Annotated in this window: 124 protein-coding genes, 2 tRNA genes and 1 other annotated feature (2 of these 127 only partly in view); of the genes, 105 read left to right on the top strand and 21 right to left on the bottom strand. The window is 45.2% G+C overall.

The features are described from left to right. From ACOJUR_RS13005 to ACOJUR_RS12985, 5 genes are all read left to right on the top strand, one after another. Positions 1 to 1550, top strand: partial view of an ABC transporter ATP-binding protein gene (locus ACOJUR_RS13005; protein WP_420950241.1) — the 3' portion only. 172 nt of this gene lie to the left of the window's left edge; only the last 1550 of its 1722 coding nucleotides appear in the window; its start codon lies off the left edge, out of view; it ends in the stop codon at positions 1548 to 1550. Continuing rightward, entirely contained in the window at positions 1532 to 2290 is a 759-nt protein-coding gene (locus ACOJUR_RS13000) for an ECF transporter S component (RefSeq protein ID WP_420950240.1), read from the top strand. The genes ACOJUR_RS13005 and ACOJUR_RS13000 overlap by 19 nt, the downstream gene beginning before the upstream one ends. Before the next feature lie 21 nt (positions 2291 to 2311). Then, the gene (locus ACOJUR_RS12995) at positions 2312 to 3544 is read left to right on the top strand and encodes a prenyltransferase/squalene oxidase repeat-containing protein (RefSeq protein ID WP_420950239.1); all 1233 of its coding nucleotides are present in this window, start codon (positions 2312 to 2314) and stop codon (positions 3542 to 3544) included. Positions 3545 to 3690: 146 nt separating this feature from the next. After that, positions 3691 to 5388 carry an aspartate 4-decarboxylase gene (gene aspD / locus ACOJUR_RS12990; protein WP_242650284.1) on the top strand — a complete coding sequence of 566 codons (1698 nt, stop codon included), beginning with the start codon at positions 3691 to 3693 and terminating at the stop codon, positions 5386 to 5388. Between the two features lie 56 nt (positions 5389 to 5444). Then, a complete protein-coding gene (locus ACOJUR_RS12985) occupies positions 5445 to 5717 on the top strand; it encodes a GIY-YIG nuclease family protein (RefSeq protein ID WP_072874346.1) in 273 nt (90 codons plus the stop codon). Here ACOJUR_RS12985 and ACOJUR_RS12980 read toward each other — a convergent pair. Next, entirely contained in the window at positions 5681 to 7462 is a 1782-nt protein-coding gene (locus ACOJUR_RS12980) for a M3 family oligoendopeptidase (RefSeq protein ID WP_420950238.1), read from the bottom strand. The genes ACOJUR_RS12985 and ACOJUR_RS12980 overlap by 37 nt on opposite strands. A gap of 147 nt (positions 7463 to 7609) precedes the next feature. Here ACOJUR_RS12980 and msrA point away from each other — a divergent pair, with 147 nt between their 5' ends. The 6 genes from msrA (at position 7610) to hemZ (ending at position 15217) form a co-directional block, all read left to right on the top strand. Further along, complete coding sequence (msrA, locus tag ACOJUR_RS12975; RefSeq protein ID WP_072874302.1) at positions 7610 to 8152, top strand: peptide-methionine (S)-S-oxide reductase MsrA; 543 nt, start codon at positions 7610 to 7612, stop codon at positions 8150 to 8152. Then, complete coding sequence (locus ACOJUR_RS12970) at positions 8076 to 9590, top strand: MFS transporter (RefSeq protein ID WP_420950237.1); 1515 nt, start codon at positions 8076 to 8078, stop codon at positions 9588 to 9590. The genes msrA and ACOJUR_RS12970 overlap by 77 nt, the downstream gene beginning before the upstream one ends. Positions 9591 to 9693: 103 nt before the next feature. Then, positions 9694 to 11124 carry an amino acid permease gene (locus ACOJUR_RS12965; RefSeq protein ID WP_203115259.1) on the top strand — a complete coding sequence of 477 codons (1431 nt, stop codon included), beginning with the start codon at positions 9694 to 9696 and terminating at the stop codon, positions 11122 to 11124. A gap of 75 nt (positions 11125 to 11199) precedes the next feature. Continuing rightward, positions 11200 to 12666 (top strand): amidase, encoded by a 1467-nt coding sequence (locus tag ACOJUR_RS12960; protein WP_203115260.1) that lies wholly within the window; start codon positions 11200 to 11202, stop codon positions 12664 to 12666. 31 nt (positions 12667 to 12697) lie between these two features. Beyond that, a complete protein-coding gene (metA, locus tag ACOJUR_RS12955) occupies positions 12698 to 13612 on the top strand; it encodes a homoserine O-acetyltransferase MetA (protein WP_072874299.1) in 915 nt (304 codons plus the stop codon). A 33-nt stretch (positions 13613 to 13645) separates the two neighbouring features. Further along, positions 13646 to 15217, top strand: coding sequence for a coproporphyrinogen dehydrogenase HemZ (gene hemZ / locus ACOJUR_RS12950; RefSeq protein ID WP_420950236.1), 1572 nt, complete (start codon positions 13646 to 13648; stop codon positions 15215 to 15217). Here the strand turns inward: hemZ and ACOJUR_RS12945 are convergent. Beyond that, positions 15172 to 16113 carry a phosphotransferase family protein gene (locus ACOJUR_RS12945; protein ID WP_306952613.1) on the bottom strand — a complete coding sequence of 314 codons (942 nt, stop codon included), beginning with the start codon at positions 16111 to 16113 and terminating at the stop codon, positions 15172 to 15174. The genes hemZ and ACOJUR_RS12945 overlap by 46 nt on opposite strands. 26 nt (positions 16114 to 16139) lie before the next feature. Here ACOJUR_RS12945 and ACOJUR_RS12940 point away from each other — a divergent pair, with 26 nt between their 5' ends. From ACOJUR_RS12940 to ACOJUR_RS12855, 18 genes are all read left to right on the top strand, one after another. Further along, positions 16140 to 16385, top strand: a complete 246-nt coding sequence (locus ACOJUR_RS12940) for a hypothetical protein (RefSeq protein WP_083574248.1) — start codon at positions 16140 to 16142, stop codon at positions 16383 to 16385. A gap of 36 nt (positions 16386 to 16421) precedes the next feature. Next, positions 16422 to 18572 carry a HelD family protein gene (locus tag ACOJUR_RS12935; RefSeq protein WP_420950235.1) on the top strand — a complete coding sequence of 717 codons (2151 nt, stop codon included), beginning with the start codon at positions 16422 to 16424 and terminating at the stop codon, positions 18570 to 18572. A gap of 112 nt (positions 18573 to 18684) precedes the next feature. Continuing rightward, positions 18685 to 18987, top strand: coding sequence for a hypothetical protein (locus tag ACOJUR_RS12930; protein WP_072874294.1), 303 nt, complete (start codon positions 18685 to 18687; stop codon positions 18985 to 18987). 240 nt (positions 18988 to 19227) lie between these two features. Then, a complete protein-coding gene (gene acs / locus ACOJUR_RS12925) occupies positions 19228 to 21174 on the top strand; it encodes an acetate--CoA ligase (RefSeq protein ID WP_203115265.1) in 1947 nt (648 codons plus the stop codon). Positions 21175 to 21322: 148 nt separating this feature from the next. Next, the gene (locus ACOJUR_RS12920) at positions 21323 to 21913 is read left to right on the top strand and encodes an acetate uptake transporter (RefSeq protein WP_072874292.1); all 591 of its coding nucleotides are present in this window, start codon (positions 21323 to 21325) and stop codon (positions 21911 to 21913) included. Between the two features lie 226 nt (positions 21914 to 22139). Continuing rightward, positions 22140 to 22225: transfer RNA gene (locus tag ACOJUR_RS12915), tRNA-Leu, on the top strand. A 120-nt stretch (positions 22226 to 22345) separates the two neighbouring features. Continuing rightward, positions 22346 to 22738: a hypothetical protein gene (locus ACOJUR_RS12910; protein WP_072874291.1), complete on the top strand. Its 393-nt coding sequence runs from the start codon at positions 22346 to 22348 to the stop codon at positions 22736 to 22738. Positions 22739 to 23059: 321 nt separating this feature from the next. Further along, on the top strand, positions 23060 to 23260 hold the full coding sequence (locus ACOJUR_RS12905) for a cold-shock protein (protein ID WP_072874290.1): 201 nt from the start codon (positions 23060 to 23062) through the stop codon (positions 23258 to 23260). Between the two features lie 145 nt (positions 23261 to 23405). After that, a tRNA-Val gene (locus ACOJUR_RS12900) sits at positions 23406 to 23480 on the top strand. Positions 23481 to 23783: 303 nt separating this feature from the next. After that, positions 23784 to 24182: an IS200/IS605 family transposase gene (gene tnpA / locus ACOJUR_RS12895; protein ID WP_420950234.1), complete on the top strand. Its 399-nt coding sequence runs from the start codon at positions 23784 to 23786 to the stop codon at positions 24180 to 24182. Positions 24183 to 24190: 8 nt separating this feature from the next. Beyond that, entirely contained in the window at positions 24191 to 24529 is a 339-nt protein-coding gene (locus ACOJUR_RS12890) for a helix-turn-helix domain-containing protein (RefSeq protein ID WP_203115268.1), read from the top strand. Continuing rightward, complete coding sequence (locus ACOJUR_RS12885; protein ID WP_420950233.1) at positions 24487 to 25056, top strand: RNA-guided endonuclease InsQ/TnpB family protein; 570 nt, start codon at positions 24487 to 24489, stop codon at positions 25054 to 25056. The genes ACOJUR_RS12890 and ACOJUR_RS12885 overlap by 43 nt, the downstream gene beginning before the upstream one ends. 345 nt (positions 25057 to 25401) lie before the next feature. Beyond that, complete coding sequence (locus ACOJUR_RS12880) at positions 25402 to 26967, top strand: malate:quinone oxidoreductase (protein WP_420950232.1); 1566 nt, start codon at positions 25402 to 25404, stop codon at positions 26965 to 26967. Between the two features lie 68 nt (positions 26968 to 27035). Further along, positions 27036 to 27932, top strand: coding sequence for a 3-hydroxyacyl-CoA dehydrogenase (locus ACOJUR_RS12875; protein ID WP_420950231.1), 897 nt, complete (start codon positions 27036 to 27038; stop codon positions 27930 to 27932). A 172-nt stretch (positions 27933 to 28104) separates the two neighbouring features. Next, entirely contained in the window at positions 28105 to 30183 is a 2079-nt protein-coding gene (locus ACOJUR_RS12870) for a TasA family protein (RefSeq protein ID WP_420950230.1), read from the top strand. Then, positions 30171 to 31214: an alpha/beta hydrolase family protein gene (locus ACOJUR_RS12865; RefSeq protein WP_420950229.1), complete on the top strand. Its 1044-nt coding sequence runs from the start codon at positions 30171 to 30173 to the stop codon at positions 31212 to 31214. The genes ACOJUR_RS12870 and ACOJUR_RS12865 overlap by 13 nt, the downstream gene beginning before the upstream one ends. A gap of 92 nt (positions 31215 to 31306) precedes the next feature. Beyond that, entirely contained in the window at positions 31307 to 32497 is a 1191-nt protein-coding gene (gene nagA, locus ACOJUR_RS12860) for an N-acetylglucosamine-6-phosphate deacetylase (RefSeq protein WP_420950228.1), read from the top strand. 273 nt (positions 32498 to 32770) lie between these two features. After that, positions 32771 to 33199, top strand: a complete 429-nt coding sequence (locus ACOJUR_RS12855) for a C40 family peptidase (protein WP_420950227.1) — start codon at positions 32771 to 32773, stop codon at positions 33197 to 33199. Between the two features lie 367 nt (positions 33200 to 33566). Here the strand turns inward: ACOJUR_RS12855 and nadA are convergent, their stop codons facing one another. Next, positions 33567 to 34526: a quinolinate synthase NadA gene (nadA, locus tag ACOJUR_RS12850; protein WP_420950226.1), complete on the bottom strand. Its 960-nt coding sequence runs from the start codon at positions 34524 to 34526 to the stop codon at positions 33567 to 33569. A gap of 290 nt (positions 34527 to 34816) precedes the next feature. Here nadA and nadC point away from each other — a divergent pair, with 290 nt between their 5' ends. The 6 genes from nadC to ACOJUR_RS12820 all read left to right on the top strand — a co-directional run bounded on the left by nadC (position 34817) and on the right by ACOJUR_RS12820 (position 38638). Next, positions 34817 to 35659: a carboxylating nicotinate-nucleotide diphosphorylase gene (gene nadC / locus ACOJUR_RS12845; protein WP_420950225.1), complete on the top strand. Its 843-nt coding sequence runs from the start codon at positions 34817 to 34819 to the stop codon at positions 35657 to 35659. A 38-nt stretch (positions 35660 to 35697) separates the two neighbouring features. Continuing rightward, the gene (gene nadB, locus ACOJUR_RS12840; RefSeq protein WP_420950224.1) at positions 35698 to 37293 is read left to right on the top strand and encodes an L-aspartate oxidase; all 1596 of its coding nucleotides are present in this window, start codon (positions 35698 to 35700) and stop codon (positions 37291 to 37293) included. A 72-nt stretch (positions 37294 to 37365) separates the two neighbouring features. Next, complete coding sequence (locus ACOJUR_RS12835) at positions 37366 to 37614, top strand: hypothetical protein (protein WP_420950223.1); 249 nt, start codon at positions 37366 to 37368, stop codon at positions 37612 to 37614. Then, entirely contained in the window at positions 37611 to 38105 is a 495-nt protein-coding gene (locus ACOJUR_RS12830) for a hypothetical protein (RefSeq protein WP_072874279.1), read from the top strand. The genes ACOJUR_RS12835 and ACOJUR_RS12830 overlap by 4 nt, the downstream gene beginning before the upstream one ends. Before the next feature lie 13 nt (positions 38106 to 38118). Further along, positions 38119 to 38367 (top strand): hypothetical protein, encoded by a 249-nt coding sequence (locus ACOJUR_RS12825; RefSeq protein WP_072874278.1) that lies wholly within the window; start codon positions 38119 to 38121, stop codon positions 38365 to 38367. 19 nt (positions 38368 to 38386) lie between these two features. Further along, positions 38387 to 38638 carry a hypothetical protein gene (locus ACOJUR_RS12820; protein ID WP_072874277.1) on the top strand — a complete coding sequence of 84 codons (252 nt, stop codon included), beginning with the start codon at positions 38387 to 38389 and terminating at the stop codon, positions 38636 to 38638. A 100-nt stretch (positions 38639 to 38738) separates the two neighbouring features. On the opposite strand, the gene ACOJUR_RS12815 is transcribed toward ACOJUR_RS12820, so the two are convergent. Next, entirely contained in the window at positions 38739 to 39707 is a 969-nt protein-coding gene (locus tag ACOJUR_RS12815) for a type I phosphomannose isomerase catalytic subunit (protein ID WP_420950222.1), read from the bottom strand. Positions 39708 to 40011: 304 nt separating this feature from the next. On the opposite strand from ACOJUR_RS12815, the gene ytxC reads away from it, so the two are divergent. The 16 genes from ytxC (at position 40012) to ACOJUR_RS12735 (ending at position 51451) form a co-directional block, all read left to right on the top strand. Beyond that, entirely contained in the window at positions 40012 to 40881 is an 870-nt protein-coding gene (gene ytxC, locus ACOJUR_RS12810) for a sporulation protein YtxC (RefSeq protein WP_072874275.1), read from the top strand. A gap of 327 nt (positions 40882 to 41208) precedes the next feature. Continuing rightward, on the top strand, positions 41209 to 43176 hold the full coding sequence (thrS, locus tag ACOJUR_RS12805; RefSeq protein WP_420950221.1) for a threonine--tRNA ligase: 1968 nt from the start codon (positions 41209 to 41211) through the stop codon (positions 43174 to 43176). Positions 43177 to 43381: 205 nt separating this feature from the next. Continuing rightward, on the top strand, positions 43382 to 43900 hold the full coding sequence (infC, locus tag ACOJUR_RS12800; RefSeq protein ID WP_072872737.1) for a translation initiation factor IF-3: 519 nt from the start codon (positions 43382 to 43384) through the stop codon (positions 43898 to 43900). A 164-nt stretch (positions 43901 to 44064) separates the two neighbouring features. Next, on the top strand, positions 44065 to 44262 hold the full coding sequence (gene rpmI, locus ACOJUR_RS12795) for a 50S ribosomal protein L35 (RefSeq protein ID WP_072872736.1): 198 nt from the start codon (positions 44065 to 44067) through the stop codon (positions 44260 to 44262). A gap of 101 nt (positions 44263 to 44363) precedes the next feature. Then, a complete protein-coding gene (rplT, locus tag ACOJUR_RS12790; RefSeq protein ID WP_072872735.1) occupies positions 44364 to 44723 on the top strand; it encodes a 50S ribosomal protein L20 in 360 nt (119 codons plus the stop codon). A 127-nt stretch (positions 44724 to 44850) separates the two neighbouring features. Continuing rightward, a complete protein-coding gene (locus ACOJUR_RS12785; protein WP_203115277.1) occupies positions 44851 to 45657 on the top strand; it encodes a TrmH family RNA methyltransferase in 807 nt (268 codons plus the stop codon). Between the two features lie 45 nt (positions 45658 to 45702). Continuing rightward, entirely contained in the window at positions 45703 to 46254 is a 552-nt protein-coding gene (locus ACOJUR_RS12780) for a divergent PAP2 family protein (protein ID WP_238413657.1), read from the top strand. Between the two features lie 144 nt (positions 46255 to 46398). Continuing rightward, positions 46399 to 46620, top strand: coding sequence for a spore coat associated protein CotJA (locus ACOJUR_RS12775; protein WP_072872733.1), 222 nt, complete (start codon positions 46399 to 46401; stop codon positions 46618 to 46620). Continuing rightward, entirely contained in the window at positions 46617 to 46880 is a 264-nt protein-coding gene (locus tag ACOJUR_RS12770) for a spore coat protein CotJB (RefSeq protein WP_203115278.1), read from the top strand. The genes ACOJUR_RS12775 and ACOJUR_RS12770 overlap by 4 nt, the downstream gene beginning before the upstream one ends. A 22-nt stretch (positions 46881 to 46902) precedes the next feature. Continuing rightward, entirely contained in the window at positions 46903 to 47025 is a 123-nt protein-coding gene (locus tag ACOJUR_RS12765; RefSeq protein WP_420950220.1) for a hypothetical protein, read from the top strand. A gap of 17 nt (positions 47026 to 47042) precedes the next feature. Beyond that, positions 47043 to 47168 (top strand): hypothetical protein, encoded by a 126-nt coding sequence (locus ACOJUR_RS12760; RefSeq protein ID WP_420950219.1) that lies wholly within the window; start codon positions 47043 to 47045, stop codon positions 47166 to 47168. Positions 47169 to 47267: 99 nt separating this feature from the next. Next, complete coding sequence (locus tag ACOJUR_RS12755; RefSeq protein WP_420950494.1) at positions 47268 to 48554, top strand: IS110 family RNA-guided transposase; 1287 nt, start codon at positions 47268 to 47270, stop codon at positions 48552 to 48554. Between the two features lie 640 nt (positions 48555 to 49194). Beyond that, entirely contained in the window at positions 49195 to 49989 is a 795-nt protein-coding gene (locus tag ACOJUR_RS12750; protein ID WP_420950218.1) for a glycosyltransferase family 2 protein, read from the top strand. Next, complete coding sequence (locus ACOJUR_RS12745; protein ID WP_072872728.1) at positions 49956 to 50675, top strand: glycosyltransferase family 2 protein; 720 nt, start codon at positions 49956 to 49958, stop codon at positions 50673 to 50675. Before ACOJUR_RS12750 ends, ACOJUR_RS12745 begins: the two co-directional genes overlap by 34 nt. A 125-nt stretch (positions 50676 to 50800) precedes the next feature. Further along, positions 50801 to 51244 (top strand): hypothetical protein, encoded by a 444-nt coding sequence (locus ACOJUR_RS12740; RefSeq protein WP_420950217.1) that lies wholly within the window; start codon positions 50801 to 50803, stop codon positions 51242 to 51244. Between the two features lie 12 nt (positions 51245 to 51256). Next, on the top strand, positions 51257 to 51451 hold the full coding sequence (locus tag ACOJUR_RS12735; RefSeq protein ID WP_420950216.1) for a hypothetical protein: 195 nt from the start codon (positions 51257 to 51259) through the stop codon (positions 51449 to 51451). Here the strand turns inward: ACOJUR_RS12735 and ACOJUR_RS12730 are convergent. Beyond that, a complete protein-coding gene (locus ACOJUR_RS12730) occupies positions 51430 to 52203 on the bottom strand; it encodes a glycosyltransferase family 2 protein (RefSeq protein WP_420950215.1) in 774 nt (257 codons plus the stop codon). The two genes, ACOJUR_RS12735 and ACOJUR_RS12730, sit on opposite strands and share 22 nt — an antisense overlap. 246 nt (positions 52204 to 52449) lie before the next feature. Between ACOJUR_RS12730 and cobU the strand changes: the two genes are divergently transcribed. From cobU to ACOJUR_RS12710, 4 genes are read left to right on the top strand one after another with little or no spacing between them, the layout of a single operon-like run. Beyond that, positions 52450 to 52998: a bifunctional adenosylcobinamide kinase/adenosylcobinamide-phosphate guanylyltransferase gene (cobU, locus tag ACOJUR_RS12725; RefSeq protein ID WP_072872724.1), complete on the top strand. Its 549-nt coding sequence runs from the start codon at positions 52450 to 52452 to the stop codon at positions 52996 to 52998. Then, positions 52995 to 53954: an adenosylcobinamide-phosphate synthase CbiB gene (gene cbiB / locus ACOJUR_RS12720; protein WP_306952663.1), complete on the top strand. Its 960-nt coding sequence runs from the start codon at positions 52995 to 52997 to the stop codon at positions 53952 to 53954. The genes cobU and cbiB overlap by 4 nt, the downstream gene beginning before the upstream one ends. After that, positions 53942 to 54688: an adenosylcobinamide-GDP ribazoletransferase gene (gene cobS, locus ACOJUR_RS12715; protein ID WP_420950214.1), complete on the top strand. Its 747-nt coding sequence runs from the start codon at positions 53942 to 53944 to the stop codon at positions 54686 to 54688. The genes cbiB and cobS overlap by 13 nt, the downstream gene beginning before the upstream one ends. Before the next feature lie 12 nt (positions 54689 to 54700). After that, entirely contained in the window at positions 54701 to 55774 is a 1074-nt protein-coding gene (locus tag ACOJUR_RS12710) for a pyridoxal phosphate-dependent aminotransferase (protein WP_420950213.1), read from the top strand. On the opposite strand, the gene ACOJUR_RS12705 is transcribed toward ACOJUR_RS12710, so the two are convergent. Next, entirely contained in the window at positions 55771 to 56364 is a 594-nt protein-coding gene (locus ACOJUR_RS12705) for a histidine phosphatase family protein (protein ID WP_072872720.1), read from the bottom strand. The genes ACOJUR_RS12710 and ACOJUR_RS12705 overlap by 4 nt on opposite strands. A 138-nt stretch (positions 56365 to 56502) precedes the next feature. Between ACOJUR_RS12705 and ACOJUR_RS12700 the strand changes: the two genes are divergently transcribed. Further along, positions 56503 to 57072, top strand: coding sequence for a manganese catalase family protein (locus tag ACOJUR_RS12700; protein ID WP_420950212.1), 570 nt, complete (start codon positions 56503 to 56505; stop codon positions 57070 to 57072). 96 nt (positions 57073 to 57168) lie between these two features. Beyond that, positions 57169 to 57831 (top strand): pyroglutamyl-peptidase I, encoded by a 663-nt coding sequence (pcp, locus tag ACOJUR_RS12695; RefSeq protein WP_420950211.1) that lies wholly within the window; start codon positions 57169 to 57171, stop codon positions 57829 to 57831. A gap of 155 nt (positions 57832 to 57986) precedes the next feature. Here the strand turns inward: pcp and ACOJUR_RS12690 are convergent, their stop codons facing one another. From ACOJUR_RS12690 to dat, 4 genes are all read right to left on the bottom strand, one after another. Continuing rightward, positions 57987 to 58403, bottom strand: coding sequence for a spore coat protein (locus tag ACOJUR_RS12690; RefSeq protein WP_420950210.1), 417 nt, complete (start codon positions 58401 to 58403; stop codon positions 57987 to 57989). Between the two features lie 11 nt (positions 58404 to 58414). Further along, the gene (locus ACOJUR_RS12685) at positions 58415 to 58636 is read right to left on the bottom strand and encodes a hypothetical protein (protein ID WP_072872716.1); all 222 of its coding nucleotides are present in this window, start codon (positions 58634 to 58636) and stop codon (positions 58415 to 58417) included. A gap of 103 nt (positions 58637 to 58739) precedes the next feature. Next, positions 58740 to 59552, bottom strand: a complete 813-nt coding sequence (locus tag ACOJUR_RS12680) for a substrate-binding domain-containing protein (protein WP_420950209.1) — start codon at positions 59550 to 59552, stop codon at positions 58740 to 58742. Beyond that, a complete protein-coding gene (dat, locus tag ACOJUR_RS12675; RefSeq protein WP_420950208.1) occupies positions 59549 to 60412 on the bottom strand; it encodes a D-amino-acid transaminase in 864 nt (287 codons plus the stop codon). The genes ACOJUR_RS12680 and dat overlap by 4 nt, the downstream gene beginning before the upstream one ends. A 169-nt stretch (positions 60413 to 60581) precedes the next feature. Here dat and ACOJUR_RS12670 point away from each other — a divergent pair, with 169 nt between their 5' ends. The 3 genes from ACOJUR_RS12670 to ACOJUR_RS12660 all read left to right on the top strand — a co-directional run bounded on the left by ACOJUR_RS12670 (position 60582) and on the right by ACOJUR_RS12660 (position 66361). Continuing rightward, entirely contained in the window at positions 60582 to 63419 is a 2838-nt protein-coding gene (locus ACOJUR_RS12670; RefSeq protein ID WP_420950207.1) for a 2-oxoglutarate dehydrogenase E1 component, read from the top strand. 90 nt (positions 63420 to 63509) lie between these two features. Next, positions 63510 to 64739 carry a 2-oxoglutarate dehydrogenase complex dihydrolipoyllysine-residue succinyltransferase gene (gene odhB / locus ACOJUR_RS12665; RefSeq protein WP_420950206.1) on the top strand — a complete coding sequence of 410 codons (1230 nt, stop codon included), beginning with the start codon at positions 63510 to 63512 and terminating at the stop codon, positions 64737 to 64739. Positions 64740 to 65050: 311 nt separating this feature from the next. After that, positions 65051 to 66361, top strand: coding sequence for a S1C family serine protease (locus tag ACOJUR_RS12660; RefSeq protein ID WP_203115289.1), 1311 nt, complete (start codon positions 65051 to 65053; stop codon positions 66359 to 66361). Positions 66362 to 66452: 91 nt separating this feature from the next. Here the strand turns inward: ACOJUR_RS12660 and ACOJUR_RS12655 are convergent, their stop codons facing one another. Next, entirely contained in the window at positions 66453 to 66938 is a 486-nt protein-coding gene (locus tag ACOJUR_RS12655) for a hypothetical protein (protein WP_203115290.1), read from the bottom strand. Positions 66939 to 67083: 145 nt separating this feature from the next. On the opposite strand from ACOJUR_RS12655, the gene ACOJUR_RS12650 reads away from it, so the two are divergent. Further along, positions 67084 to 67833, top strand: coding sequence for a glycerophosphodiester phosphodiesterase (locus tag ACOJUR_RS12650; RefSeq protein WP_420950205.1), 750 nt, complete (start codon positions 67084 to 67086; stop codon positions 67831 to 67833). Between the two features lie 55 nt (positions 67834 to 67888). Here ACOJUR_RS12650 and ACOJUR_RS12645 read toward each other — a convergent pair whose 3' ends face one another. Continuing rightward, positions 67889 to 69112, bottom strand: a complete 1224-nt coding sequence (locus tag ACOJUR_RS12645) for an MFS transporter (protein ID WP_420950204.1) — start codon at positions 69110 to 69112, stop codon at positions 67889 to 67891. A gap of 176 nt (positions 69113 to 69288) precedes the next feature. Beyond that, positions 69289 to 70719: an NAD-dependent malic enzyme gene (locus ACOJUR_RS12640; RefSeq protein WP_072872708.1), complete on the bottom strand. Its 1431-nt coding sequence runs from the start codon at positions 70717 to 70719 to the stop codon at positions 69289 to 69291. A gap of 220 nt (positions 70720 to 70939) precedes the next feature. Here ACOJUR_RS12640 and ACOJUR_RS12635 point away from each other — a divergent pair, with 220 nt between their 5' ends. The 11 genes from ACOJUR_RS12635 to ACOJUR_RS12585 all read left to right on the top strand — a co-directional run bounded on the left by ACOJUR_RS12635 (position 70940) and on the right by ACOJUR_RS12585 (position 81821). Continuing rightward, a complete protein-coding gene (locus ACOJUR_RS12635) occupies positions 70940 to 72043 on the top strand; it encodes a PucR family transcriptional regulator (RefSeq protein ID WP_420950203.1) in 1104 nt (367 codons plus the stop codon). Positions 72044 to 72172: 129 nt separating this feature from the next. Beyond that, positions 72173 to 73324 (top strand): ABC transporter ATP-binding protein, encoded by a 1152-nt coding sequence (locus ACOJUR_RS12630; protein ID WP_072872706.1) that lies wholly within the window; start codon positions 72173 to 72175, stop codon positions 73322 to 73324. A gap of 47 nt (positions 73325 to 73371) precedes the next feature. Beyond that, a complete protein-coding gene (locus ACOJUR_RS12625) occupies positions 73372 to 73629 on the top strand; it encodes an HPr family phosphocarrier protein (protein ID WP_072872705.1) in 258 nt (85 codons plus the stop codon). Between the two features lie 231 nt (positions 73630 to 73860). Next, on the top strand, positions 73861 to 74820 hold the full coding sequence (gene pfkA, locus ACOJUR_RS12620) for a 6-phosphofructokinase (RefSeq protein ID WP_207549675.1): 960 nt from the start codon (positions 73861 to 73863) through the stop codon (positions 74818 to 74820). A 99-nt stretch (positions 74821 to 74919) separates the two neighbouring features. Then, on the top strand, positions 74920 to 75471 hold the full coding sequence (locus tag ACOJUR_RS12615; protein ID WP_420950202.1) for a hypothetical protein: 552 nt from the start codon (positions 74920 to 74922) through the stop codon (positions 75469 to 75471). A gap of 185 nt (positions 75472 to 75656) precedes the next feature. Next, positions 75657 to 76157, top strand: coding sequence for a 5-(carboxyamino)imidazole ribonucleotide mutase (gene purE, locus ACOJUR_RS12610; RefSeq protein ID WP_203115294.1), 501 nt, complete (start codon positions 75657 to 75659; stop codon positions 76155 to 76157). Then, positions 76141 to 77319 (top strand): 5-(carboxyamino)imidazole ribonucleotide synthase, encoded by a 1179-nt coding sequence (gene purK / locus ACOJUR_RS12605; protein WP_420950201.1) that lies wholly within the window; start codon positions 76141 to 76143, stop codon positions 77317 to 77319. The genes purE and purK overlap by 17 nt, the downstream gene beginning before the upstream one ends. A gap of 16 nt (positions 77320 to 77335) precedes the next feature. After that, positions 77336 to 78382, top strand: coding sequence for a phenylalanine--tRNA ligase subunit alpha (gene pheS / locus ACOJUR_RS12600; protein ID WP_306952919.1), 1047 nt, complete (start codon positions 77336 to 77338; stop codon positions 78380 to 78382). A 23-nt stretch (positions 78383 to 78405) separates the two neighbouring features. Then, positions 78406 to 80874: a phenylalanine--tRNA ligase subunit beta gene (gene pheT, locus ACOJUR_RS12595; protein WP_420950200.1), complete on the top strand. Its 2469-nt coding sequence runs from the start codon at positions 78406 to 78408 to the stop codon at positions 80872 to 80874. Positions 80875 to 80952: 78 nt separating this feature from the next. Continuing rightward, positions 80953 to 81264, top strand: coding sequence for a cell division protein ZapA (locus ACOJUR_RS12590; RefSeq protein WP_072872700.1), 312 nt, complete (start codon positions 80953 to 80955; stop codon positions 81262 to 81264). Positions 81265 to 81296: 32 nt separating this feature from the next. Beyond that, complete coding sequence (locus ACOJUR_RS12585) at positions 81297 to 81821, top strand: CvpA family protein (protein WP_129583467.1); 525 nt, start codon at positions 81297 to 81299, stop codon at positions 81819 to 81821. A 137-nt stretch (positions 81822 to 81958) separates the two neighbouring features. On the opposite strand, the gene ACOJUR_RS12580 is transcribed toward ACOJUR_RS12585, so the two are convergent. Beyond that, a complete protein-coding gene (locus ACOJUR_RS12580; RefSeq protein ID WP_072872699.1) occupies positions 81959 to 82309 on the bottom strand; it encodes a phage holin family protein in 351 nt (116 codons plus the stop codon). A gap of 225 nt (positions 82310 to 82534) precedes the next feature. On the opposite strand from ACOJUR_RS12580, the gene ACOJUR_RS12575 reads away from it, so the two are divergent. Beyond that, entirely contained in the window at positions 82535 to 84889 is a 2355-nt protein-coding gene (locus ACOJUR_RS12575) for an endonuclease MutS2 (RefSeq protein WP_420950199.1), read from the top strand. Here ACOJUR_RS12575 and ACOJUR_RS12570 read toward each other — a convergent pair. Continuing rightward, positions 84864 to 87122 carry a transglycosylase domain-containing protein gene (locus ACOJUR_RS12570; RefSeq protein ID WP_420950198.1) on the bottom strand — a complete coding sequence of 753 codons (2259 nt, stop codon included), beginning with the start codon at positions 87120 to 87122 and terminating at the stop codon, positions 84864 to 84866. The genes ACOJUR_RS12575 and ACOJUR_RS12570 overlap by 26 nt on opposite strands. A gap of 108 nt (positions 87123 to 87230) precedes the next feature. Then, positions 87231 to 87461, top strand: a binding site (T-box leader). 72 nt (positions 87462 to 87533) lie between these two features. Here ACOJUR_RS12570 and tyrS point away from each other — a divergent pair. The 17 genes from tyrS to yajC all read left to right on the top strand — a co-directional run bounded on the left by tyrS (position 87534) and on the right by yajC (position 103498). Further along, the gene (tyrS, locus tag ACOJUR_RS12565) at positions 87534 to 88772 is read left to right on the top strand and encodes a tyrosine--tRNA ligase (RefSeq protein WP_420950553.1); all 1239 of its coding nucleotides are present in this window, start codon (positions 87534 to 87536) and stop codon (positions 88770 to 88772) included. 44 nt (positions 88773 to 88816) lie between these two features. Continuing rightward, the gene (locus ACOJUR_RS12560) at positions 88817 to 89563 is read left to right on the top strand and encodes a sporulation protein YunB (protein WP_420950197.1); all 747 of its coding nucleotides are present in this window, start codon (positions 88817 to 88819) and stop codon (positions 89561 to 89563) included. Positions 89564 to 89636: 73 nt separating this feature from the next. Beyond that, positions 89637 to 91436 (top strand): methyl-accepting chemotaxis protein, encoded by a 1800-nt coding sequence (locus tag ACOJUR_RS12555; protein WP_306952706.1) that lies wholly within the window; start codon positions 89637 to 89639, stop codon positions 91434 to 91436. A 101-nt stretch (positions 91437 to 91537) separates the two neighbouring features. Continuing rightward, the gene (locus ACOJUR_RS12550) at positions 91538 to 92209 is read left to right on the top strand and encodes a LysM peptidoglycan-binding domain-containing protein (protein WP_420950196.1); all 672 of its coding nucleotides are present in this window, start codon (positions 91538 to 91540) and stop codon (positions 92207 to 92209) included. Positions 92210 to 92215: 6 nt separating this feature from the next. Then, positions 92216 to 93199 carry a phosphotransferase gene (locus ACOJUR_RS12545; protein WP_306952710.1) on the top strand — a complete coding sequence of 328 codons (984 nt, stop codon included), beginning with the start codon at positions 92216 to 92218 and terminating at the stop codon, positions 93197 to 93199. Positions 93200 to 93301: 102 nt separating this feature from the next. Then, entirely contained in the window at positions 93302 to 94207 is a 906-nt protein-coding gene (locus ACOJUR_RS12540) for a nitrilase-related carbon-nitrogen hydrolase (protein ID WP_420950195.1), read from the top strand. Next, positions 94204 to 95055, top strand: coding sequence for an NAD+ synthase (locus ACOJUR_RS12535; protein ID WP_420950194.1), 852 nt, complete (start codon positions 94204 to 94206; stop codon positions 95053 to 95055). The genes ACOJUR_RS12540 and ACOJUR_RS12535 overlap by 4 nt, the downstream gene beginning before the upstream one ends. A 3-nt stretch (positions 95056 to 95058) precedes the next feature. After that, positions 95059 to 95784, top strand: coding sequence for a YebC/PmpR family DNA-binding transcriptional regulator (locus ACOJUR_RS12530; protein ID WP_420950193.1), 726 nt, complete (start codon positions 95059 to 95061; stop codon positions 95782 to 95784). Between the two features lie 78 nt (positions 95785 to 95862). Further along, positions 95863 to 96240: a hypothetical protein gene (locus ACOJUR_RS12525; protein WP_203115304.1), complete on the top strand. Its 378-nt coding sequence runs from the start codon at positions 95863 to 95865 to the stop codon at positions 96238 to 96240. A gap of 116 nt (positions 96241 to 96356) precedes the next feature. After that, positions 96357 to 96881: a crossover junction endodeoxyribonuclease RuvC gene (gene ruvC / locus ACOJUR_RS12520; RefSeq protein WP_072872766.1), complete on the top strand. Its 525-nt coding sequence runs from the start codon at positions 96357 to 96359 to the stop codon at positions 96879 to 96881. Next, complete coding sequence (gene ruvA, locus ACOJUR_RS12515) at positions 96878 to 97480, top strand: Holliday junction branch migration protein RuvA (RefSeq protein WP_420950192.1); 603 nt, start codon at positions 96878 to 96880, stop codon at positions 97478 to 97480. The genes ruvC and ruvA overlap by 4 nt, the downstream gene beginning before the upstream one ends. Positions 97481 to 97551: 71 nt before the next feature. Next, a complete protein-coding gene (ruvB, locus tag ACOJUR_RS12510; RefSeq protein ID WP_072872686.1) occupies positions 97552 to 98583 on the top strand; it encodes a Holliday junction branch migration DNA helicase RuvB in 1032 nt (343 codons plus the stop codon). Positions 98584 to 98629: 46 nt separating this feature from the next. Continuing rightward, on the top strand, positions 98630 to 99412 hold the full coding sequence (gene sigI / locus ACOJUR_RS12505) for an RNA polymerase sigma-I factor (protein WP_238413660.1): 783 nt from the start codon (positions 98630 to 98632) through the stop codon (positions 99410 to 99412). A 14-nt stretch (positions 99413 to 99426) separates the two neighbouring features. Further along, on the top strand, positions 99427 to 100707 hold the full coding sequence (locus ACOJUR_RS12500) for an anti-sigma factor domain-containing protein (RefSeq protein WP_420950191.1): 1281 nt from the start codon (positions 99427 to 99429) through the stop codon (positions 100705 to 100707). A 114-nt stretch (positions 100708 to 100821) separates the two neighbouring features. Then, a complete protein-coding gene (gene queA / locus ACOJUR_RS12495) occupies positions 100822 to 101889 on the top strand; it encodes a tRNA preQ1(34) S-adenosylmethionine ribosyltransferase-isomerase QueA (RefSeq protein ID WP_072872684.1) in 1068 nt (355 codons plus the stop codon). Continuing rightward, positions 101886 to 103022 carry a tRNA guanosine(34) transglycosylase Tgt gene (gene tgt, locus ACOJUR_RS12490; protein WP_420950190.1) on the top strand — a complete coding sequence of 379 codons (1137 nt, stop codon included), beginning with the start codon at positions 101886 to 101888 and terminating at the stop codon, positions 103020 to 103022. The genes queA and tgt overlap by 4 nt, the downstream gene beginning before the upstream one ends. Before the next feature lie 74 nt (positions 103023 to 103096). Continuing rightward, positions 103097 to 103498 (top strand): preprotein translocase subunit YajC, encoded by a 402-nt coding sequence (gene yajC, locus ACOJUR_RS12485; RefSeq protein ID WP_420950189.1) that lies wholly within the window; start codon positions 103097 to 103099, stop codon positions 103496 to 103498. Between the two features lie 94 nt (positions 103499 to 103592). Here the strand turns inward: yajC and ACOJUR_RS12480 are convergent, their stop codons facing one another. From ACOJUR_RS12480 to ACOJUR_RS12465, 4 genes are all read right to left on the bottom strand, one after another. Beyond that, positions 103593 to 104009, bottom strand: a complete 417-nt coding sequence (locus tag ACOJUR_RS12480) for a TIGR04086 family membrane protein (protein WP_207549673.1) — start codon at positions 104007 to 104009, stop codon at positions 103593 to 103595. 216 nt (positions 104010 to 104225) lie between these two features. Then, positions 104226 to 105341: a site-specific integrase gene (locus ACOJUR_RS12475; protein WP_420950188.1), complete on the bottom strand. Its 1116-nt coding sequence runs from the start codon at positions 105339 to 105341 to the stop codon at positions 104226 to 104228. 45 nt (positions 105342 to 105386) lie between these two features. Next, positions 105387 to 105872 carry an ImmA/IrrE family metallo-endopeptidase gene (locus ACOJUR_RS12470; RefSeq protein WP_420950187.1) on the bottom strand — a complete coding sequence of 162 codons (486 nt, stop codon included), beginning with the start codon at positions 105870 to 105872 and terminating at the stop codon, positions 105387 to 105389. A 117-nt stretch (positions 105873 to 105989) separates the two neighbouring features. Beyond that, entirely contained in the window at positions 105990 to 106391 is a 402-nt protein-coding gene (locus tag ACOJUR_RS12465) for a helix-turn-helix domain-containing protein (protein WP_420950186.1), read from the bottom strand. Positions 106392 to 106546: 155 nt separating this feature from the next. On the opposite strand from ACOJUR_RS12465, the gene ACOJUR_RS12460 reads away from it, so the two are divergent. Continuing rightward, complete coding sequence (locus ACOJUR_RS12460; protein WP_420950185.1) at positions 106547 to 106777, top strand: helix-turn-helix transcriptional regulator; 231 nt, start codon at positions 106547 to 106549, stop codon at positions 106775 to 106777. Positions 106778 to 106875: 98 nt separating this feature from the next. Further along, positions 106876 to 107739 (top strand): phage antirepressor, encoded by an 864-nt coding sequence (locus ACOJUR_RS12455; protein ID WP_420950184.1) that lies wholly within the window; start codon positions 106876 to 106878, stop codon positions 107737 to 107739. On the opposite strand, the gene ACOJUR_RS12450 is transcribed toward ACOJUR_RS12455, so the two are convergent. Further along, entirely contained in the window at positions 107688 to 107846 is a 159-nt protein-coding gene (locus tag ACOJUR_RS12450) for a hypothetical protein (protein WP_476692319.1), read from the bottom strand. The genes ACOJUR_RS12455 and ACOJUR_RS12450 overlap by 52 nt on opposite strands. A 155-nt stretch (positions 107847 to 108001) precedes the next feature. On the opposite strand from ACOJUR_RS12450, the gene ACOJUR_RS12445 reads away from it, so the two are divergent. Continuing rightward, positions 108002 to 108226, top strand: a complete 225-nt coding sequence (locus ACOJUR_RS12445) for a helix-turn-helix transcriptional regulator (protein WP_420950183.1) — start codon at positions 108002 to 108004, stop codon at positions 108224 to 108226. Between the two features lie 117 nt (positions 108227 to 108343). After that, on the top strand, positions 108344 to 108568 hold the full coding sequence (locus ACOJUR_RS12440; RefSeq protein WP_420950182.1) for a DNA-binding protein: 225 nt from the start codon (positions 108344 to 108346) through the stop codon (positions 108566 to 108568). A 273-nt stretch (positions 108569 to 108841) separates the two neighbouring features. On the opposite strand, the gene ACOJUR_RS12435 is transcribed toward ACOJUR_RS12440, so the two are convergent. Then, a complete protein-coding gene (locus tag ACOJUR_RS12435) occupies positions 108842 to 108979 on the bottom strand; it encodes a hypothetical protein (RefSeq protein WP_420950181.1) in 138 nt (45 codons plus the stop codon). Between the two features lie 104 nt (positions 108980 to 109083). Here ACOJUR_RS12435 and ACOJUR_RS12430 point away from each other — a divergent pair, with 104 nt between their 5' ends. The 11 genes from ACOJUR_RS12430 to ACOJUR_RS12385 all read left to right on the top strand — a co-directional run. Continuing rightward, entirely contained in the window at positions 109084 to 109338 is a 255-nt protein-coding gene (locus tag ACOJUR_RS12430) for a helix-turn-helix domain-containing protein (RefSeq protein WP_420950180.1), read from the top strand. 21 nt (positions 109339 to 109359) lie between these two features. Continuing rightward, positions 109360 to 109734 (top strand): hypothetical protein, encoded by a 375-nt coding sequence (locus tag ACOJUR_RS12425; RefSeq protein ID WP_420950179.1) that lies wholly within the window; start codon positions 109360 to 109362, stop codon positions 109732 to 109734. A gap of 64 nt (positions 109735 to 109798) precedes the next feature. Then, complete coding sequence (locus ACOJUR_RS12420; RefSeq protein ID WP_420950178.1) at positions 109799 to 110125, top strand: hypothetical protein; 327 nt, start codon at positions 109799 to 109801, stop codon at positions 110123 to 110125. Next, positions 110116 to 111066 carry a YqaJ viral recombinase family nuclease gene (locus ACOJUR_RS12415; protein ID WP_420950177.1) on the top strand — a complete coding sequence of 317 codons (951 nt, stop codon included), beginning with the start codon at positions 110116 to 110118 and terminating at the stop codon, positions 111064 to 111066. Before ACOJUR_RS12420 ends, ACOJUR_RS12415 begins: the two co-directional genes overlap by 10 nt. Positions 111067 to 111098: 32 nt before the next feature. Next, positions 111099 to 111989 carry a recombinase RecT gene (locus tag ACOJUR_RS12410; RefSeq protein ID WP_420950176.1) on the top strand — a complete coding sequence of 297 codons (891 nt, stop codon included), beginning with the start codon at positions 111099 to 111101 and terminating at the stop codon, positions 111987 to 111989. A 10-nt stretch (positions 111990 to 111999) separates the two neighbouring features. After that, complete coding sequence (locus ACOJUR_RS12405; RefSeq protein ID WP_420950175.1) at positions 112000 to 112464, top strand: single-stranded DNA-binding protein; 465 nt, start codon at positions 112000 to 112002, stop codon at positions 112462 to 112464. Between the two features lie 52 nt (positions 112465 to 112516). Continuing rightward, positions 112517 to 112750, top strand: coding sequence for a LysM peptidoglycan-binding domain-containing protein (locus ACOJUR_RS16000; protein ID WP_476692318.1), 234 nt, complete (start codon positions 112517 to 112519; stop codon positions 112748 to 112750). Between the two features lie 76 nt (positions 112751 to 112826). After that, on the top strand, positions 112827 to 113699 hold the full coding sequence (locus ACOJUR_RS12400) for a DnaD domain-containing protein (protein ID WP_420950174.1): 873 nt from the start codon (positions 112827 to 112829) through the stop codon (positions 113697 to 113699). Further along, a complete protein-coding gene (locus ACOJUR_RS12395) occupies positions 113608 to 114480 on the top strand; it encodes an ATP-binding protein (protein ID WP_420950173.1) in 873 nt (290 codons plus the stop codon). The genes ACOJUR_RS12400 and ACOJUR_RS12395 overlap by 92 nt, the downstream gene beginning before the upstream one ends. A gap of 315 nt (positions 114481 to 114795) precedes the next feature. After that, positions 114796 to 115077, top strand: a complete 282-nt coding sequence (locus tag ACOJUR_RS12390) for a hypothetical protein (protein WP_420950172.1) — start codon at positions 114796 to 114798, stop codon at positions 115075 to 115077. A gap of 130 nt (positions 115078 to 115207) precedes the next feature. Further along, positions 115208 to 115343, top strand: the 5' portion of a protein-coding gene (locus tag ACOJUR_RS12385) for a sigma factor-like helix-turn-helix DNA-binding protein (protein WP_420950171.1). The gene runs 233 nt beyond the window's last position; 136 of the gene's 369 nt are visible here — the first part of the coding sequence; the start codon lies at positions 115208 to 115210; its stop codon lies beyond the right edge, outside the window.

Below are 115343 nucleotides of genomic sequence, written 5' to 3'. Positions count from 1 at the left end.
GTTTTTATGGTGGGGAGGTTGTAGGAACGGTGTCTTTCTTTGGCCATTCCCTCATCGGCATCGACCCAATTGAACATACACGCTTGGTTGGTTATGTACATCAACAACCAGAAGCTCAATCTGTCTATCAGCACGTTGCCCAGGAAGTTGCATTCACGATGGAAAATTTAGGATTTCATCCATCTCAAATGCACTGGCGGGTCACTGAAGTATTGGAAATGATGGGTATTTTACACTTGCGCGACAAACCGCTTGCTGAATTATCCGGAGGTATGCGCCAGCGGGTCGCGTTGGCCGCTGCCATCGCCCATCATCCTAAAATTTTGTTGCTCGATGAACCTACATCCCAGGTCGATCCTGCTGCTGCTCAGAGTATTTTGCAGATGATTCATCAGTTCCAGTTAGAATGGGGAATGACTGTGGTGATGACCGAGCATCAGAGTCAGTCCATCTATCCTTATGCTGGTCAGGTTGTCATTCTTGAACAGGGTTCCATGGTTTGGCATGGAGCTGCTTGTGAGGCCGTTGCATGGTGGCGACAGCACAATCCCATTTTTTTGCCGATCACGGCGCAATACCCGCTTTGTTCAGAAACATCACCATTAGAAGCGCCTCTTTCTGTTCAGGACATGCGTCAGAAATTGCTCCATGGGATGAGGCAGAAAACCGCTAGAGATTCAGCGAAAATCAGTTCGGAAGATAAGCAGATTGACAAACAGTGCATTGATTTTAGCAAGCAAGGGACGGCGAAAGTCGATCCGGTTCAAGGGTTGGTCGAGTTGCAAAATGTCAACGCCTATTATCCTCTAGCGGAAAAATTAGTATTGCAGGAGTTGTCGCTTTCCCTCAAGGAGCAGAGCAAAATTTGTTTAATAGGTCCAAACGGATCGGGCAAATCCAGTATCCTGCGACTTCTTGCAGGCATGTTGTTTGTGCATTCCGGAAAAGCAAAGGGAAGTTTGTTGGCAACCCATATGCGCAAGGGAAAGCGAATGGTACTAAAAGACATTGCCTATTTGCCTCAGAATCCAGCTCAATGGCTGTTTGAAGAGAGTGTTGAGGAAGAATTTCGCCGAGTCTTTCGCCGATTCAATCAACCTTTGACGGAAGAACGGCTTGTTCAAATGCTTAAGCAAGTCCATTTGCTTGCAGAACGTCATCGATCCCCGCAAGATTTATCAGGTGGAGAGCAATTGCGCCTGTCGATCAGCTTGACTTTATTGCTGAAACCACGTTTGTTGTTGCTCGATGAACCCACACGCGGTCTGGATGCAGATACAAGGATTTGGCTTCTTGACGAGTTAACTAGATGGGATGGTACAGTATGTATGGCAACGCACGATTTGGAACTTGTGGCAGAATGGGCAGATGAGGTAGTCTTTATAGACAGTGGACAGGCTGTCGTCGTCGATAATCCACGCCGCTGGATGAGTCAGGCGATGCTTTATGCCCCGGTGCTGGCACGAGCTTTTCGGGGAGTGGATGACGAGGTGTTTACCTGGAAAGATGCCGGACTCCGGGGGTGGACCCTATGCAAGAGTCCATGTTAAACCTGCGTCGTCTTGAAATGCTGCAGATATGTGCGAGTCTGTTAGTAGCCTTAGTGGTGTTGATTTATGGTAGTTTGCATGGGTGGGCCTGGTATTGGATAGCCTTGGCTGTACTCGGTTTGGCTGGCTATGCAGGCATTTTGACCATGCAAAGAAAACTGCAGGATGCCCGGCTGTTGACCGTAATCGCTACATTGGCGGCGATTGCTTCGGTAGGACGAGATAGTGTGCAGGGGATTCCAGATGTTCAGCCAGCTACGTTTCTGATTCTCATGTCTGGTTTCAGTTTCGGACCGACAGTCGGCGCTGCAGTTGGAGCATTGACCGCAATCGGTTCAAATTTAATCTTGGGTGAAGGAATATGGACACCCTGGCAGATGGTTGCTTGGGGTGGAATAGGACTTTTAGCTGGGCTGATTCGCAAATTTTGGATTCGCTTTCCTGTCTGGGGATTAATTCTAGTTTCCGTCCTTGGAGCGTATGGATTTGGCTGGTTTATGGATATTCAATACGTGATAGGCGAACAGCACTTGAATTGGCACACTTATCTTCTGGCCTGTATGAGTAGTTTTTTTCCTTTCGACACAACACATGCAGGGGTTACAGCAGGTCTAGTGCTTGTGGCTGGGAAACCCGTTTTTCGCTTGATGGAACGCTACAAACAGCGCATGGAGGCAAAGACGATTTCAAATCGCTCTGTCCAGGAAACCTCGCAAGAAACTTCGCAATCTATGAAATAAATAACGAGAGGGGTTTTACAAGTGAAACATATTCTTCGTTTTGGCACAGGATTCTTAGCCGCTAGTCTCTTAGTCGCGCCCATGACAGTGTATGCAGCCAACAACAATACTCAACCAACTGTAGCAGAAGCTGAGGCGTCGGCTGTTGCTTACATGAACTCGACTCAAGCAAACAGCTTGGTGAATTGGACCAAAATTGCTGATTTTGCAGCAGGACATATGGTTGCTTCACCTACATGGCCAGCCAAAGACTTGTCTGCGTCTGCTAGTACAGGAACGCTTGTTAAAGTGATTTTGAGCATGCTTGCTACTCATCGTGATCCGCATCAGGTGCATCATGTCAATTTGGTGCATGTATTGGCTAGCCGACAAATCTTAAGCGGTAAAAATGCAGGTTATTTTGCGGATGACAATAAAGGCACTGTCACAGGCAGTGTGACGAATCAGGCGCTGGCCATCATCGCACTTGAGGACGCTGGGAATACCGAATGGAATCCTAAACTTGCTGAGACGTGGTTGCTCGCACAGCAAAATAAAGATGGTGGTTTCGGCTATGCAACAGGAGTAGCGAGCGATTCCAACGATACAGCTTATGTGATTGCTGCGCTTAGTTCTCTGGGACTGACAGCAAAATCTCCAGCTATAGCGAAGGCGTTGCAATACGAGCGTTCACTTCAGCAGTCGAATGGTGGTTTTCTCTATCAAAGCAGTTCCCAATCTACAGATGCCGACTCTGATGGAACGGTTATGGATGCTCTTGCCAGCGTAGGCATTCGTCCTACAGCATGGACGGTAAATGGTCATTCACCCTTAGATAACTTAATGTCACTTTACGATGTAAAATCTGGTGGTTTTCGTTATATGAGCAGTGGCGAATATTCAGGAGTCAATGGCTATTCTACGCGTGATGCCATATTTGGCTTGGCTGCCAGTGTAACGGGTGAATCTGTGTTCCAACGTCTACGCGCACCTCATTTAACTTCATTGAATCATTACTGGCACTCTATTGAAGTCAAGGGTGGTGCTTGGATCAATCATCATTGGATTCCTTTTATGCAGTTGAGGGATGTAGCTGCTGCAGGTACTTATCTGAATGAATTGAATCCCTACTGGCAAAGCGTTGCCAAACATGGCGGCTTATGGGAAACTGTAGATGGCCATCCTGTATGGGAAGCTTGGAATTATCAACTCGCCAAACAAGCCTTGTCTGCTACATTTGGTGCGGATGCGGTCTATATTTCTCATCTATCCTGATACTTAGCAGTCAGAAAAATGTATCATTCTTAATGAGAGAAAGCAGCTTCCGCGCGGCAGCCTTGATGGTCGCGCGGAAATGGTACATACCTGTAAAAATTGTAGCCGATACTAGCAGCAGGTAATCTGCAGGGAGGTATCGGTTTTTGAACGCTCAAGGGCCAGGACAAGTTAAATTAGAGAATCATTTGAGGCAACATCTGAGTTTAGATGATCGCCGCAAAATGGAACGTTCCTTTGAAGCCATTAGTCCATTTGAATTTAAGAATGAGTTGATTCGTCTTGCTTCTGAGAAAAGCAAACAGGGCGCGGCGACTTTGCTCAATGCTGGTCGTGGAAATCCTAATTGGATTGCAGCCACACCTCGTGAGATGTTCTTCATGCTTGGCAACTTTGCTCTAGAAGAAAGCAAGCGTGTTTGGAGTGCAGGACATTTGGCGGGTAAGCCATCGAAACAAGGAATTGCTGAACGCATGCATATATTTTTAAATAATCATGAGACGGATGAAACTTCCAAATGGTTGCGTTCGTTTGTTGAGTATGGCAATTCACGTGGTTTTCCACCGGATGACTGGGTATTTGAACTTGTTGATGGCATCATTGGCGATAACTATCCCGAGCCTGATCGGATGCTGACGTATACGGAAAAAGTTGTCCATGACTTTCTGATTCGGGAAATTTGTCAGAATCAGTTCCCCTCCAGCAACTTTGAACTATTTGCTGTCGAAGGTGCAACAGCTGCCATGTGTTACCTGTTTAATACACTTTTGGAGAATCATTTGTTGAATCGCGGCGATAAGATTGCTATTGCAGTTCCGATTTTCCCGCCTTATGTGGAAATTCCAGAATTGCATAAATACAACTTTCATGTAATCAATCTTTATGCCAGTGGGATTGATAATCGTGGAGAACATACTTGGCAATATCCAAAAGAGGAATTAGATAAACTCAAAGACCCTTCTGTCAAAGCGCTTTTTCTCGTCAATCCAAGCAATCCGCCATCTGTTGCTATGAGTCCGCAATGCATAGATGAAATTGCCCAAATCATTCATCAGCACAACCGAGAATTGATCATTATCAGTGACGATGTCTACGCTACGTTTGTCGACGAGTATTGTTCATTGCTTGCCAAGTTGCCCCGCAATACGATTGGGGTGTATTCGCTTTCCAAATATTTTGGTGTCACCGGATGGCGTCTTGGAGTTATTGCCATTCATCCCGATCACGTTTTGAATGATAAATTGGGTGATTTACCGGATCAGATTCAAGAAGAACTTGCCAATCGTTATCGTTCGTTGACTCAACATCCGGAAAAATTAAGTGTTATGGAACGGCTGGTAGCCGACAGTCGTGAAGTTGCCCTCAACCATACGGCTGGATTATCCACGCCTCAGCAGATACAAATGGCTATGTTTACGTGGTTTGCGCTAACGGAAGATGGGCAGCGTTATAAACAGCAGACACGTGATATCTGTCGACATCGAATGGCGCTCCTTTACGAAGGATTAGGATTGCCGCAACCGAATTTAGCGTACTGTGCGGATTACTATACAGAGTTCGATCTTGAAGTATGGGCAAAGCATCACTATGGAGACGCTTTTTTTGAATTCCTTGCTGCCCATTATGAACCTGTGGATATACTCTTTCGTCTTGCTGAGCAATCCGCTATCGTTTTACTCAACGGTGGAGGCTTTGCCGGACCCAAATGGTCGATACGTGTTTCTCTTGCCAATCTGAACGATGAGGCTTACTCAGACATCGGTAAATATCTTCATCAAGCTCTGGAATCGTACGTTGCGGCGTGGCGGGGACAAGAATCGCCAAATGGCTTACCATCTTCATAAGTTTCCTAACTTGAGTTTGCAAAGCGAGGGCCTTAGCAAAAGTGTATTTTGTTTATATGGTGAAGTGTAATGATGGTTCGTATTATACTGGTGTGACAACCCATCTGATGCAACGAGTAAAAGCTCACAATTCAAGTGCCAAAGGAGCCAAATATACGCGTAGCCGTCGACCTGTGCACTTGGTGTATAGTGAACCGATTTTACACAAGTCGGCGGCTTTGTCGCGGGAATATGCGCTCAAACGCTTATCACATGCTGAAAAAGCCGCTATGGCAGAAGCTTGGCTTCAGTATCACAAGTCACTTGGTGAGAAGGCTGAAGATTCTTGAAGAAATGTTTTCGCATCAGCCATTACTGCGTTTGCGGCTTCTTGCCAAAAGTCGCTTTGGGTCAAATCGACGCCCAGGTGCTGTTTTGCTAAATTCTCTACATTCATACGACCTGTATCTCGAAGCAGGGTCACATATTTATTGCCAAAGGAAAGACCTTCGGCTTTCGCTCGCGCATAAATACCTGTGCTAAAGAGGTAACCAAAAGTGTAAGGGAAATTGTAGAACGGTGTTCCCGTAATATAAAAATGTAATTTGGATGCCCAAAAATGTGGATGGTAACTAGATAAAGCGTTATGGAAAGCGTCTTTTTGCGCTTGAGTCATCAATTCGTTCAAATCCTGGACACCAAGCATGCCGCGCTTTCGCTCTTCATAAAAACGTGTTTCAAACAAGAATCGCGCGTGTATGTTCATGAACATAACAACACCGCGATCGACCTTATCTGCTAGAAGAATTAAGCGTTGTTTCGGGTCACTTGCTTCTTGCATAGTTGCATCAGAGACAATCGCTTCTGCAAATGTAGAGGCTGTCTCAGCAACATTCATAGCATAGCGAGTTTGGTAATACGGAAGTCCACGCATAACGTGCTGATGAAAGGCATGACCGAGTTCATGCGCTAGCGTAGAGACGTTTCCCGCCGATCCAGAAAAGGTCATGAAAATGCGCGTCTCTTGACTGATGGGGAAGCTGGTACAAAAACCACCTGGACGCTTGCCGGGTCTATCCTCGGCTTCAATCCACCGTTTTTCAAAACATTGGGAAGCGAATTTCCCCATTTCAGGATTGAAACGGCTGAATTGCTCGACGATTAAATCCCTGGCTTCTTGGTAAGAAAAGCGTTGTTCCATTTGACCAAGCGGTGCATCCACGTCACACCAAGAAGGTGCATCTACGCCAAGAAGCCGTGCTTTTTCTTTTAAATATTCTAGTAGTAGAGGTTTATTTCGCTCAACGGTATCCCACATGGCTTCCAAGGTTTCCTGACTCATTCTATTGATAAGCAGCGGTTCAGAAAGCGGCGAAGACCAACCTCTGGCACGGTAGAGTGCTAGACGATAACCTGCTATATGATTCAAAGTAGGCTGAAACAAATCGGCTTCTTTAGCCCAAGTATCTTCCCAAATTTGAAAAATAGTTTCCCGTTCTTGGCGATTTTGTGAAGACATGCGATTAAACGCCTGACCCATGGATAGTTGTTCCGTTTTTCCGTCTTTATGTAATGTTATAGACATACGTCCAACTAAAATATTGTATAAATCCCCCCAGGAACGGTAACCGTCGATACCAAGTTGCACTGCCAAATCTTCCATTTCGGCTGGTAATTTGTCTTTAGCCCGGCGCGCGCGTTCGTTAATCCAGAACCGGAATTCATCCATCTCAGGAGCTTTGAGAATAGTTTCCAATTGTGTGGCATCCAAACGCAAAAGATGCGCATCCAATTGAATCAGCAGCTTTTGATAAAGGGCATCTAATTCGTAGAGACGTGTTTGCAGCTGTTTGGCTTTATCGTCCTTAACATCTGCTGATACCAAGCAGGAAAGGTAAGACCCGACTTCATGTAAGCGTGCGCCACAATTCTGAAGTTTTTGGATGACGTGCAGCAAAGAATCCGTTTTCATTCCCTCTTCAAGAAATTGCAACTGTTTCCTTGTTTCTTCCATGAAATGTGTAATTTCTGGAGAGTTGCTGTCTCCAGGAAATACGCTTTGCAAATCCCAACGCATCATGGACATATCCGACATTTCATCCCACCTCCAAGAGTCAGTATATCGAAAGACATGGAATTTGGGCTATAAGGAAAAGCGATAAAATATAAACTAGTGTAAAATAAGGGACTGGGCTTTCTATAGAGATCTATTGTATAGAACATTGATGGGGAGGTCATCCAAATGAATCGACAAGAAATCGCTATTTTTGCGGGTGGATGTTTCTGGTGTATGGTAAAGCCGTTTGATACATGGCCAGGGGTACTGCGAGTTGAATCAGGGTACACGGGTGGTGACGTACCCAATCCCACTTATGAACAAGTTTGTAGTGAAATGACAGGACATGTGGAAGCTGTCCGTATCACGTATGACCCGGAAAAAATATCTTATCAAGAATTGCTGAATATTTTTTGGAGACAAATTGATCCTACCGATGCGGGGGGGCAGTTTTACGATCGCGGTTCTTCCTATCAGACGGCGATTTTCTATTTCACAGAAGAGCAACGTCAGGAAGCGATACAGTCCAAAAACGAATTGGCTGCAAGTGGTCGCTTTGACAAACCTATTGTTACGCCTATACTTCCGGCTAAGCCATTTTATTTAGCTGAGGATTACCATCAGAACTATTATCAGAAACAACCTTTGCATTATGAGCGGTACCACCGAGCTTCTGGACGCGCAGATTTTACAGAACGCCATTGGGGGGGTTCAAAGTCAGTTGAATGAAACATCGATATGGAAAAATAAATGGTTTATTCTGGCGAATGTGTGTGTAGGAACATTTATGGCAACTCTTGATGGGAGTATAGCCAATGTAGCTTTGCCTACCATGTCACATGCTTTGCATGTGCACTTGCAGGAGATTCAGTGGGTCGTCACAGCGTATCTGTTGACGATTTGCGCATGGTTGCCCATTGTAGGCAAATTGGCAGATATGTTTGGCCGAGGCAGACTGTACAATTTCGGTTTTCTTGTGTTTGCCATGGGTTCCGCTCTTTGTGCGTTATCTGGCTCCTATGTTTGGCTCATATTGTCACGCATACTTCAGGCCTTTGGAGCTTCGCTTCTCATGGCTAACAGCCAAGCGATTGTCTCCTCTACTTTTCCAGGCAGTGAGCGGGGAAGAGCGCTGGGGGTGACAGGGGCTATGGTTTCTGTTGGTTCATTGACCGGTCCAGCTCTTGGTGGTATTTTAATTGCTGCTTTTGGATGGTCTTCTATTTTTTGGATTAATGTACCCATTGGAGTCCTTGGTTTTCTCGTGGGGACACAGACATTTCGCAGACAAACCAAACGTCAACTGGAAACGAACTATTTTGATTGGGCAGGTTCTATGCTCTTTATGATTGCAATTATTTCACTACTTTACACGGTCTCCAATGCTGACACATGGGGCTGGGGTAGTGAGTTGACACTGCTTGGATTTTTTATATCTATTGTGGCCTGGGTGCTTTTTGTATGGCGGCAATTGCGTGCTAGCCAGCCAGTTGTCGATTTGCGGCTCTATAAAATCAATGCGTTTCGGGCAGGAAGTATTGCTGCGTTACTTTCCTTTGTCTCTTTGTTTTGTACAAATGTGTTAATGCCTTTTTATCTGGAAGGTGTGCTTCATTTGGATACGCGTGTAACAGGCTACACTATGGCAGCGTATCCGTTGACGATGGCTTTGGTCGCGCCATTTTCTGGTTGGCTTTCTGACCGGATCGGCCCACTCTTTTTAACCACAGGAGGACTTTGTGTCAATGCGTTGGGTTTTGCCTTGTTGAATACGCTTGGCTTGTATGAACGAGCCATATCAGTCGCTCTCTTGTTAGCAATGTTCGGCTTGGGTCAAGGGATGTTCCAATCTCCCAATAATTCAAGCGTGATGGGAGCTGTTCCGAGAGAACGTTTAGGAACGGCAGGTGGACTGAACGCACTGGTCCGCAATATTGGTATGATTCTTGGCATCACGCTTTCTGTTTCACTGCTCAGTTGGCGACTACACCAAATGACTGGGAAAATCGTGCCTGTTGGTGCGCAAATTAGCCAGCCGATGGATTTCCTTGCCGCATTGCACACTGTCTTTTGGTCGGCTAGTGCAGTATGCGTGCTAGGAGCGCTCTTTTCCATCACCAGAGCGGGTGCTCGCAACCAAAAACTTTCCTCTGCTGAGGCTCGCTGAATGAAGTGGTGAAGCATGCTGCATACTACCTTCTGATGTCAAGCAGGTTCAAAGGGATAAACAGTGTTTTTCTCTTGGCCCTGACAGCGAGGGAGGAATCGCTATGCAGAGCAGCGGAGGCAAAAGGGCAAGTTGGCGTCCAATTATTTCAAATACACCATCCCTGCACCATCATCATGATGTAAAACCGGAAAAAGCACCTGGTGTCCCTATGCTGACGCTGATTGGTATCGGGGGTATTATTGGCGCAGGTTTTTTTCTTGGCTGCGGCGTACCTATTCGTTTAGCAGGACCATCTGTTTTGATTGCATTTCTTATTGGTGGAATTCTTACCGCTCAAGTGACAGGCGCTCTTACTTCGATTGCTGTCAAGGAACCTGAAGAAGGCTCATTCAAAGTTTATGCCGATCGTTATCTTGGTTCCTACGCTGGCTATTTGCAGGGATGGATTTATTACTTGACGAGTGTATTGACGATTGCCAGTGAAGCTGTAGCTATGGCTGTATTTACCCATATATGGCTACCCCATATTGCAGAATGGCTGACTGCCTCCATATATTCCATTATTATTCTTATCATTAATGCGTTTGGTGTAAGGAATTTCGATCGCGTTGAGTCTTTTATGTCTGTTGTAAAGATTGCGGCTTTGGTCGGTTTTATTCTTTTTGCTGTTCTTTTAATCAGCGGTTTATTAACAGGGATGCCGCATCCAGCAGCTTTCCTTTCTTCATCGGAGACTTTCTTTACACACGGTTTTACGGGACTTATGCAGTCCATGTTGATTGTCGTCTTTGCTTATGCGGGGATAGGTGTCTTTGCTACTGCAGCTGTCAAAACACCGCGTGGTCGGGATGTCGAGTTATCTGCAATTCTTACTATTCTCATCCTGACGGTACTTTACATTGTGGCCGTGGGTTTTGTTATTTGGTTTGAACCGACACAAAGTGTCAATACATCGATTAGTCCATTTGTGTTGACTTTGCAGCGCCACGGTACAATTTGGCTAGCTGACATTTTCAATGCTGCCATTCTAATCGCCTCATTTAGTGTCATGGCAGGCGCCGTTTTTTCTTCCATGCAGATTTTGTACAGTCTTGGCGAGACAAATGAAGCGCCGCGTTTTGTTAAGATTCAAAATCAACGCGGAGTTCAATATGGGGCTCTACTCGCTACAGCGATTGGAATTGCGCTTTCGCTGATTCTTGCTTATGCTCTGCCGTCTAATGTGTATCAGTTTTTAATCAGTGCGTCCAGTTTCATGACTTTTTTCTATTGGTTTGTTATGTTGCTCACTTTTATCAGTTGGCGCTCTCGTTTACGCTCTGCCAGCCAATCCTTTCAAGTTTCCAAGCTAGCCTTCGGTGCGCCTGTCTCGTCCTATGTATGTCTCGCTCTCATTGTGGCATTGACGATTTACGCTTTGTTTCAGCCATCACAGCGGATCGCATTTTATGCGTTTGCTGCTATTTATCTATTGCTTACCATCGCTTATTGGTTTGTTCGCAAAAAGATTCAAAAGAGTGCAGGAAGCTAGGTCATAGATGGCGTAATCCCTACAGAACATTCGCGATAGTAAAACAGTTTGCGGATGAACTTAGGAGGGACAATGATGAGTCAAGTTTCCATGGATCAACAATCCATTGAAGAATTACAACAGTCAATGCAAAAGGGAGAATTCAGCGCTGTTGAGTTAACCCTTGAATATATGCGGAAAATCGCTGAGAACAATCAACAAGGGGCGTCATTGGCTGCAGTCATTGAAATCAATCCGGACGCTTTATTTCTTGCCGAGGCGATGGACAGGGAGCGTCACAGGACGGGGCCACGCGGGCCATTACACGGCATCCCTGTACTTATTAAAGACAATATCAATACGGCTGATGCCATGCATACCAGTGCGGGAAGTATGGCATTAGCAAAATCGTATGCAGGATATGATGCATTTTTGGTTCGCAAATTGCGTGCTGCAGGAGCAATTCTGCTCGGCAAAACCAATTTGACAGAATGGGCTAATTTTATGGCAGATCATATGCCGAATGGTTATAGTTCGCGAGGGGGCCAGACGCTCAATCCTTATGGACCCGGACGCCTCGATGTGGGTGGGTCGAGTGCCGGATCGGGATCAGCCATTGCTGCGGATTTTGCTACAGCGGCAATTGGTACAGAAACTTCCGGTTCTATTTTAAGTCCTTCCAGCCAAAACAGTTTGGTAGGTATCAAACCCACTGTGGGGTTGGTCAGTCGGCGAGGCATTATTCCGATTGCATACAGTCAAGATACTGCGGGACCAATGACACGCACTGTACGAGACGCTGCGCTATTGCTGAATGTTATCGCAGGTGTCGATCCCGATGATGCTGCTACGTTGACCTCTCAAGGTCAAATATTGGATGATTACACGGCAGGTCTTACACCTGAGGGCTTGAATAGAGCAAGGATTGGTGTTGTCAAGCAGTTTTTCAGTCAATTGAACGATTCTCAAAATCAACTTATGCAGGCGGCGTTTGACGTATTGCGTAAACAAGGCGCCATTGTCATAGAAGATTTGGAGTTGATAGATCCGGAAGAGGGAGATGCGGGCTACGAAGTACTGATTTATGAATTTAAGTCAGCGTTGAACGCCTATTTGAAAGAGTTGCCCCATCATGTGTCTATCCGTTCTCTTCAAGATGTCATTCGATTTAATGAAAAAGATCCAGAGCGTCTTTTAAAATTTGGTCAACAGATGTTATTGCGTGCCGAAGCTACAAGCGGTACGCTCACAGATGCGGAGTATTTAAACGCGCGTAGACGCGATTTACATTGGTCAAGACAACAAAATCTCGATCGCCTGATGGCAGAACATTCTCTGGATGCTCTAGTCTCGCCTGGATATTTTGCATCGTCGATTGCCGCTAAAGCGGGGTATCCTTCTGTCACAGTTCCGGCTGGCTATGATGATGAAGGGATGCCTTGGGGTTTGACCTTTACAGGTTGTGCGTTTTCTGAGGCGCGCCTATTGCAGCTTGCCTATGCTTATGAACAAGCAACGCTGCATCGACAAGCACCAAAGCTTTCGTATCGCTCAGAGAATTGAAAAACTTTGATTTGGAAAGGAAGGTGCGTTCATGCCCATCAAATTGCCTGAAGGCTTACCAGCTAAACGTGTTCTGGAACAAGAGCATGTATTTGTGATGGACGAGCAACGGGCCTTCCATCAAGATATCAGACCGTTAAAAATTTTGATTCTCAATCTTATGCCTATCAAAGAGACTGCTGAGACGCAACTTCTGCGTTTGCTCGGCAATACACCTTTGCAGGTGGAAATCACTCTGCTTAGAATGGAGACGCATCAAGCAAAGAATACGTCAACTGAACACTTGCAAGCGTTCTATACGACTTTTCGCGATATTGAGAGACAAAATTTCGATGGCATGATAGTCACGGGAGCGCCAATAGAACATTTGCCGTTTGAAGAAGTTGCCTATTGGCCGGAATTGACTCGCATTTTGGATTGGTCCCGTCAGCACGTTACATCCACCATTCATATCTGCTGGGGTGCGCAAGCAGGGTTATATCATCATTATGGTATTGCCAAGCGTCCGCTTGCAGAAAAAATGTTTGGTGTATTTACTCATGAAATTTGTCTGGACATTCCTCTTGTCAGAGGATTTGACGAAGGATTTTTAGCGCCCCATTCACGCCATTCTACTGTGGATGAAAAAGATGTTTTAGCTTGTCCAGAATTACAGTTGATTTCAAAATCTAAAGAAGCAGGCGTTTACATTGTGGCTACGGAAGATGGACAACAAATTTTTGTCACCGGCCACTCGGAATATGATCGGGAGACACTAGCGGAAGAATATCATCGTGATATTGAGCGTCAATTGCAAGTGCCATTGCCTAAAAATTATTTTCCGAATGACGATCCTTCACAAACGCCTCTGCACAACTGGCGTTCACACGCATATTTACTTTTCTCTAACTGGCTCAATTATTACGTTTATCAGCAAACCCCTTACGATTTATCCAGTTTGCACTAAAAGTGAGCATAAGGTGAGAAGGGGGATACCGTTTTGAAAGTTTGGCTTGCCAGGCAGGAAGATATTGGTCAAGAGCTGATAGAGCGATGCATTCATCGCTTTCTTCCTCTGGCTGAAATACAGCTCTGTACTCTCCGACATTCTATAGAGGAACGGTTCATAGAAGGGGATTGGTTGCTATCCCTTTCTTCTCAAATGGAAAATCAGTTGATTCATATACAAGGAAGTTTATTCGGCGCAGAAAATAAGATTCAAAAAGAAATTCGATGTTCATTGCCTGCTCATTTGCAAACGAAAGATAAAGAAAAGAAGATAAAGAGAGCGTATCTATTGTTGGTCTATCGGCTGCTCGAAGAAGGATTGCAACATTCATTGCCGTGGGGCATTTTAGAAGGCATTCGACCTATCAAAATAGTCCATCAATTGTTGCAGCAAGAGTGGGATACACAACGGATTGTCAATCAATTACAAGATGATTATGGCGTTTCATCATCTCGAGCTCAACTCGCTGTAGAAGTTGCTCAGCGGGAATTAGCAGTTGTTCCAGATTTATATCGTTTATCAGGTGAAGTCAGTCTTTATATTGGGATTCCATTTTGTCCAACACATTGCGCTTACTGTACATTTCCAGCTTACTCAATGGCTGACAAAGCGTATTACGTAAACGATTTTCTTGCTGCTATGCAAAAAGAATTGAAGGCTATTGCCAATTTGCTGAAAGAATACCGCATTCCTGTTACAACAGTCTATCTTGGCGGGGGTACACCGACAAGTCTTCGCGCTTTGGAATTAGAAAAATTGCTGGATTCGATTCGCCGATGGATTCCTGGCTATGGTCAATGGAGGGAATTCACAGTCGAAGCGGGTCGTCCTGATACAATAACGCCGGATAGACTGCGAGTTTTGCGTCAATATGGTGTCAACCGTATTAGCATCAATCCTCAGACATATAGGGAGCAGACACTTCGCTTGATTCAACGGGGTCATACACCACACATGGTTGACCATCGTTTTTACGCGGCAAGAGAAGCAGGTTTTGACAATATTAATATGGATCTCATACTGGGTCTGCCGAGTGAAACATTGGCCGATGTTCAATATACGCTCGAACGAACACTCGCTCTCCAGCCTGAAGCCATAACGGTGCATGCGCTCGCTTTTAAAAGAAGTGCAGCAGTACGTGAAGAAAAAGAAAAATACTCCATTCCAACAGATTCTGTGGTTCAAGAGATGATGAATGAAGCCATGCACAGTTTGCGTCAAGCCGCTTATCATCCGTACTATCTTTATCGACAACGAGATATCCTTGGACATATTGAAAATGTAGGAATGGCACGTGCAGGTAAAGAGAGTCCTTATAATGTGTTGATTATGGAGGAGAAACAAACCATTCTTGGCATTGGTGGAGGAGCTGTAAGCAAATGGGTTCGGCCATCGGATGGCAAAGTAACAGGACGGTTTGCTAATCCACGCGATCCCCATACTTATGTGCAGACCATAGATGAAGTCATTGCCCGCAAGATGACTCAGTTTCGAAAAATATGGGACAAGAACACGCATCATTCAGCGGCCGCTTTTGCTAGTTCCATTAACAATGACATGTAATGCTGCATTTTTTCATTTTTTGCTGGATCGTTTTCTGTAAGGTGTAAAAAGCCTATCATCATCACAACGTGATCGACCAAACTAAGCAGAAAGAACTTTTCTTCTAGCTTCCAGCCTGCTTCTTTCATATTCGTAACATAGTTAGACCACAGAGAGCAGGCTGCATGAAGGTTGGCAGCTTCCGAAAGTAACATGGCCATATCCCGATATGGCGTGCTGACATACGCATATGCCCAGTCAATCAACAACCATCCCCGCCTGCTATGTACCCAGTTTGCACGGTGAAGATCTCCATGTGTCCAAGTTGTCCGCCCCTGATAAGTTTCATTAATGTACGACCAGAGACGAGGTTGATTCAACCATTCTATTTCTATAGGGGATTGACCAGTTTGGTACGCTTCTTCAAGTGCAGTCAAACCACGGGTTCTCCATGGTTCAAGTTTGTAAGGTTGAAGAATGGATGTCCAGCCTGCCTGAAGCCAATGTTCAGTGTATGAACTGCATTCAAGGTGCATACGCAGCACTAATGGAAGAGCATCTGTTATCCACTCATCGTTTGTGTTATGATATAGATTCAAGTCTGTTGTATGTTTGTTTGATGATTTTTCTGGAACGCTTTCATCTAAAAGCAAAATAGCACGGTGCTTTCCTTCTTCATAGATACCCAGTAATTGGGGGGTGAATTCTGAAATGAAAGGATAAATATATTTACAAACCATCCATTCGTTCTCAGTCTCCGGAGGGCACTTTACAAATGCCTCTAAAATTTCTCGATCTGACTTTAAAGTAAGATGATAGACGTTTGCTGTCGTTGCCATTGAGATGGGTGTGGCTTGCAGCAATATCCTGTTCTCTGCTTCCAATTGCTTCGTGAACCACAGCAACTGTTTTTTCATCCTATCCCTCTTTTCCGCAGGCCACATTGCTTAAAAATGATAAAGAATCAGGTGATACAGTGACACATGTTCTGCTTATCATCCTTGTTGTGCTGGCAGTGCTCATTTTTATCTGTCTGGCTATCCTATCCTTTTTAGCACTTTCTGTCTATTTTACTCTTCAGCCGATTCTTAGCGTACTTGGCCGGTTGGCCATGGTTTTAGGAATGGCAGAATGGTCAAAAAAATGGCTTGACAGATGGGAGCGCCGTCAACATCAACGTCGTCCATGACTTTCATTTCTATTTTGGATTCAGGAGGGGAAACCGGTGGAGACTGAGTCAGCCACTACGTCCGCTACAGATCAGTTAATTCAAGAAGAAGCAAGCAAGTTGAAGGAAACATTAGCGTGGATCGATCAGTCTTTGAAAAGATTAGAAAACATTCCGCGAGAATTTCCCAATGATGAACGTGAGCCACAAACTGCTGATGAAGTCGCTGCGCAGGCGGTTGATCGTTTGCGTGATGAGAGAATCGATGCATTGCGCAGAAGCACTCAGGAACCTTACTTCGGTAGGTTGGATTTTCAAACCGATGGTCAAGTCGAGCCGGAAATATGGTATATCGGCAAGCGTGGTCTCCAGGATGATACAGACGGAACGATAAGAGTCCTGGATTGGCGTGCTCCAGCCGCCAGTATTTTTTATGCTCATGCTGGGCAAGACAGAGCCACCTATCAAGCTCCTGATGGTGAAATCAGTGGAACAGTTTGGAGAAAACGGAATCTTGCCATTCGTCGCGGTCAATTGGAAAGAGTAGTGGATTCGTTTGTTCGTGGAGAACAAAATGGACAAGTAACAGATGAGTTTTTACTCTACCGTTTACAAGAAGGAAAAGATAATCGTTTGCGAGACATTGTCGCCACGATTCAGGCAGAACAGGACACCATTATTCGCGCTGAGAAAAATCGCGCCATCTTTATTCAAGGTGTAGCCGGATCGGGCAAAACCACAGTCGCCTTGCACCGTCTGGCGTACTTGCTCTATCAGCATAGTGAGCAGTTGAAGGCAGAAAAAATGGCCATTTTTGCACCTCATCCAATGTTTATGGAATATATTTCAGAAGTTTTGCCGGAGCTTGGTGTAGGTGGTGTTTTGCAAACAACTTTCAGTGAATTCGCTTTACGTGAATTGGATTATCGATTTAAATTGATACCTGAGGGTCAGCGTGTTCAAAGATGGTTTGAAACAGGGATGGATAGTGCAAGTCGCGAGTTCGCCACCATTTACGCCAAAGGACGGTTGGCCTGGCTGAAACGCTTGCAACAAGCTGTCTCTGAAGCAGAACAAATGTCTGTCCCTGACGTCACTTTTACACCTTGGCCTGGAGTACAGCTTGAGGCTCATTGGATCCGCAAATGGTTTACAGAGGATTACCGACACTATGCGTTAGCCGTTCGAGTGATGCGTGTACAGGCGCGTGTCAAACGTTGGATGGATATGGAGTATAAACGAGTTCAAGCAGAAGATCGGCAGAAAAAATTGAAAAAGGCAGCAAACACAGCGTACCAGAGTTACTTGAAATTATGGCCTGCGTTGGACGAGTGGACAATGTATCAAAATCTGATGCCAGAGGCTTGGCAGCAGTCTCTGTCGCAGGTAAAACGAAAACGCGGTGAGCGCATTTATATTTGGCCGGAAGACTTAGCCAGTTTACTCTATCTGCGCCTTGTGCTCTATGGTGTTCAACCGGATGCAAAATTACAGCATGTGGTCATTGATGAAGCTCAGGATTTTTCACCTGTACAATTAGCAATCCTGCGTTTTTATTGCCAAACAGATTCGTTTACCATTTTGGGCGATCTCGCTCAAAGTATTTATTCCTATAGCGGGGTTCAAAATTGGGAAGAACTGTCTGGCTTGTTTTCTGAAGAGAGTGTTCAAAATTTCCAATTACAAGTCAGTTATCGATCGACACAAGAAATTGTCGAGTTTGCTAAATCTGCAATTGCTGCCTATCCACATTTGCCGCTTCCTGTCCCCGTATATCGATCAGGAGAGGCTGTGAATTTGTTGCATTACACTGATCAAACAGCTCAGCAAAAAGAGTTGCTAAAGTGCATAGATAGTTGGCAAAGTGAAGGGAGAATGCACTCCATTGCTGTGCTTTGTCCTAATGAAGAACTGGCTCAACACTATGCAGATTTGTTGCAGTCGACTGGATACAAGGCCACTCAGGTTACATGGGATCAGCGGGAATTTAGCGGAGGACTGTCGGTTATGCCGGCCTATCTTGCAAAGGGCTTGGAATTTGATGCTGTTCTTTTGACTGATGTGAGTCAACACTTTTATCCAGGCAATGAATCGTATGCTAAACTTCTCTATGTGGCCAGTACGAGAGCATTGCATCGACTCGCTGTATTGTATTCAGAACGCGAACCTTCACCTCTTTTGTCCCAGGCTCTCCATAGCCTTGACTGAGAAAAATCAGCTTCTGTGTAAATTGTCCAATCCGCATCTGCCCCTTCCGCTTCTCTCCTGAGCACATAGTCTACATTGTAGTCCCAATATGTGCTTAGGGGAGGTTAAATCAATGCATCCGTTGTATCATCACGCCATTCGCCTGCGTGGCCAATCGGTGTATGTGCATCACTTGAATGGAACGGTTTATCATGGAGTATTGCACTCTGTCACCACGAAAGGCATCTATCTTTTGCCCCATCGCCCCGGTGGACGGCTTGCTTCCGCTCAGTCCAATGAGTTGCAGGGCCAGAATGCACTTCATGAACCGCAAGATATGCAGTTAGAGGAAATTTTCTTTCCTGCCATGTTTTTTGGGTTTGGAGCCTTGGCGGGACTTGCAGCAGCTTCTGGTCCCTGGGGATGGGGTTGGTAAAAAATTTTTCTCATTTTATCCTCGGTGCTTTAAAGCCCGAGGATATTTTCATTTCATCCTACTTATAGATGATGGATTAGAGAAATAGCAGGCGGGAATTAACTCAATCGTCATATTATTTTGATAGACGTTTACGCATATATATGATAGATATAGGAGTAAGAAGTAAGTTAGATACTTCCTTTTAGTGATTCGGCTATTCTCACTGGCCGAAAAAAGAGTGGAGAAAGGAGCCCTGTTATGTCTAATCATCTCGATACACTTTTACAGGAACAAAGATTGTTTGAACCATCCCAGTCATTTCGTCAACAGGCCAATTTTTCTGATCCATCCATCTATGATCGAGCCAGTGAAAACCCGGAAGAATACTGGGCTGAACAGGCAACTTATTTAGATTGGTTTGAACCTTATGAAAGCGTTTGCGAATGGGATCCTCCGCATGCCAAATGGTTTGTAAACGGTAAGTTAAATGCAGCATACAACTGTGTTGACAGGCATGTAAGGAAAGGAAAGAAAAATAAAGTAGCCATCTTTTGGGAAGGTGAACCTGGAGACAGCCGCGCAATAACTTATGGAATGTTGCAGAAGGAAGTAGATGTGGCTGCGCGGATGTTGCAATCTCTTGGTGTGAAAAAGGGCGATCGCGTCACTATTTATTTGCCGATGATACCAGAGCTTCCTATATCACTGTTAGCATGCGCTAAAATCGGCGCTGTCCATTCTGTCGTATTTGGCGGATTTTCAGCTAAGGCGCTTCGAGAACGCATTCTGGATGCGGATTCAAAGGTACTCATTACAGCTGATGCAGGATATCGCCGCGGTAAACCGATTCCTCTCAAAGCAAATGCGGATGAAGCTGTTGTGGATACGCCGATTGAAAAAGTGTTAGTTGTTGAGCGTTTTGGTAAAGACGCTGGCATTGAAATGAAAGAGAATCGTGATATTTATTGGGCAGAGTTGGCTGCTAAAGTTTCTCGTGAACCGTTAGCTGCTGAACCGATGGATGCTGAGGATATTCTCTACCTGCTTTATACTTCTGGAACAACTGGAAAACCGAAAGGGATTGTTCATACCACTGGCGGTTACTTGGTTGGTGCGAATACCTCTTTGCGCAGTGTATTTGATTTGAAAGATGACGACGTGTTTTTCTGTACGGCAGACATCGGTTGGGTTACAGGCCACACTTATATTGTTTATGGGCCACTGTCTGCCGGGGCCACTGTGGTGATGTATGAAGGTTCTCCAGATTATCCAGGAAGAGATCGCTTTTGGGATATTTGTGAAAAATACGGAGCTACGATTCTTTATACTGCCCCCACCTCGATTCGCATGTTTATGAAATGGGGTCCGGAATACGTCAAGCAACACGATCTTTCCAGTTTGCGTTTGCTTGGCTCCGTTGGTGAACCCATCAATCCTGAAGCTTGGATGTGGTACCACGAGCATATTGGTCAAGGTCGATGTCCAATTGTGGATACTTGGTGGCAAACGGAGACCGGATGTGCCATGATTGCTCCTTTACCAGGTTTGGTTGCGACAAAACCGGGTTCGGCCACCAAACCGTTACCAGGTATTTTTGCCGATGTGGTAGATGAAGAAGGGCAACCGGTGGAACCAGGAAATGGCGGTTATTTGGTTATCCGCAAACCGTGGCCATCCATGTTAAGGACAGTTTGGGGTGATGATGAGCGATTCCGAAACACGTATTTCGGTAAGTTTGAGGGTGTTTATTTACCAGGAGATGGAGCGCACAAAGATAAAGATGGTTATATATGGATTTTAGGCAGGATTGACGATGTCATCAATGTATCCGGTCATCGCATTGGTACAGCAGAGGTAGAAAGCGCAATGGTTTCCCATCCTTCTGTAGCAGAAGCGGCTGTGATTGGTCGATCGCATGAAATCAAGGGGCAGGCTATCACTGCTTTCGTAACATTGCGTGAGGGAGTGGAATCAAGCGAAGACTTGGTGGCTGAGTTGAAACAGCACGTGGTTGAGAAAATTGGCGCTATGGCCAGACCGGAAGAAATTATTTTCACAGCAGAACTTCCTAAAACGCGCAGTGCTAAAATTATGCGCCGATTGTTAAGGGATATTGCAGAGGGTCGAGTCTTGGGTGACACGACAACATTGGCCGATCCGTCTGTGGTTGATGAATTGAAATCTCGATATAAAGAGTCAGACTAAATTTTATCAGGATTTGTCTGAACGTTTCTTCTTTACAGAAAGGGGGGATGACTTGGCGCTGCGGTTTCTCTAGAGCGGTTTTCCTGTTGATCTCGGTAGTCGTCTGTTTCCAATGGGGGATTTCTAGAAAAAGAGAGGCGGATGAAACATGTCAGAACAGATTAAAATTGCTGATCCAGGGCCGCTTGGTCTTGCCGGGTTCGGAATTACAACTTGCATTCTTTCTTTAATTAATGCGGGCATTGTTAGTTCAAGTGCAATTGGAGTCGTTCTTGGATTGGCGCTTGCTTATGGTGGTGGTGCTCAATTATTGGCAGGAATGTGGGAATTTCGTAAAGGCAACACGTTTGGTGCTACTGCCTTCTCTTCATATGGTGCTTTCTGGATTTCTTTTTACTTTATTGTTAAATCTGGGACAACAGCAGGCTTGGGTGTTTACCTGCTCTTTTTTGGCATCTTGACACTCTTCCTATGGTTTGGGACTTTCTATCTTAGCCGGGCTTTGTTCTTTGTGTTTCTTTGTCTATGGATTGCCTTCTTTTTACTGGCGCTGAATGGATTCCATCTCATGTCTTCAACAGCGGGTGGATATGTTGGATTGCTTTGTGGCATTCTTGCTCTTTATACATCTTTTGCTACTGTTATTAATGCAACTGCCGGTCGAACGGTACTACCGTTAGGTAAACCCTTGGCCAAGTCTCAGCAAGACTCTGCAACCCTCGTTACAACTGCGCATTAAGCTGCGTTTCGAATTCATAAAAATGGGATGATATCTGGTTACTGTTAGTTCTTACTACCTGATGCGACTGTTCTGTGAGGAGAATATGCATCAGGTAGTAGGCTATTTTTAATCGGATTTTTCAGGAATAAAATGTGGGTTAAGTAGTGATGTTCAGAAAATATTATCGTTTTTCTCGTTTTTGGTTGACTTTTTTTGTCCATCCATGTTATCGTTATGGTTGCTTGCCGGAGTGGCGGAATGGCAGACGCTAGCGACTTAAAATCGCTTGTCCGTAAGGGCGTGCGGGTTCGAGTCCCGCCTTCGGCACCATTGAGTATTTTTGTTTTATGATTTTCAGAAGTGGATTTTGTCCCTCACAGAAAACCTCTTTCGACATAGTATGTCTAACGGGATTTCCCCAATAGATGAAATGTCAAGGAGGTTTTTGACGTGAGTGGAAGTTCAAAACTTGTATCTATTTTGAAATCACGTCGTTTGTATACATTGGTTGTAGGTATATTGGCTGGCCTAAAGTTGATTCTTGACGCTTTTGGTATCCATATCATCACATCGACTGAAGTGAACCAAATTGCCAATGGTTTTGCCGCATTGTTTAGCATTTTGTCTTTGCTGCTGGCTCACCAGTACCAGGGTGCCAATATCCAATCGAGTGCAAAGAGTGCAATCCAATCTATATCTGCGAATGAAGTTACTACACAGACTGACGCAACTCATTCGGAACAGAATCAGTTTGGTTCGGTTGCAATCAATGAAGCGGAGTATCCTCCACAAGCGGCTTCAGATGGATTGGCGCGTCCAATAGAAAACGATCCTAAAGAATAGATTCCATCTCCCATCTTTTCGCATGGAGCCGGCTTTGGTCGGCTCCATTGGTTTGTGCTATTTCTCGAAAAATTTATGCATATGGGGTTTACTTTTAGAGAAAATGAGTTATGATGATAATGAACTATGCAAACAATCCTTTAGAGTTCCCGTACGACCGATAGCCGATTCTGGGTGTCCGTTGTCCCGGAAATCGGTTTTTTTACATCAAGGCCACAGCGAAATTATTCGTTGCTGCTTGTGTAAGTCTCAGGATACTCCTTTGCGGTGTTTGCTGGTCTTATGAATGTGCACGTTTTAGTGCTCTAGGAGGTTTTTTTCATGCACGAAGGTACCGTAAAGTGGTTCAATGCTGAAAAAGGTTATGGTTTTATTGCAGTGGAAGGTGGCAATGACGTATTCGTTCATTACAGCGCCATCCAAGGCAACGGTTTTAAGAGCTTGGAAGAGGGTCAGCATGTTTCCTTTGAAATCGTTGAAGGCCCCAAAGGTCCTCAAGCAGCAAACGTTGTGAAATTTTAATTCCTTTTTCGGACTGTGGCCGGCGAGCATTTGTTCGTCGGTTTTTATTTTGCTAATAGAAGATGACAAAAAGTCATCCATTTTCTTTATGAGTTGACATAGGAGCGTGTTTTGCGTTATAGTAGTTCCCGTTGACTCAAAGCATGCGGCTGTAGCTCAGAGGGAGAGCACCACCTTGACACGGTGGGGGTCACAGGTTCGATTCCTGTCAGCCGCACCATTGAAAGAGTTAAAGCAATAAAGCGCACAGCAAAGACCGCCTCCTGTGAACACAGGAAAGGCGGTCTTTGTCACATTATACGGCGACATCGGTCATTGACAGAACACAATTACCGAAGAATCAGCTTTTCCATCTTAGGGCCCCTATTGAACAAAAAGGCTATTCTCTTATCAAATGGGCCGTAAAACCGCTTGCTTTAGCTATGGGGATATAAGGCGCTCGCCGTGAGGCGAATCTTTTTTAAACAATAGATAGCGCTGTTGTATCTAATGTTTTGTGCTATACTATTTGTGGTGATTCGTCATGAGTCGAGATGTAGATTCAAACCAAAATGTCACGTTCGACTGCAAATACCATGTTGTCTTTTGTCCAAAATATCGCCGTAAAGTGCTTGTTGAACCCATTGACGCAAGGTTAAAGGCGTTGCTTTTGGAAAAGGCAACCGACATTTCGGCGGAAATCATTGAAATGGAAATCATGCCTGATCATGTTCATCTTCTCATTAAGTGTGATCCGCAATATGGCATTCACAAAGTCGTAAAACAACTCAAGGGATACACTTCCAAAGTTCTTCGTGATGAATTCAAATCACTAAAAAGTCGACTGCCTTCCCTATGGACGAATGCCTACTTTGTCGCTACGGTGGGCACTGTTCAACTGGACGTGATCAAGAAGTATATCGAAGAGCAGAAATCGAGGTGAGGTCGATCATGCGAAAAGCATACAAGTACAGACTTTACCCCGCGAAGGAGCAAGAAGAGAAAATTCAGTTGACCTTAGAACGCTGTCGCCTCCTCTACAATCGCCTGCTTGACGAACGGCGGTTCGCCTATGAAACAGACAAGACCACGCTAAATTACTATGATCAGGCAAATACGCTGAATGAGCGCAAAAAGTACATTCCAGCATTGAAGCAGGTTCACTCGCAGGTATTACAGGACGTGGTAAAACGGCTTGACAAAGCCTTTCAAGCCTTCTTTCGTCGTGTGAAGTGGAACCCAATACCTTGCCTGAGTCCAAAGAAACAGTTGGGATCGATTTTGGTGTGAAGCATCTTGCCATTACGTCCGATGGGAAATTTTACGAACACCCGAAATTTCTGCGGGAATCCGAACGGAAATTGCACAGGAAGCAACGAGTCGTATCACGCAAGAATAAGGGGTCTGCTCGTCGCCGCAAAGCCATCAGAGAACTGGCGAGATTGCATGAGTATATCGCAAATCAACGTAGAGACTACGCGCACAAAGTATCTCGAAAATTGGTCAATTCATATGGGCTGATTGCCTTCGAGAATCTAAACGTTCAAGGCATGGTGAAAAATCACCATCTTGCCAAGAGCATTGTTGATGCGGCTTGGAATCAACTTGTGCGGTACACCACGTACAAAGCGGAAGAAGCTGGTCGTCGTGTCGTGCTAGTCGATCCCAAAAACACAAGTCAACCCTGCTCGAATTGCGGGGAAATCGTCTCTAAAAAGCTGTCGGAACGCATGCACCATTGCGAACACTGCGGATACGTTCAAGACAGAGACATAAATGCCGCACAAAACATTTTGAAACGTGCCTTAGCTGGATAACGTTTTTTTGGCTCGGACTGAGCCTTCAGAACGTAACGTAGGCGGTTGCGTCATGCGTGTTCTGAGAAGCTCCTGCCTTTAGGCATGGGGAGTGGTCACGATAATGATGAAATGATGATTTTAGGCATTTTTACATTCAGTCCTCGCTTTAGTATAGAGAGTGGGTAGTTGCCTAGAGGCTTGTGTCAACAGGACAAAGTCATCGAATTTTAGAATGGTCTGTGATACAGTAAAGTTAATGAAGAATAAAAAGATGTTCCTATGGCATGTTATTTCAAAGAAGTGTCTCAGAACATCGATTCTATATGTAGATATATAAATATACAGATGTAAAGAAGGTTAACTATGAGTAGCATGCAAAAAGTGACGGATGTAATTTTAATCGGTGCTGGAATTATGAGCGCAACGCTAGGAACACTGTTCAAGGAATTGGCCCCGGATTGGGATATTAAAGTTTTCGAAAAACTCGGAGGGCCCTCGGAAGAAAGTTCTAATGAATGGAATAATGCTGGAACAGGGCATTCAGCGCTATGTGAATTAAACTACACTACTGAAAATCCTGATGGAACAGTGGATATTAGCAAAGCGATTAAAATTAATGAGCAGTTTCAATTGTCCAGACAATTTTGGTCGTTTCTTGTGAATCGTAATTTGATTCAAAATCCACAGAACTTTATTATGCCCATTCCACACATGAGTCTAGTACAAGGCGAAAAAAATGTAAATTTTTTGAAAAAGCGATATGAAGCTTTATCGAATAGCCATATGTTTCAAGGTATGGAATACTCAGATGACCCTGAAAAACTTAAGGAATGGATACCGCTGATTATGGAAGGTCGCACCTCGGACGAGCCTATTGCGGCCACTAAAATTGATTCAGGTACGGATATTAACTTTGGTGCCTTAACAAGGATGTTGTTTGAGCATTTGAAAAAAGAGCAAGTTGAAATTAAATACAACCATAGCGTTAAAAAAATCAAAAGAACCAGCAATAATCTATGGGAACTAAAAGTTTATGATCATGTTCAAGGGAAAACAGAAAGTCATTTGGCAAAGTTTGTATTTCTTGGTGCTGGCGGAGGAAGTCTTCCCCTATTACAAAAAACCGGGATTCCCGAGGCGAAGCACATCGGCGGTTTTCCTGTCAGCGGGCTTTTTATGGTCTGTCATAATCCGGAAGTTATTGAGCAGCATCACGCTAAAGTCTATGGAAAAGCCAAAGTTGGAGCACCTCCTATGTCGGTTCCGCATTTGGATACCCGTTATATTGATAACAAAAAATCGTTACTTTTTGGACCGTTTGCCGGTTTCTCACCCAAGTTCTTAAAGGCTGGTTCAAATCTCGATTTGATTCGGACGGTCAAACCTCATAACGTTCTCACGATGTTAGCGGCGGGCGTTAAAGAGTTTGCGTTGACGAAATATTTAATTCAGCAAGTCATGCTGTCTAATGAGAAACGTATGGAAGAACTAAGGGAATTTATACCGAATGCTAGGAGTGAGGATTGGGATATCGTCGTGGCGGGACAACGTGTACAGGTTATTAAAGATACGAAAACCGGTGGTAGAGGGACACTCCAGTTTGGTACAGAAGTAGTCAGCTCAGCTGATGGTTCGATTGCCGCTTTGCTCGGAGCTTCACCTGGCGCTTCTACAGTGGTCCATATCATGCTGGAAGTACTCGAAAAATGTTTTCCGCAACGTATGCCAGAATGGCAACCTAAAATTAAAGAAATGATTCCGTCTTATGGTCTATCTTTGGCAGAAAATCCAGAGTTGTTCCGTGAGATATTTGAAGATACAACGAAATCTCTAGGTTTGGATAAAGAACATACTGTTTCTGCCGAGGATTTGCAATCTCCGAGCTATGAGGATGGTTTTGTAACAGCTGAAGGATATATTACAGAGTAATCGAACGTGTAGATTCAGGTTTTGGATATACATTTACTTCCTGTTGATCACCTAAAGGGGGGATAAATTTGGTTTTTCAGCAGATAACAGTTGCGGGATGTGGTGTGTTAGGAAGTCAGATTGCGTTTCAAACTGCTTTTAAGGGATTCGATGTGACTGTTTATGATCTCAACGAAGAAGCATTGTCGAAAGCAAAAGAACGAATTCTAAAACTAATGAACATGTATCAAAAGGACTTGCGGGCATCTCAACAAGATGTAGAAAATGCTTTTCATCGAATTTATTTCAGTTCCGATTTAGAAGAGGCTGTTGCACAGGCAGATTTACTCATTGAAGCTGTACCAGAAGTGATCCAAATCAAAACGGAATTTTATAAACAGTTGGCCAAGGTGGCTCCTCCTAAAACCATCTTTGCTACTAATTCTTCCACATTTTTGCCGAGTCAGTTTGCGGAATTCACAGGAAGACCAGAAAAATTTCTGGCTCTGCATTTTGCCAATTCGATTTGGATTCATAACACGGCAGAAGTTATGCAGCATCCGGGAACAGATAAAGAAGTTTTCAAAGATGTGATCGCTTTTGCGGAAAAAATCGGTATGGTTCCGTTGCCTTTATACAAAGAACAGCCTGGTTATATTTTAAATTCCTTGCTTGTTCCTTTTTTGGAAGCAGCACAGTTTTTATTGGTGAATGAGATTGCAGATGTGGCAACGATTGATAAAACTTGGATGATTGCTACAGGAGCTCCTGCTGGTCCTTTTGCTATTTTGGATACGATAGGTGTAAATACAGCTTATAATATTGCCAAAGAGAAAGCTAAGGCTGGGCATCCAGAGTATGAAAAATTAGCTAATATGTTAAAAACTCAATATATGGACAAAGGTAAACTGGGTCGGCAAAGCAACGAGGGATTCTACACATATCCTAACCCTCGTTTTCGACAGCCTGACTTTTTGAAAGGATAAATTGTATTGCACGATCCGATATAGAATACAGTAAAATGGATTTCGCAAGCATTTCAGTACCGCTTACAGTTCGTACGTAAGCGGTAATTTTTATTCGTTGACGTCGATTATATAATTGTTCTATAATAAGAACAAAATACTTTATATAGAAAGGCTGTTTGGAGGGGTAAGGGTGAAAATACAATCAAAATTGAGTATGGCCGGTATAACGGCTTTATCTGGTCTTGCCATGTTGGGTGCTGGAAGCTTTGCGTTATTTACAGCAGATGCTCATTCTTCTCAGCAGAACTTCGGAGCAGGTGTTGTTGATATCACGTTACATGGGGAATCAAATGTTTTTTCGAATGTTAAAGAGATCCCTTATTTTAATATGGTTCCTGGCGATCGCGCTGCTGGATATGTAATTTTGCATAATACAGGAAGTGTAGCGGAGATTCTTGATTTGCAAAATAATGTTCATGGACCTATATTTTGGGATGATGGATTGAACAATGGGAAGGTTGTCACATTAAACGGATTTGTAAAAGGTTCTAGTCAAGAGTTGAATCAACAAGCACTTTTAGCAGATTCACCATTTGGCCGTACAGTCTATCAAACATATAAAAATAATTGGCAACCAAGGTTGTTAATAGGTGGCCCTAAGTTAATTCCAGGATTCGGGTATGAATCTGTAGATTACCATGGTTCGAGCCCATTGAACGAATATCAAACTGACAATCATCCTGCTTATTATGTGCTTCAATACGCTATTTACAATAGCCTGCCCAAAGTCGTGGAGGCTCCTCATGAATACCCACAAGCGATAGGCTATCGTGTCAGTGGCTCCATTGTAAATACAAATTTATCTGTACCGTACACTTATCAACAAGCAGGTTATAACCTAAATGGTGGGGATTTTTCAGATTCGACGGGAACTTTGAACGTTGAATCGTCTGATGCATCGTTTGATAATGAACTTATTCAACCCACTAAATTTAGCGGATCGACCGATTTGAAAGGAATTGTGTTACAACCTGGTCAATATCTTTTGGTTACGTATCGAGGAGGATTGCCCAAAGAAGCAGGAAATGACTACCAAGATGCTTGGGGTAGTGTATCACTTTCGGTGCTGGCTGAACAATATGAAAATAATCATCAGAACATCCAAGTAACTGGCTCAAATGGAAATGGCGGTAATCCAATACAGTCCGGTCAAGGCTCTACAACCTCTCCGACTCCAAATCAATATTTTTCTAGTTTAAACGCAAATCCATTTAGTTCAAGTACTATATATGCGGGTCAAAATGTGAATTACACTTTGCAATTGTGGGATTCTAGTCATTCACCTCTTGAGGTTCCGGTGTCCGATATTTCGTTGTCGGTAACGAAGGGTACGGCAAAAGATGTTGTTTTCAGTCCAATTGATTCTCTCGGTAATGGATTTTATTCTTTTTCAGTCAGTGACAGTCAAGCAGAAGTACTTCAAGTTGAAGCAACTGTTATGGCAAATGGCGTAAGTGTTCATGCAGAATCTAAGCCTATTCAGTTGGCTGTGGATCATAGCATTTTGAGTTCACTCTCCTTTGATCAATCTTCGGAGCAGGCAGGTCAGTCGGATACTTATACGCTATCATTAAAAAATGCTGTCAATCAGCCGCTTCAGGGATTAACTTCAGACATATCTTTATCCACTATCAAGGGAACAGCACAAGATATTGAATTTGGGCCTATTGTTGAAAAAAGCCCAGGCTTATACCAATTTTCAGTCAAAGATACGAAGTCTGAACTCATTCAAGTGAAGGCGACTATCAATGCTCTGGATACTGAACAATCGGTGACAGCTTCAGAAGAACAAATTACTCCCGGACCTGCCGCTCAATTGATCTTTTACCATGATTATTTAGATTTCGCAACAGAAAATAGTAGAATCCCAGTCACTATCTCACTGGAAGACAAATATGGAAATATTGTTCCACAAAACGATGTACTTACCTTTCACTATCAAGGTCCATTTAATATTATAGGTGTAGATGGCTATGCGCAATTAACGAATGGTGTTTTTCATGGTACGGCCATAAATCAGTTTAATCCAACTTACAGTAACTATATGTACCAATATAGTCAATTACCCACAGGCTATTTCTTTGCAATCTTAGGAGATTCTAATTCTGTTTCTGACAATAGTAATGGACTAAATGCAACTTTCTCAGGAGAATTGTCTCCCCAATCACCTTCTTCTGGAGAAGGGGGTGGCTGCGGTTGCCTCTTCTAAAGCCAATAACATTCATATCTATCTTGGTGTTGATGGCCACAATTATGACGGGATGCGATGTAAAATCGCATCCCCATTTGACTCCATTACCCCAATCCACTTCTTCGCAATTGATTAATGATTCATCCATCGGCCCTTTTGCCATCCATATCCATACTCAAGATGGTAAGAATGGTCAGTTGGCTTCGGTAGGCCTCGTCTCGCTTCCGACTCGAAGTACATCTGGTCTTTCTGTATATCAGGTATTTTATTGGAGTCAAGGTCAGCAGGTTGAGGCTTACTTGACTCTTCCTTCCAAACCTGGAGATTACCCTTTGCTTGTTTTACTTCATGGGGGATGGGAAGTTCCCAAACCCGGAATGTATCATTCCCCATTTTCATGGCCAGCGTCCAATCAATATTCCAATCAAATTATTACTATTGCACCTGAATATCGAGGATACGTACAAAGTGAGGGAACTGTTCATGGTCTTCTTGGCGATCTCGATGATACTGAAGCTGCCATACAGTGGGCCTCACATATCCCAGGATATTCAATTCGGGGCCTCTATTTATTTGGTGAATCTCTAGGCGGCGGTGTTGCCTTGCAATATGCTGCGCAGCATCATGTTGATGGGGTAGTCGCTCTTAGTCCTTATGTGGGCCCTGATGCCATGGACAATTGGTCTAAAAACTTAGATTGGCGTCCTGACCCTGCTGCAGAGTATGCTACAGCATATGGGCCAGAGTATTTACATGGAAAACTGTCTTTACGATATGAGAAACGTTCTCCTTACGATCAAGCTCTTGAGATTCAAGCTCCTGTATTATTTTTACAGGGACAAGAAGACCATCATGTGATATGGCAATCTGTAGCTGCTATGGCATTAAGGATGAAAAAGGCAGGAAAAGATGTAAAACTTTTATTGTACAAATACGGCCACCATGGGTTACAGAAAAAATATCGATCCGTTACGCATCAGGCTATAGAAAAATGGTTTGAACAGCATGGACTTCCTGGCCCTTGGCCCACGTCAAGTAACATTCATTAATTTCTGCCTCAGAATACAGAATGGAAAGTATTCGCTTGTTTTCTTTTCTTTATTTTTCAACTCATTGGATTTGGAGGGGATGGGAGTATCCAATGATAGGTGACTCGTTGCTACTGATCAATGCTCGCATTGTTGGCGAAGATAAAATTTTGGATCCCGGCTGGATGCATGTCACTGAAGGGGTAATTGATGAGCTTGGACATGGAGCCCCACCGAATGAATTGTTTTCAGGATTGGCGTATCATCAGGTTGATGCTCGTGGTCAGTGGGTCGTTCCAGGTTTTATTGATATGCATGTGCATGGTGCTAATGGAGCAGATGTTATGGACGGTACATCATCTGCTATTGAAAAAATTGGTCAATTTCACATTCAACATGGTACTACAGGCTGGTTGCCGACTACACTTACCGCTCCTATAGAAGCTTTGGAGAAGTCCATTCAAGCATCGGGTATCGCACAACAAACAGCTTGGAGGTCAGGTTCAGCACAGGTGTTAGGTGTACATTTAGAAGGTCCTTTTCTATCTCCATCCAAAATGGGGGCTCAAAATCCTGTGTTTGTACAGCCCCCCAACATATCTATAATGAAACGGTTACTGGAGACGGTGCCTGGCCTTGTGCGCAAAGTCACTTTGGCTCCCGAACAGCCAGGAGCTTTGCAGTTAATTCAGTTTCTTAGAGAGGAAAAAGTCATTGTTTCTATTGGGCACACAGTCGCTTCGTATGAAGAAACCATAAAAGCTTTCGAAGCTGGAGCAACGCATGCGACGCATGTATTCAATGCAATGAACAGCATTCATCATCGCGAACCCGGTGCTGTCGGTGCCTGCTTACTTTCACAAAATGTTATATGTGAACTCATAGCTGATGGACATCATGTACATCCAGAAGTTTTGAAATTAGTGATGCGATTGAAAGGTAAAGATGGTGTTATTTTGATTACGGATGCTATTGGAGCAACAGGTAAACCGGATGGAGTTTATCAGCTGGGAGGGATGAATATTGTGGTGAAACAGGGCATTTCGACGCTACAAGATAGTCAATCCTTGGCTGGTAGTACACTAACCATGGATGAGGCCATTCGAAATATGATGATTCAAGTTGGAGTAACCCTGTTTGAGGCAATACAAATGGCGAGTCTGATTCCTGCACGTGAACTGGGGTTGGATCATCGAAAAGGAGTTTTGGCGGTTGGGCACGATGCTGATTTTGTACTCTTAGATGAATCGTTACTCGCAAGTGAAACATATATTTTGGGCAGACGTCTATATCGGCGTTCATAAAGTTGGTAGATTGGTTATTTTGGAAAGCTGTATGCTATCAACTTGTATGGAAATCTTTGTTCAGTTAAAATAAGCATAGTCTCGCTGATACTCGGTGTATAAATTTACTTGAAAAGTAGACAAGACCGTTCATCCAGGGTGGAAGGGCTATTATGCTTACCACGGTGGAGAGAACGGTTTTTGATTTTTGTAAGCTTTTCAACTTTCGGTAGAATGGAGGGCTAAAGTAAATTGCAATTAGGAGATTTGATCTTTATACGGGGCACTCAAGGATTGGCGGGGCCGATTCGTAAAATTACTCGTAGTCCTTATACGCATATTGCTGGTTTGGCGCATCCGGAACAAGTTATCGAATCTCAGGCTTTACGGATCACAGGTTATGAGCATGTCCAAACCTATAAAGGTGTGGCAGATGTTTATCGATGTGAAGAATTAACGGATCGGCAAAGGAAAGAAATTGTAGAATTTGCTAGAAGTAAAATTGGTACAAGGTACGATTATCTGCTTTTTTTCTGGTTAGCTGGTAGACATCTTTTAGGTCAAAGCGTTCCACTCATAGCGAGTCAGAAACGTCGTATTTGCACAACGCTCTGGGCAGATGCTTATCGGTCTGTCGGCATCGACTTATGTCCAGGAATTGAATATCCAACTCCGGGGGAATTAGCCAATTCTCAATGGCTTAAAAAAGTGGATAGTTATTAAATAGGTGTACGGAATGCAGGATGTATAGCTTGCAACTTTTAAAATAAAAAGCCGCATTGCTGCGGCTGTTGAATGAAGATTTTCATAAGTTTTACTTACCGATGGCAGCGGTGTTTTTTCTCGCATTTGACAAGAATTTTTTCGCCCGGATGCAGGATAATGACGATAGGGCGATGGCGATGATGTTTTTTCATGACCTTAACACCTCCCTGCAATAGCTGTAGAAGATCTTATGTACAAGAATGCCAAGGTGTATGGACATTCAGGGGGAGGCATCAGCGGGTTTCCTACTTCATCCTGTACTTGCTTCTAGGTGTTATCCATTTGAGAGGAATCAATATCTAAAGATGGGTCGCAAATTTGAACTTTAACCAATTGCAATCATTCGATCAATGGGGAGTCTGGCGCGTTGACGGATTGTTTCAGAAACAGAAACAACATGTTGATTTTCTTTTAAGGATTCTAAGACTTTAGGCAAAGTTATCATTTTCATAAATGGACAGACGGCTGAGCGGTTTGCGGCGATGAAGGTTTTGTTTGGATTTTCCTTTTCCATCTGATGAAGAATTCCAGTTTCAGTTGCGATGATGAATTGGCTGGAGGGAGAATTTTTTGCCCTCTCCAGCATGCCGCCCGTCGATAATAGATGAGTTCGCTCTTTTGGAAGTTGACCTTCTGATAATAAATACATGCTGGAAGTCGAACATCCGCATTCTGGATGGATCAATAATTCTGCATCAGGATAGTCTCTAAACACGTTGTCTACGTCTGCGGGGGAGATTCCTGCATGTACGTGACACTCGCCCATCCATATGTGCATATTTTTACGACCTGTGGCGCGTTGTACATAAGCCCCCAAAAACATATCGGGTAAAAATAAAATCTCTTTCTCTTCAGGTATACTTTCTACAACTTTGATAGCGTTAGAAGAAGTGCAGCAATAATCACTTTCTGCCTTGACTTCTGCAGATGTATTGATATAAGACACAACTGCGGCGCCGGGATATGCTGATTTCCAATTGCGGAGATCGGCGAGTGTGATTGAATCAGCCAGAGAACAGCCTGCGTGAATATCGGGCAACAGGACAGTCTTGTCTGGATTCAGAATAGCGGCTGTTTCAGCCATAAAATGAACGCCACAGAAGACAATCACATCAGCGTATGTTTGAGCGGCTGCTCTTGCGAGTGTTAATGAATCCCCTAGAACATCTGCAATATCTTGAATTTCTGGTAATTCGTAGTTGTGGGCAAGAATGATAGCGTTGCGTTTTTCTTTCCATTCCATAATCTCATATCGTAAAGAATCTTGATCATTTACAGAGGACATCAGGGTGGCTCCTTAGATATCAGTTTTCATATAGCTGAGATCATCTTTTCTCTACTTCAAAACGGTGAACCATTCATCAAGGGATGAAACTTACTACATCAAAGATTTATTCAAATCAAGAAGTGATTATACTGAAGTATATACAGTTGTATTCTTGTTGATCAACTGTTTTATTTGGGTTGAACATAGTAGTATATACACATGTAAATATATAAAAATAAAGATAGGCTATTTTTTCAGAAATGATCGATGAGATTGATTCATTTTCATTCAATCTGGGAGGTATATGGATGTACATCAACGAGACCACAAAAATGTTGATTCGAATGGCGCTTGCGGAGGATATAGGTAGAGGAGATTGTACAACCGAATCTGTGATTGATTCTCATCTCCACGCTCAAGCTTTGATCTTTGTAAAGCAACCTGCACGAATTGCTGGATTACCAATCGTTGAGGCAGTATTTTCTGAACTTCATCCAGAAGTGAATGTCCATCATTTGGTAGAAGATGGGGAAGAACTGAAAAGTGAGAAAAATGCAGCTTGTCGAGTGGAAGGTCCGGCTCGCGCTCTATGCATGGCTGAACGTACAGCGCTTAATTTTTTAGGACGTCTTACAGGAATTGCTACATATACAAGTTTAGCCGTTAAACACTTAGAAGGTACAGGGACCCAATTGCTAGATACTCGCAAAACAACTCCTGGTTGGCGTTTGTTAGAAAAATATGCGGTAAAAATGGGCGGAGGACAAAATCATCGTTATGGTCTGGATGATATGGTTCTTATAAAAGATAACCATATTGCTATCTGTGGAAGTATCACTTCAGCAGTTCAGAAAGTACGCGCTAGGGTCGGGATGTCCTTCAAAATAGAGGTAGAAGTTGATACCTTGGAACAATTGAAAGAAGCGTTAGAGTTAGATGTTGATATGATCCTGCTAGATAATATGGATACCCCTACATTAAGACAAGCAGTACAACTAACGGATGGACGAGTGGAACTAGAGGCTTCTGGGAATATGACTATCCATCGATTGGCGGAGGTTGCTCGTACAGGCGTTTCCTACATATCCATGGGAGCTTTAACCCATTCTGCAAGCAGTGTAGATGTGGGCATGGAAATTGTATTTGTGTAAACGGTGAAACACTTTCATACCGAAGAGAGGCCATCGTGATGGAAACGTTAAAATATGATTTCGTTATTGTAGGAAACGGACTTGCGGGCATCGCAGCTGCATATCTTCTTAGTTCGCATGGCAGTGTACTGCTTCTCTCTAAAGATTTTCCTACGGAAAGCAATTCTTTTGCCGCCCAAGGAGGAATGGCAGCCGCTATTGGAATGGATGATAACGTAAACTTACATGCAAAAGATACATTAGAGACGGGGAATAGATTATCTGATCCAAGAGCTGTCCAATGCTTAGCAGAGACAGCTCCTCGTATCGTTCATTGGCTGCAAGAAATAGGAGTTTCATTTGATCAAAGCTCAACGGGACAGATTTCCTTAGGCTTGGAAGGTGCACATTCAAGACGACGGATATTGCATGCTGGGGGAGATGCAACAGGACGAAAATTGATGGAAGCTTTGATGGTCGCTTTGAAAGAACGACCTAACATTCATCAGCTGGTCAATATGCACGTTCTTACCCTCTTGCAAAATCAGAATGGGCGCGTGATAGGTGCAAGGGCACAGTTTGCAAATCGCACACAGGAAAAAATAGAATTTTATGCTAGACGTGCAGTCATTTTAGCCACAGGTGGAGTAGGGCAGTTATTTCAAAGAACAACCAATCCAAGAGGAGCAACAGGTGATGGACTTGTCCTGGCATATGATGCAGGTGCAAGTTTGCGCAATCTGGAATTTATTCAATTTCACCCAACAACCCTCTATTTTAATGGATTTCCCGCTTTTTTAATTTCCGAAGCTGTACGCGGTGCGGGTGGCATATTAGTAAACGATTTTGGAGAAGCCGTCATGAAAGATTATCCATTAAGAGATTTAGAAGCGCGTGATTTGGTGGCTAGGAAGATTTATCAGCGTATGCAAGAAGGCAGACATGTATATCTGGATTGTCGCCACATCCAAAATTTTCAACAAAAATTCCCCAATATTTTTGCCAGATGTATATCTTATGGAATTCATCCTACCCGAGATCTTCTGCCGGTTTTTCCTGCAGCCCATTTTATGATGGGCGGAATAGCTACTGAGATGAATGGTCAAACAGATGTAGAAGGCCTTTACGCGATAGGCGAAGTCGCTTGTACAGGGGCGCACGGAGCCAATCGATTAGCCAGTAATTCTTTATTGGAATGTTTGGTGATGGCATTTGCTTTAGACGAACATCTCCGCTCTGAGAACAACGAAGAAAGTGAAGTTAACGTTTCCTTAACCCAGTATCAAATAGAAAGAATTCCAGATAGCCAGGAACTGTTAGACCAAGTCCAAAAAGTAATGTGGAAAGCAGTGGGTATTGTTCGTGATCAATGCTCTTTGGATAAGGGTTTGAAAACCATTGTTGAACTTCAGCAAAAACATCCGCAATCTGGTCTTCTTTGTACAGCAAGATGGATTATAGCATCAGCGATTTCTCGGCAGGAAAGCAGGGGAGCACATTTCCGTGAAGATTTTCCTGTCCCCGATTCTCGGTTACATCATGTGGATACTTGGCTGCGTCGAGAAGATTTCCCTTCCATTTATAAAGATGCATGCGATGATTTTAATATCTTACAGAAGAATCGGCGTCTGTCAGTCGTAATGGCAGAAGTTTGACATAACATTAAATATCCCGTCATGGTATCCGCTTCATGCGCGGGTGAAATTTAAGGGAAAGGAACCATGCGCATGTCTTTGCAAATTTTGTTCCGCCAAATGGATATTCAGATGGCACAGGAAAATTGCGGGGTATTTGTGGGACAAATTCATGTTTCTGGACTGGATTCCAGTGGAAAACAGAATATTGTTCATGACTCAATGCTCGGCAGTGTAAATTATTTGTATCAAAATGTTCAAATTGTAAATGACAGAGACATTTTTGTAGATGGTTTCATCCATGACCAGGATATGAAACCGCAATGGAGTAAAACGCAATGAGTCAGCAAAATCAGCTACCGGAAATTATTGTAAAAGTGGGCTCTATTAGTGATAATTCTGGCGTATATATATCCAATCAAAACGTCATTCTGGGTATCAGCAATCATTCTAAAACGAATAGCGGGATAGGTTCTATAGATTCCCACAATGCGCTTTTGGGCAATTTAAGCATCGTTTATGACAATGACGGAATTGATACCCCGATTGACGATCGCGATGTGAAAATTTATCAGTCACAGCCGGATGCTTCTGAGAAGATGACGCAGATTGCATTTGATAGTATCCAAGTGTTGAGTATATCGCAGAATTCGGGAGTATTTGTAGGAGATGTGAAAATAACAGGACTTGATTCTCATGCGAAGCAAAATTTAGCACGCGGTGCCACGAGTGGCAATCAAAATGTTGAAGCGAAAAACGTCAATTATATTGAAGATGCAGATTTTGTGGACGGAGTGATTTTTGATCAGGATTTTAAGGCGCTCATTCGCTAGGAGGTTCCTCTCCATGCCAAACATGATTTGTATTGGTGCAATCAACATCAATTGTCCCCAACAAAATGCAGGGGTATTTATTGGCGAGATTAACTGTGGCGGTTGGGATGCAAATCAAAAGCAAAATCAGGGATTCGGTGCTTTGAACGGTTTATTTAACTTTGTATGTTTTCAGTCGGCCTATCTTTATGACAATTTTGAGTTGATAGATGGTTTGATGAACGATTCGGACTTCAAGCCGCTGATAGGGATGAATATCTAAAGAAAGCGAGGTTGGGTTCATGCCGGTCTTTGTAATGATAGGAAATATTAATTCCAGTACACCACAGCAAAATGCCAACGGCATTTTGGTTGGCGAGTTTAATTTCAGTGGTTGGGATGCCAATATGAAATACAACGCAGCTTATGCGGGTAATTACGGCGTGTTTAATTTTAGTAATGGTTTATACAATATGTTGAATGATGGGTTTGAAGGTATAGATGGTGTGATCAATGATCAAGATTTCAAACCGGATATGGGAGGGAATATGTAAGAATTAGGATTGTTGTTGTGCTCCCCGAAGGCAGATTGCTATCACAAACAACATGTGTCTATGGGGAGCACATTCGATAAGACTCTGACAAAATCCTCAGTTAATCGTGATAAGTGACTTGCAAGAAAACAACGTCATCTTGCGCTGTCAATCTGGTTTCACTTCCTACGGGAATCATCCAGGCAGCAAAATGTTTCACAGCGTGTGCAGGAAGAGTGTCCCACTCCATAAACGCCGTCCCAGAGACCATGATGATGGTTATGGGGGATTGGATTGGCGCGATGGTGTGAACAGTGTTAGCCTTCAATTGAACGCGATCGATATGAAAAAATGGACAGTCGATAAGAACTTCGACATGATTTCTCTCTTGCCGGTAAGGTTTGAGCGCTTGATGAGATAGTTGAGTATTGTAAGATAAAACATCAGCCGCTTTATCCACATGCAATTGGCGCGGTTTTCCACTCGTATCAGTTCGATCCCAATCATAGACACGGTAAGTGACATCGGAGGTTTGTTGAACCTCAAGCAGGACTGTGTCAGCTAGCAATGCATGTAATGTCCCCGCTGGTACATAGACTAAATCTCCCTCACAAATCGATTGATAAATGAGATATTCACGCACTCGTTTAGACTTTACGGCTTGGATATATTCCTCACGATTCTGAAAGCGGTGTCCATAAATCATTTGTTGGGATGTCGGGCTATTCAGGATGTACCAAGCTTCGCTTTTACCATAATCTTTTTCATATTGAAGGGCATAGTTGTCGTCAGGATGAACTTGTACAGACAAATCCTGCCGCGCCTCAATCAACTTGATCAGGATTGGGAAACGAGGTTGCGGAGAGTGCCCTAAATAAGCGTCTGGGTATTTTTCTGTCAGTTCCTGCAATGTTTTTCCTGCTAAAGGACCATTTTCTACTACACTTAGAGCATTTGGATGAGCCGAAAGCAACCAGTATTCACCGATTGGGTGAGACAAATGTTCTACAGAGAAGTGTTTTTTCATGGTGTGTCCACCCCAGAGGCGTTCTACTGGAATGGGACGAAATTGGACTGGATAAGGCTTCATTGGTTACAGTCGTCTCCTTTTGGGTTCCTGGACGTAGAGGCTAACTCTATTCGATCATTTTACAGGAAAATAAGAATGGGCTGTATGAAATTTTCAATATCTGGGTGTTTTGCAAGTGCGTAATCTCATGCTTAGGAATACGATTGAGATGGAGGCGTATCGAGTCTATTGGAATTGAGAGTAGATTGGGCGCAGGGATTATTGCAGGGAGTATGACAAGCAGAAAACATCGCCATACTTGAAGCGTCACAGTCAACTTTCGACATCTTAGCATCGAATCGCGCCAAAGGAAGGACGTGTGAACGTGTACAGCGTAGAATTGCAGACTAGAGCAGCGTTCACGGAATTGTATCATTTTTTGAGTGGCAAGGGTTTGCGTCTTTCTGTGGTAAGCAGAGGTGAACCGTCACAAGATACGTTAAGGCTCTTTTTTACACATCCTGATGAGATCGCTGTATTGCTGTCTACTTTTTTGTGTGAAATATGGAAACCGTTGTACCTACGGCACTTGCTTACCATCAAAGCACCTTGTCTGGAAGCTGATGAACTCGAGTATATTTCACTTTTAGTTCTCCACGAAGTACGTCGAAATGAGATACAAACGCAACACGAAACGCTGAATATACAGGAAGCCATTATGCAGTCCATCCATTATGCGCAAGAAGCATCGGTACCAATTATGTTGGATATGATTGCGCGCTTTCGTTTTCAACAGAATTTACAACTTGTGGAATGGGAAATTGATCATCAACTACAACAATTTTTTTCTGATCGTGAATATGCGGAGTCTGTAGAAATTCTCCGTTTGATTCTTGATGAACAGCCGCAACATTTGGAAACTTTCGATGTTTATATTACAAACCATCATATATGGATATGCAATCAGACAGGTGAGTTGGTACGTGATCGAGAAATGACTCAAGCACTGATGCGAGCGTCAGCTTCGGAAGAGATTCATCCTGAAGATTTCGCTATGAGTCTCCTGATTACGAAATCTCCTCAGTGGATAAAAATTCATAATTTAGCGCACAATCAACAATATCCAACCTTTGCTGAGACACTCAAGCGAGTATTTCGTGAACGTGCCATTTTTTGCGGCGGTTGTTCTACTTGTCAACTCCTTCATCAACAGCAAATTGTGTTTTTTCGCACTCCGGGCGACATGGAGACTTGACACTTGACATTCGTTTGGCATAGGATATCGAAAATAGGATGATCATCAACGGAGCATTGAAGAAAGACGAGCTTTTCATTCTCGGACATTCAGAGATTTCTCGCCGTGGCTGAAAGCGTGAAACCAGCAGAGTGAAAAGACACCACTTTCTGAGCTTCTGGCAGGGAGAGAGGCTGTATAGGCCTAAACTCGAAATGCTGGACGGGGCGTACGTTATACGCACAAAGTGGCAGTTTGAAAAGGGCTGCAATTTTGGGTGGAACCACGGAAACCAAGCGTTTTCGTCCCATGGGGACGGAGCGCTTTTCTTTTTGTCAAAGCTGTCCAATGGGATTGGCTTCAGATGAAAATCAAAATGCAAAAAAAATGGAGGTAACGATGTTGGAACACCAAATTACGCTCAAAGACGGTCAACAAATTGCGGTGGAGAGCGGTACCACCTTGCAACAACTTGCTATGCGTCTCTCTGCCCGGCTTGGCAGAGAGGCAGTAGTGGCTAAAGTGAATGGTCATTGGATGGATTTGCAGCGCACTGTTCATGAAGACGCTGTAGTCGAGTTTTTTACTCTAGCAGACGCAGAAGGTTTGGAAGTTATGCGCCATTCCGCAGCTCATGTAATGGCGCAGGCAGTAGCAAGACTGTTTCCAGGTACCAAGTTTGCCATTGGACCCGTGATTGAAAATGGATTCTATTACGATTTTGCCGATCACGATTTTTCTCCTGAAGAGTTTTCTGCTATAGAAACTGAAATGCAAAACATTATTCGCGAAAATTTACCTATCATTCGGGAAGAAATTAGTCGTTCCGATGCGCTCGAATTTTTTCGAACCCGTGGCGATCGTTTCAAGGTAGAAATTATTGAAGACTTGCCTGCGGATACGACACTGACACTCTATCGACAAGGCGAGTTTGTCGATCTTTGTCGAGGTCCGCATCTTCCATCCACAGGCTATATTAAAGCCTTCAAAATTATGTCCTTGGCGGGAGCTTATTGGCGAGGAGATAGTCAACGAGAGATGTTGACCCGTTTATACGCAGTAGCGTTTGCAAAAAAATCTCAACTGGAAGATCATTTAAAATTTTTGGAAGAAGCGAAGCAACGCGATCACCGTAAACTTGGCAAGGAGCTAGAACTATTTATGTTCTCTGAAGATGCTCCGGGTATGCCGTTTTATTTGCCAAATGGATTGGTTATTCGCAATGAGTTAGAAATATTTGAACGGCGCTTGCAAGTTGAGGCCGGATACCAGGAAGTCCGCACACCAACGCTGATGAATCAGCGGCTCTGGGTCGAATCAGGCCATTGGGATCATTACAAAGAGAACATGTATGTCTCGGAAGCTGACGATGAACTTTATGCGCTCAAACCGATGAACTGTCCTGGACATATGTTGATTTACCGCAATAAACTACGCTCTTATCGAGAATTACCGTTGCGCATAGCAGAGTACGGTCATGTACACAGACATGAATTGCGCGGAACACTCGGTGGTATGATGCGTGTGCGGGCGTTTACGCAAGATGACGCTCACATCTTTTGCCAACCGAATCAGATTGGCAGAGAGATTGAGAATGTGCTTGAATTAGTCTCTAAAATCTACGGCGTGTTTGAATTCCCTTATCATATCGAGCTATCCACTCGTCCAGAAAATTCTATGGGTTCGGATGAACTGTGGACAGAAGCTGAGTCAGCTTTGCAGGCAGCTCTTGATGGAGCGGGTGTTGAGTATCGCATCAATCCGGGGGACGGGGCATTTTACGGACCTAAAATCGATTTTCACATTCGTGATGCGATTGGACGTACATGGCAGTGTGCAACAGTCCAATTGGATTTCCAATTACCAGTGCGTTTTGATTTGGAATACGTCGGTGAGGATGGAAAAATGCATCGTCCGGTGGTTATCCATCGCGCAATCTTTGGGTCTATCGATCGTTTTTTGGGAATTTTGACGGAACATTTTTCGGGAGCTTTCCCGGCTTGGCTTGCTCCTGTACAAGTACGTGTCGCTAGTGTCGCTGAAGAATTTTCAGACTATGCTCAAGAAACGGCGGAGTTTCTCTCTCAACGTGGTTTTCGAGCAGAAGCGGATGTTCGGCCAGAGAAGATTGGCTATAAAATTCGTGAAGCTCAAGTGCGCAAAATTCCATACACACTGGTTGTGGGTGAAAAAGAACGGGATAATGGCAGTGTATCGGTAAGAAGGTATGGAAAAGGAGATATGGGTCCCCTACAATTGTCCGAGTTTGCTGAAATGCTCGCTCAAGAGATTGCAGAGAAAAAATTGTTGGTATGATGTTTTTTTTGTGAATTGCTGCTATAATGGTATTGTGTGTTTACACGTAATTCTAAAGAAGAAGCGCTCGCTTCTCACCTGGCTGGTACGGCTGGCGGGTTGAAGAATTGTTGATTTGCGATTATTGGGTGCAAATAAACAAGAGCGCGGATGATTGCCGCGCTTTTTTTATGGCGGGCTTGAATTCATCCGGAGGTGACAGCAGATTAGCAAAGAAGAGTATCAAGTCAATGATGGGATACGCGCCAGAGAAGTGCGGGTAATTGACGAAAACAACAATCAGTTGGGGATTATGCAGTTGCGTGATGCTCGCCGTTTGGCTGAAGAACGCAGCTTAGATCTCGTCAATGTGGCGCCTACGGCGAAGCCGCCCGTTTGCCGCATCATGGACTATGGCAAGTTCAAGTATGAACAGAGCAAGAAGGAAAAAGAAGCTCGTAAAAATCAAAAAGTTATTCTGCTCAAGGAAATTCGCATGACCCCGAATATTGAGGAGCATGACTTTCAGGTTAAGCTAAAAAATGTAATGAAGTTTTTGGCGGATGGGGATAAAGTGAAAATTTCTGTTCGCTTTCGTGGAAGAGAAATTACACACGCTTCTCTTGGTCAGCAGTTGTTGATGAAATTTGCTGAAGCCGTCAAAGATTCAGCAACGGTTGAACGCGTTCCTCGCCTTGAGGGACGGAGCATGATTATGATTCTGGCGCCCAAATCGTCCACTTAAAATGAAGAGGCTCTCGGCAAGTTGTATAGAGTGGTACGACTTGATGTAAGAAGTAAGCGGAACAGTAAAATCTATACCATGTTTTTTGATGAATAGATGAAATCCGCCGCCCGGCGGTGTACTGCAGGTTGCGGCGGGTTTACATGGTTTGGGAGGAAACGAATATGCCAAAAATGAAGACTCATAGTGGTCTCTCCAAGCGAGTAAAGCGTACTGGCAATGGCAAACTGAAGCGAGCCCACGCTTTTGCGTATCATAAAGCCGAAGTGAAGTCGGCAAAACGCAAGCGGACTTTGCGGGGGACGACACTTGTCTCTCCATCAGATGTCAAGCGTATTAAACATTTGGTCAGCTATCTTTAATTAGTTTTGGAATGAATTTAGATTGGACAACCCCATACGCACTCGATAGCGGAGTGAGGTTTGCAGATTCGCTGTGAGGCATCTGAGGAGGAAGTTGGAAAATGGCAAGAGTAAAGTCTGGTAAAGTCACTCGTCGTCGTCATAAAGCGATTTTGAAACTTGCGCGTGGTTATCGCGGTTCTAAACATCGTCTGTATCGTACGGCTAAACAGCAGGTTATGAAATCTCTCGTATACGCGTACCGTGATCGTCGAGTCCGTAAACGTGATTTTCGTCGCCTTTGGATTCAACGTATTAATGCGGCTGCGCGTCAGAGCGGTTTATCTTACAGTAAGATGATGCATGGATTGAAATTGGCAGGTATAGAAGTGAATCGCAAGATGCTAGCTGATTTGGCTGTGACAGACGGTGCGGCCTTTGCTGAATTGGTCAAGGTTGCGCGCGCTAAGATAGAGGCGTAATCAACCGTCGGTCAACACACATTGCAACACTAAGGTCAACCCGGCTTTTGAGCGTTCGGTGAATTTGATCCGAACCGTCTCTTTGTGGCCGGGTTTTCTTTCTTCATTTTGGTGGGGAGATGAATCAATGACCGTACAGTATATCGAGTCGCCGCAAAATCCAAAAATTCGCTCTTTAGCTCGCTTAAAGAAAAAAAACGAGCGTTGGCAAAAGCGTCGCTTTTTGGTAGAAGGTGAGCAACTCGTTCGAGATTTATTGGAAAGTGAACTATGCATCGAGACACTGGTATTGCTCTCCACTCGGCAGAGAGATTTTTCCGCACTCGAGTCACTGTCTGGCTATAAGAAAATTGAACATGTATGGGAAGTATCTGAACAAGCTTATGCTCTCGTCAGTGATACAGAATCTTCACAGGGTATTTTGGCTGTTGCTGTCTGGCCGGAAGAAAAAACTCGCCCTCAATATCCTGAACATGTTCTACTCTTAGATGGGCTACAAGACCCTGGGAATGTCGGTACACTGATTCGCAGTGCGGAAGCGTTTGGCGTTCAAGAAGTATGCTGTGGAATAGGGACTGTTGATTTTCTTTCTCCAAAAGTGGTACGCGCTGCAATGGGTGGATTGTTTCGGCTATCGGTTGTGGGAGAAGCATTGTCGGTTTATATTGAAGAATGGAAGCGTTGCTATCCTGGAGGTCACGTGATTGCTGCTCAAGCTGATGCTGAAAGAATGTGCCATGATGTTTCTTTAACTGCTCCAACTCTCTTGGTCATTGGCAGTGAAGCGCATGGAATTTCGGCTAGCCTTTTGCATTTGATTGATGAAACGTTGTCTATTCCCATGCAGAAAACAGTAGAGAGTCTCAATGCTGCAATGGCTGGCAGTGTTCTTCTGTATGAAATGTATCGTCAACGTCTAACTCAAATCCTTTAGTGGGTTCCCACAGCAAGTAAGGATTTGATAATGGAGGAAACTAATGTGATATTGAGAGAATCCGCTTATATCTGGATTGCTCCGCTGGTGGCTATGGTCACTGCCCAGGTACTGAAGCCTATTCTCATCATGATTCAAGCTCGCCGTTTTGATTGGCAGCGTATGCGGCAGTCTGGCGGTATGCCGAGTTCACACACAGCTTTGGTGGTTGCTTTGGTTGTTGAATTATGGCTACGTTATGGCGGTCAAAATCCAGTTTTGGGATTAGGTTTGTTTATTGCCATCATTGTCATGTACGACGCAGCTGGGGTGCGCTGGCAAACTGGTCGCCAAGCCGCTGTGTTAAATCGATTGCTGCACGATTTAAAAGGGCAACACGCTTTGCTCCATTCTCAAAAAAATGTGAACCAGGGAAGTGGGCAAGGTCGAGTGGATTCTACAAACTGGAAAACCAACAAAATACCAGCTATGCGGATTGCAAAATTGCCTTGGTGGCTGACAGATTGGCCCGTACTGAATGAACATGTTGGCCATAGGCCAATTGAAGTACTCGGCGGCGGTGTGGTGGGGCTTGTAGTAGCCTTACTATTGCACTAATATTTTCAAATGAGTCGTGGTATTGCAGCAGTCTGGCGTCTGTAAACTGTCCTATTCGCATATCTCTATGCTATACGTATCGTCATAGAGAAGGGCTTAGCCTTTTTAAAGGCTGCTAAGACCTGCGAAAGCGAGGTTTTGCCAGTGCAGTTTCACCAGTGGGCTGCTTACGCACCCTACCGCAGTCCGTACGATCCTTGTCCCGGCAGGGGATTTGTTCGTTTTGTCATTCCACCCAACCAGTGGATAACCGTACAACCTACGCAATTGAAACAGTATTCTCCTCAACAGGCACTTCGCCACGGAGTACTGTGGCCCGACTTGTTCAGCCCCTATCCTTACCATGATGGCAAAGGGGGGCGATGAGTATGTCAGTTTCCTCCCAATACTATCACTATTTGCAGGAGTTGCAGGCTGTCGATTTTGTACTGGTTGATTTGACCCTCTATTTGGATACGCATCCGAATGATTCAGCAGCACTGGCTCAATTTCAGCAATTTCAAAAGCGTAAAGCCAATTTAATGAGTCAGTTTGAAGCCAAATTTGGTCCTCTTCAACAGTATGGCAACAGCCCAACAGGTGAGAGCTGGGCGTGGTCGAATACGCCTTGGCCCTGGCAAATTTGAAGAGAATATCGTGAAATGTTGAATGGCAGGAGCGCTAGCTGCTGCCTATTTTTATATTGTCTTTCTTGAAGAAAATGTAAACTTTTTCTATGAGGCGCAAAATCCACTTTTCAACCGTAGGATGCCTTGCGGGCATCTTGCTTGAAGAGGGGGAAGCGTGTCATGATGAGACATAACCCATCCTATTTGGAGCGAAAAAAAAGCAAGCGGAGAAGTGAAGGGTATTTTAACTGGGATACAATAGGTCAAACTCAGGTATGGGTAGGAGCCATTCCTGTAATGAATTAATTTCGGGTTTGAAACAAAAAGAGCGCCTCCTGTATGCTGGGTTCCGAATGCAGGACATTCATTCCCTAATTGAGGAGGACGCTCAACGTGAAGTATAAGATGCAACAGAAGCAAAATCAACGAATCCAACAAATTACCGACGCTACCATCATTGTGGGAGCGGACATTGCGAAGCAAACGCATGTAGCGAGAGCCATTGATTTTCGTGGAATTGAGCTCGGTAGAGAGTGCGTTTTTAGCAATGACGATGAGGGTCTGACGAAACTCGTAACGTGGATGACGGAGTTGCAACGGCTGCACGGCAAGACGGATGTCGTCTTTGGCGTTGAGCCGACCGGACACTACTGGTTCCCGTTAGGTGCCTTCATTCAAGACTTGAACGTTCGATTCGTGCTCGTGAATCCGCATCACGTCAACAAGAGCAAAGAGTTGGAGGATAACTCGCCGACGAAGAACGACTACAAGGATGCTAAGGTCATTGCGAATCTCGTGAAGGACGGCAAGTACACCGAGCCCAAACTCCCAACAGGTGTCTATGCGGATTTACGAATCCTCATGAACCTGAGGGAAAAGGTTATGGTGAATCTAGGTCAGGTGCAGCGGCGGATACAGAACTGGCTCGACCGGTTCTTTCCGGAATACACCCAGGTGTTCAAGGATTGGGAAGGCAAGGCATCTCTCATTACACTGCGTGAGTCTCCGTTTCCACAGGACCTCGTCTTACTAGGCGCCAGTGAGATTGTGAACCAGTGGAAAAGTGGCGGTGTGAAACGGGCTGTCGGTATAAAGCGAGCAAAACGGCTCGTAACAGCCGCTGAAAAGTCCATTGGTCTGAAAGAGGGACTCAAGGCTGCTCGGTTGGAACTGACGGCTCTACTGGAGCAATACGACATGTTCACTCGGCAACGTGACGAAATCATGGCTCAGGTGGAGCAACTGCTCAACCAGATTCCAGGCACTGACGAGATGCTGAGTGTACCAGGGATGGGTGTAACGACACTTGCTGGCTTCCTGGCTGAAGTCGGTGACCTTCAGGGATATGACCATGGGCAGCAGATCATTCGGCTTGCTGGACTCAATTTGAAAGAAAACAGCTCTGGCAAGAGAAAAGGGAAAACTGGCATCTCTAAACGTGGACGCTCACGGCTGAGGGCACTTCTATTCCGAGCGATATTACCGATGGTAGCTACGAATCCAGAGTTCAAGGCTTTGCACCATTACTATACGACACGAACATGCAATCCCTTGAAGAAGAAACAGTCGCTCATTGCGCTGTGTGGAAAGCTCATTCGTGTCCTGCACACATTGGGGACAAAGCAAGTACCGTACAACTCTGAAGATTTACTGGGACCGCTTCGGAAGTCCCAACTACAGATGGCTGCTTAACTGATTCAAACTCGTACTTCAACTTACTCGCTTGTGAGACACGATGAAAGACCAAGACAAACGAAAGCACGGATAAGCCGTAGTAACTATTCCATAAGGGCAACGACCCAGCAAAGGAGCAAGAAACGGCATCCACCCCTTGAGAGGTAGAACGAAGGAATGTGAGGGCATAGACCCAGTGTGACATGGGAGGGTAAACCGCAAGGGAACGTGTGGACATCCAAAGGTGCGAACATCATTATGTTCCATGTATTGGTAAATTAACGCCAATCTCTGTTCCTGCCACGGAGTATCCGTTTGAAAATTGGCACATCTAGCATTCTGGCAATCCCTCTCAAATTGTCAAGGTGCGTAATCGTGAGAATGAGAGAGTAAATAGAAGAAAACATTAATTTATAGTGGGAGTTTCCCATTCCCTGAAAGATATTTTTCCTTATCAACTAATGGTCAGGGAGTCAGTAGGAGCGTTCCGTCCTTCTTCATCTGTACACCCATGCTGAACTAAAGAGCATCGGTCAGGACAGGATCTGTTCATCTCCGTTATTGGGATGGTGAGCAGGTCCTATTTGCCGTGTCCCATTTTTCTTAGGATGCGTAAGGTAGCATAGATGAGGAGTCATTTGGCAAAGGATGTGTTGCTTTGGAAAAATTAGTGGATATTGTTGTGGTGAGCTACAATACGCGTTCGCTCCTTTTAGAATGTTTACAGTTGATTTATAAACACACTTCTCTACCATTTCAAATTTATGTGGTGGATAACGGCAGTCAGGATGGGTCAGTACAGGCTTTGAAGAAGAACAGTTTTCCTCATCTGCAAGTATTAAGAAATACTCGAAATCTCGGCTATGCACGTGCATGCAATCAAGGTATTTTGCAGGGGAACAGTCCTTATATCGTTCTATGCAATAGCGACGTGATGGTGCAGGAAGGATGGCTTGAACCCTTAATGGCATGTATACAATCTGATCCTAACATAGCCGTTGTGGGGCCTAAAATGATAGATGGACAAGGAAGAATTACAGCGGCTGGAGTATTTGGCACTGTTTTTGATCACCAACCACGAGGTTATTTAGAACCCAATGGACTCCATCTCTACAATGAACAAGAAGATTGTCTCAGTGTCTGTGGCGCACTGTACATGATACGCAGAGATTTGTTGTCCGAACTGGGCTTGTTTGACGAGAACTACTTTTTTTACTTTGAAGAAACTGACTATTCGATAAATGCTCGCTGGCATGGATATAGGGTGGTTTATTGTCCGCAAAGTGTGATTCGTCATGATGTTGGCGGGAGTAGTCGAAATCACCGTCAACTGCGGCAATGGTTTGAAAACAGTCGAAACTATTTTGAAAAGAAATGGAAGATAAATTGGGCAGAACACCCAGGAGAGGAAGTGGGAATATGGCAGGCAGGAAGTCATCAGGAAACAAATTGACCGCCATGATGCAAGTTAAAAATGAAGCTCATCGCTATCTGCGTATGGTTCTTAATGATTTATCGGAATATGTAGATGAAATCGTAATTTTGGATGATGGGTCTACCGATGAAACGGTAGAGATATGCAGGTCCTATTCCAAAGTGGTTTCACTCGCTACTTCCAATGAATCCATGTTTGGAGTCAATGAACGAAACTTGAAAATGAAGCTTTTTTATCGCACTCTGGCCACGAAACCTGACTGGATTCTAGCTATTGATGCAGATGAAATGTTTGAAGAGAGATTTAAACAAGAGGTTCGTTCTATGATCAATCAAGCACGATGGGATTGGTACGCATTCCGCTTCTATCATTTTTGGCATTCTATGACGCACTACAGAGTGGATAAATTATGGGCTCCCGTACAATATGGTCCGAGGCTGTTTCGCTATCTTCCCGGATCAAAATATACATGGAATCCGCAAGCTTTACACGGTGGCAGTATTCCTCAGAATGTGATAGCCGATTTTCCAGGCAAAAAATCAGACCTTCGCATTCGTCATTTTGGTTATGCTGGAACTCTCGAAGAAACGAGACGCAAATACGAGTTTTACATTCAGCGCGACCCCGATTCAGAATTTTGTCCACGTGAACACTATGAATCTATCCTAGATGAGAACCCTGTCTTGGAAGCATGGGTAGAGTGAATTGATCAGGCGGATGAGGAATTCGGAGAGTCTATTTTGGAATATATCCAACGATTGTCCCATTCATTGATTCAATCATTGGAATAATGTAAAAGAAAAAAATTTACTTTCAAGGAGAGTTGAACATGGTCAAATTGGAAGTGCAATCGTTGCAACATTTTCCGCGCTTTCGAAGAAGAGTAAAGATGAAGATTAAGCATCTTGAACATGTTGTCCACAGAATTCAAAGAGAACTGGCAGAAGAAAGAATTCGATTGCGGCACTTAGAAGGCGAAGTTCATGAATTGACAGGGCGTATACCAGGACGCATGTTCATTGAAGGACAAATTGTAGCTTTAGAACAACAAATTCGTTTTATTAGGCAAGCATTGGAAAGTGGCTTAGCAGCTAACCCAGCCTTGCGCAGTTTTTTTGAACAACACAAAGGCTCGACGGTCACTGTTGTTACACCTTCCGGCAGTTTGACGGGTACAGTTCAAATTGCAGGTATCAATGCAGTGCAATTAGTGGAACAGAATAGTGATGTCGTGATAGTTCCGTATAGCAAAATCAGCGCTGTTTATGCATAAGGAGTGAAGACAATGACATTTCAAGAGATGGTAAGGAAATTTATTGGCAACCAAATCGAAGTCGCAGTTAACCCGTCGTATTATGAAGGAACGTTGAAAGAAGTAACAGAAACGGTCATTGTTATTGAAGAATCTACAGTGTATGGCCAGGCAACTGAGGTAATATTGAACGATGCACAAATTGATTATGTGCGTGTGTTGGTGTAAAATTTCCAATCTTCAGGAACAAAAGGTTGAATTTGGCGATTTGGGTACTGGCTAAAATATGCACTGAAAAGCGATGAATAAAGATTTTTTGCTTGTTGGCTGTTACTTTTTCGATGCAGGACGCGATGATAGAGCACGTCATTGCAACGAGCAATTTGATATTGTTGGAGGAGAACGGTTGTCAGAAAAGCATCTTCAAAAAAGCGGCCTTCAGCATAAGCTAGCCACTCTGACCAACCTCTTGCTTGTTCCACTGCTGAGCGGCGATAACATCGAGGAATAGGAACTGAAGCGCGTGTAGGCAATATGAAAATAGGGTAAGCTGCCATGGCTCGACGATAGACCATGCCTCTGGCCTTGTCGAAAGACCATAATGTATAAGATGATGTGAGTAAGGCCACGTCTTCCGGAAGATGGGAAAAGTATTGAAATACTTTGGCGACCGCTTCAGGGGCAAGCCAATCGTCATCGTCAAGTTCTATCCAGATATTTGCACGCGCTATATTTCTAGCCTGTTCGAGCGCCCAAGACTTCCCACGGTTTTTTTCTAAGTGACAAGCAGTTATTCTAGAGTCTTGAAATGATTGTAAGACTTGTTTGGTTTCATCGGTCGATCCGTCATCAATTACTAAACACTCCCAATCCGGAAAAGTTTGATTGATGACGGATTGCAAAGCTGTTCTCAAAGAAGATGAGTGGTTATACGTACAGAGTAAGATGCTGATTTTAGGAGCGATTTTTGAAACAGTCAATGATAGTCCTCCTCTCTATAGTTTAAAATGACATATAGAGCATTTTCCGGACGGTTTTAGTCTATGCCTGATTAGCTTGCACTGGTGAAAATGTAATGGTTTCGACAATGGACAAGCGTTAGAGGCATATGCTTGACGAATCGCAGACATTCTCATAGCATTACGGGAGAATTGAATGTGTAAGATTTGCTGGTACTCCGTTGTGAGCCAGTGATTTATGATTTGGCGTAAAGGAGTACGGTCAAAATGGGATTTTTTTTGGTGCTTGGTGGTGCCAGAAGTGGTAAAAGCGCATATGCAGAACGTTTAGCTGCAGGTTTAGCCCATCGCCATTCACTCAATGTGACTTATGTGGCAACCGCACAAGCCAGTGATAAAGAAATGCTGACACGTATTGATCGCCATCGCCAAGAGCGTCCGGATACTTGGGAAACTGTAGAAGTGCCTCTTTTATTAGAACAATGGCTGAAAACGTGTGAAACGTCGAATGTGTTGCTCATTGATTGTTTGTCTTTATTGTTGAATAATTGGATGTTTCTGGATGGTTGTGACGAGGATGAGATACGTCGACGCAGTGAAAATTTGCTTCTTGCTATGAAGGAACGGAAGCAACCGGTAGTTATCGTCTCTAGTGAAGTGGGACAAGGTATTGTCCCAATGGATTCTTTCACAAGACAGTATCGAGACAGTCTTGGTTGGATAAACCAAAGGATGGCCAGAGACGCTGAAAAAGCAATCTGGGTTGTGGCTGGAATCCCAATTGACTTAAAAAGTATAGAGGTTACTCTCCCATGAATTTATTTTTCATAACCTTTTTAGCGTTAGTTTTGGACAGGATTATTGGAGATCCGCATTGGATTCCGCATCCCGTTATTATTTTAGGCAAATATATTGCCTGGTTTGAGAAAAGATGGAATACCCCCGGTCATTCTCGACAGATGCAACGGATAAAAGGAATACTATTGACCTTATCAACTCTTTTGATAGCTTCTGTTCCATTCGCTTGCCTACTTTTTCTTCTCTACCACTACATATTCTGGTTAGCTGTAGCCATCAATGTTTTCGTCATTGCTACGACTATCGCCTGGAAAGGTTTGGAGGATGCTGGATGGGGCGTTCTGCACCGATTGCAAAAGGAAGGACTAGATTCCGCGCGTAATGAGGTTGCCAAAATTGTCGGTAGGGATACTGAAAATCTGTCAGAAGTCGAAGTATTGCGAGCAACTGTCGAAACGCTTGCGGAAAATATTGTAGATGCCATTGTATCGCCCGTTTTTTACGCTTGTATAGGTGGAGCTCCGCTGGCGATGCTTTATCGTGCAACTAATACGCTGGATTCTATGGTCGGTTATAAAAATGAACGATATCAAGAATTTGGCTGGGCCTCAGCCCGGTTTGACGATTTTCTCAATTTTATCCCGGCGCGGTTTACGGCTGTGCTTTTGTGGATAGCTATTGGATTAACAGGAAACAATGCGCGTCAAGCATGGAAAATAATGTTTCGCGATGCCCGTAAACATCCCAGTCCAAACAGTGGAATCGCTGAGTCTATGGTAGCGGGTGGTTTAGACGTACAGTTAGGGGGCGTGAATTATTATGGGGGTGTTCCATCCCATCGCGCTCTGCTTGGGAATCCCACTCGTTCTTTGGAATCCAAAGATATTGTACGTGTGATTCGCATCATTCAAGTTACATGCCTTATCTTGCTGATGTTGACTGCACTTGGAGGAGTTCTGATATGGCGATTGTGAGATGGCTCCTTCTGGCTTTTCAATTTACAACCATTGTACCTACGCCTGAAATTCACAACGTTTCTGAGCAAGATATTCGCAAAAGTGTGGTTTGGTTTCCAATCATCGGAGGGTTATTGGGGGTTGTCCTCTGGCTTTCAGAGTGGTTTTTCTCCAGATATTTGTCCTCAATGGCAGCGAGTGCGATATCGCTTACAATCTATACATGGCTCACCGGAGCTCTCCATTTAGATGGTTTGATGGATACAGCTGATGCACTAGGTAGCAGACGCGCTCGTGAAATTGCGCTTGAGATTATGAAAGACAGCCGTATTGGTGCCATGGGGGCAGTGGCGGCACTCTTATTGTTGATAGGCAAGTTTTCTGCTTTATCTAGTTTATCTCCTCCCTATTTGGGTTATTTTGTGGTTGTCCCCATGTTCTCCAGATTGAGTATGGTATGGTCCATGGGTTTTTTTCCTTCAGCTCGTCAGGAAGGATTAGGATGGTTTTTTTCTCGGAAACTTCCTTTTTGGGTGACCTTGGCAGCCACATGTATGACATTGTTGTTATCTGTTTTGCTCTTGCCTATCCAGGAAGTCTTTTGGTTATGGCTTGTTTCCGTGTTCGTCGTTTTACTTTTTAATGGATGGATGTTCAAAAAATTTGCTGGCAACACAGGCGATACCTATGGGGCTTTAAATGAAATTGTTGAATGGGTTGGGTGGATGTTACTCGTATTTTTCAATCGATAGGAGAGATTGTCCATGCATGGAGGGCGAATTTATGAATATGCAGAGCAGAGTGGCAGAAGCTTGACAGAACTGCTTGATTTCAGCGCTAACATTAATCCACTTGGTCCTCCAAGCAGTGTGATGTCTGCAATTCAGGATGCATTAAAAGAAATTCGTCATTATCCAGACGCGCGTCAATCTCGAGTCATTGAAACCATACGCAGCAAATACGGCTTATCAGAAGATTATGGAGTATTTTGCGGGAATGGAGCTTCAGAGATCCTTGATTTAACTATCCGGTCACTCAGTCCGAAACGCGTCTGGATTCTGGAACCTGCCTTTTCCGAATATCGTCAGGCAGCATATCGAGCGGGCGCAAAAGTGATGGAAAAAACAATCGGAAATACTTCTTTGCAGAATACTCTCTTGGAAATTGCGGACTCTTCCATGAAGGGAGATTTGCTGATTATCAATAACCCGCATAATCCAACAGGATATTGTTGGCGCCAGGAAGAATTCTCGACTTCTTTGCCCATGCTCTGTAGAAAAGAAGTTACAGTACTTTTGGACGAATCGTTTATGGACTTTCGATTGGATGAAGAGGACAGGACGTTGATGCGTCAGGTGATCCACCTGCCCAATTTGGTTGTGGTTCGATCCGCCACTAAAATGTATGCCATTCCAGGACTGAGATTTGGTTATGGCATCGCCCATCGAGAATTGTCTAATCGAATCGAGCATAACCGAGACAGATGGAGTGTCAATCATCTTGCTCAAGCAGCTGCAACAGCAGCTTACCAAGATAGAGCATTTTCTGAAGCTACCTGGAATTGGCTGTCCCATGAACAGCAGTATATTTTGGCTACTTGGGGCAGCTCAAATGCTGGACATCTGTTTATGCCAAGCGTGAATTATTTTCTATTTCGTTTCCATGAAAACATACCTGTGCACAAAATATTGAAACGTCTTGAAGCAGAAGGGATATTTGTTCGGCGCTGTCATGACTTTGCTACGTTGTCAGAAAGGGATATACGAGTAGCTATTCAGACACATTCTGCAAATGAGAGCTTATGGAACGCATTGAATCAAGCATTACAAGCTTTTTAGCGGTTGTCAATCAGCAGAAAAGAGTCATTCTTTCGTTCAACTCGTGTGATGGTACCATGACGAGGTTGCCAATGTCTAAAACGACCTAATGAATCTCCATGCAGAGTAGCTAGCCAGAGTCCTAACAGACCACCGTGTGTCACAACACAAATATGACCATGAGGATGGCGTGAGCAGATCTTATTCAGAGCTGTATGGAACCTTTGCAATGCTTCGCTTCTTCGTTCCCCACCTGGAAACGCAAAATCGGTAAGAGACTCGTCTAGTGCTTCATCGAGTAAAGAACGATAACGTTCGTAGGCGAGAAAGGAAGACATACCATCAACGATACCAAGGTTTATCTCCTGAAGTGAAGGACAAATTTGTACAGGTAATGAATGGTGTGTTTGAGCAATACATTCCGCAGTTTCCAGGCAGCGTTTGAGAGGACTAGTATACACCGCTTCTATTTCCTCATTCATTAATGTTTTTGCAACTTGATGGGCCTGCTCTATACCCTGTGGGTGCAAAGAAGGGTCCGTATGCCCGATGAGCGTATATTGGAGATTTTCTTCAGTTACGCCGTGTCTGACAAAGAACAGCGTAGTCATTTTCATTCACTCGCTTTCAATATCAAACTAACATGATGAAAAATCGTGATCGAACTTATTTTTGCTATGATAATTTGCATAGGTACAAACTATTTTCACATATCCATCCCTGACAGTATCTGCAACGGGGGTGGTTTCATGTGGATATATGAGAAAAAACTGCAATATCCTGTACGTGTAGGAAAATGTGATGTACGTCTGGCGAAAATATTGATGGAACAGTATGGCGGTTCAGATGGAGAATTAGCAGCAGCTCTGCGTTATTTAAACCAGCGATATACCATTCCAGATAAAGTGATCGGGCTTCTTACAGACATTGGGACAGAAGAATTTGCCCACCTCGAAATGATTGCGACAATGATTTATAAATTAACGAAAGATGCCACACCTGAGCAAATGAGAGAGGCAGGTTTGCAACCTTACTTTCTCAATCATGGTCCGTCTTTATTCTACACCAATGCAGGCGGTGTGCCTTGGACAGCGGCTTATATCGCTTCCAAGGGCGATCCGATTGCTGATTTATATGAAGATATTGCAGCTGAAGAAAAGGCGCGTGCTACTTACCAATGGATGATTGATTCAACAGATGATGTCGATATTCAAGACAGTCTAAAATTTTTGCGAGAGCGGGAAATTATTCATGCTTTGCGTTTCCGCGAAGCTGTTGAAATGTTGAAAGAATATCAAGAGGAGCAAAAAATCTTTTAATAGGGTTTGGAGTTCATTCAGACATGGTAAACTTATATTTGTCGTATACGCTTTCATGAAGATGCAAGAATTTCTGCTCAGAAAGGTCTGGTTGTTTTGCGGAAATTTGTTTTATTGACTGGTTTTGAACCATTCGCCGGAGATATTGTCAATCCCTCCATGGAAGCAACACGCTGTCTACAGGGGAAAACATTTGAATTGAACGGTGACGAAGTTGTTTTACAAGCAGTAGCTATTCCTACTGAATTTCATAGAAGCATAGAAATACTTCAGCAAGCGATTGAAGATATCCATCCAGAGATAGTGATTGGTGTAGGTCAAGCGGGTGGACGTATGCACATGACTCCAGAAAAAATTGCGATTAACCTAGACGATGCGCGTATTCCGGACAATGCAGGACAACAGCCCATCGATAGACCGATAGTGGAAAATGGACCTACAGCTTATTGGAGCAGTCTGCCTGTTAAAGCTATGGTTCAAGCTATGCGCGACGCAGGCATACCTTCTTCCGTTTCCTATTCGGCTGGAACCTATGTATGCAATCATCTCTTTTATGGGTTGATGCATCTTTTGGCGACACAATATCCACATATACGAGGCGGCGGGTTTGTTCATATTCCCTTTTTACCCGAGCAGACCGTGCAGCGTTCGGAACCTTCTATGAGTTTGGAGATGATTGTTCAAGGATTGGAAATTTGCGCGCGTACAGCAATGGCTGAGAAGAAGGATATTTTTCTTGTGACTGGAACGGAACAGTAGGTTTTCATTCTATGAATTCAAGAACGGGTCGATCGTAGAGAATAGAATCTTCAAAGATGCCCAGACAGGGCAAGGCAGTTTATTCCCATCTTAAAATCTGATAGGACACCATGTCTGGGCGATGGTTGTAAGAAGCGTTCATGATAGACAGCGATTTATTGATAGTGACCGTTAGGATACAGAGGAGTATATGCGGAAGTCTGGATGGGTGGGATGGGTTGTTGTGGCTGTGACCTATGCTGTTGAGCCCATTGACGCGTTTTTTGCTCAGACTGGCGATACTGCTGTACCTGCTTGTCTAATTCGCTGCGTATCGCTGGTGATGATGTGTTATACCAACCTTGCTGTTGCATCAGGTGATAGAGTTCGGCCTGAAGTTGAAGTGAATCGTTTAAAAGACTGACAAACATTTGCCGCACTGCTGGACAATTAGATTCTGTAGCGGCTGTTGTGTATTCGCGGCAGACGCGTTTCAAATCTGCCAAAACGGTATATGCCAAATCCTGATCTTCCATCCAGGAATTCGCTGCCATTGATGTTTGTGTATAGGGATTGGGAGATTGCGGATACACTTCCATTCCTCCTATCTTTGGCTCTGTGAAGGCGCTAAGGGAGCATGCTGTTGAAGAACGTCTAGCAGATGTTGATAGTGTCTTGCGTGACGATCTTGCAATTGGTTGCAGAAATTTTGCAATACCTGACTTTTAGCCTGTCCTGTGGCAATGACACTCTGCTTAAGAAGCAAATCTTCATTGGACATGCTATCCACGATATATTCAAGTTCTTTAGCCGTCAAAGGTTGCATAGGGAGCCTCCTTATCGCATGAATGACAAGCGGGTGTAGTGTATGCGATGAGGAAGCTCCTTATACAAAATGTGGTTCTGGCCTTTGCCCTTGAACAGGAAATTTAATAATGGGCGATCCGCTCAGGCCATTTGGCATGTTTTCTTCGTTCCCAGAGGCGATTCAGCCATGCGGATTGTTCATCGCTGTTGAGTGTTGTTGGCAATCGCTCAAGCTGTGAGCGAATATCAGCTGCGATGGACTGGATGCTGGATGGAGATAGATTGGACATGTGTTGTTGCAATAGTTGCTCGCATGTTTCCATTGTTTCTGGCTGGACTATCTTTTCGACTGCCTGTTGGTATTGATTTAAAAAATTTTCAATCAGAGGCGAATGTCTATGTTCAGAAAGACATGCCGCAACCAGTAACGGATCGTCCAGAGAAGGTGCAGCAAGAATAAACCAGTCGTTTGCCTGTGCCAGATTGGAAAATGGTGCGTGCAGTAAACCAAGTTCTGCTTTACCGTGCAACATTGCTTCATATCGCTGACGTGTGCCTCCAGCGGAGACAACTTCTATATCTTGCAGAGACAAACCTATACTCTGAACTGCCTGATAAGCAATGAGGGCATAGCCGCTCGCAGGATGATCAACTGCCAGTCGCTGGCGTTCTCGAAAGCCCGGAGTTGCCATGAGATAGAGCGGCATCATCGCTGCTGGGTGAATCATTTCTATATCTTTTGCATCATCTTGCAGCAGGTTGTCGGGAGCGGTATAAATCAGGTTAACCTGTCGGTCGTTTAATAGCTGAAACTGTTCATCACGGGATGAAGTGTATTGCAAATCCAGCATAGTCTCCGGGAAATTTTTTTGCATATACCAAAGGGGTAAATTTTGTGCTCCAGGAAAAACGCAAATTCGGCAAGTTTGACTCATATGGCATGCTCCCAAAACCATTCTGTGCTTAGACTGCCCATGAATTCTTCGTGTAATCGCTGCGTCAATGGACCTGCACACCCGTTTTGTACAGGATGATGATCAATCTCTACCACAGCGGCAATTTCTTGCAGAGTTGATGTGACGATGACTTCATCAGCGTTAAGTAATTCCTGTAAAGAAAAAACCCTTTCTTCATAAGGGATTTGTAAGGACTTCGCTAAAGCCAGTACGTATTGGCGAGTAATCCCGTTTAAAATCCATTGGTTTGCTGGATGCGTAATGAGCGTTCCTGATTGAACCATAAAAATGTTAGAACTGCTTCCTTCTGTGATATGTTCGCTAGAACGATAAAGAATGGCTTCATCCGCACCATGCCGATACGCTTTCTCTTTAGCCAGAATATTGGGAAGCAAACTGGTGGCTTTAATGTTGCAGTGCATCCAGCGTTCATCTGGAAGTGTGACCGTTTTTAGTAGTTGAATAGCGTTCTTTGCGGGTAGAGGAGAGAATGTACATATGACATTAGGACGGGTATGCTCAGGAAATCGATGATTTCGTATGGCAGTGCCCCGTGTGACTTGTATGTAGATCTGACCGTCCTGGCCGCTGGCTTTTTGTAAAATTGCCTCAAGAGAAGCTTGCAGTTCGTTTTCCACACACCCATAGTCGAGCATAATAGCTGCGGATGAAGCGGAAAGTCGGGCCAAGTGTTGCTTAAGAGCAAATGGTGTACCGCGATAAAGGCGGATAACTTCGTAAACACCATCACCAAATTGCAGCGCCCGATCTTCTACAGGCAACAGCGCTTCTTCAGTCGGAAGAAGTTTTCCGTTTACACATGTCCAACGATTTTGCAAGATTCAGTCTCCTCCTTCGCAATCTCGCCATCTCTTGATGTTATCTATAGTAGCAGTTCTGTCACGATTTTTGTGCAAATTGACGCAGGGAATTTGGGAATGGAATGTACGGTTATGGTACAATAGTCAAGGTGTAATTTTAGGAGTCGCTCATGAGGAGGACGCTTCAATGCAGGATCCCAGCAGACAAACTGACACAACGTCATGGCGGAGCTTCTATGGTCCAAATCTTGGTTATGCTGCCGAGATGTACGAGTTGTACAAAACCAATCCAGATGCTGTTGACGCTTCATGGCGGGAATTTTTTGCGACGCATGGGGCGCCGTTGCCAACCAGCGAGGAGCATGTTGGTGAGAGCCAATCGGCGGCTGGATCCGCTTATGCGATTCAGAAAGTCGTCGCTTTACATGAATTGTTGCGCAATGTTGTGGAGTATGGTCATCTGCTTGCAGAAACAAATCCGCTCCAACCTGAGAAAGTGGATACCCCTGTACTCGACCCAGCCTATCATGGCTTAAGTGAAGAGGATATGCGTTCTATTCCAGCGCAAATGGTTTTGCCAGACGCGCCAGCATCTGTGGAAACCGGGTGGGACGCTTTTCTCTGGCTGAAGTCGCTCTATACGGGCAACATTTCGTTTGAGTTTGCTCAAGTTCACCGTCCGCGTGAACGGGAGTGGCTACGCAAGTTTGTCGAACAAAATGAAGCTTCTTGCCATCTTGGTTCAGATGAGAAGAAACAACTTCTTGAACGTCTCACAGAAGTTGAAGAGTTTGAGACGTTCTTGCACAGGACATTTGTGGGGCAGAAACGATTTTCCATCGAAGGCGTGGATGCTCTTGTGCCCATGATGGATGAAATTATTCGCAACGCCATAGCTAAAGGTGCGAAAAACGTCATGATTGGCATGGCGCATCGCGGTAGACTCAATGTATTGGCACATGTGTTGCAAAAGCCTTATGCCAAAATATTCTCAGAATTTCATACTGCCGTCAATAAGGAACTTGTCCCTTCTGAAGGTTCTACGGGTATCAACTTTGGCTGGTCAGGTGATGTCAAGTACCATTTAGGCGGAACGCGCACCATGAATGGCGAAGGCGCGCAGTCCGTACGTTTGGTATTGGCGAATAATCCTAGTCACCTGGAATTTGTCGATCCGGTTGTCGAAGGTTTTGCCCGCGCAGCTCAGGATGACCGTCAACGTCCGGGGACTCCACAGCAAGATGTGGATTCCACACTGGCGATACTGGTACACGGTGATGCGGCGTTTCCCGGTGAAGGTGTTGTGGCTGAGACGTTGAATCTGTCTCGACTCGCTGGGTACAGCACAGGTGGAACCATTCATATTATTACAAATAATTTACTCGGATTTACGGCCACATCCCAGGAAGGTCGTTCGACGCGATATGCCAGCGATTTGGCCAAAGGTTATGAGATTCCCATTGTGCATGTCAATGCGGACGATCCAGAAGCTTGTTTATTCGCTGTACGTTTGGCACATGCCTATCGTGCTGAATTTCATAAGGATTTCTTGATTGATTTAATTGGCTATCGCCGTTGGGGACACAATGAAGGTGACGATCCGTCTGTAACCTCGCCGCTTTTATACGAGAAAGTCAATGCCCATCCACGTGTGCGTGAGATCTACGCAAAGCGTCTCGAGGCCAACCAAGTCATACGGCAGGGTGAAGCGGATGAGTATGTGGCCCGTATCCAGCAGACGTTGAAAAATGCTTATGCTGATGTGGCTAAGGTAACGGAAGATGAGGCCGACAATGGTATGGCTGCGGAACTGTTGCCGCCTGCTCAAACGGGTGTCAGTAAAGACGAATTGATGCAAATCAATCAAGAATTGCTGCAATTTCCGGAGTCATTCACACCCTATCCTAAGTTGCATCGCATTCTTCAACGTCGCCTGCAGGCATTTGAAAAAGATGGTGCAGTAGACTGGGGACATGCAGAAACGCTTGCCTTTGCTACTATTTTGCGCGAGGGAACACCTATCCGACTGACTGGACAGGATTCTGAGCGGGGTACCTTTAGTCAACGCCACTTGGTTTTGCATGATATGAATGGGGGTCCCAGTTATTGTCCGCTCCATGATTTATCTGGTGCTAAAGCCAGTTTTGATATCCATAATTCGCCTTTGTCAGAAATGGGTGTACTTGGTTTTGAGTATGGATATAACGTATTGGCTCCAAAAACGATGGTTCTGTGGGAAGCGCAGTATGGAGATTTTGCCAATACGGCACAGGGGATTATTGACCAGTTTATTTCAGCGGGCTATTCCAAATGGAAACAACCTTCAGGATTGGTTCTGCTCTTACCGCACGGATATGAAGGTCAAGGTCCAGAACACTCAAGTGCTCGCTTAGAACGCTATTTGTCGCTTTCGGCTGAAAATAACTGGCGTGTGGTTTATCCTACAACCGCCGCACAGTATTTCCATTTGTTAAGAGATCAAGCTCGCCGCTTACAGTCAGAGCCGCGACCTTTGATTGTGATGGCGCCAAAGAGTCTATTGCGTAATCCTCATGCGGCTTCTGCTTGGGAAGAGTTTACTAAAGGCGGCTTCCAACCTTTGTTGTTAACAGCGGGACAGGAATTGCCTGATGCGGATGTTCGTCGTCTGGTTGTCTGCACAGGTAAAGTAGCTGTGGAATTTGAAACTGCCTTGTCTGAAACTAAACAGAAAGTTGAAGATTTGCGTGTTTTGCGTCTCGAACAATTGTATCCTTTCCCGGAAAAAGAGATTCAGGCACAGTTACAGCAGTTGCAAAATCTTAAAGAAGTCGTCTTCCTGCAGGAAGAGCCTATGAATATGGGTGCGTGGTCTTATGTACAACCACGTCTGCTGAATCTGCTTTCCAAAGAAGTGGAGCTTCGTTACTGTGGTCGTCCGGAGCGTTGCAGTCCTGCTGAAGGTAAAGCTGGTATGCATACAGCAATGCAAAAAGCAATTCTGGAACAGGCAATGGTTCCTTCGACAGGGCGCGTTTTGGCGTAAACAGAGTATTTTATGGACGGAATAAGCAATCTCAACTAATAGCCAATATTACTGACGATGGATTGTGATGGAGAGAGGGAGTTGGACAAAATGGCAGAAGTTCGCGTACCAGAAATGGGCGAATCGATTGTAGAAGGCACCATCAGCCAATGGTTGAAAAATGTCGGCGATACAGTCAATGCTGGCGACGCCATTGCAGAGTTGGAAACCGACAAAGTAAATCTGGAAGTCATGGCAGAAGTGTCTGGTGTACTTGCTTCTGTGAATAAACAAAATGGGGATACAGTGACTGTTGGAGAAGTTATTGCTGTGATTGATGAAAACGGATCGGCAGCTATACCTTCTACACAAACGGCTGCCAAGCCGGCAGAACCTGCTGCCCAAGCTGTTCAACCGGCAGCTAGCACGGCGACTTCAACCAATACTTCAACAGCTGCGCACTCGCCAGCTCCACAGCGCGAAGATGTAAACGCGCCACCGTCCATTCGCAAATTGGCGCGTGAAAAAGGTGTGTCAGTGGCAGAATTGCAAAAAACTGTCGTATCAGCCTCCGCTCCTCAAACGCAAACCAAGGCTCCAGATGCACAACCTTCAACAACTTCATCAGCATCGGTGTCTGGAAAGCCGGAAGAACGCGTGCGAATGAGTCGTCGTCGCCAAACAATTGCCAAGAGACTGGTAGAGGCTCAGCATACAGCAGCCATGTTGACTACTTTCAACGAAGTGGACATGACCGCTATTATGAATGTTCGTAAACGTCGCAAAGATGAATTTAAGGACAAGTTTGGTGTTGGACTCGGGTTTATGTCATTCTTTACCAAGGCTGTAGTGGGCGCATTAAAGCAATTCCCTCGTCTCAATGCAGAGATTCAGGGCGAAGATATGATTCTTAAACACTATTACGATATTGGTGTGGCTGTTTCAACCGGAGAAGGATTGGTCGTGCCAGTAGTTCGAAATGCGGACAAGTTGACTTTTGCTGGTATTGAGAAAGAAATTGCTTCATTAGCAGCACGTGCTCGTGAAGGCAAACTCACGCTGGCGGAATTGAGTGGTGGCACATTTACCATCACCAATGGCGGTATTTTCGGTTCGCTCATGTCCACTCCGATTTTAAATGCTCCGCAGGTGGGTATTTTGGGCATGCACGGTATTAAAGATCGTCCAATTGCTGTCAATGGGCAAGTGGAGATTCGTCCCATGATGTACATTGCGCTGTCTTACGATCATCGCATTGTCGATGGTAGTGAGGCTGTAAGATTTTTGGCAGCCGTGAAAAACATGGTGGAAGACCCTGAATCACTGTTGCTAGAAGGTTAATTCATGTAAGCCAGTTTCTTTTTACCCGCAGTTCCCGTGTACCCTTGTGGTATGCGGGGATTTTTTTATGAAGCGGAAATGAATTTCCTCTGAAGTAACAATTTTTACATAGGCTATTTTTGAATTCAATGTAGAAAAAAACAAATCAAAAGGCTTCTTTCAAGAGTATTTCAAGAAAGTCTGTCTATACTGTAAGACGTTGAAAGTGATGGTTCGAGACTGTAGTTCATTAGCCCTCAAGGCTTACAAAACCTCTATTTAGAGTTTATGAAAAGCGCACAGTCAGAACCGCAAAGCGAGGAGGAGTTGTGATGGGTTTCTATCGTGATAGAGAGCCAAAACACCTGCAAGCTACTGGCAGCACAATTCGCTCTGTGGGAAAATGGGCAAGCGTTGTCATACTCTCGGCACTTGTCGGTAGCGGAGCTACTTTTGCCTTTTCGTCATTTTTAAGTACGCAAAATAATAACAATACGGGTTCCTTTCTACCCTATGGTTCAACTCCTAATGTAGCACCCGTATCAGAGAATATTAATGTCAATGTAAACAGTGCTATTACTCAAGTTGCAAAAAAAATGAAACCTGATGTTGTGGCAGTGGTCAATTATGATTCGGTCCAGAATCCGTTCAGCAATCAGTCTACTCTCCAGCAATCGGATATCGGATCGGGTGTATATTTCTATCAACATCAAAATACAGCCTATATTGTGACGAACAATCACGTCGTTCAAGGTGGAGCAGGTGTACAGATTGTATTGAGTAATGGTAAAACTGTCAAAGCACAGGTGGTTGGGACAGATCCCTATACCGATTTGGCCGTGCTCAAGGTGCCTAGCAAAGTATTTGCAGGTGTACAGCCAGCACAATTTGTCAACTCGAATCATTTACAGGTTGGAGAACCTGCTGTGGCCATTGGTACACCGGGTGGTTTAAATTTCTCGGAAACTGTGACATCCGGCATCATCAGTGGTCTTAATCGCGATATGCCAGTGGAAGAGCCCAATTCTCAACAAATTCTTGATTATCAACCGGTTATTCAGACAGACGCGCCCATTAACCCTGGCAACAGTGGGGGTCCATTACTGAATTTGCAGGGGCAGGTCATGGGCATAAACAGCAGCAAAATTGTGGCTCAAGGATTTCAGAGTATGGGTTTTGCCATTCCTTCCAATGAAGTGCAAGAAATAGCGTTTGAAATTATTCGCACAGGTCATGCTGTACACCCGGCACTTGGTATCACAGCAATGTCGTTGCAGTCGGTTCCTCAACCGTATTGGCCGAATGTTCCTGTAGATTACGGCGTGTATGTGCAGTCGGTGGATACGCCGTACGCTCAAGCATCTGGCTTAAAAGTGGGCGATGTTATAGTGGCTTTGAATGGTCATCAAATTACAGATGCTGCTGATTTGCGTACAGAGTTATTTGGTATGAAACCAGGAGACGTTGTAACGTTGACGGTTTATGACGGTTCGAAAAAAGAGACCTTACACGTAAAACTGAGTGAGTTGAAATCACCAAATACAACTGATACAGGTGGAAACAACAGTCAAAGTAACCAGAACAGCAATCCTTTCATAACGCCGCAAGTTTCTGGCGGAAATAGCAGTTCGCTCTTTAATTAAAATTGGACGATCCGTTCATTTCAGTATGTGGCAGGGACGCGTAACGTCTTTCTGCCACTTTTTTGCTGTTGTACACAGTTGAAAAGAGAAGTTACAGGTTATCTGACATCAAGCCGTGCTTTCGGCGGCGATCAATAAGGGCTTGTTTGTACCAGGTTAGCCAAACGGGTAAAAACGCTTCGTTTAAAAAAGACTGATGGATCGGTCCCTGATAGAGTATTTGTTCATCGGACCAAGCTTGTCCTCGATCTGACCACTTACCATTGTTTACGGTAAGTTTGACATCTTCAGTTCCTTCCAGCATTGTGAGTGTCACAGTACATGCAGCCAAATCGTCCGTTATCAGCAAACTGTTGACTCCAACCGTAGGATTGAGGCAGACGTGAATAGCAGGATCGGTCTGCTCAATCGTAGTTTTCCAAGCTTTTAAAATTTCTGTTAATGTATCCGTATTTTCTTGTATCGTATTTGAGCTTGTTTTTGTCGGAACAGGTTGGCCGGATGGAAGACGCAATTGCTCCTGCAGATGAATCATGCCACTTTCCAGCTTGTCTACGATACCAATCCCTCCTTTCATTCCTCAAAAACATGCCTGATTTCTTCGCAAGGATATGTACATTTTGCCCAAAATTCTCAAGATGAACTCTTTTTTACGAGATCTTCATAATGGCGTACTATCATAGATGTAGCTGTGATTATATCCTGGTAGTGGAGGAAATCCATTGGAAAAACGTACACAAATTTGGGCGCATAGAGGATATTCTTTAAAATACCCGGAGAATACAATGCTTGCATTTGAACAAGCAAGCATTCATGGTGCGGATGGTATAGAACTGGATGTCCACTTGAGCGGTGATGGTGTGCCTGTCATTATCCATGATAATAGATTGGAACGCACTACGAATGGTAGAGGATGGGTGGAAGAAAAAAGTTCTCATGAACTTCGACAACTTGATGCGGGAAGTTGGAAAGGTGCAGAGTTTTCTGACTGCCGCATTCCTACTTTGGAAGAAGTTTTGGACTGGGTTGTAAAGCGGGTGCCGTATATGACTGTCAATCTGGAATTGAAAAGGAGTAGGGGCAATCCGTCCTATGACAGACTGGCACAACGTGTTTTATCCTTGGTAAAGCAATATCGAATGTTGGAGAAAGTTATTTTTTCGTCTTTTCAGCACCCTTTGCTATGTATTTTAAAGGAAATGGAATCTCAAGCTCAGACAGGTCTTCTGGTAGCAGAGCCAATTCATCGACCATGGGTTTATATGAAACATTGGAAGGCAAACGCTTACCATCCGGACTATCGGCTGCTTGACCAGTCCACGCTTGAGATCCTACAAGCCCAGGGCATACGAGTTCATGTCTATACAGTCAATCACCGAGAGGCAGCGCAAAAACTGACAAGTGCAGGAGTTGACGCTATGATCACAGATTGTCTGGAAGACATTCGCGATGCCCTGGAAGAAAAGAATTGAAGCAGGAGCACAGCGGGTTGATGCATCGGGCCGATGGTTAAGTCGCATCCATAGATTATATAGGATAATCGGCTGTGTCTCTTATGGCCATTTCAATTGCTGTGCGCCGACGGTTATCAAGCAAATGAGTAGCCAGCACTGAGAGAAGCACAAAGGCAACCAGTAACGGGAAAATCCAAAAAGCTTTTTGCAGTCCGAGTTCTGTTGCCAAAAAACCAATGATGGTGTTAATAGCCAGGCTGCCAATGCCAGCTGCTGTAAAGAGAATTCCTAAGACTGTTCCTACATTGCGTGGGAATGCGTGACTCGCAATAGCCACAACAGTTGGAAAGATAACGGAGCATCCGGCTCCAGCTACCATAAGGAGGACGGTTGTGGATGGGAAGCATACAGTCACTAAGAGACTGAGCAACAAGAGACTTCCAGCCAAATAAATGGAGCGGTATTCTCCTAAGCGATGTACCCAAAACTGTCCGCTCAAGCGACCACAGGTGAACAAAAAATAGAAGCCTGTTAAGTAGAGTGAGCCTACATGAAGGGTTGTTCTGTGTACATGTACCATATAAGTGGGCAGCCAAGAAGCCAGCCCGCTTTCGATCATGACATAGACGGTAAGTGCAGTAGCAAAGCCAAAAAAAACAGGGCTACGCCACGGGGAATGCTGCTTTGTCACTTTCAAAGTATTTTTTACAGGCGATTCTTTGCTGGGGGCGACTTTGCGATATGGAAAGAAAAGCGTTGCAAGAAATAGGGTTATCATTAAAGCGGATGTGAGCCAGTAACCACTTTGCCAGTTACCGCTGCGATGCATAAGCCAGGCAGCAAGAACTGGGAATATGACACAACCTACACCGTAGAAACCGTGCAAGGTATTGAAACGACGTGAATTGTCAGAAGGTTCTCTAGAAATTAAGGGTACAATGCCGTTGACACCAATTTCCAATACACCTGTACCAGTGCCGACAAAAGCGAAACTAACCATGGCTAGTTCATAGTTTGGAGATTGTAAAACGCCAATAAGACCCATACTGGAAAGCAGTGCACCTGCTTTTGAACAAGCAGATATGCCAAATCTATCAAGAATCCAGCCGGCGATAAAGGAACCGAGCAAGTAGCCGAGAGAGTTGATGGTAAATAAATAGCCTAGTTGTAAGTAACTGAGATGCCAACCTGATTGCATGAGTGGCGCTGCTACACCGCGTGTCATGTCGATCGCGCCAAACGTGAACATGCCAAAGAGGGATAAGAAAAACGCTAGTCTGTACACCAAGGTGCTCACGTTCCTTCCTTACAATCTACAGACGCAAGCATACACGTGTCTTCCTTGGTGAGCAAGACGTAAAATAAAGAATTTAATTTTAGTCGTGCAGGTTTTCAGATGTTTTTGGATTTCCTGGCTGGGGCTGCCCATAATCAATCGAGATGGCTTATGGGCGGCCCCGTTTCAGAGGATTGTTAAAAGTTGTAGGTTGCCGATATGGATTCGCGTCGTGCCACTCCTGAAGCGACTGCTGCTTTAGCCACAGCGTCAGAAACAGCTTTGACTACGCGCGTATTAAATACAGAAGGAATAATATAGTCTTCCGTCAATTCTTCGTCCTTAACACTGTTGGCAATGGCGTGCGCCGCTGCCAGTTTCATTTCTTCGTTAATGGTGTATGCTCGCGCTTGCAATGCACCTTTAAAAATACCAGGGAAGCAGAGCACATTATTGATTTGGTTCGGATAGTCCGAACGACCAGTAGCTAGTACTCGCACGTACGGCGCAGCTAACTCAGGTTGAATCTCAGGTGTTGGATTAGCCATGGCAAAAACAATGGGATCTTTGGCCATACTCTTAATATGTTCTACTTTGAGGACGCCTGGGCCAGATACACCAACAAAAACGTCTGCCCCCTGAATGGCACTGGCGAGATCGCCCTCAACGTTTTCTGGATTGGTATGTTCAGCATACCAATTCCATATGTCGTTTTCATACGTTTTGCCGCGATGAAGAACGCCTTCCAAAGTTACGCCGAGAATATTTTTGATTCCTGCCGCAAGCATCATTTTTGTGCAGGCTACACCTGCAGCACCAATTCCTACGACGACAACTTTCAGAGATTCCATCGGTTTTTGGACGATTTTGGTGGCGTTAATAAGACCAGCCAAAAGTACAACAGCTGTGCCATGCTGATCGTCATGGAAAACGGGGATATCCAATTCCTGTTTCAATTTTTCTTCAATGTAAAAACAACGTGGTGAAGCGATGTCTTCTAAATTAATGCCGCCAAATGCTGGTGCAATAGCTTTGACAATAGAGACAATTTCGTCAGGGTCTTTTGTATCCAGGCAAATGGGGAAAGCGTCAACATTGGCGAATTGTTTGAAGAGCATGGCTTTCCCTTCCATGACAGGCATTGCGGCACGAGGTCCAATATCTCCCAAACCTAAGACTGCCGTGCCGTCCGAGACCACAGCCACCGTGTTGCGCTTGATGGTCAACTGGAACGCTTTTGATGGGTCTTCGTGAATAGCCTCGCAAATACGAGCAACATGTGGCGTGTATACACGGCTTAAATCGTCGCGGTTTTTCACTTGAAGTTTTGGCGTTACTTCAATTTTACCGCCCAGATGGACAAGGAAAGTCCGGTCTGATACAGCAACCACTGTAATACCGTTTTCTTCATTGAGAAGCGATGCAATTTTATGACCGTGATCGCGATTATTTACATTAATGGTGACGTCGCGGACCATGGTCTCTTTGCTGACGCGAATGACGTCCACAGCGATGATGTCTCCGCCGTTGTCACCAACCAAGCTTGCCACGCGCGCAAAAGACGTGACGTTTGTATTCAACTCAAGGCGGAAAATGAGAGAGATAGCTGCACCATTATGGACTTCCATAAAAAATGATGCCTCCTTGTAAAAGTAGTGGTCTCGGAGGAAGCAATGACACAAGTCCGTTGAAAAAGAAACCCGCTGACACTGGGAGCAAGGAACTTGCAATGCTTCATGTTGTATTGAATGTCCTTCATTGTATCATGTTTAATAGAATCCTTGGGTCGATTACTGTCGATAGAATCGTACATTTGTTGGGATGGCCTAATTCATGGGGGTGAAATGCTTGTGGAATGAGTTGAAACCTTTGCTGGAGTACTGGTTGCAGGCTGCGCAGGCGGAGTATCGCTGGGTTTCTGCTGCTTCCAGAAGCAAACAGTCACTTTCCAGTGAGGAATCGTTCTTTGCCTTTGATGACGATGTCTGGTTGGTAGTGAAAAATCAATATCTGACGGCATCTTTGCGCAATGCGATAGAAGAGACTCGTCGTCTGTTTCGTGCCCGGGTCGGAATGGGGAGAAAATCTTTTCAACCCCATGTTTGGTTAACAGAGGCCAACTTGTTAACGTTACCAGCGCTCATAGAGCGTTGGTCAACCATAAAGGTGGAAGACGAGGATAAATTGGATACTTTGGTACCGGCTTATTTGCTCTGGTTTCAAATGAAACCAGGTGTTTTAGAAGATGAAATACGTCAATTGACGGAAGAAATTATACTGGCCCATCTCTCTCCCGATTGGATGTATTGGTTTGAGCAAGGAGAATCAGCTCTGCTGTTGGCGCAACCTTTGTCATCTTTGGATACGGGGTTTCAGTTACTGGGCTCTCCTTTGGCAGATGGAGAGGAAAGTGAGCGGACAAGTCTCTGTCAATTGCTCTATAGCGTGATTGCTGCCTTGGAGTCGGATGCACTTTTGACGGCACGTGTATTGGTCTCGGAGCGCATGGATGATGCACGGCTGACCAAGCGTGCTATTCTCAGTCTGGCAATGGTCCACCAATGGTTTGTGCAGCGTCACCAACAGGAGGCGCAGCAGCGGCTGCTGACTTTTGCGGAAGGTTTGCCATATCTCACTTTGATGTCGATTGATGGCTCCTATGACCGATTGCTTTTACATGCTGCTTCTTCACGAGTCAATGGGTATCCATTTCCTCTGCCACCCGATTTGGCGGGAACTTTGCAAGCTATGATGCAGGCTCATTTGAATGTCAGTGAGGCAGCACGCAGAATGTTTGTCCATCGCAATACGCTGCTCAATCGAATTGAGCGTTTGCGCGAATCTACTGGATATGATGTACGCCGCTTTGAAGATGCACTTTCTCTCTACTTGGCCAATGAAGTGGCAAAGCGAAACAGCCATCAGAAGTTTCCGGGAACAGAAACCGAATAGGCAGGTTGCCTATCTGAATGAATAAAGAGCGTGCAAGTTGCCCATCGCCTGCAAAACGAGTTTCAGTTACGATGGAATGAGCAGAAGACGGGCTCGCCCTGTCATACTTGGAAATGGGGAGGAACTTTTGTGGCACGCGTGAAATTAGATCATATTTATAAAAAATATACTGCTGACACAATTGTTGTAAAAGATTTCAATTTAGAAATTCAGGATAAGGAATTTGTTGTTTTTGTCGGACCATCCGGTTGTGGTAAAACTACCACGTTACGAATGATTGCTGGTCTCGAAGATATTACAGGCGGCGATTTATATATTGGCGATCGCCGTGTGAATGACGTAGCGCCTAAAGATCGAGACATTGCTATGGTTTTCCAGAACTATGCGCTCTATCCTCACATGTCAGTATACCAGAATATGGCTTTTGGTTTGAAGTTGAGAAAATTCTCTAAATCAGAGATTGACAAACGTGTTCGTGAGGCAGCTAAAATTTTGGATATTGAGCATCTGCTCGATCGTAAACCAAAAGCTCTTTCCGGTGGTCAGCGTCAACGTGTTGCGCTCGGTCGAGCTATTGTTCGCGAGCCGCAAGTCTTTCTGATGGACGAACCGCTCTCCAACCTTGACGCCAAATTGCGCGTTCAGATGCGCGCGGAAATTCGTAAATTGCATCAACGGATTCAAACAACCATGATTTATGTAACCCACGATCAGACGGAAGCTATGACAATGGGTGACCGGATTGTGGTAATGAAAGATGGTATTGTCCAACAGTGCGACACACCGCAAATTGTCTACAGTCGTCCTGCCAATATGTTTGTCGCCGGATTTATTGGTTCACCAGCCATGAACTTCTTGCGTGGTGAAATTGCTGAAGAAGCAGGGAAACTTTATTTCCGTGCTCCAGGCTTCTCCATCCTCTTGCCGGAAGGGCGTTATGCAACCCTGAAGAGTGAGGGGGCGGTAGGTAAAGAAATGGTTCTTGGTGTGCGTCCAGAAGATGTACACAATGAAGAAATGATGCTTTCTACTTATCCAGAAGCAGTAGTCGACGCTAAAGTTGAAGTTACGGAGCATATGGGTTCTGAGGTTTATCTGCACGTGTCGGCTGGTAGTCAGTCTATGATTGCGCGTGTAAATTCCAGATTCCATTTCCATCCTGGTGAGCCAGTGAAATTGGCGATTGATTTAAACAAAATTCATCTTTTCCACGCAGACACAGAGCAGGCGGTAGTTTTCCACCACACGGAAAAAACTTCGCCCGTGACAGTAGACGCGTAAGCGTCTGGATGGCAAAATAGTCTGAAGGAAAATCAGGAGGGATTTGCATGCGTGAAAAAGATGTGCAGATTCAACTAGTGCAAGGCTTATCAGCGAGATCGGCGGCAAATTTTGTAAAAACTGCGTCTTCGTTTAGCAGCGATGTAAAAATCGGAAAAAATGGTCAGTTTGTAGATGCTAAAAGTATTCTGGGTGTTATGTCTATGGCCTTTGCCAAAGGAGAACAAATTACACTCCGAGTTGATGGATCGGATGAAGAGGCCGCTCTGGATTCGCTGGTCAGTCTTCTTGAATCGAACGAATAAGCAAATGATTCTTGGGATACCCCGACCATTTCGGTGCGGGGTTTTTCTCTGATAAAAGTTTGTGCAAAATTCATGTCAATCCAAAGCTTGTCTAGTACGTGAAAATGGAAGCTATCCCGTGATAGAATAAATAGAGAAGAAGTTGGATAGGCGAATCAGTGGTTCTGCAGACCTTGCGGGACTGATTTTGTCAATGTGGGACTAAAATTGTCCTTTATTGGAGGTGGCGCTTTGAAAAAAATCGCGGTACTCACGAGTGGCGGTGATGCGCCCGGTATGAATCCAGGTATTCGTGCTGTAGTTCGAGCCGGGATTTATCACGGATTAGAGGTCGTTGGTGTGCGACACGGATATGCGGGTTTATTGCGTGGGGACTTTATCCCTATGACTTTAGAGTCGGTAGGGGACATTGTGCAACGTGGTGGTACGTGTTTGTACACTGCCCGGTGTCCAGAATTTATGACACCTGAAGGTCAACAGCTCGGTTTTGAACATTTGCGCCAATCAGGGATTGAAGCGTTGATTGTTTTTGGGGGTGACGGTTCTTTCCATGGGGCGTTACGTTTACACGAAATGGGTATTCAAACGATTGGTGTACCTAGTACGATTGATAACGACATAGCCTGTTGTGATCTAACCATAGGATTTGATACGGCTGTACAAACCGTGATCGAGGCGATTGACAAAATCCGCGATACTGCCACATCGCATGAACGCACATATGTGGTGGAAGTCATGGGGCGCTCGGCAGGTCATATTGCTTTGCAGGCTGGCTTAGCTGGAGGTGCGGAGTCGGTTTTGATACCAGAAGTGCCGTACCAGTTGGAAGACGTCATCAAACGTCTGGAGCGCGGTATTGCTCGGGGCAAAAAACATTCCATTATTGTAATTGCCGAAGGTGCCGGAAGCGGAGTGGAAGTTGGGCAATATGTGCGTGAACACACGGGTCTGGACGTGCGTGTCACGGTTCTTGGCCACGTCCAGCGCGGCGGTGCTCCCACGGCGACCGATCGCGTTTTGGCCAGTCGCTTAGGGGCATACGCGGTCAATCTTTGTATGGCTGGAGAATCAGGCAAAATGGCGGCGACCCAGAATGGCGAGTTGTGCGCCGTGCCCTTCGAAACAGTTTTCAACAGTGTACGCGCGCCGGAAATGTCCGTTTATCAATTGGCAGATATTCTTTCTATTTAGTCACATTCTCGCATGGTTTCTCTGCGTAGAAAAAGAAAATTGCAAACGGATAAATTCTCTAGGCAAGGAGACGCTAAAGGTCACGAGGTGAGATGAGAGATGAATCAAGTGCGTCGAAGACTCGTGACCCTTTGCGCTTTCATGTTGGCTGGAACCGCCAGTATACTATTTTCATGTACGAATGCAGAAGCTGCTGCTCCGCATATGCCGCTCAATCGGCAGGATCATCGTATGTTATCTTTAGATCAACAGTCGCCACACCTCATCTTTGCTGTGGCCCATTTGCAGCCAGAACACCATTCGAATGTTCATGGTAAAGCAGAGCTGATATGGGATGAAGCTACCCAATCCCTCAGTGTTCGAGTAGATGCCACTGGCTTGCAACCACAACATAACTATCCCCTGCGGCTTCACAATTTTACTGTGGCCGATCACGGTCCTACGCTGTATGCACTGACTAGCCTTTACACTGACAAAAACGGCTCTGGTCATTCTCTGACGATACTGCACAATGTGACCTATATACCGGATGGTCACTGGTTTGTTGCGATTCACGCCGGGCTAAATTTTGACACGGAATTGGAAACTCTTGCCGCGGGCAATATTCACGTGTTGCATCCGCTGCTGGGAGAACACCTGGAAGCCCGCTGATGCGTCTTTATTATGAAATAGCCATGATGGTTGAAAATTGCGCCTGATCGCCACAGCGACAGGCTTTTTTTATAGACGGAAAGCTATTCTTTGCCTAAAAAAGATACCGTTTGTTTGGTATGATACACTGTAGAGCAGTCGAGGATGATAAAGAACGAAACAGGTTGTGGAGGAAGATTATACATATGGCACAGCCATGGGTTGGAGTGATTATGGGAAGCCAGTCTGACTGGGAGACCATGGAACATACTTGTAAATATCTGGGCGATCTCGATATTCCCTATGAGGCCAAGGTTGTCTCTGCCCACCGTACGCCGGATGAAATGTTTCAATATGCTGAAACTGCCGCAGAGCGCGGTCTGCAGATTATCATAGCCGGTGCAGGCGGTGCTGCGCATTTGCCGGGAATGGTAGCTGCTAAGACCGATTTGCCGGTCATTGGTGTACCTGTGCAATCCAAAGCATTGAATGGGCTGGATTCCTTGCTCAGCATTGTTCAGATGCCTGGTGGCGTCCCGGTTGCTACGATGGCCATTGGCAAAGCAGGTGCCCAAAACGCAGCCCTCTTTGCTGCACGCATCTTAGCGGTACATCATCCAGAGTTAGCTGAAAAATTGGTCACTCGCAGAGAACTCATCCGGCAAAGCGTGGTGGAAGGAGGTCTTCCCCATGTCCAGCGCGGCTAAACATGTGATATTGCCAGGTCAAACCATTGGTATACTGGGTGGCGGTCAACTGGGACGCATGATGGCATTGGCTGGACGAGCTATGGGCTACCGATTTGTGGTGCTCGATCCTGCTCCTGATTCTCCTGCTGCCCAAGTAGCCGATGCACAGGTTGAGGCAGATTACAGCGATGTGAAGGCAGCTCGCCAGTTGGCTAAAGAGGCTGACATCATTACGTATGAGTTTGAGAATGTTGATGCGCAAGTGGCTTCCATTCTTAGCGATGAGGCGTATATGCCGCAGGGTAGCCATCTGCTCTTTATCACCCAGCATCGCATTCGTGAAAAACAGACGATGGAGAAGGCTGGCGTACCAGTGGCAAAGTGGCGTGCTGTTTTCACATTCAATGACTTAAAAACCGTCTTTCAAGAATCGGGAAAGCGCGGAATATTGAAAACAACTCGCGGCGGTTATGATGGTAAAGGACAGTGGAGAATTGTACCAGAAAGTCGGTTGGAGGATATTTGGAATGAATGCCAGCCGTATTTGCGGGTGCATGGACAAGATGAAGCTGGCCCTTTAATTTATGAGTGGCTGGTACCGTTTGTACGTGAAATATCAGTCATTGTTACGCGAGGAGTTCAGGGAGAACAATCGCTTTTTCCCGTCATTGAAAATCACCACCAAAACGGCATTTTGTACATGTCTATCGTTCCCGCTCGTATTCCTGAAGAGGCTGTTCGTTTGGCTCAACAAGCTGCGGTGAAAATAGCTGATCAATTGCAATTGGTAGGAACACTCGCTGTGGAAATGTTTCTTACGGAGAGCGGTGAGGTGTTGGTGAATGAGTTAGCCCCGCGTCCTCACAATAGCGGCCATTTAACCATCGAAGCTTGTGCTACTTCACAATTTGAACAGCATATCCGAGCCATTTGCGGACTGCCTTTGGCGGAGAATCGATTGCTTACACCAGCAGTTATGGTCAATGTGCTTGGCCAACATCTTCATCCTTTGCTTGAGCAAATCGACCGTTTGCCGCGTAATGTAAAACTGCATCTTTACGGGAAACGCGAGCCTAAAGTTCATCGTAAAATGGGGCATCTCACATGTCTTGGAGATATCGATACAGCTTTGCAGTTTATCGGATCGTCCAAAATATGGGCAACCGATTCTGAAAGGTGAGGAAAATTGCATGGATATGGATAAGCTACAGCGCGACATTCCCGACTTGCGGAGCAAGGCGCTGGCTGAACTGTCAAGCCTTGAAGACCGCCGGACTTTAGATGCTTGGCGTGTAGAGTATTTAGGCAAGAAAAGTGAGATTGCACAGTGGATGAAAATGCTTGGCAATCTTAGTCCAGACGACCGACGTATGGCAGGGCAGCAAATTCACGCGCTTCGACAGACTTTGGAATCCGCGTTTACTGAACGTATGCGGGAAATGGATGAATTAGAAATCGAGCGGAAGCTGCGAGAAGAGACACTGGATATTACTTTGCCAGGCACACCCCAGGCCATTGGCCATTTGCATCCTATTACTCGAATCTTAATGGAGATTGAAGATATTTTTGTCAAAATGGGATTCGCGGTTGTAGAAGGTCCGGAAGTTGAAACGGACGCCTATAATTTTGAGATGCTGAATGTCCCTAAAGATCATCCAGCTAGAGACATGCAAGACACTTTTTATTTGTCGGAAGAATTGTTGTTGCGCACGCATACATCGCCTATGCAAGTGCGTGTAATGGAGCAGATGCGGCCCAATATTCCAGTTAAAGTGATTGTTCCAGGGCGTGTTTATCGACGCGACGAAGATGATGCTACCCACTCGCATGCTTTTCATCAAGTGGAAGGACTGGTTGTAGATAAAAATATTCGCATGAGTGACTTGAAAGGGACGCTTGAAGAGTTTGCCAAAGCTTTATTCGGTCCGGAACAAGCTGTGCGATTGCGACCCAGTTTCTTCCCATTTACAGAACCTAGTGCTGAGGTTGACGTGCGTTGCATTCATTGCAAGGGCCAGGGATGTCGTGTTTGCAAGCAAACAGGCTGGATTGAAATACTTGGTGCAGGCATGGTGCATCCGAATGTTTTGGCCGCCGCTGGCTACTCGCCCGATGCTTATAGCGGATTCGCGTTTGGCATGGGTCCAGAAAGAATTGCCATGCTAAAATATGGAATCTCCGATATTCGTTTACTCTATCAAAATGATCTGCGTTTTTTGCGGCAATTTTCGCAGTTGCGTTGATGGCCTGGAGAGGATGATGGGTTTTGCGGGTTTCTTATCAATGGTTATCTGAATATGTCGATTTAAATGATGTCACACCTGAGCGTCTGGCTGAACTTTTAACTTCCGGTGGCTTGACGGTCGATGCTGTAACGACGCGCAATCAAGGTGTAGAAGGTGTAGTTGTGGGAGCGGTTCTTGCTTGTGAGCAACACAGCAATGCTGACCGTTTGAAAGTATGCCAAGTGGATGCGGGTACAGGTGAAATTCTGCAGATTGTATGCGGCGCAGCAAACGTACGCGCTGGTGTTCGTGTTCCCGTCGCTTTGGTTGGCGCCAAGCTTCCTGGTGGCGTGGAGATCAAGCGCGCTAAATTGCGCGGGGTAGAATCGAGTGGTATGCTTTGCTCCGCAAAGGAATTGGGTCTTGAGGTTCGACTTTTGCCCACCGAACAAACCAGTGGGCTGTTTCTCTTGCCAGAGGATACTCCGATTGGGCAATCGATTGTAGATGTACTGCATTTGGATGACGCTGTGCTCGATCTCGATTTGACGCCCAATCGTGGTGATTGCCTTTCCATGCGTGGTCTGGCCTATGAAGTGGCTGCTTTACTGGGTCGCCGTTCTCATTTTGAGGAGAAGGCAGAGGGGCATCATCTCGATGTAAGTGATACACCGCAAGTGCGTGTGCGCATTGAAAGTGCAGGTTGCCACGCTTATGCAGGACAAGTGCTTCAACTCACAGGCAACCATCAACCTTCTCCGCTATGGATGCAAATGCGGCTGCTTGCTGCAGGCATCCGTCCCATCGATGCGATTGTCGATGTTACCAATTATGTCATGTTGGAGTGGGGTCAACCACTTCATGCTTTTGACTTTGCCACAGTTGAAGCTGGACAGATTATTGTGCGTGATGCTGAGCAAGGAGAACTGATAGAAACGCTGGATGGGCAAAAACGTGTTTTAGCTGAGGGCATGACATTAATTGCTGATCCGAAAAAAGCATTGGGCATAGCGGGAGTGATGGGCGGTGCCAACAGCGAAATCAGCCTGGGTAGTCGCTCCGTATTGCTCGAATCTGCCTTATTTGAGAGAAGCCATGTACGCAGAACGGGTCAGAAACTAGGTTTACGTTCAGAAGCTCAGCAACGTTTTGAACGTGGTGTAGATCCGGCAGTACAAATTCCTGCACTGAAACGTGCAGTTGCACTCTTGCAACAAATTGTTGGCGCAACGCCACAGGGGGGCGTATGTCAAGTCACGTCAGACAGCATGCCAAGCATGCTGGCGCATGAAGTCTGTTTTTCGCCCGCACGATGCAATCAAGTGCTTGGCACAAGTTTTCAGGCCAGTGAAATGAGAAATGTTTTTTCCCGGCTAGGATTTACGGTTATTGGTCAGGGAGAGACAGAAAATTGGCGAATTATGGTTCCTTCGAGACGAGCAGATATTCAATTGGAGGCGGATTTGGTTGAAGAAGTAGCTCGTCTCTGTGGTTACGATGCTATTCCTGCTACCTTGCCGATGCTGGCCAATGCTCCAGGGCGTGTCGGAGAAAGTTATAAGTTGCAGAAGATGACACGCAGTCTTTTCACGAATTGTGGTATGGACGAAGTGGTGACCTACGCATTTGGTCATCCAGAATCGATATCCTGTTTGCGATTGCCTGAAAATCATTCTTTGCGACAGAGCATTCCACTTCTGTTGCCTATGTCGGAAGAACGTTCCCATTTGCGCCGACATCTTTTGCCTAGTTTAGCGCAAGTTGCTCTTTACAATTTGAATCATGGTGTGAAGGGCGGAGCCATTTTCGAAATTTCTCGTGTTTTTCACCCATACCAGTTGCCACTTGTTCAGCAACCGGAAGAAAGACACTCGCTCGGGGCTCTTTGGTTTGGACATACGGATATAGAACTGGGGCGTCCGCCGCGCGCCTATACATTTTTTGATGCAAAAGGCGTGTTGGAATATTGGCTGATGGTTCTGGGACTACAAGAAAACTTGCAATTTACGCGTTCTCATTTGCCATGGTTACATCCAGGACGAAGTGCGGATATCCTTGTGAATGGCGTCACGATAGGCTCATTGGGTGAGTTACATCCGGAGAGCGCTTTACAGTTAGAGTTGCCGCGGGCTATTTGGGCCGAGATCGACCTGACAACAGTAGCGTCGTTACCTGTACACGCTTGGCAGGTTCATCCTGTATCCCGTCAACCATGGTCATATCGGGATTTAGCTGTTCTGGTAGACCATGAAGTACCGGCCGAGTCTTTGCTTATTCAAGTTCGGAAAAATGCATTGGCCGTCATGCCTCATTTACAGTTGACAGCAAAAATCTTTGATGTGTACAGTGGCAAGGGTATACCTGTGGGCAAAAAAAGCGTCGGTATTTCCATTTCTTTGGGTCTTGAAGACGCAACTTTAGATGACGACTCTATTCAGCGGATTATGGATGCTATTCTTCATGGCTTGCGTTTGGAATATGGAGCGGAATTGCGTGGGCAGGATTCTTAAAGTCAGACGAGAACATTCTTAACATACAGGTTGGCATCATTTTGTAGAGAAGGCGCTCGAAAACGGGGGGATAAAGACATGGAAGACGCGCATCACAATCGAGTGAAGGTTGAAATTTTCGGAACAGAATATACGTTGCGCGGTGATGCTTCCAGTCAACATATGCGGCAGGTGGCTCAGCGTGTTGATCGGTTGATGGCTGCAATTTCCAGTGCTATCCCCCATCTGGACGAGCGCAGAGTGGCGGTTCTTTCTGCAGTTAATATGGCTGATGAATTGATTCAAACTGAAAATAAGTTAGAGCAATTACAGGCGCAGTATGAAAAATTAGAAAAGGAACATAGAGAACTTTTAGAATTGCTGGATGAGCAAACGAGACAGAGCAACTGATAGCAAGTCAATCTTGCTGGACGGGAAATGTGGTGAACAGTTTGGACGCGTTAGATATCATCATGCTGCTGGTGTTGTTGCTTGGGGCATGGAACGGTTATCGGACAGGTTTCATTCGCCAGGTAACGCGGCTTTTTGGTGGAATTATCGCTTATGCGGTTTCTTATTGGTTGCGCCCATACGTTGCTCCAGTCATTGAAAAATGGCATATCTTGCCGAATATACCGCAAGGTTTTGCTACTGAGATTTTTGGGAACTTATCGGGTGCTGTCGCTTTCCTGCTGATTTTTGTAGTGACTTATTTAATTTTGCGATACGCAGCAGGGTTGCTGGAAACTCTCTTTTCTCTGCCTGTGCTTTCTTTTATTAATCGTCTGGCTGGATTGGCAGCTGGGATATTATTGACGCTGCTCTTTCTGTATATTGCTGTGCTGGTACTTCATTACATCCATAATCCAGCCTTACAAGCCCAGTTGCGCCATTCCCAGTTTGCTGCTTGGCTAAGTGGCAAATCGTTGGAAGAAGCGCATTCCATTACCATAGATTTTCACACGTAATGGATAAAAGTTGCCAATTTGTCCGCATAGGATGTGGAAGGGTTACTGATGAATTTGGCGCGGCTCAAAAAGCCGCGCCCCAACTTTGTGGGTATGTTATAGAAAAATTTTTAAATGTATATGCTTTGTCTCTTTTGTCAATCGTGTAATCGGCTGCGCCGAAACTCAGTAGGTACAAACAGATCGATAATGCCAATGACCAGGGAGGCCAGCAATGCTCCAAGAATTGTCACTCGCATACCTGGTACAAATAATTGGGCAATGTAGAGGACGACTGCTCCAGAAATAAAACCAACGACGCCTCTTCCATAGGGAGAGATGTGGTGCCCAAAAATAGCTTCAATGACCATTCCCAATAGGGCAATGACCACAGCAGCAACAAGAGCCCAACCAAAAGAAGCCACAGCGAATCCTGGTACAATGAAGCCTACAAACATAAGAACAAGTGCGGAAACAATAAAACGAACAATCGTGCCGATCCAATTCATGCGTATGCCTCCTCGTCGCAAAAAAGTTAAGTCTTAGGGTGCGAAACTTGAGCAAGTTGGTTCCTTACAGTTCGTTATGCGGTCGGTTGACGAACCTGTCCTCAGTTTGCCCGATATGACCTGAATCCTATCCGTCCACTGGGTTTTTTCTTTCTCCATAGGATTATGTTACATTGATTGAAGTTTATTTGTTGATTTCTGGGGCTGCGAAACGAGGGATTACATGTGTTGGAAAAATCGCTAGCCACGCTCGAATTTTTCAAAGTTAGAGCGCAAATAGCGAAATTTGCCGCGTCTGGTTTAGGACAAAATCGATTGGAAGAACTTTCTCCCTATACCCTGTGTACAGAAGCAGAGCAGGAACTCGAAGCTGTAGATGAGGCGTTTGTGTGCATACAGCGGTTCGGTCAACCTGCTTTTGGGGGTATCAGTGATATTCGAGACGCCTTGAAAAGAGCACAGTTAGGAAGCGTGCTCAATATTGAACAATTATTGGCGATTCGTCGTTGTATTGAAGGTACAGCGAATCTCAAGCAATATATCAGAAATGCAGTTGGGCAATACGAGACAGCAGAAGGTTTGGGAACATCCAATGTCTTTCCTCACGTCCGTGAATTGAGTGAAGCGCTGTTTGACGCACGGAGATTGGAATTGGAAATTGCCAGGATTATCTTGGATGATGCCACGATTTCCGATCACGCTAGTCCAGAACTACGTCAGTTACGCATTGAAAGGCGCACGGCAGAAGCTAGAGCCCGCAAAATATTAGAAGATTTGTTGCGCAAAGAAGCGCGTCACTTGCAAGAGCCAGTGATTGCTCTACGCGGACAATCTCTCTGTTTGCCAGTTCGGGTGGATGCCAAACACCAGATACCTGGAATTGTGAGAGATACGTCTGCTAGCGGATCGACCGTATATGTTGAACCGCAAGCTGTACTCGAGCAGGGAGAAAAAGTACGGGAATTGCTGGTTCGTGAAGAACGGGAAATTGAAAAAATTTTACAAAAACTGAGCGCTTTGGTAGCTGAAGTAGCGGACGAATTGCGAGAAAACTGTCAGCTTCTCAGTAACTTAGACGCCTGGTTTGCCAAAGCTCGCTATGCATTGAAGCATCATTGCAGCAAACCGAAAATGAATTCGGATGGATACTGGTTATTGCGTAGTGCCCGTCACCCACTTCTTGATGAGAAACAAGCGGTCCCAATTGATCTGGAATTAGGCCGCGAATATCGCATGCTTATGATTACCGGTCCCAACACTGGGGGTAAAACAGTCACTCTCAAAACTATGGGTTTGCTAACGCTTATGGCTATGGCGGGCTGTTTTATTCACGCGAATGAAAATAGTGAAATCGCTTTTTGCCGAACTATTTTTGCGGATATTGGTGATGAGCAAAGTATTGAACAAAGTCTTTCCACCTTCTCCTCACATTTAAAAAATATGATTCACATGCTTCAACAGGTTCATGAGCAGGATTTAGTGCTGCTGGACGAACTGGGGGCAGGGACTGACCCGGGAGAAGGGGCAGCGCTTGCCGTCGCTATTTTAGAAACATTAGCCGAATGTGGAGCGCGCGTTGTAGCTACCACTCACCATGCAGAGCTTAAAGCGTTTGCTTTTCGAGAACCGGCCGCCATCAATGCTAGCATGGAATTTGACGTGCAAAGTTTACAGCCAACGTATCGATTGTTAATTGGTGTACCTGGTCGATCCAACGCTTTTGCGATTGCTCGACGTCTCGGTTTACCGGAAAAAATTATAGAACGAGCGTCCCGCTATATTTCCAATGAACAGGAAGAAATGGATCGGTTGATTGGTGAAATGGAAAAAGCTCGCAAACAACATTTGGAGGCCTTGGCGGCAGCTGAAGAAGCGCGAAACAAAGCGCAGTCTTTGGAAGAACAGTACCAACGCGCTTTGGTCGAATGGGAAGAAGCATCTTCCAGAAAAGAAGAAGAGCTTCTTCAGGAAGCGGAACGTGTACTGGTAAACGCTCGCCAAACTGCGGAACGCGTTATTCAAGAATTACGCAGGGAACGAAAGGACTGGAAAGATCACGAGTTTGTCGAGTTGCGTAAATCTTTAGAAGAGGCACTGCCAACACGAAAAAACATTCAGAGAGCCAAGAGTGGCAACAAAAAAGCTATTGCTGTCGGACAAGCCGTGCGCGTGCTTTCGCTTGGACAAAAAGCGGAAGTTATTGAGCTATCTGGCCAATATGCGACTGTCCAAATGGGGCCATTGCGAAGCAAAATTGATGTAAGAGATTTGGAGCCTATTGAAGGCGCAAGTAAGCCAACCGTTCAAGGCGTTCGTGTGAAAGGCGGCGAGAGCATACGTATGGAAATCGATGTACGCGGCGAAACAGTCGAAGATGCCTTGTTACGTATCGATCGTCACCTAGATGCAGCAATGCTGCAAGGTCTAGGTCGTATTGTAATTATTCACGGTAAAGGTACAGGTGCTTTGCGTACCGCCATTCGCCAACATTTAAAGCACCATAAAGCTGTTAAGTCGTTTGCTTCCGGAAGCCTTGGCGAAGGCGGCGATGGGGTTACGGTTGTGTCAGTCCAGGTATGAGGTCCGGTGGTTGTGATGCTTCAGGCCATAAATCATCAGGTAAAGGAACTGGCAAATTCGACGGAATTTGCTTGGATTCGGTCTGTATAGGCGAATGTATGCGAGAACAAATTTTGTCTGGCACGCTGCCACGCTCAAAATACTCCTTGACTGCTCGATGAGTCATAAGGCATTGTAGATTGGCTAATTCTCCAGTATCTTTGCATATTAAGGCGCTGGTCACAGTTTCTGGTACTGGAAAATTTGCTTGTGCGTTCAAAAGAGGTTTCATCATTGCTTCCCAAAGTTTCATTTTCGTCTGATAAACTCGCATGGGAATGGATTGGTTGTGATTGTAGCCAGTCCACACTCCCAATGTGTAATCAGGCGTATAACCAATAAACCAGCCATTTTCCTCATTGTCTGTGGTGCCTGTTTTTCCGGCTATGTTAATATTTGGGTAAGTTTGATGAATATGCCATCCAGTTCCCCGCTTCACTACATCTTCAAGCATAGAAGTGACAATAAATGCTGTGGAGGGACGGAAAACTCGACGTGATACAGGTTTCGCTTGATATAGCAGATGTCCATTGGCATCCGTGATTTTTTCTATGAGATAAGCTTGCCGCCAAATCCCTTGATTGGCGAGCGCGGTGTAGGCATCCGTCAGTTGTGTGACTGAAAGACCATGTGTCATACCGCCAATGGCGCTGGCTAGTTGCACATCCTTTTCCACTAAGCTGGAGCCACCAGTCAAAGTCTGCGCGCCAATAGGCAGACCTAGACGCTCAAGATAGGCAAAACCTAATTGTGGAGAGATTTTTTGCAATGTTTCGACGGCAGGTACATTGAACGAATGAATTAGCGCTTCGCGAACGGAGACGTCGCCACGAAATTTTCCATCATCATCTTTTGGAGCAAATAAAGGTTTTTTGGAAAAGATCGTAGGTCGGTCAGAAAGAATGCTGGCTGCTATAAGCTGACCACAATCGATAGCTGGCGCATAATCAAGAATTGGCTTGATGGCCGATCCCGGTTGACGGGCCAAGTTTGCATGGTCAATTTGATCGTCACGGTAGTCGCGTCCTCCACTCATAGCCAGGATGCCTCCAGAATGGTTGTCAATCAGCGTCATACCGGCTTCCAGTAAATCGTATTGTTGTGGATGTACAGGATTTGGCAAATTACAATTGGATAAACTCGGGTTATTTGCAAGAATGTCTTCTAAACGATTTTGCAGATGTGCATCCACCGTAGTATAAATTCGTAATCCAGAGAATGGCAGTGCGTTGATGGCAGATTCTCTATTGGCATATAAACCGTGATCGACCAATAACTGAGCGACAAGTGGCTGAATGTCATCGAGCATTAAGTAAGGGTGATTGCCAAACAGAGGCATGTTGGGGTGCTTCAATTCTTTTAAAATCGGCTCATTCAGCGCCTGTTGATATTCTGCTTTGGAAAGTGTGCCGCAACGGTACATTTCCCCTAGAATCCAATGACAGCGAGTCAAAGTGGCGTGCGGATGTTGAATTGGATGAAACTCGCTTGGATTGTTCGGGATTGTTGCCAAAAAGGCTGCTTCTGCAGGTGTCAAGTTTTGCAAGGATTTACCTAACATAATGTGTGCAGCTGCCTTGACACCATAAATTTGTTTACCATCATACTTGCCGAAATACACATGGTTTAAGTAATCAATTAAAATTTCTTGTTTGCTAAGAAAATGATTGGCTTCTATGGCAAGAACCGCTTCTTCTAATTTGCGCTCTAGTGTGCGTTGTTGCTCTGGAAAATAGACTAGTTTAATGGTTTGTTGGGTAATCGTACTTGCTCCGCTGACAATATGATGCCATACGACGTCTTGATAACAGGCGCGCAATAGTGAAAGCGGTGCAATCCCTGGATTTTTAAAAAAAGTTTTATCTTCAGCGTCTACATACGCTTGTACCAGTAAGGGCGACACTTCTTGAAGAGAATGGATGCTTTCAAAATCTTCGCTGCGGGCAAAATTTCCAAGCCATTTTCCGTTTCTGTCGTATACTTCTGTAATGTGTGGCTGTGATGCCAGGCGATTGACATCAAGCGTTGGCAAATGGTGGGCTGCTACATAGCTGTAACCGCCAGCTGCGCCAATCAGAAAGAGAGCGGTACTGACACAGACACCTGCTACAATTGAACTGACAAAGCGCATTCCTTTTTGCCAGCGAACCACTTTGGAACGGCGTTTTTGGCGATGCTTGTATCTCTTTGTCATGACCGCAGGTCTCCTCTCTTTCTATACATCATGCATCAAACTATGGACAGTTATGAGAGCCATTGACAGCAGATTGGCTTCTGTTATAGATTGAATCAAAATCATTGTTTCATGCTGTTGACGCAGAATCAGTAGGCAGGAAGAATAAAAAGGTCCAGAGAGTCGGCGGTTGCTGCGAGCCGAACCTGCTTCCAGGCTGAACTTACAACTGCTGAGGTTGTGTTTGCACTTTTGCAAAGACACGGATGGGTCCGTTATCGCCTGGAGTGGCTGAAGTGTTTTGAATGGATTCTTCAGCAATTCAGGTGGTACCGCGGGGAATAACACCTCGTCCTGTAGTAGGATGAGGTGTTTTTTATGATTCCTGGGAGGTATAACTTCCCATTTCATTTGATGGAGGTCGATCTCGATATGACGGCTGCGCATGTGCCGGTTGAAATTGAAAAAGAAGTGGAAAGACAGTTTGCCATGATTGCTCAAGGTACGGCGGAAATCGTTCCCGAAACAGAATTGAAAGACAAGTTGCGCAAATGTCTGATGGAGAACCGTCCTTTGCGTTTGAAATTGGGAATGGATCCTACAGCTCCTGATATTCATCTTGGTCATGCCGTTGTTTTGCAAAAAATACGGCAAATGCAGGAATTCGGCCATCAAGTTCATTTGGTGATTGGTGACTTTACTGGCCAAGTGGGCGACCCTACAGGCAAGTCGGAAACACGCACACAACTGAGCAGAGAACAAGTTCAAGAAAACGCCAAAACTTATGTCACTCAGGTTTTTAAAATTCTCGATCCGAAACGGACAGAGATTGTCTACAATTCAAGCTGGCTTTCAGCGCTGACATTTGCGGATGTGGTTCGCTTGGCTTCCTACGTGACGGTGGCACGCATGTTGGAACGGGACGATTTTCATAAACGTTATGTAGAAAATAGACCTATTCACATTCATGAGTTTTTTTACCCGCTCATGCAGGCTTATGACTCAGTTGCATTACAAACCGATATTGAATTTGGCGGTACGGACCAAAAATTCAACCTTCTCATGGGGCGCACCTTGCAGAAAGAGTTTCAACAGGACATGCAAGTTGTTTTGATGATGCCGCTTCTCGAAGGGTTGGACGGCGTGCACAAAATGTCCAAAAGTCTCGGCAATTATGTAGGTGTTAATGAAGATTTACACACCATGTTCGGCAAATTAATGTCGATTCCAGATGAATTGTTGCCAAAGTATTACCTTCTGCTTCTCACTCCAGCTCAAACGGAATATGAGAACTGGCTCGAAAGTTTAAAAAATGGCACTCTTCATCCCCGTGATGCCAAAATGCAAGTGGCTGCTGAACTAGTAAGACGTTTTCACGGTGACGACGCAGTACAAAAAGCGCTTGAACATTGGCAACAGGTGTTTCAAAAGCGAGAACTGCCATCCGATATTCCAGACGTATCCATGTCTGAATCTCTGATCTGGGTGGTGAAAGCTCTGACAGAATTAGGGCTTGCCAAAAGCAATGGAGAGGCTCGTCGGCTGATTGAGGGCGGTGCGGTTCGTTGGAATGGAGAAAAAATTGACAATGTAGACGCTGAGTTGAATTTTTCTGATGGGGATATTTTGCAAGTGGGCAAGCGGCAATTTGTGCGCATTCGCCTGTCCTAGTTTTATTTTTCGATGCATACAAGAAGCATGGGGGGTGCGCATCCATGCTGCGTCGAAAATTTCACGCGCGCCGCTCTGCCCGCTCTTCCTCCGTGGAAGTGCAGGCAGGCGCAAAGTTTTTTTTGCGGCTCAGATTACCGATGGTTATCCTTTTATTTACTGCTGCACTTGTATGTATGATGTTTTCTGCAGAACGACGTCTTCAACCCGTCATGGTTAGCCTGGCTGCTACCGAGGCGCGTCATGTTGCTTCAGAAGCGTTGACACAGGCACTCGATACTGAACTGCTCAAAATTTCAGATGCTGATGAACTTGTCAGTCTCTCTCCAGCGCCGGGACAGAGTAATTTAACAGTTGCTCGGTTCCATCTGCACGCTCTCACAGAAATTCAAGCAGATGCTACTCAAAGAGCTAAACAGCTAATCAATCAGGTTAATCACACTACAATCTCTGTACCGATTGGCCAAGCCATTGGTGGACCGCTTTTCTCTTTGGCTCGCATGAGCGTACCTGTACACCTTATTTTACTTGGAAATGTTCATTCCACTTTGTATATCGATTCAAGTAATACAGGACTTAACCAAGCCGTCCATGTTTTAAAATTGCGTTTAGTAGCGGATGTCAACGTGATCGCTCCATTTGTCTCTTTGCCTCTTAGTGTACAGTCCGACGCACCTCTGGCTGTCATTGTTATGTCAGGTCCGGTTCCTGGAGCTTACGCTGCTGGCGGGTGGAACAATTATAGCCATTCAAATGGACAAAGTTCGACAAAATTTTCCGCTCCCCGATAGGAAAACTCATGCTGGAAGTCGAATTCATCTCTGTCATTTTGACTAGGGTATAGGAGATGGGGGCGAAGTTCAGTTGAGTTTGGAACCACAATTACAAAATTCAGAGCTGCCCAATCGCAGTTCGTCACCACTACACAAAGTACGAGATTGGTACAGGAAAAAAGTCCCTTTTTTATCCATTCAAATTAAAATTGGTGGAACATTTGGCATCATTTTACTGAGTATTATCGTGATTGGCGTTGTCAGTACGGTGCAATTGTTAAACATGCGCAGTCAAATACAGACGGTAGCCACAAAAGATGTAGAAATCTTGCAGGACGGGCACCGACTACAGGAAGATCTGCTATCTATGGATTCAACCATGCACAGCTATCTTATGACGAATAATCAAAATCTATTGAACAATGGCTTTTACGATAAATCGGGCGATTTTATAAACACTTACCATGTACTCGAAAACTTGCTGGCCGATAATCCAAAGAGCCTTGCAGAACTTGAGAATGCCAAAGCTCAATTTGTCAATTATTCTACCGAAGCGAATGAATTGGTAACGTATATGATGGACGATGAAGGGAAACAAGCATTGCAGTTGGTTGCAGAGGGCAAAGGCACACAACGATTAGCCAATGCTTCTGACTCCATCAATGAATTTTTAAATACGGTGCAAACTTCCGCCAATCGTTCTGCTTTACACCTCAAACAAACTGTCAATGTTACTTTTGTAGTATTGGGAGTCCTTATTTTATTCACTATTCTCATTGGCCTTATTTTTGGAATTCCTGCAACGTTTCAAACTCCCCGCAATATTAGACGAGTTACGCGAATTCTCGATCAAATTGCCAGTGCAGATGGGGATTTGCGCCGACGTATTGAAGGGGTGCACAGCCGTGATGAGATTGAAAAATTAGCTGAAGCCACCAATCGGGTGTTAGCCTCGGTTGCTGATTTAGTGCGCAAAGTTGTGCAGACAGCCAATACGTTGGCGTCCAATGCACAAGATTTGACAGCTTCCACGGATGAGACAGCCCATGCTGTCAATGAAATTGCTGAAACGGCTGGCGAATTTGCACTTTTAAGTGAAAAGGCCGTTCTCTCCTTGAGTGACATGAAAGAAGGAATGGCACGCGTGGAGGAACAGGGAAACGCTACTGCTAACCGTGTACAGCACGTGCTTCAAGCTGTGGATGAAGTGGTGAAAGCGACGGAACAGGGAGAGGCAGCTGTCGTACAAGCAGAAAGTACCATGCAAACTGTCGCTGAAATTGCTGCTAAAACCAATGAGGAAGTTTCTCGCTTGGCTTCATCATCAAAAGAGATTAACCGTATTCTGGATACCATCCGTGACTTGGCTGATCAGACAAACCTTCTTGCTCTCAATGCTGCGATTGAGGCTGCACGTGCTGGTGAAGCAGGACGCGGCTTTGCGGTTGTTGCTCAAGAAGTGCGCGCATTAGCGGAACAAAGTCGCTCTGCGACCTTGGAAATCGACGAGATTGTTCGGCAAAACGCCGAACTCACTGAACGGGTTACCGAAGTGATGCAAGAAGGTGTAGTTTCTGTTGAGGCCGGTAAGGCAGCAAGCGTGCAAACCAAATCTGTACTGAATGGTATTTTGCAGGCTGTGAAACAAGTGGTTCCCACAACAGACAGTATCGCAGAAAGTGTAGAAAAAACCCGTGCAGTTGTACAAAGTTGTCTGAGTGTCATTCAAACTTTAAATGCTTATATGGAACAAGTGGCTGCCGGTTCACAAGCTAACGCCGCTAGTACAGAAGAAAGTTTGGCGACGGTTGAAGAAATATCCGCAGCCTCACACGAGTTATCTCATTTAGCCCAGGAACTGCAATCCTTAGTGGGTACTTTCAAAGTCTAAATTTCCTTTCATTCTTCTCTGACATTCGACTGGGCGCCTGCATATACTGCCGCAGACCGTGCGCGGAAAGTCTGACTTTCGCGCAGAGGAGGGAATCGGTAGTGAAAAAATATGTTGTGCGCCCAGGAGACAGTCTTTACAGTATCGCCAAGAAAACTGGCGTACGAATTCCACTCATCCTAGCAGCCAATCCAGAAATAACATCTCCAGCCAAACTTATTCCTGGCATGACACTCAGTATCCCGGAACTTGGTAAATCATCTGCCGGTGGGCAGAAAAAAAGTAAAACCAGTAAAGCAACCGTGAAAGTGCCCAGTTATTTTGGGTTTGTTTGGCCGCATGTGGTGCAAGAAGGTGAAAACGTAGAATCGCTTTCTGAACTCTACAACGTTTCAGTTTTAGAACTTTGTCATTTAAACGGAATGAGCCCAAGCGATACACTGGATCCCGGACGTGTGGTCTACATTCCCAGTGCTGCACCTCCCAAGAACATGATGAAAGATAAAACGGTGATGCCAACCGGATCGGAAGAAAATATAAACGACTGGGAAGGCCCCCACACACATACAGGAGGATTGCGCAAAGATATAGGCAGTCCAGCGGCTGCTGAAAGCAGTTATGATTTGTCTTCTTGGTCTGATATTTTGACAGATACGCGGGGGCAATCAGAAACAGTAGCCTTCAACAATGATTTGCCTACATCCGGCCAGACTCCTGTGGGTGGATTAGATGATGAGGGATGGTCAGATACCATTACCTATGACAAGGGTTGACTACACATGGCTCTGCTAGCAGAGGGTGCTATTCGTGAAATCGCATCCTATTACGGGCTCAATGTTATTGCCAGTATAGAAAGACGAACTGTGACAGGTTTGATTACCGCAGATGGGCAGAACTATGTCTGGAAATTTGCAGAGGAGAAAGACAGTGAGAAACGTTTAGCAGCGTTGTCGAAAGTCTCTCAACTTTTGCAGGAAAAAGGTATACGTTTTGCTGTAGCTTTGCCTAATCAGAATCATGTATATTTAACCAGACTTCACACCATTCCATCTCTCGGCTATTTGCAACCTTGGTTACCTGGACGGCATTTGAATCTTGGTTTGCCGAATGAACGAATGGCGGCTATCCATGCGCTGGCCCAGCTTCATCAAATTCCAGTCCAGCGCATGGACGCCTCTGTTCTTTCTCACCATACGCCATTGCAGCAGAGAATATTTCTCAAGGCAAGAGCACTCTCCGGTGTCTGGAAGGATGCTTGCGAACGCTGTCCGCCACTTGAACCTTTCTCGGTTGGTGTGCTGAAGCAGGTTGCCCAGGTGCTGGAAGAGCCGGCTCCGTTTTATCGTCAGCTTGTAGAATTTCGCCAGCTATCCTTCTGCCACCGCGATTTAGCTCCCCATAATCTTCTTGTTGGACCAGCGCAGGAGGTACAGTTGATTGATTTTGACCAGTCAGGTTTGGACGATCCGCTTTATGACGTGGCTCAAATAGCTAACCACAGTTTATTTCTTGGGAATCTTCAAGCTGGCGATTGGCGGAAGATGATGGATGCTTATGTGGAGGCTGCGCATTTGTCGCCTTTGCGAGAACGACTTCTTTGGCGGATTTTGGCTTGGCCGGATATTCTGGCTCGGTCTCTTGTGGAATGGGCGAAACGAGGCTATCCGGCTGACGATTGGGCGCGTGTGCATTACGCACTCAAATGTGAATCAAAAAGGCGTCAACTTCTATACAGTGACAGTCCTTATCCGATTCGCATGTAGTTCTCAGCTTGCATTCGTCAGGTGCCTAGGTATACTAAGCCTAGGATTAGGCAGACGAAAGCAGGTCTGTATAGGACAGTAATAGATAGGAGAGTTGCGATCGTGGATCGCCTACAAGTGGTTCTTGCCCAGTTGAGTCCAAGACTGGGCGACTTTGAATGGAATCTGGACAAGCATCATGAGTGGATTAGGGAAGCTCGGGCGCGTGGGGCGCAGTTAATTATTTTTCCTGAATTAGGATTGACAGGTTATCAAGTGCAGGATATGACACTGGACATTGCCAGACCTCTCGTTCATCCGCAAATACAATCTTTAATAGAGGCTAGCCGCGAAATCGATATTGTCTTTTCTTTTGTTGAAGAAACATCACACCATTTGTTCCATGTCAGTGCTGTTTACGCATCTGAAGGAAAAGTACGAGCTGTTCACCGCAAAGTATACCTACCCACTTATGGGATGTTTGATGAACGAAGGTATTTTGCGCCAGGAACACGTTTTCAAACATTTTCTGGTACGCCTGCTGGGACTGCTGGAATGCTTCTCTGTGAGGATGCCTGGCATGTCACCAGTCCATATTTGTTGGCTTTAGGCGGTGCAAATTTCATGATTGTTACAGCTTCTTCTCCAGCTCGTGATGTGACAGACGCTCATTATTTTGGCTCACAACGTTTTTGGCGTGAACTTTTACGAGTATATGCACAAACGTATGGCTGTCCTATCGCTTTTGTGAATCGAGTAGGTGTGGAAGATGGCATTTCCTTTTTTGGGGGCAGCGGTGCAGTCAGTCCTGAGGGTGATTGGCTGTTTACTGCTCCTACGGTGGAAGAGGGAATGTTCTCAATTCAACTCGATTTGCGATCGGTACGGCGAGCTCGCTTCAGTACGCCTATCTTACGAGATGAAAGACCCTTGTTGGTTCAGCGCGAGCTGGAGAGAATTTTGCGTCAACGAGAAGAAACTCAGTGTGATTGGGCGCCAAACAGTCAGCCAGAGGGGGAGCGGACATGAAACCTGAAGTTGCCAATCGACTGCGTCTGAATGAGGATTTAACACTGGCGCTGCTAGAACGATTTATTCGAGATGAAGTCGATAAGTCAGGGTTTCAACGAGTGGTCTTTGGTCTCTCTGGCGGCATCGATTCGGCGTTGGTTGCTTATCTCGCAGTTCGCGCGCTTGGTCGTGATCGGACGCATGCCGTTTTAATGCCTTATGAGACGAGTAGCCCAGCCTCTTTGACGGATGCGTTTGCGGTTGTCCATGATTTACAAATGCCGCATACGGTCGTTCCTATTACAGCGCCAGTAGACGCTTATTTTGCTCAAGTTGATACTCTGCTTGGCAGTCCAGCGACACCGCTCAGGAAAGGCAACCGTATGGCGCGCGAGCGCATGTGTACACTCTTTGACTTTTCAGCCCATTTAGCTGCACTTGTTCTTGGAACAAGTAACAAGACAGAGTTGCTGCTTGGCTATGGCACTCAATTTGGCGATATGGCTTCAGCGCTGAATCCCATTGGTGATTTATACAAGTGTCAGGTGCGTCAACTATCCAACGCTGTTGGTGTGCCACGGTCGATTTTAGAGAAAGCGCCAAGCGCTGATTTGTGGGAAAATCAGACAGATGAACAGGAACTTGGATTTACATACGATGACGCTGATGAAGTACTTTATTACTTGGTAGATGAACGGTATTCATTGGACGAGACCGTGGCGCTCGGCTATTCGGAGGCTCTTGTTTCGCGGGTGATTCAACGGGTAAGGCGCAATCAGTACAAGCGCAAACCACCTGTGATTGCCAAAATATCGCCGCGTACGGTTGGTATTGACTTCCGATATTTGCGAGATTGGGGGAATTGAAAGATGTCAGGCCACTCTAAATGGCATAACATACAGCGTCGCAAAGGCAGGCAAGATGCCATTCGGGGGCAGTTGTTTACGAAACTGTCCAAGGATATTTATCATGCAGCTAAAGAAGGCGGCGGCAATCCGGATACCAATTTTCGTTTAAAAGTGGCAATTGAAAGAGCGAAACGAGAAAATTTGCCAGCAGACAGCATTGCTCGTACAATTGCTAAAGCTACCGGATCGTTGCAAGGAGCACATTATGAGGAAGTACTCTACGAAGGATATGGTCCAGGCGGAGTAGCCATCTTACTGGATATTGTCACAGACAATCGCAATCGAACAGCAGCGGATATTCGTCATATCTTTAAAAAACGAGGCGGCAATCTTGGTGAAAGCGGAAGTGTTGCCTGGATGTTCCGGCGGATTGGCCGTATCACGCTCAAAAAAGATACGCTTTCTTTGAATGTTGACGAACTGATGCTTCAGGCTTTGGATGCTGGTGCAGACGATTTACGTGAAGATGAAGATGAATGGGAAATTGTCACTTCACCTGAAAACTTTACAAGTGTTCGAGATCATCTGGAAAAACAGGGCTTGCCTTTAGAAGATGCAGAATATACTTACGAAGCGGTAACACCCATGGGAGTTGATCCAAGTCTGACAGAAGAAGTGCTCGATTTATTGGAGTCATTAGAAGCGCACGATGATGTGCAGAGTGTCTATACTAACGCTGAACTATAAAATACAGAGACTTATCGCCGGTTTTGCATAAGAACTGCCTTCCTTGGCATGATAAGAGTGACTTGGAGAACAGTTTTTATGGCAAATGAGGTGATTTTCATGCATTGGCGTTTATCTATCGCTGCTGTATTTGCGCTGCTTTTTTGCACCACAGAAGTCATGTCTACAGTGCAGTGTAAAGCTGCAACTCATATATCTCAGAATGATTTTCAGCAAGTGAAAGAAAAATCGGGTCATTCAGCAACACGCGCTAAGCGTTTGGCTCTTTATTGGACAGTAGACGATCGCGGTCAACAGACGTTGCAAATGGCTTCGATGGGCGATGGAAGTGTCAGTGCTTTTGCAAACAATGCTTCCGATTGGAAGTTTAATCCGTTGCTTTGCGGCTTTTTTGGCGTACCAGTTTTTGAGCGTCATTTGCAGGCATCTGGTACAGCAGAGTCAGAATCCGTTTAATGACTGTTTTTGTCAAGTAGGAAAACGTGTATACTATGGCGAACCTCTTTTATGGACACGAGTCTGTCTCGTTCACAGTCTCGCGATTTATAAAGGAGGCTTTTCTTTTGTCATCCTTGCGCGTTATGGGGATAGACCCTGGACTTGCTCGTATGGGGTATGGCATCCTTGATTCTTATGGAAATCAGCTACGCGCAGTCGTTTTTGGCTGTTTGGAAACACCAGCCAATACTCCTTTGGCAAAGCGTTTATCCATTTTGTTTCATGGTTTGCAAACGTTATTGGAGCAATATCAACCTCAGGTCATGGCGGTAGAAGAATTGTTTTTTAATCGCAATACCACTACAGCATTTACAGTGGGTCAAGCTAGAGGTGTAGCGATTTTGGCCGGTTATGAGCATCAGGTTCAACTAGCAGAGTACACGCCTATGCAAGTGAAACTTGCCGTCACTGGATATGGCCGCGCGGATAAAGTCCAAGTGCAGACAATGGTTAAAACTTTACTCAGTCTCCCAACCGTCCCTAAACCAGACGATACAGCAGATGCTCTTGCTGTTGCTATAACGCATGCTCATATGGCACCCTTTGTGGCGCAGGAAGAACGGATTCGTCGCGCGCTTTCTGGAGGTACAACGCCATGATTGTGTTTTTGCGCGGCAATGTTTTTGCTATTCATGAAAATTCGGTCGATCTCGATGTCAATGGAGTGGGTTATCGCGTCTTTGTGGCCGAACGTGTTCTTCATGCGCTCAGTCTGCATAAATCGGCTTTTCTTTATACTTATCAACATTTGCGTGAAGATACACAGGAATTGTATGGATTTTTACAGGATGAGGAACGCGGTTTATTTCTGAAGCTATTGGCCATATCTGGTGTTGGTCCCAAAAGCGCTTTGGCCATGGTGGGCAGTACGGATGCAGAGACATTCATCCGTTGGATTGAGTCGGAAGATGTTGATACCTTGTGCCGTTTACCGGGGATTGGGAAAAAAACAGCTTCTCGATTGATTCTGGAGTTGAAGGGAAAATTGGTCGTTCCCATCAGTCCGTCAGCCAATGTGTCGACTCCAACAACTATTTCTTTACCTGCCATGGATAAAGAAGTAGTGGAGGCACTCATTTCTTTGGGATACAGTGAGAGAGAGAGTCTCGATGCCCTAGCCAGTGCTAGGGCAGAATTGCCTGACGCCTCTGTAGAGACATTGCTCAAAGCAGCACTCCAAAAATCTTTTCGTGCTTAACATCAAGAAGTTGAGCGTTTCGATATAGTTATGCAAGACTCTTGCAGTTTTAAGAAGAGGGGGACACAGGTGTGGAACATCGAGTGGTTTCAAGTGAATGGGCCCCAGAAGACCCTGCGCTTGACAGTGTTCGCCCGCGGTTTTTGGAAGATTATATTGGTCAGGATGGCGTTAAAGAAAATTTGCGCATTTTCATTCAAGCTGCCAAAGATAGAGGAGAATCGCTCGATCACGTATTGCTGTATGGCCCTCCAGGTTTGGGTAAGACTTCTTTATCAATGATTATTGCGAATGAGCTTGGCGTCAATATTCGCATTACATCAGGCCCAGCTATAGAACGTCCAGCGGATTTGGCTGCTCTCTTGACCAATTTACAAACAGGTGACGTTCTTTTTATTGACGAAATTCACCGTCTTTCACGTTCGGTTGAAGAAGTACTTTATCCGGCTATGGAAGATTTTTCGCTGGATATTATGATTGGCAAAGGGCCGAGTGCACGCAGCGTTCGACTGGATTTACCTCCTTTTACGCTGGTTGGTGCAACGACCAGGGCAGGTTTGCTTTCCTCACCTTTACGTGATCGGTTCGGAGTGATACTCCATCTTGATTATTATTCGATAGATGATTTAGCTCAGATTGTCACTCGTACCAGCCGAATTTTACGCCTTGTAGTGGACGATGAAGCAGCTAGAGAAATCGCCAGGCGTTCACGCGGTACGCCGCGTATCGCCAATCGTATTTTGAAACGGGTTCGGGATATCGCTCAAGTACAAAAGGCGGCTGTGGTGACCGAAGATATTGCTCGACAAGCGTTGAGTCAGTTGCAGGTAGACAGACTTGGTCTGGATCAGACAGATGTTCGCTTGTTAAAAACCATCATTGAAAAATTTTCCGGCGGTCCCGTAGGACTGGATACACTTGCTGCTGCTATAGGAGAGGAAGCTGGAACAATAGAAGAAGTTTATGAACCATTTCTTTTGCAGCAAGCACTTATTCAGCGGACACCGCGGGGGCGCATAGTAACACCTTTGGCTTATCAGCACTTTGGATATCCATTGCCAAGCAGTGCATCAGAACGTTCCATAGAAGAATTGCCGCTATAATTGACAGACGCCAACCCCTGAAAACGTCTGGACATGAGCGAATCTTATGAGCAGAGAGGTGGAACGTGTGGGCCTATTGCCAACGCGGCGTCGGAAAGCAGCCGATACGCGTGACCTGACCACATTGCTCCACGCTGCCAAGGCAGGAGATACAGAGGCGCGTGAGCGAATGCTTCATGAGTACACTCCGTATATCCTGAAAATTGCTTCCCAGGCAGCGCATCGGTACATCGACCGCCAGACGGATGATGAGTTTAGTATTGCCTTGTCTGCTTTTAACGAAGCTATCGACAGTTACGATCCTGAACGCAGCAATGGTTTTTTGGCGTTGGCTGAAACCATTATTAAACGCCGTCTGATTGATGAGCATCGCAGACAGCAACGTTCCGTGCAAGGGAATCCATGGAGTGATTTTGAAGTTTCTGATGAAGAAAACAATGTCATGAACTATGTGGAAATCCGATCCTCCTTGGAAGACTACGCAAAGGAACAGGAAGCAGCAGCGCGTTCGTACGAAATTGAAGAATACGAGCGTGAACTGCAGGTGTTTAAGTTATCTTTTTCTGCTTTGATAAAAGTTTGTCCCAAACATGAAGATGCTCGGCAAAATGCTATTGCGGTAGCTAAAATGATTGTTCGTGATGATCATTTGCTTTCCTATGTACGGCAAAAGAAATCCTTGCCTATGAAAGAGCTCGAGCAGTTGACAACTGTCTCGCGGAAAACGCTTGAACGACAGCGCAAATATATCTTGGCTGTTGTACTCTTGTTGGCTGGAGATTATCCATACTTGCAATCCTATGTAGCAGGGGTATCGGATGGCGATTGAAGGAGGTGTGGCCAGTGAAGGTTGAAAAAGTAAGAGGAGTGGTGTTGAAAAAAAGACGCCGCTCAGCCTTGGTGCTTACACAAAATGGTCAATTTGCACGCGTTTCGCTTCAAAAGGAAATGCGACTTGGGCAAGAAGTATATGCTGAATTATTACCTCGCTTCCCACTCCTTCAAATTTGGTCTGAGTGGTTCACTGGCACTCGGTCACTCTATCCGAAAAAGGTTTTGTTGATTGGCCTTGCTGCATTGCTTGTTCTTGGTGTAGGTGTCGGTCGCGTGGTCTATCGGCTGAGTCCTTACGCTCAAGCGGAAGCGTACGTTGCCCTTGGGGCAGCTCCTAACTTGATTTTGACTGTGGACAATACGGGTCATGTAAGGTCTTGGCAGGTTGTGGGTAATACAACCTATCCTTGGCTTTCCAAAATACAATTGAACGGACGTTCTATAGATACAGTTTTGCCTGAAATTATGCAGTATGCCGTGGTGTCTGCACCCAATACGCCCTATCGTCAATGCGATGTGATGGTAGTCACAACAGCTCCTGTAGGAAAAAACCACAATATACATTATATCACAGAACGAACCATGCACGATTTGCAAAAGGAAACCAAAATAGATGGCAAACCATTGCTTATCATGAATTTGCCAATGACCACAAGTTCTTGGCAGCAAGCTATACAAGCTAAAGTATCGCCTGTACAATTGGCTGTGGTGATGGCCCTTACAGAAATTCGTCAAAAACAGCCTAATATTCCCGGTTCCTTAGATCTTTTGGCGAAAATGTCCAGTCATAGTTCTGGAGTAGACGTCAAAGTTACGCAAGCACTTTTACATCCTAGTCCACAGATTCTTCAAGCAGCGATAAAAAAATTGGAGAAGGGCTATTCGGTAAAGAAAATGTTGCCTATGCCGATCCATGTTCCGGCTCTGAATCCTGAGGATCAACCTCGACCGCCTCATTCTTTGCCTTTGAATGCAAATCCCAGGCAACAAAGTAACAACATTCATCCTGAGATTGCAGGTCTTCATCATGCGCAACAGCATCTTGTACCTTCGCTTCCGAAAAAAAACGACAGTCATCAACACCGTCCTGCTATCCTTCCGTCTGCAAAAGGTCTCCCTGCCATGCACATACCGTCGCAGATAAAAAAAATACCTAAAAAAGTGATTCAATTGCCTGCCCATGCGCTTCACGCATTGCATCAATTGCCCCGTTGGATACACCATTCATTGAGAATTCCTCAGGGACCAATTCAAAAGATCGTAGCTCCGATCCAAAAGTGGTTGCCCTAATCATATCTACTTGGACATTCGCTTGTCTTGTTTTGACCCAGTTCTGGACAACCTTTATAATCGTTAAAGATGTAGCGCTATAAAGGCAAGATGGTCCGGAAATGAGGTTTTTACATGCGAGTGGACGAATTTGATTACCAACTTCCTTCTCATTTGATTGCTCAACATCCTATTGAAAATCGTTCAGAAAGCCGTCTCATGGTGGTTGATCCCGTCACGAAGACGTGGCAACATCGGCGTTTTGCACAGATTGTCGAGGAGTTGCAGTCGGGAGATGTCCTGGTTGTTAATGATTCCCGAGTTTTACCGGCTCGTCTGGTGGGTGAAAAATGCGATACGGGTGGGCGCTTTGAACTGCTCCTCTTGCAGCCTACGGGTGAAGATACATACACAGCTTTAGCCCGGCCAGCCAAACGTTTGCGCCAAGGGTCTACATTGCAGTTTTATCCAAAAGGTGATCTGTCTCAACCGCTGGTTGGCGAAGCCGAAGTTTTGAAGGAATTGCCGGACGGGGTTAGAGAAATACGATTTACTCAGATGAGTTCTTCTGATACGTTGCATGCTTATATTGAAAAAATTGGCGTCATGCCGTTGCCTCCCTATATACGGGCACCACTGAAAGATGAAGAACGGTATCAAACAGTTTATGCGCGTGTGACAGGCTCAGTAGCTGCTCCAACTGCGGGGTTGCATTTTACCCAAGAACTGTTGGAAGAGTTACGCAGTCAGGGTGTTTTGATTGCCCCGGTTACTCTACATGTAGGATTAGGTACTTTCCGTCCGGTTCAAGTGGAAGAAGTATCTGCTCATCAGATGCACAGTGAGTGGTATGAAGTGCCAAAAGAAACGGCTGATATTGTGAATCAGGCTCATGCAAATGGCAAACGTGTGGTGGCTGTTGGCACAACAGCTTTGCGTACTTTGGAGAGCGCTGGATCGAGTGGTGTTTTGCAAGCAACTTCTGGCGAAACAGATATCTTTATATATCCAGGTTATCGCTTTCGAATGGCAGATGCCTTGATTACCAATTTTCATCTGCCTAAATCTACTTTATTTATGCTCGTTTCAGCCTGGATGGGACGTGAGTTTGCCTTGCAGGTATATGAAGCTGCCATTGCTGAGGAATATCGATTTTTTTCCTTTGGTGATGCCATGTTTTTAAAACGAAGAGGTGAAGCATGACCAGTTCTATACAATTTAAGATTCTCAGCACAAGTTCAAATACGAACGCTAGGCGTGGTCGATTGATTACTCCTCATGGAACCATCGATACGCCTGTTTTCATGCCGGTTGGCACTCAGGCTACCGTCAAGACACTTTCACCTTTTGAATTACGTGAGATGGGCGCGGGCATCATTTTGTCCAATACTTACCACTTGCATCTTCGTCCCGGAGAAGATTTGGTGGATGAGGCAGGCGGGTTGCACCAATTCATGCGCTGGCCAGGTGCTGTATTGACTGATAGCGGTGGATTTCAAGTGTTCAGTTTGGCCAAATTGCGCAAAATCACCGATGAGGGCGTGACCTTTCGCTCGCATATTGATGGTAGTCCGCGTTTTTTTTCTCCCGAAACGGTTATGGAAATTGAAAACAAGCTAGGAGCCGACATTATTATGGCATTCGACGAATGTCCTCCTTATCCGGCTACCCGAGAATACATTGAGACTTCTTTAAAACGAACGCTGGCTTGGGCTAAGCGTTGTAAGGCGAGTCACCAGCGATCGGATCAACAAGCTTTGTTTGGCATAGTCCAGGGTGGCATGTATGCAGATTTACGCCGAGAAGCGGCACTTTCGCTGGTCGATCTCGATTTTCCAGGTTACGCGATAGGTGGATTGAGCGTAGGCGAGCCGAAGCCTATGATGAATGAAGTTTTGGCGGATGTTGTGTGCCACCTGCCAGTAGATAAACCGCGCTATCTGATGGGGGTGGGCTCTCCAGACGATTTGTTTGAAGGTGTGGAGCGAGGCGTGGATATGTTTGACTGCGTTTTGCCAACGCGCATTGCCCGCAATGGCACAGTCATGACAAGTCGGGGCAAAGTAGTTTTGAAAAACGCTCAATACTCCCGAGATTTCGGACCGCTTGATGAGAACTGCGATTGTCAAGTATGTAAAGTTTATACACGGGCGTATCTTCGTCATTTGCTCAAGGCTGGTGAAGTGCTTGGTATTCGCCTTACGTCCTATCATAATGTATACTTTTTACTGGACATGATGAAGAAAATTCGCAAATCAATTGAAGAAGATAGGTTTTTAGCCTTTAAACGCGAATTTTATGAGTCTTACGGTTTTGCCAACAATGACTCGGAATAAACAAGATTAGGTTTTGAGGTATTGTTCTAAATGCAGTAGGCTCACAGAGTAAATCCAAAAATGAGGTGAATTTTTTGAAACCATCCGCTCTTCTTATTATTGTTGTATTTATTGCGGTATTTTATTTTCTCACAGTCTTGCCGCAGCGTCGCCAGCAAAAAGCTCGCCAGGCTATGATGAATCAATTGCAACCAGGTATGCGCGTTGTGACAGTAGGAGGCATTTATGCGACTGTGGTGCGTACAGCCGACTCTATGGTAGAAGCTGAAATTTCTAATGGTGTAGTGATTGAGATCGACCAGCGTGCCATAGCGCGTGTGGTAGAAGATAGTCTATCTCGTACCCCAGTTGAACAAGAACAACCTACATGGCAAACGTCAGAGGAGGCAGAAGAGGAGACAAACGCTGCTCCCGTTTTGGCCGAACACTCTGACAGTGAAGTGACTCAGGGCAAAGAAGAGAAAGACGAAGAGTAAACCTAAGGGATTGTAGGATAGAGTAAGCAAGAAAACCGAAGCGGCCAGAGTGCAAATCTGTTGCGCTTCGGTTTTTTATGCTATGAAACATCTATCAGTATTTTTCCAAATGACGATGAGCGCCGATAATGCCGACGAAAGATCCAGCCAAGGTCATTAAGAGTATGCGAAGTACTCCACCTGCGTCAAGGGTGAATGTATGAAAGGACCAAAACCCAATCCCTGTCATGATTAACGAGAAGAAAAATCCTGTCATGCCGCCCACATACCAACCGGGTTTGGATACTGTGTGTCTACTTGCTGCGTAGGCGCCGCAAACAGTAGCGAGAGCATGTACGATATAACTGCTCGTAATCATCATACCGTCGTCCCACTCATAGGATTCGGCCAACCACAAGGAAATGAGAATTCCTGCTATGGAGAGGACAATAGCCACAGAAATACCCAAAAGGACTGGATAGGTCTTTTGATCAGACGGCTCCCACGCATTGAAAGCGGGCAAGTCGTTCACCTCCAGAGTTCACCTACTTGTCAGGGTTGTTCTTTCGTGATGTTTCACATGTATTCAATGATTATGTTTTCTATGCAAAAATACTTGTTACATTTTTCTGTATATATAGGTTTGTAACGTATGATTCAAATCCTGCCCAAAAACGCTTATGTATCAAGACTTCTGAGTTCTTGTCAGAAGTCTTTTCTGCGTAAAATCTACAAAAAATCTACAAAACTAATTTTCGTCTCCGATCAAACGAGAAAATTTATCAACCGCATTCTTGTGCATGCGCTGGGTAACATGAGCATATGTGTTTGCTGTTGTGGAGATATTGCTATGCCCTAATCGGTCGCTGACAATTTTCAGATCAACACCGCTTTCCAACATCCATGTTGCATGTGTATGCCGCAGATCGTGAAAACTGACTCTAGGCAAACCTAAAGCAACTATCGCGTTGTGGAACATCACAGAAAAGGTAGCTGGATGCGGTATATCGCCATCCCAATGTGCAATGACATATTTATTTTCGCTCCATGTTTCTCCTCGTAAACTTGTGTGATGTTGATGTTTTTGATACCACGTATTCAGTTCAACGATGACGTTTGAGGATACGAAAATGGGTCTTAGGCTATCCTGTGTTTTAGTATGACCGATCATGTCTTGATTCCGTTTTCTTTGCCTCGTTCTTTTGACTCGAATGATATTTTCTTGCCAGTCGATATCCTGCCACTGAAGTCCGGCGATTTCACTTCGCCGCATTCCTGTATAGAGCGCCAGATAAGAGGCTTGATAAACGATATCGCTTCGTTCTTTTAACCATTGTAAAACAGTCAACGCTTGCTTCACGGAGAGTATATTACGCTTGTTGATCCTGTTGCTTGGAGAATCAACCCGCTGCATGGGGGATACATTGATATAACCCATTTTCAGCGCTCGATTCAGTGCGGTTCGTAAAATACGGTGGATTCGATGCACGCTAGAAGTGCTCAAACTTTTTTGCCAATGAGCATACAATCTTTCTATGTGGCGGGGTTCGAGGCTTGATAATTTAAAGTCCCCCAAGAACGGAATAATGTAGTAGTAGCATGTGTACTCATACGTCTCCATACTCATAGGCGACAATCTGCTTCGACATTGTTGGAGCCATATTTCTAAAAAGTCAGCCAAAGTGATATGAGAGTCTAAACTCCCTTCTAACTCCGTTATATGCTTTCGCATGGCTTCATCGGCAGCTGCTTTCGTCGCAAACCCACTTCGCCATATCTGACGATATTTGCCCGTGGCTGGGTCGCGTTGAGTAGAGAGGATGTAACGGTAGAGTTTTTTTCCTGATGAGTTTTTATAAGACACGATTCTGCCTGTCGTCATTTTTTAGCCAATCTCCTTCAACACAAACTAGAACAAGATGTCTTGCAACTGATGATCTCGTACCCACAGTCGTAACCGTTCAGCAGAGGAGTAAAACGGCATCAGAAAAGTATCTGAGATAAGATAGATCGCATCTCGTTTGCTATATGTGAGCCATCTGTTGATATGTTTGTCCAACATGCAGGTGGGGGCGAGGAGGTATAAAGCCATTTTTTCAACATCTGCTTCCAAGCGTTGAAGTTGGATAGGGCGCATAGACCAGGCGTTCCCTGTGGTAGCGACGTGATGGCAGATTTCATGTGCAAGATGATGACGTAATACCGCTTCATCATCGACGGATGAGTCTAAAACAACATAACGTGTTTTTTGATCTTGATAACAGAAACTAAATTCGTCTGTTTTAATTTTCATCCCAATTTTTTCAGCTAGAACATCCAGTCGGATGTCACAGGGGCGTGACGGACGAATGAGGGATAAGATGTGGGTTTGTACAAAGGTTTCATGTCGGTTCATGGCAACATCTCCCTAAAACGATGGTAAAATAAGAACGTATGTTCGTATTATATCACCAATTTTTGGGGAGAAATAGAGCGGAATTGATTTTTTAGACAGAATCAAAAGTGGAGAGCATCAACTTTCTTCTCTCCACGCCTTGATCATGGCTAAAACTTTTCTCCGATCACGTTCGCCCAACGCAGCAAAATCCTTAAAAAACAAGGTGACATCCGGATCGTTCAAAATCTCACGTAAGGTTTGGAGTTCAGTTTCGTTCAGTTCTATGCCAAGTGGATTTTCATCAGGATTAGGCCCCACATATGAACTGTGGTGCGCCGAATCTTCTCCGGTAATCAGGTAATCAATAGATACGCCGAAAAAGTCGGCAATTTTCTTCAGCGTGTCATAGTCGGGTTGTCTCTGCCCCTGTTCATAATTAGCTAGTTTCCCGCGCGACATCCCCAAACGTTCGGCCAGCGCATATTGACTCATCTTCAATTCTTTACGGAGCTTTGCAATGCGCTCACCCAACGTCATTCGATCCACCTCTTGATTATTGTAGGAAACTACACGTTTCTAATCTACAAAAGACACAAAAAGTTTCTTCTTTGTATTGACAGACACATTATGTTTCTGTATCATAATGATGTGAACGAAACATTACGTTTCCCACAGGAGGGTGGTGCTGATGTATGGCAAGACCGAGAAAGCAACTTTTTGAGTTGCGTGGTCAAATGTCTCGTTCGCAGGTAGCTAAAGCTATAGGGATCACCACTCAGATGCTTGGAATGATCGAGCGTGGTCAACGTTCGCCATCTCTTGCGCTTGCGAAAAAGATTTCAGATTTCTACGGAAGAAGTGTCGATGAGCTTTTTTTTGAAGATGATAGACACGTTTCGTTGCCTTCGAATCATACAGCTTAATAAAAAGTATTAATGAATTAGATAGTTTTAGAGATTTAATCGAACCTTGAAAACTGAATGCATTTAACGAATCACACGGTATGAGTGGGAGGTTCGTGATGGCTGATGTGTTGATATTTCAACATACGGTATTCGGAAGAATCAGGGCCGTCGAATTGGACAACAAGATTTACTTTGTCGGAGTCGACGTAGCAAGAACATTGGAATACGCCAATCCCAGCAAGGCGGTTCTTGATCATTGCAAAGGTATTTCCAAGTTGGGAATACCTTCGTCAGGAGGTATCCAAGAGACAAACGTCATTCCTGAAGGTGATGTGTACCGACTTGTCTTGAAGGCAGCAGAGCAAAGCAAAAACGCTGTCATTCGGGAAAAGGCAGAGCAATTTGAGCGTTGGATATTCGATGAGGTTATTCCCTCCATTCGCAAGCACGGTGTCTATATGTCGCCAGAGAAGATTGAGGAAGTGTTGCTGAATCCTGACACCATCATCAAGATTGCCACGCAGTTGAAAGAAGAACGTGAGGCGAGGATGAGGCTTCAGGCGAAAGTGGAAGCGGATAAACCGAAGGTTCTTTTTGCGGAAGCGGTTGAAGTTAGTCAGACGACCATACTCATCCGCGAATTAGCCCTGTTGTTAAAACAAAACGGTCTTGATGTGGGTGAGAAGCGTTTGTACAAACGCTTACGAGAAATGGGCTATCTCGTTCGCAGAGAAGGCACTGACCGCAACATGCCGACACAACGGGCTATGGAACTAGGGTTGTTTGAAGTAAAAGAGACACCCATCGTGCATTCGGATGGTCGCGTCACGGTCAGCAAAACACCGAAAGTGACAGGGAAAGGCCAAGTCTATTTTGTCAATCTGTTTCGTCGTAAATTGAATAAGCAGGTTAACCCTAATGACTTGAATCAAATTTCCTTTGTCGGCGGAGAGGGATCGTTCGACCGCCCTACAAGGTAGTCGAGGCTTACGTTGAAGAAGTCGGCGAGTTTGATGAGTGCGTGATGATCTAATGGCCGTTCATTGGCTTCGAAATACTGAACCGGCCGAGTTGTTTTGTATCCCATAAACTCACTCAATTCTCGTTGAGTGATACCTTTTTGTTCTCGCAGCAGTTTTAGTCTTTCGCCAAGTGTAGCCATACAATCCTCCGATATTGACACGTCCATTTGTTACGTGTACAATACAGACGTGAATAAAAATTACGTAAGGTGTGGTGATGATGAAAACGATACGTTCAATTCTTCAGTCCGCCCGCAATAAAAAGGGGCTAACACAACAACAAGTAGCCGACAAGCTCGGTATCGCTCTTCGTTCGTACCAACACTACGAATATGAGGAGAGAAAGATTCCGTTAGTTATTGCGGCTGATTTATCAACCATATTGGATATCAATATTTACGACCTTGTTGTACGTAATTCTACACCAAACAACGAGTCAGCGTAAAGGATGGTAAGGGATTGAACAATCTCATTAACTTTTAGTAGAGACGCGGTTTCTCGCCTTGATAAAGACGAAAAGAATACCGTCGCCATTACCTACGGAAATCAAGGAGGGATGAAAGTGTCAACGGTCAAGGAAGCGGATGAACACTTAGGAGTCAAACCGGAAGATATACCGCTTGTGTTTGACTGCAAGTTCCTCGCCAAAATCCTGTGTGTTTCATACAGCACAGCGAGGACAATCATGCATCAACCTGGTTTTCCGGTTTGGCGAATATCCGAAAAGAAACACCGAATCTACAGAGATCCTTTTCTCAAGTGGCTAGAGGAACAGGTTGGATTTTAGCGATGGGGATATAAGACGCCCTCTGCTAGTTGGGAACCTCTTCCACAAATCATGTAAAGGGGATGAGACGATGAAATGTCGCTCCGACTGCCTGTTCTCCATCCAAGGTGTATGTGGGCATGTTTCTCCTTCGTTTACTGGTGTAGATAGTGGCGAGGACGTTCAGTTTTTGCGTTGCGAAACCTACACGTGTGGGGAGGGCATTTCCTCATCCTTTGCGCAAGATGACAACTTGTTCGATGCCACCTAGTCCCGAAGTCACATGAAACTATTTTACCTATCTAACTTTTCCGTTTCGTTCATAGCGTGAACGTGGATGTCAATTTCGACGTGGTTGAAGGTTTCGAGCAAGTGAATGGAGAGGGTTTCGGTAAAGGCTTTGAGTATGCGTTCGAGGTCGGTTTGTGACATGGGGCGTTCTCCTTTGAGGATGCAGGATGTTGGGAGCAATCGGCGCGGGGCTGCGTGATCCGATTGCTTGATGGGACAAGCTCTCTTGAAAGGGGGTGAGAAGGTTGAAACGACGAGCCTACAAGGTGCTGAAAGTCTTGAGAGCGTGGTCGAACGTCTCTCAACAACAAATGGCTTTAGCACTGATGGCTGATCAAAGCACGATTTCTCGTGTGGAGAGAGGTGAGGTCGAAGCGGATGAGGGGTTTATCCGGCGGTGGATCGACACTTGCGGAGGGATGCGCTCTCTCAAGCAGATTGCAGATGAAGTTTACAGCGCTATCGAATCACTCAACTCCAATCGCTTGTTGCCAGTGTAAAACGTCTTGAAATCATAGGTTATGCAGATTTCCCAAAAAAGAGAAACGGGGGCAAGTGGATTGGGCGGACTAGATGCTTTTGCGATAGAACTCCAGTCGAAATTGGCAGATCAAGCCGAGGTTCGAGCGAATACAGAGGCACTGCTCGATGTCGTTGCGGAAATGCTGACAGCTTTCGATTCGCTGCAAGTGCTTCAACACCAGTGGGAACGTGCGGCAGACAGAGCGGAACGGATGGCGGTGGATGGAGCAGAAGTAGACGCTGCTATGGTTGGTCGAGCTATGGCGATTCACCAATGCTTGTACGACTTGGAAAACGCTTTGTCGCCGTTGGTTGCGGCTCGAAAAAAGTATGCCGCAGCGCTAGGAACACTGCGGCATGTTAGGGGTATATAGGTCAAACTCCGTGCCTATCATACCCCGAATTCGAAAATGGCTCAAGTCAAGGTGGTGGAAGAAGGTGTCCGTTGCACTCGATACAGTCCAGCGTTGTGATGTTTGCCGTGGCCACTTCAGAGGACAAGCCCTCACGCCTGCAATCGGATATGACGGTGTGGAATACGTCTGTTCTGCATGTTTGAAACACTATCCCGAATGTCCTTCCTGCGGTGAAAACGTGTTAGGGGACTTACAGTTTCGATACAAGGACAAGTCTATATGCCAGTTTTGCATCGAGGATGCGAAACAAGAAGCGGAAGAACGCAGGGATATGCAAGAAAATGCGGATTTGTATGCCTACTTAGACCGATTGGATGAGGAACGGAAGGAGAGACGACTATGGCGCTAACCAAAGCGGATGTACTGGCACGCACGACAGAAATGAGTCAAGAGGAATGGAAAGCCCTTCGACGCAAAGGAATTGGGGGTAGCGATATCGGTGCGATCTGTGGAGTCAATCCTTGGCGTTCTGCCTACTCGGTCTATCTCGACAAAATTGGGGAATTGCCTGAGAAAGAACCGAATGACGCTATGCTTTTCGGAACGCTTATCGAACCCATCGTGGCAGATGTGTTTGTGGAACGTACAGGCTATAAAGTCCAACGTCGAAACGCTATCCTCCAACACCCTGACCATCCTTGGGCAATCGCCAATGTTGATCGCATCATCCTCAGCAAGGAGCGAGGAAACGGAGTCTTAGAGATTAAAACGGCCAGTGAATACCAGGCTAAACAGTGGGAAGAAGGCAATGTGCCGGAGCAATACATCCTACAACTCCAATGGTATCTGTTTGTGACTGGATTTCGGTGGGGAGCTTTCGCGGCACTTGTGGGCGGTAATAAATTTTTCTGCCACGAGATGGAACGGGACGAAGTATTGATCGAGAACATGTTGACGATTGCGAAAGATTTTTGGCATTGTGTCGAGACCAAAACACCGCCGACGATGGATGGCTCCGAAGATGCGACGAACGTTTTGAAAATCCTCTATCCCACGTCCAGACCGGAAACGGAGATTGAACTCGATGCGCCGGAGGCGAAGCAGTGGGTAGAGCAACTGGAGCAGGCTAAAGCGGCTAAAAAAGAGGCGGAAGCCCTGGAGCGCGAAGCGGAAAACCACTTGAAAGCATTGATGGGCGAAACGGAAATTGCCCGAATCGGAGAGCACAAAATCACTTGGAAGACGGTCATCAGTCGCACACTCGATAAGAAAGCACTGGAATCTGACCATCCTGAAATCCTTGAAAAGTACATGAAAGAAAGCGTCAGTCGAAGATTCACGCTCAAATAAATTGGAATAAAAATCGGAAGGTGGGCAACCGAATGGGTCAAGTGAAAAATGGAACACAACTGGCAGGAAAACTCGCTGAACGCACGCAGACGACAGGTTCATCCGTATCAACCTCTCCCGCTCAGACGATTGCGGCGTATCTCAAAAAGATGGGTCCGCAGTTGGCGGATGTTTTGCCGAAACACGTGGACTTAGATCGACTTCTACGCATCTCGCTCACAACCATTCGAACCAACCCTAAACTCCTTCAATGCGAAATGCCGTCACTGATGGCAGCTGTCATGCAAGCAGCCACGCTCGGGCTTGAGCCTGGTCTCTTAGGACATTGCTACATCATCCCTTACGGACGAGAGGCCACTTTCATTATCGGCTACAAAGGCATGATTGACCTCGCAAGGCGTTCCGGCAATATCCAAAGCATATCGGCTCACGAAGTCTACGAAAACGACTATTTTGAATTGACCTACGGTTTGGAAGAAAACATCAAACACATCCCTTGGCATGTGCGGACGGATGAAGTCAAGGATCAACCTGGTCAACTCCGTGGTGCGTACATGGTGGCCCATTTCAAGGACGGAGGACACTATATCCACTACATGCCGACGCAAGAGATTGAACAGCATCGCAGGCGCAGCAAGGCGTCCACGAACGGACCCTGGGTGACGGACTATGTGGAGATGTGCAAGAAAACGGTTGTCCGAACAGGCTGGAAATGGCTGCCGATTTCCATCGAGATCGCCGAACAAGTTGTGCAATCCGACGAATCTACACGAAAAGACATTACAGAGCCTGCCGACTTTATCCTCACGGATTATCAAGAGAAGACTTTGGAGAACGAAGAACCCGAAGAGAAGGCTCCTTACGTGGATGCAGAGGTTGTTCAAGAAGAAGAAAACACTGAAAAAAGCGGCTTGTTTGAGTGAGGTGTAGGTGTTGATCAATCGCGCTGTATTGATTGGAAGACTCACGAATGATCCGGAACTTCGATACACAAGCAATGGCACGCCCGTTGCGACCTTCATACTAGCGGTCAACCGCCCTCGCACGAAAAACGATCAGCAGGAAGCGGATTTCCTACCGATTGTGGTTTGGAGCAAGATGGGCGAATCCTGCGCTCAGTATCTACACAAAGGCTCCACTTGCGCCGTGGACGGACGAATCCAAACGCGCTCCTACGAGAATAGAGATGGCCAAAAGGTGCGTATCACAGAGATTGTCGCTGAAAATGTTCGATTCCTTGATCCGAAAGGAGGGAATGGCCGTGGGACAAGCCCAACAACATCTACTCAACCAGCATCGAATGCGCGTCCAGCCACAAGTCAACGACCGAGTTTTGAGGACGATCCCTTTGCAGACGATGCGACCATCGATATATCCGACGAAGACCTGCCTTTCTAGGAGGCTTCAGAACTTCGTCAAAGCCATCCTGAGTTACATACTACCATTGCTGATGCTGACAGGATTCGGATGGCTGGCTTTCCACAACTACAGCGCCTCTCATCAGGTGACGGCTATACATACTCGGCGCGTAGTTGTCCTACCTGGTACGAGTCTATGGTCTCTGGCAGAGAAATATGACAACCAAGATAATCCTTGGTCGGTAGAACGGTGGATTGAAAAACGGAACGACTTGAAAAGCGCGGATTTACAAGTCGGGGAAACGTTGGTTGTTCCGGTGAAATAAAATGCAGCCCATCAATGGCAACAGAATGTTTTGTGTTTACAAAATTTACGCTTCTTATAAGAGGGGGATGTCTTCAATGAGTAGGAAAGCCTTCATATCCAGCGATATCGCGCATGACGAAAAGCTATACGATGTAGCGCAAGAAGAGCCACTGGCGGCACTCATCTTCCCAATGCTCATCACTTACTTCGACGACTGGGGGAGAGCTATAGATTCACCCAAGCGAATCAAGACGCAACTCTTCCCTGCTGTCTCTATCGTTACCATTGATGTGATTGAAAGAGCCTTATCTCTTTTTGCGGAATACAAACTTATCGAACGGTACGAAGATGAAGAAAACCGATATATCGCCATCCCTTCCGAGAAATGGTTCAAATGGCAGACGCACATTCGCACTGAGAAAAGGTTGAAAGATCAAAGCAAGTATCCTCCCTGCCCGTCCGATGTAGCGAAAAAACGCGAAACTGAACGAGATAACGCGCAAGTGCGCGAAGTTGCGCGCATCTGCACACCTTCACCTACACCTTCACTTACACTTACACCTTCAAAAGATAGTGATGATGATGATCACACGCATGCGCACGCGCGTGAAGCGAATAAGGAAATTGTTTCCTGTTATGAACGAGAGTTCGGGCGTTTCCCCAATGCAACCCAAATTGATGATTTGACTGAATTTATCGAAAAAGGGATGGAAGTCGATTTAGTGACCAAAGCCCTTCATATCGCCAGACAAAACGCAAAAGATGCTGGTTACGCTTTGGGTATTCTGCGCCGACAATATGACCGGGGCATCAAAACCGTTGCACAGGCAGAGCTTTACGAAACTGAAAGGCAGAGTTCTGTAGGGGGTATGGATATTGCAGTCTATACGCGAACGAGTGGAGCATATAGCGGCTATAGCGGCAGGCGCACAAGGAGTATCACAGGAGGCCGAGTCGGAATCGTCTAAGCAAACTTACGACTGCCATCGCTGTAAAGATACGGGTGTCGTGGTGCTTTTGCTTGACCTGGACGAAGAAGTGCCGATTGGTGACAGACGTATGTGGGATGAACAGTTCCACCAACGAGCGCATGTGATGAAATCTTGTGGATGCCAAGAACGCAAGCGGATTGAAAAGCTTTTTCGGTCGAGCAACATCACAGAAAACTTTCGCAAAGTCGGGTTCAAGGGATTCGTCATCGACGGAAGACCATCGTGCGTTCGCGAAGCTCGTGATGTAGCGCTGAGATACTTTCAGACGTTCGACAGCATTCGCAACACGGAGCACAACAGTCTGACATTGCTTGGACAACCAGGCAGCGGCAAAACGCATTTGCTCATGGCTGTCTGTAATGGGCTGATGCGAAAAGGTATTCCGGTTCAATACTTTCCGTGGGTCGAGGGATTTGGGGATTTGAAAAACCACCTAGATGACCTCGAAGAACGAATTGACACGATGAAGCGTGTGGATGTGTTGTTTATCGACGACCTGTTCAAGGGGCGTCGCCACCCTACTGACTTCCAGCTAGAGCAATTGTTTAACGTGGTCAACTTCCGCTATCTCAATTGCCTGCCGATGTTGGTTAGTTCTGAGCGAGACATAGACGCGATATGTGCGATTGACGAAGGTATGGGTCGCCGGATTTGGGAGCGTTCGTATGGCCACAGGGTCATCATGGGTCTATCGCCCGAAGAACGGGACGCGGGGATGGAGTTAAATTTCAGTCTATGCCAACCAGAAAAGAGTTGATATCCGAGTTGGAATCTCAAACATACAAGACCTGCGAGATTTGTCACCAAACGTTTCCTGGCACGAATGAGTATTTTCACAAGACGGGCAAAGGATATCTGCGAAAGCAGTGCAAAAGATGCCGATCCAAAACCCGATTGGATACCGCAGGAAGTCAGCCTCAACGCATACGAACCGTCAGTCGCGAGTATATGACGGCTTTGGTTTGGAAAGTGGTTGAAATCATGCGTGAGGAAGAGGAATTGAACGCCATGCACGAGCGCAGGAAGGCGTACCTGGCGTGGCAAGAATCCAAGCAAGGTGGTGATTCTCAATATGGCCTACGGGGATCGAAAACGTATGCGGGAAAGGATACCGCTATCCGCGAGCCGATGGTATCCGCAAGGGCTGCCTGTTACGACAGCCGAGGAGTGGTATGAACTCTTTGATCGGGTGGACGAGCCTTGGACGGAAGAAGACGAAGCCTACTTGAAAGAGTGGTACTTTCTTGAAAATACACTCGATTTGGCGCTGGCCTTGGGGAAGCATCCGTGGCAGGTGCAGCAGTACGCGCAAAGGCGGTTGGGGTTGTATAAGCTAGGCGATCCGCATGACTAAAGCGCGTACGCAAAAGTGCTCCGCATGCAAACAAATCAAGCCTTTGGATGAATTCCCGAAAAACAAATCAAGGGCCAATGGCTACGCCGTCACTTGTAGAGACTGCTACGCCGAGAATAGAAGGCGGTTTGTGGCTCTCGATGCTACGGTTTCTCGTCAAAGCAAACGGACTTGGGCAGATGTCATTCCGGATCAGAGGAACCATGCAGATTCGACGTATGAGAGGGTTTTTCAGTGGCTGGATGAATGGCAGCGAACAAAAATAT

The organism is Alicyclobacillus tolerans, from assembly GCF_048984885.1.
GTDB lineage: Bacteria > Bacillota > Bacilli > Alicyclobacillales > Alicyclobacillaceae > Alicyclobacillus_I > Alicyclobacillus_I tolerans.
Note: the sequence above shows the minus strand (reverse complement) of the source record. Positions and strands in the feature narration are given on the sequence as shown.

Bases quoted from the DNA above. Each gene is read 5' to 3' on its own strand.
- ACOJUR_RS13000 (WP_420950240.1), top strand. From the start codon at position 1,532: ATGCAAGAGTCCATGTTAAACCTGCGTCGTCTTGAAATGCTGCAGATA.
- ACOJUR_RS12985 (WP_072874346.1), top strand. From the start codon at position 5,445: ATGGTGAAGTGTAATGATGGTTCGTATTATACTGGTGTGACAACCCAT.
- ACOJUR_RS12980 (WP_420950238.1), bottom strand. From the start codon at position 7,462: ATGTCGGATATGTCCATGATGCGTTGGGATTTGCAAAGCGTATTTCCT.
- msrA (WP_072874302.1), top strand. From the start codon at position 7,610: ATGAATCGACAAGAAATCGCTATTTTTGCGGGTGGATGTTTCTGGTGT.
- ACOJUR_RS12970 (WP_420950237.1), top strand. From the start codon at position 8,076: ATGAGCGGTACCACCGAGCTTCTGGACGCGCAGATTTTACAGAACGCC.
- ACOJUR_RS12965 (WP_203115259.1), top strand. From the start codon at position 9,694: ATGCAGAGCAGCGGAGGCAAAAGGGCAAGTTGGCGTCCAATTATTTCA.
- ACOJUR_RS12960 (WP_203115260.1), top strand. From the start codon at position 11,200: ATGAGTCAAGTTTCCATGGATCAACAATCCATTGAAGAATTACAACAG.
- metA (WP_072874299.1), top strand. From the start codon at position 12,698: ATGCCCATCAAATTGCCTGAAGGCTTACCAGCTAAACGTGTTCTGGAA.
- ACOJUR_RS12945 (WP_306952613.1), bottom strand. From the start codon at position 16,113: ATGAAAAAACAGTTGCTGTGGTTCACGAAGCAATTGGAAGCAGAGAAC.
- ACOJUR_RS12930 (WP_072874294.1), top strand. From the start codon at position 18,685: ATGCATCCGTTGTATCATCACGCCATTCGCCTGCGTGGCCAATCGGTG.
- acs (WP_203115265.1), top strand. From the start codon at position 19,228: ATGTCTAATCATCTCGATACACTTTTACAGGAACAAAGATTGTTTGAA.
- ACOJUR_RS12920 (WP_072874292.1), top strand. From the start codon at position 21,323: ATGTCAGAACAGATTAAAATTGCTGATCCAGGGCCGCTTGGTCTTGCC.
- ACOJUR_RS12905 (WP_072874290.1), top strand. From the start codon at position 23,060: ATGCACGAAGGTACCGTAAAGTGGTTCAATGCTGAAAAAGGTTATGGT.
- tnpA (WP_420950234.1), top strand. From the start codon at position 23,784: ATGAGTCGAGATGTAGATTCAAACCAAAATGTCACGTTCGACTGCAAA.
- ACOJUR_RS12890 (WP_203115268.1), top strand. From the start codon at position 24,191: ATGCGAAAAGCATACAAGTACAGACTTTACCCCGCGAAGGAGCAAGAA.
- ACOJUR_RS12880 (WP_420950232.1), top strand. From the start codon at position 25,402: ATGAGTAGCATGCAAAAAGTGACGGATGTAATTTTAATCGGTGCTGGA.
- nagA (WP_420950228.1), top strand. From the start codon at position 31,307: ATGATAGGTGACTCGTTGCTACTGATCAATGCTCGCATTGTTGGCGAA.
- nadA (WP_420950226.1), bottom strand. From the start codon at position 34,526: ATGTCCTCTGTAAATGATCAAGATTCTTTACGATATGAGATTATGGAA.
- nadC (WP_420950225.1), top strand. From the start codon at position 34,817: ATGTACATCAACGAGACCACAAAAATGTTGATTCGAATGGCGCTTGCG.
- nadB (WP_420950224.1), top strand. From the start codon at position 35,698: ATGGAAACGTTAAAATATGATTTCGTTATTGTAGGAAACGGACTTGCG.
- ACOJUR_RS12835 (WP_420950223.1), top strand. From the start codon at position 37,366: ATGTCTTTGCAAATTTTGTTCCGCCAAATGGATATTCAGATGGCACAG.
- ACOJUR_RS12830 (WP_072874279.1), top strand. From the start codon at position 37,611: ATGAGTCAGCAAAATCAGCTACCGGAAATTATTGTAAAAGTGGGCTCT.
- ACOJUR_RS12825 (WP_072874278.1), top strand. From the start codon at position 38,119: ATGCCAAACATGATTTGTATTGGTGCAATCAACATCAATTGTCCCCAA.
- ACOJUR_RS12820 (WP_072874277.1), top strand. From the start codon at position 38,387: ATGCCGGTCTTTGTAATGATAGGAAATATTAATTCCAGTACACCACAG.
- ACOJUR_RS12815 (WP_420950222.1), bottom strand. From the start codon at position 39,707: ATGAAGCCTTATCCAGTCCAATTTCGTCCCATTCCAGTAGAACGCCTC.
- thrS (WP_420950221.1), top strand. From the start codon at position 41,209: ATGGGATTGGCTTCAGATGAAAATCAAAATGCAAAAAAAATGGAGGTA.
- rpmI (WP_072872736.1), top strand. From the start codon at position 44,065: ATGCCAAAAATGAAGACTCATAGTGGTCTCTCCAAGCGAGTAAAGCGT.
- rplT (WP_072872735.1), top strand. From the start codon at position 44,364: ATGGCAAGAGTAAAGTCTGGTAAAGTCACTCGTCGTCGTCATAAAGCG.
- ACOJUR_RS12785 (WP_203115277.1), top strand. From the start codon at position 44,851: ATGACCGTACAGTATATCGAGTCGCCGCAAAATCCAAAAATTCGCTCT.
- ACOJUR_RS12770 (WP_203115278.1), top strand. From the start codon at position 46,617: ATGAGTATGTCAGTTTCCTCCCAATACTATCACTATTTGCAGGAGTTG.
- ACOJUR_RS12765 (WP_420950220.1), top strand. From the start codon at position 46,903: ATGGCAGGAGCGCTAGCTGCTGCCTATTTTTATATTGTCTTTCTTGAA.
- ACOJUR_RS12760 (WP_420950219.1), top strand. From the start codon at position 47,043: ATGATGAGACATAACCCATCCTATTTGGAGCGAAAAAAAAGCAAGCGG.
- ACOJUR_RS12755 (WP_420950494.1), top strand. From the start codon at position 47,268: ATGCAACAGAAGCAAAATCAACGAATCCAACAAATTACCGACGCTACC.
- ACOJUR_RS12745 (WP_072872728.1), top strand. From the start codon at position 49,956: ATGGCAGGCAGGAAGTCATCAGGAAACAAATTGACCGCCATGATGCAA.
- ACOJUR_RS12740 (WP_420950217.1), top strand. From the start codon at position 50,801: ATGGTCAAATTGGAAGTGCAATCGTTGCAACATTTTCCGCGCTTTCGA.
- ACOJUR_RS12735 (WP_420950216.1), top strand. From the start codon at position 51,257: ATGACATTTCAAGAGATGGTAAGGAAATTTATTGGCAACCAAATCGAA.
- cobU (WP_072872724.1), top strand. From the start codon at position 52,450: ATGGGATTTTTTTTGGTGCTTGGTGGTGCCAGAAGTGGTAAAAGCGCA.
- cbiB (WP_306952663.1), top strand. From the start codon at position 52,995: ATGAATTTATTTTTCATAACCTTTTTAGCGTTAGTTTTGGACAGGATT.
- cobS (WP_420950214.1), top strand. From the start codon at position 53,942: ATGGCGATTGTGAGATGGCTCCTTCTGGCTTTTCAATTTACAACCATT.
- ACOJUR_RS12710 (WP_420950213.1), top strand. From the start codon at position 54,701: ATGCATGGAGGGCGAATTTATGAATATGCAGAGCAGAGTGGCAGAAGC.
- ACOJUR_RS12705 (WP_072872720.1), bottom strand. From the start codon at position 56,364: ATGACTACGCTGTTCTTTGTCAGACACGGCGTAACTGAAGAAAATCTC.
- ACOJUR_RS12700 (WP_420950212.1), top strand. From the start codon at position 56,503: ATGTGGATATATGAGAAAAAACTGCAATATCCTGTACGTGTAGGAAAA.
- ACOJUR_RS12685 (WP_072872716.1), bottom strand. From the start codon at position 58,636: ATGCAACCTTTGACGGCTAAAGAACTTGAATATATCGTGGATAGCATG.
- ACOJUR_RS12680 (WP_420950209.1), bottom strand. From the start codon at position 59,552: ATGAGTCAAACTTGCCGAATTTGCGTTTTTCCTGGAGCACAAAATTTA.
- ACOJUR_RS12670 (WP_420950207.1), top strand. From the start codon at position 60,582: ATGCAGGATCCCAGCAGACAAACTGACACAACGTCATGGCGGAGCTTC.
- odhB (WP_420950206.1), top strand. From the start codon at position 63,510: ATGGCAGAAGTTCGCGTACCAGAAATGGGCGAATCGATTGTAGAAGGC.
- ACOJUR_RS12660 (WP_203115289.1), top strand. From the start codon at position 65,051: ATGGGTTTCTATCGTGATAGAGAGCCAAAACACCTGCAAGCTACTGGC.
- ACOJUR_RS12655 (WP_203115290.1), bottom strand. From the start codon at position 66,938: ATGAAAGGAGGGATTGGTATCGTAGACAAGCTGGAAAGTGGCATGATT.
- ACOJUR_RS12640 (WP_072872708.1), bottom strand. From the start codon at position 70,719: ATGGAAGTCCATAATGGTGCAGCTATCTCTCTCATTTTCCGCCTTGAG.
- ACOJUR_RS12625 (WP_072872705.1), top strand. From the start codon at position 73,372: ATGCGTGAAAAAGATGTGCAGATTCAACTAGTGCAAGGCTTATCAGCG.
- ACOJUR_RS12615 (WP_420950202.1), top strand. From the start codon at position 74,920: ATGAATCAAGTGCGTCGAAGACTCGTGACCCTTTGCGCTTTCATGTTG.
- purE (WP_203115294.1), top strand. From the start codon at position 75,657: ATGGCACAGCCATGGGTTGGAGTGATTATGGGAAGCCAGTCTGACTGG.
- purK (WP_420950201.1), top strand. From the start codon at position 76,141: ATGTCCAGCGCGGCTAAACATGTGATATTGCCAGGTCAAACCATTGGT.
- pheS (WP_306952919.1), top strand. From the start codon at position 77,336: ATGGATAAGCTACAGCGCGACATTCCCGACTTGCGGAGCAAGGCGCTG.
- ACOJUR_RS12590 (WP_072872700.1), top strand. From the start codon at position 80,953: ATGGAAGACGCGCATCACAATCGAGTGAAGGTTGAAATTTTCGGAACA.
- ACOJUR_RS12580 (WP_072872699.1), bottom strand. From the start codon at position 82,309: ATGAATTGGATCGGCACGATTGTTCGTTTTATTGTTTCCGCACTTGTT.
- ACOJUR_RS12570 (WP_420950198.1), bottom strand. From the start codon at position 87,122: ATGACAAAGAGATACAAGCATCGCCAAAAACGCCGTTCCAAAGTGGTT.
- tyrS (WP_420950553.1), top strand. From the start codon at position 87,534: ATGACGGCTGCGCATGTGCCGGTTGAAATTGAAAAAGAAGTGGAAAGA.
- ACOJUR_RS12560 (WP_420950197.1), top strand. From the start codon at position 88,817: ATGCTGCGTCGAAAATTTCACGCGCGCCGCTCTGCCCGCTCTTCCTCC.
- ACOJUR_RS12545 (WP_306952710.1), top strand. From the start codon at position 92,216: ATGGCTCTGCTAGCAGAGGGTGCTATTCGTGAAATCGCATCCTATTAC.
- ACOJUR_RS12535 (WP_420950194.1), top strand. From the start codon at position 94,204: ATGAAACCTGAAGTTGCCAATCGACTGCGTCTGAATGAGGATTTAACA.
- ACOJUR_RS12530 (WP_420950193.1), top strand. From the start codon at position 95,059: ATGTCAGGCCACTCTAAATGGCATAACATACAGCGTCGCAAAGGCAGG.
- ACOJUR_RS12525 (WP_203115304.1), top strand. From the start codon at position 95,863: ATGGCAAATGAGGTGATTTTCATGCATTGGCGTTTATCTATCGCTGCT.
- ruvA (WP_420950192.1), top strand. From the start codon at position 96,878: ATGATTGTGTTTTTGCGCGGCAATGTTTTTGCTATTCATGAAAATTCG.
- sigI (WP_238413660.1), top strand. From the start codon at position 98,630: ATGAGCAGAGAGGTGGAACGTGTGGGCCTATTGCCAACGCGGCGTCGG.
- queA (WP_072872684.1), top strand. From the start codon at position 100,822: ATGCGAGTGGACGAATTTGATTACCAACTTCCTTCTCATTTGATTGCT.
- tgt (WP_420950190.1), top strand. From the start codon at position 101,886: ATGACCAGTTCTATACAATTTAAGATTCTCAGCACAAGTTCAAATACG.
- ACOJUR_RS12470 (WP_420950187.1), bottom strand. From the start codon at position 105,872: ATGAACCGACATGAAACCTTTGTACAAACCCACATCTTATCCCTCATT.
- ACOJUR_RS12465 (WP_420950186.1), bottom strand. From the start codon at position 106,391: ATGACGTTGGGTGAGCGCATTGCAAAGCTCCGTAAAGAATTGAAGATG.
- ACOJUR_RS12460 (WP_420950185.1), top strand. From the start codon at position 106,547: ATGGCAAGACCGAGAAAGCAACTTTTTGAGTTGCGTGGTCAAATGTCT.
- ACOJUR_RS12455 (WP_420950184.1), top strand. From the start codon at position 106,876: ATGGCTGATGTGTTGATATTTCAACATACGGTATTCGGAAGAATCAGG.
- ACOJUR_RS12450 (WP_476692319.1), bottom strand. From the start codon at position 107,846: ATGGGATACAAAACAACTCGGCCGGTTCAGTATTTCGAAGCCAATGAA.
- ACOJUR_RS12445 (WP_420950183.1), top strand. From the start codon at position 108,002: ATGAAAACGATACGTTCAATTCTTCAGTCCGCCCGCAATAAAAAGGGG.
- ACOJUR_RS12435 (WP_420950181.1), bottom strand. From the start codon at position 108,979: ATGTCACAAACCGACCTCGAACGCATACTCAAAGCCTTTACCGAAACC.
- ACOJUR_RS12425 (WP_420950179.1), top strand. From the start codon at position 109,360: ATGCAGATTTCCCAAAAAAGAGAAACGGGGGCAAGTGGATTGGGCGGA.
- ACOJUR_RS12415 (WP_420950177.1), top strand. From the start codon at position 110,116: ATGGCGCTAACCAAAGCGGATGTACTGGCACGCACGACAGAAATGAGT.
- ACOJUR_RS12410 (WP_420950176.1), top strand. From the start codon at position 111,099: ATGGGTCAAGTGAAAAATGGAACACAACTGGCAGGAAAACTCGCTGAA.
- ACOJUR_RS16000 (WP_476692318.1), top strand. From the start codon at position 112,517: ATGCTGACAGGATTCGGATGGCTGGCTTTCCACAACTACAGCGCCTCT.
- ACOJUR_RS12400 (WP_420950174.1), top strand. From the start codon at position 112,827: ATGAGTAGGAAAGCCTTCATATCCAGCGATATCGCGCATGACGAAAAG.
- ACOJUR_RS12390 (WP_420950172.1), top strand. From the start codon at position 114,796: ATGGCCTACGGGGATCGAAAACGTATGCGGGAAAGGATACCGCTATCC.